This is a genomic window from Polaribacter sp. 2305UL8-11 (assembly GCF_058147165.1).
The window spans coordinates 1-99,373 of the sequence record NZ_JBYVJW010000016.1 but is presented as its reverse complement, the minus strand read 5'-3'; the positions used below and the strand labels follow the sequence as shown (position 1 = coordinate 99,373).

General features: G+C 30.0%; 100 protein-coding genes, 4 tRNA genes and 1 pseudogene. 70 read left to right on the top strand and 35 right to left on the bottom strand.

Annotation, left to right across the window (positions count from 1 at the left end; all coding sequences use genetic code 11):
* Both ACY2RW_RS14330 and ACY2RW_RS14325 read left to right on the top strand, forming a co-directional pair.
* Positions 1-1,010, top strand: a 1,010-nt coding sequence (locus tag ACY2RW_RS14330; protein ID WP_490123421.1) for an RHS repeat-associated core domain-containing protein, incomplete at its 5' end; no start/stop codon positions are given.
* Positions 1,011-1,025: 15 nt separating this feature from the next.
* Positions 1,026-1,424: a contact-dependent growth inhibition system immunity protein gene (locus ACY2RW_RS14325; RefSeq protein WP_490123420.1), complete on the top strand. Its 399-nt coding sequence runs from the start codon at positions 1,026-1,028 to the stop codon at positions 1,422-1,424.
* A 409-nt stretch (positions 1,425-1,833) separates the two neighbouring features.
* Here the strand turns inward: ACY2RW_RS14325 and ACY2RW_RS14320 are convergent, their stop codons facing one another.
* A complete protein-coding gene (locus tag ACY2RW_RS14320) occupies positions 1,834-3,123 on the bottom strand; it encodes a hypothetical protein (protein ID WP_490123419.1) in 1,290 nt (429 codons plus the stop codon).
* A gap of 162 nt (positions 3,124-3,285) precedes the next feature.
* Here ACY2RW_RS14320 and ACY2RW_RS14315 point away from each other — a divergent pair, with 162 nt between their 5' ends.
* Positions 3,286-3,453, top strand: a complete 168-nt coding sequence (locus tag ACY2RW_RS14315) for a hypothetical protein (RefSeq protein WP_490123418.1) — start codon at positions 3,286-3,288, stop codon at positions 3,451-3,453.
* Between the two features lie 21 nt (positions 3,454-3,474).
* On the opposite strand, the gene ACY2RW_RS14310 is transcribed toward ACY2RW_RS14315, so the two are convergent.
* Both ACY2RW_RS14310 and ACY2RW_RS14305 read right to left on the bottom strand, forming a co-directional pair.
* A complete protein-coding gene (locus ACY2RW_RS14310; RefSeq protein ID WP_490123417.1) occupies positions 3,475-4,317 on the bottom strand; it encodes a hypothetical protein in 843 nt (280 codons plus the stop codon).
* A gap of 36 nt (positions 4,318-4,353) precedes the next feature.
* Complete coding sequence (locus ACY2RW_RS14305) at positions 4,354-4,587, bottom strand: helix-turn-helix domain-containing protein (protein ID WP_490123416.1); 234 nt, start codon at positions 4,585-4,587, stop codon at positions 4,354-4,356.
* A gap of 151 nt (positions 4,588-4,738) precedes the next feature.
* Here ACY2RW_RS14305 and ACY2RW_RS14300 point away from each other — a divergent pair, with 151 nt between their 5' ends.
* Together ACY2RW_RS14300 and ACY2RW_RS14295 are read left to right on the top strand one after the other, a co-directional pair.
* The gene (locus tag ACY2RW_RS14300; protein WP_490123415.1) at positions 4,739-5,212 is read left to right on the top strand and encodes a DUF4468 domain-containing protein; all 474 of its coding nucleotides are present in this window, start codon (positions 4,739-4,741) and stop codon (positions 5,210-5,212) included.
* A gap of 28 nt (positions 5,213-5,240) precedes the next feature.
* Positions 5,241-5,564 carry a hypothetical protein gene (locus tag ACY2RW_RS14295; RefSeq protein WP_490123414.1) on the top strand — a complete coding sequence of 108 codons (324 nt, stop codon included), beginning with the start codon at positions 5,241-5,243 and terminating at the stop codon, positions 5,562-5,564.
* Positions 5,565-5,632: 68 nt separating this feature from the next.
* Here ACY2RW_RS14295 and ACY2RW_RS14290 read toward each other — a convergent pair whose 3' ends face one another.
* The 6 genes from ACY2RW_RS14290 to ACY2RW_RS14265 form a co-directional block, all read right to left on the bottom strand.
* Positions 5,633-6,055, bottom strand: a complete 423-nt coding sequence (locus tag ACY2RW_RS14290; RefSeq protein ID WP_490123413.1) for a hypothetical protein — start codon at positions 6,053-6,055, stop codon at positions 5,633-5,635.
* Positions 6,027-6,587, bottom strand: coding sequence for a hypothetical protein (locus tag ACY2RW_RS14285; protein ID WP_490123412.1), 561 nt, complete (start codon positions 6,585-6,587; stop codon positions 6,027-6,029). Before ACY2RW_RS14285 ends, ACY2RW_RS14290 begins: the two co-directional genes overlap by 29 nt.
* 48 nt (positions 6,588-6,635) lie before the next feature.
* The gene (locus ACY2RW_RS14280) at positions 6,636-7,232 is read right to left on the bottom strand and encodes a hypothetical protein (protein WP_490123411.1); all 597 of its coding nucleotides are present in this window, start codon (positions 7,230-7,232) and stop codon (positions 6,636-6,638) included.
* Between the two features lie 25 nt (positions 7,233-7,257).
* Entirely contained in the window at positions 7,258-8,067 is an 810-nt protein-coding gene (locus tag ACY2RW_RS14275; RefSeq protein WP_490123410.1) for a DNA adenine methylase, read from the bottom strand.
* A gap of 24 nt (positions 8,068-8,091) precedes the next feature.
* On the bottom strand, positions 8,092-8,559 hold the full coding sequence (locus ACY2RW_RS14270) for a JAB domain-containing protein (protein ID WP_490123409.1): 468 nt from the start codon (positions 8,557-8,559) through the stop codon (positions 8,092-8,094).
* Positions 8,560-8,680: 121 nt separating this feature from the next.
* Positions 8,681-9,853 carry a type IV secretory system conjugative DNA transfer family protein gene (locus tag ACY2RW_RS14265; RefSeq protein WP_490123408.1) on the bottom strand — a complete coding sequence of 391 codons (1,173 nt, stop codon included), beginning with the start codon at positions 9,851-9,853 and terminating at the stop codon, positions 8,681-8,683.
* 459 nt (positions 9,854-10,312) lie between these two features.
* Here ACY2RW_RS14265 and ACY2RW_RS14260 point away from each other — a divergent pair, with 459 nt between their 5' ends.
* Together ACY2RW_RS14260 and ACY2RW_RS14255 are read left to right on the top strand one after the other, a co-directional pair.
* Positions 10,313-11,221 (top strand): tyrosine-type recombinase/integrase, encoded by a 909-nt coding sequence (locus tag ACY2RW_RS14260; protein ID WP_490123407.1) that lies wholly within the window; start codon positions 10,313-10,315, stop codon positions 11,219-11,221.
* A gap of 515 nt (positions 11,222-11,736) precedes the next feature.
* Positions 11,737-12,252, top strand: coding sequence for a hypothetical protein (locus tag ACY2RW_RS14255; RefSeq protein ID WP_490123406.1), 516 nt, complete (start codon positions 11,737-11,739; stop codon positions 12,250-12,252).
* Positions 12,253-12,308: 56 nt separating this feature from the next.
* Here ACY2RW_RS14255 and ACY2RW_RS14250 read toward each other — a convergent pair whose 3' ends face one another.
* Entirely contained in the window at positions 12,309-15,245 is a 2,937-nt protein-coding gene (locus tag ACY2RW_RS14250) for a tetratricopeptide repeat protein (protein ID WP_490123405.1), read from the bottom strand.
* A gap of 318 nt (positions 15,246-15,563) precedes the next feature.
* On the opposite strand from ACY2RW_RS14250, the gene ACY2RW_RS14245 reads away from it, so the two are divergent.
* From ACY2RW_RS14245 to ACY2RW_RS14185, 13 genes are all read left to right on the top strand, one after another.
* Complete coding sequence (locus ACY2RW_RS14245; RefSeq protein ID WP_490123404.1) at positions 15,564-16,040, top strand: hypothetical protein; 477 nt, start codon at positions 15,564-15,566, stop codon at positions 16,038-16,040.
* 66 nt (positions 16,041-16,106) lie between these two features.
* Positions 16,107-16,244, top strand: a complete 138-nt coding sequence (locus ACY2RW_RS14240; RefSeq protein ID WP_490123403.1) for a hypothetical protein — start codon at positions 16,107-16,109, stop codon at positions 16,242-16,244.
* Entirely contained in the window at positions 16,234-16,860 is a 627-nt protein-coding gene (locus ACY2RW_RS14235) for a hypothetical protein (protein WP_490123402.1), read from the top strand. Before ACY2RW_RS14240 ends, ACY2RW_RS14235 begins: the two co-directional genes overlap by 11 nt.
* 84 nt (positions 16,861-16,944) lie before the next feature.
* Positions 16,945-18,057: a hypothetical protein gene (locus ACY2RW_RS14230; protein WP_490123401.1), complete on the top strand. Its 1,113-nt coding sequence runs from the start codon at positions 16,945-16,947 to the stop codon at positions 18,055-18,057.
* 12 nt (positions 18,058-18,069) lie between these two features.
* Positions 18,070-18,774 carry a hypothetical protein gene (locus tag ACY2RW_RS14225; RefSeq protein ID WP_490123400.1) on the top strand — a complete coding sequence of 235 codons (705 nt, stop codon included), beginning with the start codon at positions 18,070-18,072 and terminating at the stop codon, positions 18,772-18,774.
* A 5-nt stretch (positions 18,775-18,779) separates the two neighbouring features.
* Complete coding sequence (locus ACY2RW_RS14220; protein WP_208076711.1) at positions 18,780-18,929, top strand: hypothetical protein; 150 nt, start codon at positions 18,780-18,782, stop codon at positions 18,927-18,929.
* Positions 18,930-18,990: 61 nt separating this feature from the next.
* Positions 18,991-20,490: a type IV secretory system conjugative DNA transfer family protein gene (locus tag ACY2RW_RS14215; RefSeq protein ID WP_490123399.1), complete on the top strand. Its 1,500-nt coding sequence runs from the start codon at positions 18,991-18,993 to the stop codon at positions 20,488-20,490.
* A 188-nt stretch (positions 20,491-20,678) separates the two neighbouring features.
* Positions 20,679-20,981 carry a hypothetical protein gene (locus tag ACY2RW_RS14210; RefSeq protein ID WP_490123398.1) on the top strand — a complete coding sequence of 101 codons (303 nt, stop codon included), beginning with the start codon at positions 20,679-20,681 and terminating at the stop codon, positions 20,979-20,981.
* 12 nt (positions 20,982-20,993) lie between these two features.
* Positions 20,994-21,359, top strand: coding sequence for a DUF2958 domain-containing protein (locus tag ACY2RW_RS14205; protein ID WP_490123397.1), 366 nt, complete (start codon positions 20,994-20,996; stop codon positions 21,357-21,359).
* A gap of 24 nt (positions 21,360-21,383) precedes the next feature.
* Complete coding sequence (locus ACY2RW_RS14200) at positions 21,384-21,851, top strand: hypothetical protein (RefSeq protein ID WP_490123396.1); 468 nt, start codon at positions 21,384-21,386, stop codon at positions 21,849-21,851.
* An 80-nt stretch (positions 21,852-21,931) separates the two neighbouring features.
* Entirely contained in the window at positions 21,932-22,384 is a 453-nt protein-coding gene (locus ACY2RW_RS14195; protein WP_490123395.1) for a relaxase/mobilization nuclease domain-containing protein, read from the top strand.
* Positions 22,385-22,425: 41 nt separating this feature from the next.
* Entirely contained in the window at positions 22,426-22,722 is a 297-nt protein-coding gene (locus tag ACY2RW_RS14190) for a hypothetical protein (RefSeq protein ID WP_490123394.1), read from the top strand.
* A 196-nt stretch (positions 22,723-22,918) separates the two neighbouring features.
* Positions 22,919-23,044: a hypothetical protein gene (locus ACY2RW_RS14185; protein WP_490123393.1), complete on the top strand. Its 126-nt coding sequence runs from the start codon at positions 22,919-22,921 to the stop codon at positions 23,042-23,044.
* A gap of 15 nt (positions 23,045-23,059) precedes the next feature.
* Here the strand turns inward: ACY2RW_RS14185 and ACY2RW_RS14180 are convergent, their stop codons facing one another.
* Positions 23,060-23,413: a DUF7222 domain-containing protein gene (locus tag ACY2RW_RS14180; protein WP_490123392.1), complete on the bottom strand. Its 354-nt coding sequence runs from the start codon at positions 23,411-23,413 to the stop codon at positions 23,060-23,062.
* A gap of 311 nt (positions 23,414-23,724) precedes the next feature.
* Between ACY2RW_RS14180 and ACY2RW_RS14175 the strand changes: the two genes are divergently transcribed.
* Entirely contained in the window at positions 23,725-24,192 is a 468-nt protein-coding gene (locus ACY2RW_RS14175; protein ID WP_490123391.1) for a hypothetical protein, read from the top strand.
* 1 nt (position 24,193) lies between these two features.
* A complete protein-coding gene (locus ACY2RW_RS14170) occupies positions 24,194-26,140 on the top strand; it encodes an AAA family ATPase (RefSeq protein ID WP_490123390.1) in 1,947 nt (648 codons plus the stop codon).
* Positions 26,141-26,166: 26 nt separating this feature from the next.
* Here the strand turns inward: ACY2RW_RS14170 and ACY2RW_RS14165 are convergent, their stop codons facing one another.
* Positions 26,167-26,556 (bottom strand): helix-turn-helix domain-containing protein, encoded by a 390-nt coding sequence (locus tag ACY2RW_RS14165; RefSeq protein WP_490123389.1) that lies wholly within the window; start codon positions 26,554-26,556, stop codon positions 26,167-26,169.
* A gap of 152 nt (positions 26,557-26,708) precedes the next feature.
* On the opposite strand from ACY2RW_RS14165, the gene ACY2RW_RS14160 reads away from it, so the two are divergent.
* From ACY2RW_RS14160 to ACY2RW_RS14105, 12 genes and pseudogenes are all read left to right on the top strand, one after another.
* Positions 26,709-28,256: a hypothetical protein gene (locus ACY2RW_RS14160; protein ID WP_490123388.1), complete on the top strand. Its 1,548-nt coding sequence runs from the start codon at positions 26,709-26,711 to the stop codon at positions 28,254-28,256.
* A 188-nt stretch (positions 28,257-28,444) separates the two neighbouring features.
* Positions 28,445-29,389 carry a tyrosine-type recombinase/integrase gene (locus ACY2RW_RS14155; RefSeq protein ID WP_490123387.1) on the top strand — a complete coding sequence of 315 codons (945 nt, stop codon included), beginning with the start codon at positions 28,445-28,447 and terminating at the stop codon, positions 29,387-29,389.
* On the top strand, positions 29,379-30,275 hold the full coding sequence (locus ACY2RW_RS14150) for a tyrosine-type recombinase/integrase (RefSeq protein ID WP_490123386.1): 897 nt from the start codon (positions 29,379-29,381) through the stop codon (positions 30,273-30,275). Before ACY2RW_RS14155 ends, ACY2RW_RS14150 begins: the two co-directional genes overlap by 11 nt.
* A 155-nt stretch (positions 30,276-30,430) precedes the next feature.
* The gene (locus ACY2RW_RS14145) at positions 30,431-31,606 is read left to right on the top strand and encodes an LOG family protein (RefSeq protein ID WP_490123385.1); all 1,176 of its coding nucleotides are present in this window, start codon (positions 30,431-30,433) and stop codon (positions 31,604-31,606) included.
* Positions 31,607-31,609: 3 nt separating this feature from the next.
* On the top strand, positions 31,610-32,065 hold the full coding sequence (locus tag ACY2RW_RS14140; RefSeq protein ID WP_490123384.1) for a hypothetical protein: 456 nt from the start codon (positions 31,610-31,612) through the stop codon (positions 32,063-32,065).
* Positions 32,066-32,092: 27 nt separating this feature from the next.
* On the top strand, positions 32,093-32,668 hold the full coding sequence (locus tag ACY2RW_RS14135) for a hypothetical protein (RefSeq protein ID WP_490123383.1): 576 nt from the start codon (positions 32,093-32,095) through the stop codon (positions 32,666-32,668).
* A gap of 312 nt (positions 32,669-32,980) precedes the next feature.
* Positions 32,981-35,599, top strand: a complete 2,619-nt coding sequence (locus ACY2RW_RS14130) for an AAA family ATPase (RefSeq protein WP_490123382.1) — start codon at positions 32,981-32,983, stop codon at positions 35,597-35,599.
* Between the two features lie 21 nt (positions 35,600-35,620).
* The gene (locus ACY2RW_RS14125) at positions 35,621-36,724 is read left to right on the top strand and encodes a restriction endonuclease (protein ID WP_490123381.1); all 1,104 of its coding nucleotides are present in this window, start codon (positions 35,621-35,623) and stop codon (positions 36,722-36,724) included.
* A 96-nt stretch (positions 36,725-36,820) separates the two neighbouring features.
* Entirely contained in the window at positions 36,821-38,161 is a 1,341-nt protein-coding gene (locus ACY2RW_RS14120; RefSeq protein ID WP_490123380.1) for an ATP-binding protein, read from the top strand.
* Between the two features lie 355 nt (positions 38,162-38,516).
* A pseudogene (locus ACY2RW_RS14115) lies at positions 38,517-39,530 on the top strand (RHS repeat-associated core domain-containing protein); the annotation flags it as partial.
* A gap of 5 nt (positions 39,531-39,535) precedes the next feature.
* The gene (locus tag ACY2RW_RS14110) at positions 39,536-40,294 is read left to right on the top strand and encodes a hypothetical protein (protein ID WP_490123379.1); all 759 of its coding nucleotides are present in this window, start codon (positions 39,536-39,538) and stop codon (positions 40,292-40,294) included.
* Between the two features lie 247 nt (positions 40,295-40,541).
* Positions 40,542-41,240, top strand: a complete 699-nt coding sequence (locus ACY2RW_RS14105) for a hypothetical protein (RefSeq protein WP_490123378.1) — start codon at positions 40,542-40,544, stop codon at positions 41,238-41,240.
* Here the strand turns inward: ACY2RW_RS14105 and ACY2RW_RS14100 are convergent.
* A tRNA-Asn gene (locus ACY2RW_RS14100) sits at positions 41,206-41,279 on the bottom strand. The two genes, ACY2RW_RS14105 and ACY2RW_RS14100, sit on opposite strands and share 35 nt — an antisense overlap.
* 186 nt (positions 41,280-41,465) lie before the next feature.
* On the opposite strand from ACY2RW_RS14100, the gene ACY2RW_RS14095 reads away from it, so the two are divergent.
* From ACY2RW_RS14095 to ACY2RW_RS14075, 5 genes are all read left to right on the top strand, one after another.
* The gene (locus tag ACY2RW_RS14095; RefSeq protein WP_490123377.1) at positions 41,466-44,195 is read left to right on the top strand and encodes a 2-oxoglutarate dehydrogenase E1 component; all 2,730 of its coding nucleotides are present in this window, start codon (positions 41,466-41,468) and stop codon (positions 44,193-44,195) included.
* A gap of 42 nt (positions 44,196-44,237) precedes the next feature.
* Positions 44,238-45,173 carry a DUF3887 domain-containing protein gene (locus ACY2RW_RS14090; RefSeq protein WP_490123376.1) on the top strand — a complete coding sequence of 312 codons (936 nt, stop codon included), beginning with the start codon at positions 44,238-44,240 and terminating at the stop codon, positions 45,171-45,173.
* A 229-nt stretch (positions 45,174-45,402) separates the two neighbouring features.
* Positions 45,403-46,629: a 2-oxoglutarate dehydrogenase complex dihydrolipoyllysine-residue succinyltransferase gene (gene odhB / locus ACY2RW_RS14085; RefSeq protein ID WP_490123375.1), complete on the top strand. Its 1,227-nt coding sequence runs from the start codon at positions 45,403-45,405 to the stop codon at positions 46,627-46,629.
* A gap of 208 nt (positions 46,630-46,837) precedes the next feature.
* Positions 46,838-47,548, top strand: coding sequence for a DUF6503 family protein (locus tag ACY2RW_RS14080; RefSeq protein ID WP_490123374.1), 711 nt, complete (start codon positions 46,838-46,840; stop codon positions 47,546-47,548).
* Positions 47,549-47,622: 74 nt separating this feature from the next.
* Complete coding sequence (locus ACY2RW_RS14075; protein ID WP_490123373.1) at positions 47,623-49,404, top strand: chloride channel protein; 1,782 nt, start codon at positions 47,623-47,625, stop codon at positions 49,402-49,404.
* Between the two features lie 73 nt (positions 49,405-49,477).
* Here the strand turns inward: ACY2RW_RS14075 and glpQ are convergent, their stop codons facing one another.
* Complete coding sequence (gene glpQ, locus ACY2RW_RS14070; RefSeq protein ID WP_490123372.1) at positions 49,478-50,461, bottom strand: glycerophosphodiester phosphodiesterase; 984 nt, start codon at positions 50,459-50,461, stop codon at positions 49,478-49,480.
* Between the two features lie 48 nt (positions 50,462-50,509).
* On the opposite strand from glpQ, the gene ACY2RW_RS14065 reads away from it, so the two are divergent.
* Positions 50,510-50,749, top strand: coding sequence for a hypothetical protein (locus tag ACY2RW_RS14065; protein ID WP_490123371.1), 240 nt, complete (start codon positions 50,510-50,512; stop codon positions 50,747-50,749).
* Positions 50,750-50,809: 60 nt separating this feature from the next.
* Here the strand turns inward: ACY2RW_RS14065 and ACY2RW_RS14060 are convergent, their stop codons facing one another.
* Complete coding sequence (locus ACY2RW_RS14060) at positions 50,810-51,781, bottom strand: endonuclease/exonuclease/phosphatase family protein (protein WP_490123370.1); 972 nt, start codon at positions 51,779-51,781, stop codon at positions 50,810-50,812.
* A 217-nt stretch (positions 51,782-51,998) separates the two neighbouring features.
* Between ACY2RW_RS14060 and ACY2RW_RS14055 the strand changes: the two genes are divergently transcribed.
* The 5 genes from ACY2RW_RS14055 to ACY2RW_RS14035 all read left to right on the top strand — a co-directional run bounded on the left by ACY2RW_RS14055 (position 51,999) and on the right by ACY2RW_RS14035 (position 56,337).
* Complete coding sequence (locus tag ACY2RW_RS14055) at positions 51,999-52,688, top strand: DUF2490 domain-containing protein (RefSeq protein ID WP_490123369.1); 690 nt, start codon at positions 51,999-52,001, stop codon at positions 52,686-52,688.
* A 24-nt stretch (positions 52,689-52,712) separates the two neighbouring features.
* The gene (locus ACY2RW_RS14050) at positions 52,713-53,471 is read left to right on the top strand and encodes a carbonic anhydrase family protein (RefSeq protein ID WP_490123368.1); all 759 of its coding nucleotides are present in this window, start codon (positions 52,713-52,715) and stop codon (positions 53,469-53,471) included.
* A 362-nt stretch (positions 53,472-53,833) separates the two neighbouring features.
* Positions 53,834-54,169 carry a hypothetical protein gene (locus tag ACY2RW_RS14045; RefSeq protein ID WP_490123367.1) on the top strand — a complete coding sequence of 112 codons (336 nt, stop codon included), beginning with the start codon at positions 53,834-53,836 and terminating at the stop codon, positions 54,167-54,169.
* Between the two features lie 109 nt (positions 54,170-54,278).
* Positions 54,279-55,487 (top strand): GTPase HflX, encoded by a 1,209-nt coding sequence (gene hflX, locus ACY2RW_RS14040; protein WP_490123366.1) that lies wholly within the window; start codon positions 54,279-54,281, stop codon positions 55,485-55,487.
* The gene (locus ACY2RW_RS14035) at positions 55,468-56,337 is read left to right on the top strand and encodes a hypothetical protein (RefSeq protein ID WP_490123365.1); all 870 of its coding nucleotides are present in this window, start codon (positions 55,468-55,470) and stop codon (positions 56,335-56,337) included. The genes hflX and ACY2RW_RS14035 overlap by 20 nt, the downstream gene beginning before the upstream one ends.
* Positions 56,338-56,341: 4 nt before the next feature.
* Here ACY2RW_RS14035 and ACY2RW_RS14030 read toward each other — a convergent pair whose 3' ends face one another.
* Positions 56,342-57,454 (bottom strand): CNNM domain-containing protein, encoded by a 1,113-nt coding sequence (locus ACY2RW_RS14030; protein WP_490123364.1) that lies wholly within the window; start codon positions 57,452-57,454, stop codon positions 56,342-56,344.
* A 239-nt stretch (positions 57,455-57,693) separates the two neighbouring features.
* Between ACY2RW_RS14030 and ACY2RW_RS14025 the strand changes: the two genes are divergently transcribed.
* The 4 genes from ACY2RW_RS14025 to ACY2RW_RS14010 all read left to right on the top strand — a co-directional run bounded on the left by ACY2RW_RS14025 (position 57,694) and on the right by ACY2RW_RS14010 (position 60,650).
* A tRNA-Gly gene (locus ACY2RW_RS14025) sits at positions 57,694-57,765 on the top strand.
* A 21-nt stretch (positions 57,766-57,786) separates the two neighbouring features.
* Positions 57,787-57,872 (top strand) — tRNA-Leu (locus tag ACY2RW_RS14020).
* Positions 57,873-58,057: 185 nt separating this feature from the next.
* The gene (locus tag ACY2RW_RS14015; protein WP_490123363.1) at positions 58,058-59,449 is read left to right on the top strand and encodes a DUF1800 domain-containing protein; all 1,392 of its coding nucleotides are present in this window, start codon (positions 58,058-58,060) and stop codon (positions 59,447-59,449) included.
* A 10-nt stretch (positions 59,450-59,459) separates the two neighbouring features.
* Positions 59,460-60,650 carry a DUF1501 domain-containing protein gene (locus ACY2RW_RS14010; RefSeq protein ID WP_490123362.1) on the top strand — a complete coding sequence of 397 codons (1,191 nt, stop codon included), beginning with the start codon at positions 59,460-59,462 and terminating at the stop codon, positions 60,648-60,650.
* 228 nt (positions 60,651-60,878) lie between these two features.
* Here the strand turns inward: ACY2RW_RS14010 and ACY2RW_RS14005 are convergent, their stop codons facing one another.
* The 10 genes from ACY2RW_RS14005 to pdxA form a co-directional block, all read right to left on the bottom strand.
* The gene (locus ACY2RW_RS14005) at positions 60,879-61,583 is read right to left on the bottom strand and encodes a LytR/AlgR family response regulator transcription factor (RefSeq protein ID WP_490123361.1); all 705 of its coding nucleotides are present in this window, start codon (positions 61,581-61,583) and stop codon (positions 60,879-60,881) included.
* Between the two features lie 18 nt (positions 61,584-61,601).
* Entirely contained in the window at positions 61,602-61,916 is a 315-nt protein-coding gene (locus tag ACY2RW_RS14000; protein WP_490123360.1) for an Hpt domain-containing protein, read from the bottom strand.
* 29 nt (positions 61,917-61,945) lie between these two features.
* Positions 61,946-62,356, bottom strand: coding sequence for a response regulator (locus ACY2RW_RS13995; protein WP_490123359.1), 411 nt, complete (start codon positions 62,354-62,356; stop codon positions 61,946-61,948).
* A gap of 121 nt (positions 62,357-62,477) precedes the next feature.
* The gene (locus ACY2RW_RS13990; protein WP_490123358.1) at positions 62,478-62,927 is read right to left on the bottom strand and encodes an Lrp/AsnC family transcriptional regulator; all 450 of its coding nucleotides are present in this window, start codon (positions 62,925-62,927) and stop codon (positions 62,478-62,480) included.
* An 88-nt stretch (positions 62,928-63,015) separates the two neighbouring features.
* Entirely contained in the window at positions 63,016-64,356 is a 1,341-nt protein-coding gene (gene accC, locus ACY2RW_RS13985) for an acetyl-CoA carboxylase biotin carboxylase subunit (protein WP_490123357.1), read from the bottom strand.
* Positions 64,357-64,436: 80 nt separating this feature from the next.
* The gene (gene accB / locus ACY2RW_RS13980) at positions 64,437-64,916 is read right to left on the bottom strand and encodes an acetyl-CoA carboxylase biotin carboxyl carrier protein (protein ID WP_490123356.1); all 480 of its coding nucleotides are present in this window, start codon (positions 64,914-64,916) and stop codon (positions 64,437-64,439) included.
* A gap of 26 nt (positions 64,917-64,942) precedes the next feature.
* Positions 64,943-65,938, bottom strand: a complete 996-nt coding sequence (locus tag ACY2RW_RS13975; RefSeq protein WP_490123355.1) for a beta-ketoacyl-ACP synthase III — start codon at positions 65,936-65,938, stop codon at positions 64,943-64,945.
* A gap of 154 nt (positions 65,939-66,092) precedes the next feature.
* Positions 66,093-66,287 (bottom strand): 50S ribosomal protein L32, encoded by a 195-nt coding sequence (gene rpmF, locus ACY2RW_RS13970; RefSeq protein ID WP_490123354.1) that lies wholly within the window; start codon positions 66,285-66,287, stop codon positions 66,093-66,095.
* A gap of 1 nt (position 66,288) precedes the next feature.
* Positions 66,289-66,825 carry a YceD family protein gene (locus ACY2RW_RS13965; protein WP_490123353.1) on the bottom strand — a complete coding sequence of 179 codons (537 nt, stop codon included), beginning with the start codon at positions 66,823-66,825 and terminating at the stop codon, positions 66,289-66,291.
* A 71-nt stretch (positions 66,826-66,896) separates the two neighbouring features.
* Positions 66,897-67,931 (bottom strand): 4-hydroxythreonine-4-phosphate dehydrogenase PdxA, encoded by a 1,035-nt coding sequence (gene pdxA, locus ACY2RW_RS13960; protein ID WP_490123352.1) that lies wholly within the window; start codon positions 67,929-67,931, stop codon positions 66,897-66,899.
* Between the two features lie 59 nt (positions 67,932-67,990).
* On the opposite strand from pdxA, the gene ACY2RW_RS13955 reads away from it, so the two are divergent.
* Positions 67,991-68,575, top strand: a complete 585-nt coding sequence (locus ACY2RW_RS13955; protein WP_490123351.1) for a riboflavin synthase — start codon at positions 67,991-67,993, stop codon at positions 68,573-68,575.
* On the opposite strand, the gene ACY2RW_RS13950 is transcribed toward ACY2RW_RS13955, so the two are convergent.
* The 3 genes from ACY2RW_RS13950 to ACY2RW_RS13940 form a co-directional block, all read right to left on the bottom strand.
* A complete protein-coding gene (locus tag ACY2RW_RS13950) occupies positions 68,565-68,744 on the bottom strand; it encodes a PID-CTERM protein-sorting domain-containing protein (RefSeq protein WP_490123350.1) in 180 nt (59 codons plus the stop codon). The two genes, ACY2RW_RS13955 and ACY2RW_RS13950, sit on opposite strands and share 11 nt — an antisense overlap.
* Before the next feature lie 87 nt (positions 68,745-68,831).
* Positions 68,832-68,905, bottom strand: a tRNA-Ile gene (locus ACY2RW_RS13945).
* A gap of 60 nt (positions 68,906-68,965) precedes the next feature.
* Positions 68,966-69,937 (bottom strand): polyprenyl synthetase family protein, encoded by a 972-nt coding sequence (locus tag ACY2RW_RS13940; protein WP_490123349.1) that lies wholly within the window; start codon positions 69,935-69,937, stop codon positions 68,966-68,968.
* 128 nt (positions 69,938-70,065) lie between these two features.
* Between ACY2RW_RS13940 and ACY2RW_RS13935 the strand changes: the two genes are divergently transcribed.
* The 5 genes from ACY2RW_RS13935 (at position 70,066) to ACY2RW_RS13915 (ending at position 77,352) form a co-directional block, all read left to right on the top strand.
* Positions 70,066-70,662 (top strand): TetR/AcrR family transcriptional regulator, encoded by a 597-nt coding sequence (locus ACY2RW_RS13935; protein ID WP_490123348.1) that lies wholly within the window; start codon positions 70,066-70,068, stop codon positions 70,660-70,662.
* Positions 70,663-70,707: 45 nt separating this feature from the next.
* Positions 70,708-72,069: a TolC family protein gene (locus ACY2RW_RS13930; protein WP_490123347.1), complete on the top strand. Its 1,362-nt coding sequence runs from the start codon at positions 70,708-70,710 to the stop codon at positions 72,067-72,069.
* 10 nt (positions 72,070-72,079) lie between these two features.
* Entirely contained in the window at positions 72,080-73,258 is a 1,179-nt protein-coding gene (locus ACY2RW_RS13925; RefSeq protein ID WP_490123346.1) for an efflux RND transporter periplasmic adaptor subunit, read from the top strand.
* A 1-nt stretch (position 73,259) separates the two neighbouring features.
* Entirely contained in the window at positions 73,260-76,802 is a 3,543-nt protein-coding gene (locus ACY2RW_RS13920) for an efflux RND transporter permease subunit (protein WP_490123345.1), read from the top strand.
* A 70-nt stretch (positions 76,803-76,872) separates the two neighbouring features.
* Complete coding sequence (locus tag ACY2RW_RS13915; RefSeq protein WP_490123344.1) at positions 76,873-77,352, top strand: regulatory protein RecX; 480 nt, start codon at positions 76,873-76,875, stop codon at positions 77,350-77,352.
* A 61-nt stretch (positions 77,353-77,413) separates the two neighbouring features.
* Here the strand turns inward: ACY2RW_RS13915 and ACY2RW_RS13910 are convergent, their stop codons facing one another.
* Together ACY2RW_RS13910 and ACY2RW_RS13905 are read right to left on the bottom strand one after the other, a co-directional pair.
* Positions 77,414-77,929 (bottom strand): nuclear transport factor 2 family protein, encoded by a 516-nt coding sequence (locus tag ACY2RW_RS13910; RefSeq protein WP_490123343.1) that lies wholly within the window; start codon positions 77,927-77,929, stop codon positions 77,414-77,416.
* Complete coding sequence (locus tag ACY2RW_RS13905; protein WP_490123342.1) at positions 77,926-78,585, bottom strand: hypothetical protein; 660 nt, start codon at positions 78,583-78,585, stop codon at positions 77,926-77,928. The genes ACY2RW_RS13910 and ACY2RW_RS13905 overlap by 4 nt, the downstream gene beginning before the upstream one ends.
* A gap of 179 nt (positions 78,586-78,764) precedes the next feature.
* On the opposite strand from ACY2RW_RS13905, the gene ACY2RW_RS13900 reads away from it, so the two are divergent.
* From ACY2RW_RS13900 to ACY2RW_RS13885, 4 genes are all read left to right on the top strand, one after another.
* Positions 78,765-79,730 (top strand): NAD-dependent epimerase/dehydratase family protein, encoded by a 966-nt coding sequence (locus ACY2RW_RS13900; protein WP_490123341.1) that lies wholly within the window; start codon positions 78,765-78,767, stop codon positions 79,728-79,730.
* Positions 79,731-79,791: 61 nt separating this feature from the next.
* Positions 79,792-80,403 (top strand): thioredoxin family protein, encoded by a 612-nt coding sequence (locus ACY2RW_RS13895; RefSeq protein WP_490123340.1) that lies wholly within the window; start codon positions 79,792-79,794, stop codon positions 80,401-80,403.
* 88 nt (positions 80,404-80,491) lie between these two features.
* Positions 80,492-80,974 carry an ABC transporter ATPase gene (locus ACY2RW_RS13890; RefSeq protein WP_490123339.1) on the top strand — a complete coding sequence of 161 codons (483 nt, stop codon included), beginning with the start codon at positions 80,492-80,494 and terminating at the stop codon, positions 80,972-80,974.
* A gap of 8 nt (positions 80,975-80,982) precedes the next feature.
* The gene (locus tag ACY2RW_RS13885; protein ID WP_490123338.1) at positions 80,983-82,662 is read left to right on the top strand and encodes an RluA family pseudouridine synthase; all 1,680 of its coding nucleotides are present in this window, start codon (positions 80,983-80,985) and stop codon (positions 82,660-82,662) included.
* Positions 82,663-82,664: 2 nt separating this feature from the next.
* Here ACY2RW_RS13885 and ACY2RW_RS13880 read toward each other — a convergent pair whose 3' ends face one another.
* From ACY2RW_RS13880 to ACY2RW_RS13870, 3 genes are all read right to left on the bottom strand, one after another.
* Positions 82,665-83,204, bottom strand: a complete 540-nt coding sequence (locus ACY2RW_RS13880) for a hypothetical protein (protein WP_490123337.1) — start codon at positions 83,202-83,204, stop codon at positions 82,665-82,667.
* Positions 83,205-83,331: 127 nt separating this feature from the next.
* Positions 83,332-83,850 (bottom strand): hypothetical protein, encoded by a 519-nt coding sequence (locus tag ACY2RW_RS13875; RefSeq protein ID WP_490123336.1) that lies wholly within the window; start codon positions 83,848-83,850, stop codon positions 83,332-83,334.
* 274 nt (positions 83,851-84,124) lie between these two features.
* Positions 84,125-84,817 (bottom strand): hypothetical protein, encoded by a 693-nt coding sequence (locus ACY2RW_RS13870; RefSeq protein WP_490123335.1) that lies wholly within the window; start codon positions 84,815-84,817, stop codon positions 84,125-84,127.
* 150 nt (positions 84,818-84,967) lie between these two features.
* Between ACY2RW_RS13870 and ACY2RW_RS13865 the strand changes: the two genes are divergently transcribed.
* On the top strand, positions 84,968-85,924 hold the full coding sequence (locus tag ACY2RW_RS13865) for an L-threonylcarbamoyladenylate synthase (protein WP_490123334.1): 957 nt from the start codon (positions 84,968-84,970) through the stop codon (positions 85,922-85,924).
* A 7-nt stretch (positions 85,925-85,931) separates the two neighbouring features.
* Here the strand turns inward: ACY2RW_RS13865 and ACY2RW_RS13860 are convergent, their stop codons facing one another.
* The gene (locus ACY2RW_RS13860) at positions 85,932-88,610 is read right to left on the bottom strand and encodes a DUF5916 domain-containing protein (protein WP_490123333.1); all 2,679 of its coding nucleotides are present in this window, start codon (positions 88,608-88,610) and stop codon (positions 85,932-85,934) included.
* 201 nt (positions 88,611-88,811) lie between these two features.
* Here ACY2RW_RS13860 and rplM point away from each other — a divergent pair, with 201 nt between their 5' ends.
* The 10 genes from rplM to ACY2RW_RS13810 all read left to right on the top strand — a co-directional run bounded on the left by rplM (position 88,812) and on the right by ACY2RW_RS13810 (position 99,302).
* Positions 88,812-89,267 carry a 50S ribosomal protein L13 gene (gene rplM / locus ACY2RW_RS13855; protein ID WP_490123332.1) on the top strand — a complete coding sequence of 152 codons (456 nt, stop codon included), beginning with the start codon at positions 88,812-88,814 and terminating at the stop codon, positions 89,265-89,267.
* Positions 89,267-89,653 carry a 30S ribosomal protein S9 gene (gene rpsI, locus ACY2RW_RS13850; RefSeq protein ID WP_490123331.1) on the top strand — a complete coding sequence of 129 codons (387 nt, stop codon included), beginning with the start codon at positions 89,267-89,269 and terminating at the stop codon, positions 89,651-89,653. Before rplM ends, rpsI begins: the two co-directional genes overlap by 1 nt.
* 160 nt (positions 89,654-89,813) lie before the next feature.
* Complete coding sequence (rpsB, locus tag ACY2RW_RS13845) at positions 89,814-90,608, top strand: 30S ribosomal protein S2 (protein WP_490123330.1); 795 nt, start codon at positions 89,814-89,816, stop codon at positions 90,606-90,608.
* Between the two features lie 25 nt (positions 90,609-90,633).
* A complete protein-coding gene (tsf, locus tag ACY2RW_RS13840; RefSeq protein ID WP_490123329.1) occupies positions 90,634-91,605 on the top strand; it encodes a translation elongation factor Ts in 972 nt (323 codons plus the stop codon).
* Positions 91,606-91,720: 115 nt separating this feature from the next.
* Positions 91,721-92,428 carry a UMP kinase gene (pyrH, locus tag ACY2RW_RS13835; protein ID WP_490123328.1) on the top strand — a complete coding sequence of 236 codons (708 nt, stop codon included), beginning with the start codon at positions 91,721-91,723 and terminating at the stop codon, positions 92,426-92,428.
* Positions 92,429-92,521: 93 nt separating this feature from the next.
* Positions 92,522-93,076 carry a ribosome recycling factor gene (frr, locus tag ACY2RW_RS13830; RefSeq protein ID WP_490123327.1) on the top strand — a complete coding sequence of 185 codons (555 nt, stop codon included), beginning with the start codon at positions 92,522-92,524 and terminating at the stop codon, positions 93,074-93,076.
* Positions 93,077-93,305: 229 nt separating this feature from the next.
* Complete coding sequence (locus ACY2RW_RS13825; RefSeq protein ID WP_490123326.1) at positions 93,306-95,681, top strand: efflux RND transporter permease subunit; 2,376 nt, start codon at positions 93,306-93,308, stop codon at positions 95,679-95,681.
* Between the two features lie 100 nt (positions 95,682-95,781).
* A complete protein-coding gene (gene asnS, locus ACY2RW_RS13820) occupies positions 95,782-97,218 on the top strand; it encodes an asparagine--tRNA ligase (protein WP_490123325.1) in 1,437 nt (478 codons plus the stop codon).
* A 24-nt stretch (positions 97,219-97,242) separates the two neighbouring features.
* Positions 97,243-98,700: an RNA polymerase factor sigma-54 gene (gene rpoN, locus ACY2RW_RS13815; RefSeq protein WP_490123324.1), complete on the top strand. Its 1,458-nt coding sequence runs from the start codon at positions 97,243-97,245 to the stop codon at positions 98,698-98,700.
* A complete protein-coding gene (locus ACY2RW_RS13810; protein ID WP_490123323.1) occupies positions 98,700-99,302 on the top strand; it encodes a hypothetical protein in 603 nt (200 codons plus the stop codon). The genes rpoN and ACY2RW_RS13810 overlap by 1 nt, the downstream gene beginning before the upstream one ends.
* Positions 99,303-99,373: the final 71 nt, after the last annotated feature.

Below are 99,373 nucleotides of genomic sequence, written 5' to 3'. Positions count from 1 at the left end.
ATAAAGATAGTAACCCAAATAACACAAGTAATACTGATTTAGAAATTGTTGAAGAATCTAACTACTATCCTTTTGGACTCAAACATAAAGGGTATAATAACGTAATGAACACAGGTGCTGGAAATCCAACAGCGCAGAAATTTGGGTTTATCGGAAAAGAATTAAATGAAGAATTAGGTTTACAATGGCACGATTTTGGAGCTAGAAATTATGATGCTTCGCTTGGGCGTTGGATGAATATGGATCCTTTAGCAGAACAGTTTTATGATTGGTCTCCTTATAATTATTCATATAATAGCCCATTATTTTTTGTTGACCCAGATGGAAAATCTCCAATTTCAATGATTCTTAAACATGCTGCTAAAGTAGGTTTGAAGAAAGCTATGAAGAGTTATATTAAAAGCTCTATTAAGAAGAGATTAAAAAACTATGGTTCAAAAAAGTGGGGTAAACAGTTATTAAAAGATGCTGGAAGTGCTCTTGATGGATTAGAAAGTGCATGGTGGGAACATGCTATAGAGGTTATACCAGCTGTTGGTGACGCTTATGGTGCTGCATCCCTAACAAAAAAAGGGATTAAGGTTTGGAATAAACTCAAAAAATTTGAAAAATTAGCTGATAATGCTACAACTATAGCTGGTAAAGGGTTAAAAAAGATAAATTTAGATTTTGGTAAACTTTCAGGCAAAGGAGCTGACCTTTTAGAAGGAATTACTAAAAAGGTAAATAATATATCTACTCATTTATCTTCAAGTGATTTAGTTGGGGCTGTAAAAGATATATTTGGACAACCAGTTAAGATAGGAGGAAAAACATTTGACCACCTTGGAGAAGTTAATGATGCCTTGAAAGGTGTTGGAAATCAATTAAAAAAATTAAATAAACTTATTAAGAATGGAGATTTATCGGATGATGTTTTAAAGGCTGCAACAAGTTTAAGAACACAATTACAAGGTCAAAAAGATCAAATCCAAAATATTTTAAATAGAGCTAGAAGGCAAGCACAATAATTATATTTTTACAAAATGAATTTAGATAAAACGATTAATCAATTACTAGATATACCTATACCTAATCCTCCAGAATACGAATCTCATCTGGTTAGAAGATGCTTTGATTTAGCAAATAAAAAACTAAAGTTTTTTTCTCCTGAAGATTTGAGAATTATGATTGGACAGAAAATAGGGTTAAAATACTTATTACCTATCGCAATAAAGATTTTAGAAAAAGAACCTTTTGTTGAAGCTGATTATTATGAAGGAGATTTGTTTCTAAATGTTTTAAAAATTGGCAATGATTATTGGAGTTCTAATAATGAGCAAAAAGAAATTGTACTTAAAATCTTCAAGGATAATCTAGAAACTTTTAAAGAATTAGATGTAGATATTCAAGAAGATTTATATGAAGCTTATGAAAAATTATAAGTTGAAATTATTTTTCTAATTATAAATGCCCATCAAATTGATGGGGTAGTGTCTTAAACTGGTTCTTTTGAAAAAAGATTAAAAACAAATACTGATAATCAGTAAATTACAAATAAATAAGCCTCTTAATTGAGGCTTATTCAGGTTCTTTGAAATATTAAAAATTCGTTAGAGGTTATAAAAACGGGCACTCGCTATTTAAAACTACAACAAAAGGGTTCCAACATTGGAACATTTCAGTAACTATAGGGGTTTAAGAAATAGGTAGTAATTTCTCAATAGATAAATTAGTCATAGTCATAAAAAGGATATTCAGAAATTGGATATCCTTTTTTTATTTTCAAAAATGTACGAAAATTCGTTTTGTTCGTTAAAAAGATTTTAGGATTATGACTATATCACTCTAATTTTAAGAATTACACCCAAGAGTAATTTTACAATCATTAAATTGTTGGTTTATGACTACTCTATCTTTTCTAGCCTCTTGTATTTTCTCTTTAAAGTGATTTTTTTCAGGAATTTTTCCGTTTACGACTTCAAAAGGTGTCAATCCCAATAAATCAGTTGGGTATCTATGATGATTATAATATTCCACAAAACGTTCTAAATCTTTTAAATGTGTTTTTTCGTTGAGAGAATATTTACCATTTAAAAATTCAGTTTTATAAATACTATGCGTACTTTCGGACATAGAATTAGAAAAAGGGAAGTCTTTAGTTTGTGCTGTTATTTTACTAACCACAGGTGGTGCTTTAATATTTTCTATCCAAGATAAAAGTTCTCCTTTATTTTCACTACCACCATCGGATAAAATATTGATTGGTTTTACAGCATTTAGTAAATTATATTTCAAAAAAGTTTCAGTAAATAGGTTTTTAATAAATTCACTTCCAGCTTTTCCGTTTGTAGATGCATAATGTAAAATTCCTTTTGAGAAATTATCTTTTACAAAAGCTACTTTTTGAATTCCATCCTGTATGGTATTCACAATAGTAATATCCACATGTAACCACTCAAAAACTCTTAAGGCTCTCAAACCTTTTTTTATTGGATATCTAAATCGTTTTGGTTTTATATATCCCAAAGCAGAAGCATATTTGTTAAAAGTAGATTTACCACAAAAGAGTAATTTATTTCTCATTGCATGATAATACAAAGTCACTTTTGTTTTACCAAAGTTAATAGGATCTGTTACTAATTTTTCAATTACAGAAATCTCACTCACTGTTAATTGATTCGGATGTTGACGATAACATTTTTGAAAAGGGCTAATTTTACAAACCAACTTTCTTTTCTGATTGTAATACCAATCTTTAGAAATACCATAATATTTACAAGCAGTTTTTATACTCACATTTGCTAAAGATTTCATCTTCTCAATAGAGGAAATAATTTTATTAGCGTGTAATTTCAAGAGCTGTTTGTTATGAGAAAACTCTTGTAACATATACAAATATCCTTTTCTAGTTTCTATTAAGAATCGTAAAGATTTATAGAGAAAAGCAGAAGCAAAAACGTCTTTGATATTATCAAACTGATTGATGTATGAAGAAACCCAGTCTGTCCCATAATAGTTTTCGTGTCTAAACTGATTCCAGTTAAATTTAGTTGTTTTAGGTAATTGAGCAATTTGGTTGGCATCCAACATTCCACTAGCATATAGTAGAATTATCAATGGATGATAATTTCTTTTGTACATTTTCTCATAGCTTTTCAGAAGCTAATTTAGAAAAAACAATAATTAGTTTATAAAAAAATAACCACCTCACATGGAGGTGGAAAAAATTGCTATGAAAAAGAAAGTGCGAGAACGCACTATTTTCAGTTTAAAGATACTAAAAAATCATGTTATATTTAGAATATGTCTGAAGTATATTACAACTATGGTAAAGAAGTTTCTAAAGAAGCATTTCAAAAGGAACGTGATCGTATTATCGCAAAACGAATTAAAGAATCAGAAAATGAGGAAAATCTAATCGATGATGAAGATTTGGAATTTTATTTAGAAGAATTACAAAAAATGGAATAATCTATCGTAGATGGTATATTTTTAATTACTTTTTATCTTAATAAAAGCATCAAATAATGCTGTTTTTACAAGGTCTCTTGGTTCAAACAAATCTCTTTCTTGGTACTTGATAAGTCCAAAGGGTACTAAAAAATGTTCAAAAGCCCTATAGAAATAAGCACCATGTGCATTTCTTATAATACTCTCATCAAAAGGATGTATTTCAAGTAGGGTTGGAAAAGCAGTAAAATATTTTTCTGCATAAAATACATCTTTGCGTTTATGGTCTCCATACTTACTTATTAAATATAAAGAGTACCCAAATCCTAATTGCCCCCATTTTTCTTCACTATATCCGTCAAAATAATCCCAGTTAAATTTGGTACAAAAAGTTTCAAATAACAAAGGAAACAGTTGATGGTTATTATTAATAAGAGAACTTCCTTTTTTAGTAAGACTTAATTTGTTGTTTCTTTTTTTTATAATTCCAGTGAGTTGTAACAAAATATTGGAGAGTTGTACAGAAAAAGAGTCCGATTCTTTACGAAGTTTTGTATATCCTTTTTCAATATAATCTTCTTTGAACCCTCCATTTTCGTAAACATCATATACAATTTTAGTAGGCAAGGCTCCAGTTTTGGTTAGCTTTACTTCTTTTTCTTTACCAATAGCATTCGCTAGGTATTTTACCTGATTTAAAATAGGTATAGCATTATAATGTTTTTTAGAAAGCTTTTGAAATTCTAGAATACTGTGTTCTCCAAAACAATCATATAAAAGAGCTTGCATTTGAGAAGGTGCTAATCCATCAAACTCATCATTAACATGTTCATTATAATCGTTGATGTATGCTTCTACTTGTTTTTTAATTTCATCAGAAATCATAGCTATTGGTTTTTATAACAAAAATACAGATTTTCTTTACATCCCTTTAAAAAACTCTTCCAAAGAAATATCCATTGCTTTTAGAATTTTCACAAGTGAGCTAAAACGAAGGTCACTCCCATTTTCATAACGTCCATATTGAGCTCTTGGAATTCGATGTTCAAAAGCAAATTGTTCGTAATTGGTATAACCTTTTGCTATTCGTAATTCTCGGAATCTTTTTCCGAGTCTTTCCTGTTGTTCTTTGATAAAGTCTTCTTGATTTGCCATATACAAATAAAGAATAGTTACTTTGATTTTGTTACTACTTATAAAATACCATTAATAAGTAGTATTTTTAAAATTGTTTGTCTACTTTAGCTGTGACTCATTAATAATAACTGCCTTTTAAAGAGTCAAAGGCAATTAAAATCAAATCTTTATGAAAAAAACAGTAGTTGTTTTGGCACTTTTTTTAAGTTTTTCGGTGTTGGGACAAAAATTAAGTCAAAACAAAAAAACCAAACGTTGGGAATATGTCCAAGTATTTGACATACCCAATACAAGTCCCAAAGAAATTTACAAACGGATTCTGAATAATTACATTCCTAAGAGTGATGTCATTCAATCAAAGATTGAAAACGAAAAAATAGTAATCCGTTACAATTTTAGAATGGGAACATTCAAATACGGAATTCTAACAGAAACTTTTGACATCAAAGAAAACAAGTTACGTTGGAAGATTCACAACATTGTGTATTTAAAAGCCATTTCTTCTTTATCAAAACAAAAAGAATTGGATGTAACTGGTGATAAGAAAATCATTAAGAAAATGAATAAACTACTTCCAGATGCTATTAAAGGAGTGCAAGATAAGATTGTATCAGCAGGGAATGATAATGACGAGAAATGGTAAAAAATATAAATCATAAAAATTTAAAAAGATGAAAAAAATTATAATAATGCTTATTGCAATAGTAACATTACATGCGTGTTCAAGTAGTGATGAAATAGACAATCCTTTTGATGGAGAATTATTTAATACCATTTGGTTAGGAACAGCAGATGATGAAGGCGAGAGTTATGCTTTTATATCTGATAGTGATTTTAAATATGTTGGAGAGGGAACTATTGAATCAGGTACGTATACCTTCGATGGTACAAATGGTGTATTTGCTTTCTCTTCCTCAGGTAATATTCCATTTAAAATAGAGGGAACAAAAATGACAGTTGAAGATGGTAGTTCAAGTATTTTTATAAAGAATTAATTATTTTTAACTTCTAGTTATAAAAAAAGCACTCAATACATCATTGAGTGCTTTGTTGTATTCAATTGTTATTTCAGCCAAATATCTTCAGCCTTATCAAAACCTACCCATTGGTGATTTTCGTCATATCCACGACAAGCCAATTCATAACGAATGAGTTTTTTTAGTGGAATTTTATACTTTAGGATAAAGCGTAAAATTTCTCCGTCCATCACAGATATCATTCCTTTTATTTCAGCAAAGTGATGCAGTGGGTCAATATCCATTCCAATATTTCGGATATGTTTATAATCCATATCAGCATAATGGTCAGGTAAAGTTTCAAAAGCTTCTCCTATAAACGTAGGATGGTCTGGAGATACAATTATGAAATCTCCCTCCACACTTTGAATGACTCCAAAGCGTTTTCCATCCACTCGATGTTTAAAGTTCAACCATATAGCAAAATCGATGGCTTTTTCTTTATTTGGTTGTCTGAGTAGATTTGTCATCTTTTTTATTAGTTTTAGAGCTATCAGAAGTTTTCTTCTCATCTTCCTTAACAGCAGGTTTTACCTGCCCGTTTAGAGAAATGATGTCTTCACGAGAAGATTTAGGGTCAGTTCCTTTTTTTCGGATTAGCTTCTGCGTATTAAACAGTGTTCTACATTTGATGTTAAAAGCAGAATATTTTAAAGCTTCTTCATTCTTAGGAACACTTTTCACATATCCCTCATACCAAGCATTATTGGTTAACTGGTTGTCTTTGGCTTTGATGATTAAATCAAAGGCAACATTGGCAACAGTATTCACATTTTTTTGAGGCTCGGAAACATCAAATCCCAATTCCTTAATTTTTGCTTGTTGAATCTCATCAGCATATTTTGATAAGACCGATAAGTCTTTATGCTGTTCTTTTAGACGATTCACAATTACTTGCTTTTCGTCCTTTAAGCTGTTCATTTTTGTATCTACTTCTTGAAGTAGATTTTGGTCAGTTTGAATGTTTTCAATTAATACATCCACGATACTTGATTTACTCATAATTATTGAATTTTTGCGCTGTGCATCAGCGCTGATTAGTAATTTTGTTTATTGTATTCTCCAGAGCCAATGAATCACATAATCCATTGGGTCTGTTTGTTGTTGTTTGCAGAAGCTGATAAGCTCTTGTTCTGCTTCGGCTTTGGTGTCAAAAAATAAAGAGGGCGGAGTCGTCACAAGGTGTTTATCTACTTCTTTTATATCTGCGGTAAAAATGGCATAAGCACGACGAATCTTTCCTCGTTTGTGTAATATGCTGTAGTAATTACTGATATCATAATTATCCCATTCTTTGACAGCTTTATGGTTCAGATAATGAGATTCTAATTGTAGTTCTTCAAAATATTGAGCTACTTGTTCCTGCGTAAGTATAGGAACGCTACTCATTTTCTTTTTCCATTGTTCGATGATAAAAGATAAAATGTTTGCATCATCTCCAATTAAGGTTAAGAGTTCAGCATCAGTTTTGTGGATGACATCCGTTTCTTTAAAATTGGTGTACAACCACAGTACGATTTCTACCAATTCTTTCTTAGAAAAGAGACAAGATAGTTTACTACTTATACGATTGTCATCTTGACTTTCAATATTGATTAGAAAGGCTTCTAAAAAATACAGTACTCTTTTTTGTTCTTTAATTGTCATTTTGTATAATTTAAATGGTTTGAATTTATGAGGTAATTTGATTTGAGGAAATCGGATAATTTGCCGTTAAGACTTCTATTTTCCGTCCTCTGGGTTTTCCAGTAACTGCTTTCTGGGCAGAAAGAGGTTTCTCAATTCGTAGCGTATGCCATCCATATTTTTTAGAATAGGCTTCTAAAATTTCAGAGGGGTAAGAGCTGAGTAAAAATTTTCCTTTGAGCTTCGATAATGTTTCTAACAATTGCTTGAAATCATTTTCAGTATATCCACCATAATGCCCCATATCACTATTAAAGTAAGGTGGGTCCACATAATGGAATGCATCTATTGCATCTCGACTTTGAATAACTTTAATCGCATCATTATCTTCTACTTGGCAACTTTCTAAGCGCCTTGGAATTTCTTGGTTGAAGAGCATCTTCTTATTGATAAAAGCTTTGACACGCTTCCCGTATTTGTCATAACCCCAAGAACCAATGGTACAAGAGAAACCCATATTCGTGGCGATATAAAACGCCCAAGCTTGTTGCAACTTGTTAAACAGATGAGGCATTCGATAGATAGCCAATGCAACTGTGTAGCTCGCTCTTGAAAATAAGGTAGCTTCAATTTTTTCTTTTAATGCTTGAAAGTCGCTTCGAGCGACTTCATAGAAATTAACCACCATAGTATTGGTGTCATTAATCACTTCTGTTTCTGATGGCGGTTTTGCAAAGAATATTGCACCACCCCCAAAGAAAGCTTCTGTGTATATTTTATGTTCTGGAATTAAAGGAAGTATGGTTTTTACTAAATTCTGTTTGCCTCCATAATAGGAAATGCAGGTCTTTGGCATATAGGGTAATAAGGTTATCGATAATTAAAGTTCTCCCTCGTTGGTAAAAGACAAATAATCTTCCGAAGTCAGGATCAAATGATCTAACAATTTTACGTCAAACAAGGACAAGCCTTGTTTGAGTTTTTCGGTAATTTTTCTATCATTTTGTGAGGGCTGTAATTTCCCAGAGGGATGGTTGTGCGCCACAATAATTTGTGAGGCATGACTGAGTAAAGTCAGTTCAAATATCTCGCGAATGTTTACATGTACACCATCAATAGTTCCTACTCCTATGGTTGCAATACCTAAAACAGTATTGGCTCTGGAGAGGAAAATAGTAAAAAAGAATTCTTTTACATCCATTAAATTAGGATGGATATAGGCTCGTAACAGGGCATTCACATCTTCAGCAGATGCAATACTTTGCATTGTAGAGAATAAAGGGCGTTTGTAATGGATTTCAATTTCAGCACAGGACAACACCTGTGTTGAGGGCAACTGTTTTTTCATTTCTATTGGTTTTTAGTTGTTCGTTTTTGGTTGATGGTTTTTAGTATTCAGTTGGCAGTATCAGTTTTCAGTTCACCATCTGCATTCTGAGACTGCATACTGCGACTGTATTACTGCCAACTCATAGAATAGTATCTGCACTAAAGGGTACAGAGGGTTTGCCATCAATCATCAATTTTAGATAGATGGAATGATTGGCAAGGGAAGTGAAGTCTGAAGCTTTAAAGATGGGATAGAATTCTTTAGCCATGAGATTGGCATCAGAAATTCCCAAACGAAAGGCAACAATAGTACCTACGTTCCCAAGCACACTATTTCGAACTTCTGAATCGAGCTGATGTAAGAATTGGTTGGCGAGGATAAGCCCAATTTTGAACTTACGCACCTGTGCCAATAATTCTGCAATGAGTTCTGTTCCAGAAATCGTTTGAAACTCGTCTATGTATAAAAAATAAGGGGTTCTGTCTTTTTCTAAAATATCAATTCTTGAAAAAGATGCAGATGCTAAAGAGGTTAGTAAGAGTCCACCTAAAATATTGGCAACATCTGAACCTACTTGTCCTTTTGCTAAATTGAGTACCAAGATGGTGCCGTCATCAATTATCTTTCTAAGAGATAATTGATTTGTATTCTCAATTAAGATTTTATGCACAATAGAATGGCTTAAGAAACCACCTAATTTGTTCATAATGGGCAAAAGGTCATTGGGCTTGTATTTTGGAAATTCAGATTCCCAAAACTGGCGAATCGCCAGAGATGTGATATTGGGTAAACACTCTTGTTGATATGATTTCTCATATAATAGTTTTAGGATGTCCGAAAGCTGTGCTTTGGGCTGGTCCAATAGGGTAAGCAAAATCATTCGTAAGATATGTTCCATTTTCATTCCCCAGGCGGATTTCCAATTCCGTTGGAAAATTTCCAAGATGTTCGAAGCCACTAATGATCTTTTTGAAAAAGATACTTTTCTCAATGGATTGTAACCAATATCCAAATTCGGATTGGTCACATCAAAGTAGATAAACTCACGATTTGTATAGTTGTGTTGTAGTTTTAAAACCATTTCACGAGAGGCATCTCCGTGTACATCTAAAAAGGTAAATCCACGATTGGCTCTAATATCAGTGTCCATCAATTTTTTGAGTAGGGAAGTTTTACCACTTCCACTCTTTCCAAAACAATAGAAATGAAATAGTCGGTCTGACTGTTTGATGCCGAATGTTTGTCCTGCACTTCTAAAATTAGATTTGGCAAAATAACTGATGTCATACAAACGATAGTCTTGCCATTGCATAAAAGGGATTAGGGTGAAGAAGGATAAATATAAAATTGTACAGTCCAGTATTTGGACTTGTGAAAAGAACTTGCTTTATTTTAAATCTGTGGTACTGTTTGAAAATTCTTAATGAGAAACTTTTTTACGTTCTATTTACTACTATTATAGCACAAATGGAACAGGGAAGCATTAAGGTTTTTTTAGTAAAAAAGTAACTGCGTTACCTTGCTAAATTTAAGATTATGAATTATACTTTTAACCGTAAATTAAATATGAAGAAACCCCGTTGGGCGAAAGCCTCGTCTGTTTATTTTTAAACAGATTAAAGGAAACAACGCGCGTTTATTTATCTACCTAAGTGGTCAGAACCACGGTCTTTTTATTAAAGTGTTTTCATTTTAATACTTTGGCTGTCGTCCTACGACCTTGGGTATATAAAAGACCCGCTAGATTTCCTTTTGGCGGGTCTTTTATGACATGAATATTGAAAAAGCTATACAGGTTTATTTAGAATGGAAACAGACACATACCAATTGGGCATACACACGCTATGAAAACAGACTATTACAGTTCAAAGCGTTTATAGCCCCAAAAGATAAATTAGACGAAATTAATGGAGATGATATTGTCGCATTTCACAGAAGTTTGGAAGAAAAATACAGTTTAAACACCATTGCATATTCTGCAAGAGTGTTGAAAAATTTCTTTTGGTTTTGGCATGGTAGAGGAAAAACAGGATTCAATCCTAAAGAAATTATTCCGATTCGTTTTATTAGTGCAGATAAAGATATCGTAACTAAAGATGATTTGGAAGATATGAGCGATTTATTGGAAGTAAATCATTTGCAAGACTTACAAAAGAAATTGATTATTCATTTGCTTTGGGATACAGGAATGCGATTGAGCGAACTGTTAGATATCAAAATTTCTGATATTGGAGAACAGGGAACTGATGGACTAAGAACCGCAAAAGTAAGAACTCGAAAAAGTATGCGCTACAATTTGGTAATTTGGGGAGCAGATACTGACGAACTTATGAATCGATATTTAGGTATGCGTGCTTGTATGGATTGTGAATCGAATTTACTGCTGATTAACCCTAAAACCAAAAACGTCTTCACCCCAAGGAGTGTACAACGATGGATTACTGAACTCTCAGATATGGCAATGCTTGGTAAAAACATTACTCCACATAGTTTTCGACATGGAAAAGCCAATTATATTTTAGATCAAGGAGGAAGTGTTCGTGATGTGAGTGCATTACTCAGACACGTAAAACCAGAATCGAGCTTCCAGTATATGCAACTCTCTAAAAAGCGATATGAAGATGTGGCTCGTAGGTATTTGAATACATTTACAACAAGCAAAGAACTACAATTAGCGTAAACAAATCAAAACAGTCTTTAACGGATTGTTTTTTTATTATAGTTGTGTATAATTACAAGCAGTACTTTCTAACTATGAATATAATGATACCAATACTGTAATACTTTATAAAGTTTATCCTTTATATTTAATTTACACCTTTGTTGTTGTAATCGGTTATAACCAGTTAACTCCACCACGTTAGGGCATAAAGCCCTTTAAAAAATAGAGATTTAACGTCGTAAAATACCCTTTACACGACATCAATTACAGTAAAAATATCCTTGTATTGGGGAAACCCTAAGGTTAGAGTACATAACAATTTAATTTTAGTATGACTAAATTTTATAACGTAGTTACTCGTAAGACGATTGGAAATGGCAATGCCACTGATAAAAAGATTTATCACAAAGTAGGAACTGTAAAAGTCACCGAAAACGGAGGTTGGTTTTTGCAACTATACCATCAACCCAATACGGACTTTATGATTTTCCCAAATCATAATGAATCTTTACCAGTAATCGACTTTGGAACCCATGAGGCTTAACCATACGACGCCTGTTCCCAATGCTTTTTTTGATGCACAGATTGGAGACTTAAGCGGTTCTGCTATCAGAGTCTATTTAAAAATTATCAGAAACCTTTTAGGGTGGCGTGATGAAAATAGAAATGTAAAGCAGAAAGACTGGATATCACATTCTCAGTTTGAAAAGGCAGGACTCTCCAACAGAAGTGTGACCAATGGAATCCAGGAACTGTTAGACAAACAGCTCATCAAAGTAACAGATTATTTAAACAACGATTTAACAGACCCATTTACACGTAAAAAAGCCAAGAGAGTCTACTACTCCCTTGTACTGGATAACTCTGAAAAAACTACGTTTTACAACGAAAAAACAAAAGAAAAACCAACGAATTTTATGCGTTCTACAAAAGAAATTTCTTTACCAAAGTATACCGCAAAAGAAAAAATTCCTGACCATATTAGAATGGAACAAATTAAATACGAACAACAACGCAAACAAATGCAAAGAGATAGCTGGAATATATAGGCTGTCTTTTTGTTTTTGATAGATAAAAGCTGAAGCTTTTAAAATATATTTTATAATTATTTTCTTTTTTTATAAAAATAAATGCTTGTAGAAATAGCCATTATAAATATTAAAGTATAGTACCAATATTGGTAAATTAAATAAGATCTTAATAAATTAATAGAATATCCATAATAAGAGGGATTTAGTGATTTTGCTTTTTTATAATCTAAAGCTGCTTTTTTATAATAACCTAATTTATCCAAACAAATACCTCTAAGGTTGTATGTATAAGCTTTATTATCATTAATCAAAATAGATTTTGAAAAGTTAACTATAGCTTTTTCATATTTTTTTTGTTTTAGATAAACTTGCCCTAGTGTCCCATAGGAACTACTAAAAGATGAATCTTTATTTATGATTTTTAATAATTCATCTTGAGAAGTTTTATATTTTTTCTGAAAAAAATAAACTCGCGCCCTATTAATTTGAGCTGTAATAATAGTTGAATCTAAAGATAAAACTTCATTAAAATATTTTTCTGCTTTATCAAAATTCTTTGATTGTATACTTTGCCTCCCTTTATTTAATAATGAATTAATGTTTTTAGGGAATTTTCTATTTATATTTATTGATTTTAAAATAGAAGTTATTTTTTTTCTAAAAAATAAAGTCGTGTCTAATAGAGTGGCTTTTTCTAAATCTTTTTTCGCTAAATTATAATTTTCACTATTTTTATTATTAGAAATTCTTTGATAAGTTTTAGCTCTTAAGAAATAAGCTGGAATATAATTTGGATTTAATTCTATTACTTTGCATAAATCTTTTTTAGCAAGTTTAAATTTTCCTACTTTATGTTTTTGATAGAATTGAGCCCTAAATAGATAGCCCTCAATATCTTTTGGATTTAGTTCAATTATTTTTGTAAAATCTTTTTCAGCTTCATAAAAGTTTCTCTGTTTAATATAAAAATTAGCTCTATCTAAATATTTTTGATAATTTAATGGTTCTAGTTTTATAGCTTTTGAGTATTCCTTTTCAGCCAAATCATATTTAGATTTTTCATAAAGTCTCGATCTAAATGAATGATTATTTGAGTTTTTTGGATCAAGTTCAATTGCTTTTAAGTTATCTCTTTCTGCTAAAAAATCATTTTTAATTCTGTGATAAAATTTCGCCCTATCTTCATATCTATCTGGATTTAAAGAATCTTTCTCAATTGCCTTTGAATAATCTTTTTCTGCTAAATCATACTTACCAATTCTGTAATAAAATTTTCCCCTATCCTCATACCTATCTGCATTTAACGAGTCTGTATTGATTGCTTTGGAGTAATCTTTTTCCGCTAAGTGATATTTATTGATTCTTCTATAAAATTTTCCCCTATCTTCATATCTATCAGGATTTGAAGGGTCTACTTTGATTGCTTTCGTATAATCTTCTTCTGCGAAATTATTTTTATCAATTCTTCTATAAAATTTTGCTCTCTCTTCATATCTGTTAGGATTTAATGGATCAACTTTTATAGCTTCAGTATAATCTTTTTCCGCTAAAATAAATTTATTTTGACTTAAATAAAGTCTCGCTCTTTTTAATATTACTATTGCATTTTTTGGAGTTAAATTAATAGCACTATCTAAGTCTTCAATTGCTCTTTCTATCAATCCAATATTTTGATATAAATTTGATCGAACGGAATATTCATTTGATATCTCTACTGGTTTCAAATTTTGGTTGATAATGAAAAAGGCAGGTTTTTTCTTTTGAGTTTTTAAAAATATCATATTTGATAACCAGCTTTCAAATACAAAACCATTGATATGTAATTCTGCACCTTTCTCTTGCATTTCGATACTGTCAAATGCTGTGTAATCAATATTTAATTTTTCAGGACTAACAAATTTTCCACCAGCAATATCTATCATATTTTCTGATGGCGAACTCATAAAACAAATTTCTCCAATTCCACAATCTTCTTTGAAATTTGCACTAAACCCCCATATCAAAATATCTGCATTATTTGCTAGTTGTATTTTAGTAGCATCTTCTATTTTTCTTGGAGGTACAATGTCTTCATTATAAACATATTTAATAGGTAGTTTTTTGAAATGAATTAGTTGGTCTATTTTATTACTAATACTAAACCCTACACAATTATTTTCATTAATAGTATCTCTTTTAAATTCTTCAAATCTGGTTATTAAAATATATAATGAATCTTTACTCTTTGATTTAGGAAATATTTGCTTAGAATTACCATATTTTTTAGATAAAGTATTTTTGTTTTTTGATGACACATAGGTGTTTTCATCTTTAATGATTTTTATTGGTTTTAAAGAATATTCTTTAAGTATTAAAAATCCAGTAATACCTATTAAAACTAATACAGTAATATATCTCCAATTACTTAAAACAAAATTTTTAAAATTGATTCTATTGGTTATAAATCTTTCAAAAGTTTTTCCTAAAAAAGAAACTTCTTCCTTGAAGTCTTTTGGTGTGATTTCCGTTTTTGAATATTCATTATCTATTTCTTGAAAATCAAAATTCCATTCCTCATCAATTATAATTTCATATCCATCTCCAAATTTTTCAGGTATTTCTAATTGAGCAAAAAAATCTCTAAATCTTTTAACACTCCCTTGTTCACTATCAATTAAAGTAATTGAATTAAAAAAATCAGAAATAGATTTAGAATTATAATAAATATCGTATTTACTGTCTTTTTCAAAACTGTGAAAAAACAGACATAAAATGCCATGAAAAGCTGATTGAGTTAGCACTTTTGAAGTAACACATTTTCTTACTGTGCTTTCACTATACGGGGCGTCAATTGCAAAAGATTTTTCAGTAATATTACCTTTATTGATAACTCGAGAAGTCATATTCTCCACTGCTTTTTGTGAAGCAATTCCAATTGAAAATTTTTTAATTTTCTTTGGATTTAAGCTTTTATTAAATAATTCCCAATCAGAAATTGAGAATTTTGCGCCAGCAGATTCTTTCTTATCCATGCAATAAAGATAAGGTTTTTCTTCATTCGCTTGAAATCCGTCTTTCCGTTTTCTTTCCTTAACGAATCCGTTTTGAATCCTTAAAATCTTTAGAATCAAGCGTTAAAATTGCAGTATCAAAAGCGAAAAAAGCTCACCTACGCCAATAGGTGAGCCGTAAAATCGCCGAGATATGAACCACATTTCTATCTCAACTTATTCAATTAAAGAATTCAATTTCTAAATTGAATCAACACATATATATCATTTGTGTTAGAATAAGTCAAGTAAATTTTTAGTGGTTCATCAAACAAAGTTTAACCTTTAAATGAACCACGTATGGAAAATTTTAAAACTCCAGAACAAAAAACAAAAAACTACAAAGAGACAGATTTATGTCTCTCAGCCATCGAATTGTTAATCAAATCAACAACCTATAGACATATAGGTTACCAAATGCTGAACGATTTAGATTCAGATGAGTTAGACCCAGACCATAAAGTTACTTACTTATATTTATATGGTAGATACTTTACTTACACCTATAGAATAACAAAAGATGTAGAAAACTTAGAGACCGCTAATGATTTTTATGATGACTTGATGCAGTATGCATTCGATCACGATGTAAAAGTTACAGAGTTTAAAATTTTCTACAGCAGAGCCTACACCAAGTTCCAATTAGCCAAAATCGTATGGGACGAGGAACGCAAGCCTTGGCTTTTAAAGAAAGCAAAATCAATAACAGACAGAGCTTTATCTATAGATAATTCAAATGACAGCTTCTTATGGTTGCAACAGCAGTTGCAGGCATAAATGTAAACAAGCACTTCCCACATTTGGGGAGTGCTTTTCTATTTCCAATTTTAAAACAATACATAAATGAAAACAAACACAAAAATACAAAACCATCATACGATTTCTATGTCAAGACACTTAGAGATGAATTCACTTTTACAGCAATGGTGGATTACAAAACAACAGAATATTAATACTAAACACAAACAAGATGAAAAATAGAATTATGACAAGAACAGAACGACGAGCAAAAAGAAAAATGGAGCAATTTATTGCAGATAATGATGCATTCTTTACACCATTTAAAAAGGAGTATCAGCATACCAACCAAGCAATAACTATAACTTTTGGAAGTACGATTCCAAAATTTAGATTAGCACACTGGGTAGATATACAAGAGGTAAAACTCAAGGAAGAATTAATCACTCTTGGAGGGAGAATGACTGCGATGCGAAAATCATTTCCTGTAAAGTTTATCAACCATCTTTTAAAATTTCTAGAGATGGATATTCCACTTATAAAACTAGCAGAGCATTGTTATTACTTTTTTCAATACCAAGAAATTTTCACCAACGGAAAAGGCAAAGATTTAGCAAAACGATTTGTTACAAACCTTAATAAATGGAAGCAAAATCAATTAGATGCAAATGCAAAAGATACGTTCTTTTCCATCTGTTCAGAACTGCGCCAATCTATGTCTACAAAACATCTGAAATCTTACGGGAAATACCTTTTTGGAGCGAGCTACGATGACATTCAAATCATTATGATGGACTGTTATAGAAATCCAGAAGTATTAGAAGATGGTAATTCAGGGTTCACTTTCAAACTAAAGTAAGTACATCAAACACAAGGAGGTAAAACTCCTTGTGCTTTAAACCAATTAAATAAAGTATTCACATAACAATTAAAAATAAATACAATGAAATTATTAGGTAAAAAACCAGAAAAGAACAATGGAAACAAAACTACAGAAGTCCTGAGTTTTATGTTTCAGAAAGAACAGTTAGAAAAAGAATTACATCAAGAACACGAAGCGATTAAAAATGAGATATCCATCCCCTTAGCAAAAGACTTAGGGGCGATGAACAAACCAGAGCCAGCTTGCGATGTGGATGTGTATACGAAAGTAATTAGAGCGTCATACGCCAAGATGATTGCCAAAGCCAAAAAAGAAATAGGTCCAGAGATAGAATCCTATCATATTGTTTCAGAGCGTGAAATCGCCAAAGAGAAAAAGGAAGCCTTAGATAAGGAATTGGAGAAAAAAGAAAAAGAATTGCGTATCAAAGAACGTCAATTAGAAGAATGTGACAATTCTTTGATTAAAAAAGACAAACGCTATAAACTCATACGAATTTTCTTGCTGTTTATCTGTTTGGTTGATGTTGCTATTTCATCGGTGGCGCTTATGGCGATGGGTTATAACATGCTTACATCATATATAGTCGGCATAGGAATCGGTGGGGCGATATTTTTCGTGAGCGAGCAAATTCAAAATATCACAAGCAAAGGAAAAAATTCATTTCAAAAACGCTTAATTCTAGGCGGTACTTTTTTAGCTGCTTTTCTATTATTCTATGTACTAGGAATGTTTAGAGCGACACAATTCTCTAGTGGAGTACTAAGTAATTCAGAGGGGGTAAAACCAATTTACTTTGCTTGTTTGAACTTATTCTTTTTTGCAGCATCTGTAATTACAGTTTTTCAAAAGAAACTATCTCCTGTAGAACAAAAAATCATAGACAAATGGAAGATTGTAAAAGGGGAAGTGGAGATTCTAACCAGAGCAGTAAATCATTTAAAGCAAGAAAAAGAAACGATTCGTTTGGTTCAATCCCAATCAGAATTGGCACGTCAGAAAATTCAACTATATGCACAAGACCTACAAGAATTAATCCAACGCTTATTTGAAGAGAGCCAACATACTTTTTACAGCACCAATGCCATACACAGAAGTGATGGGAAAACACCTTTGTTTTTTAAAGAACCCATACAGCAATTACCCTCATTCTATAAAGGGTTTAATCTATAAATCACAAACAAGATGAAACTAAATATTTACATACTGGTGTTTGGGCTGATGGTATCAGCCTGCACCACTTCAGAAGACAAAACACGTATTGTTTCGGTATTAGAAGATACTACAGAAATTGATTTTATTGCTAAGCCTGATGCAACTAAAATTCAAAGCTGCTACAATTTTGACACCAACTTATGGCAATCTGCCAATTTTCGCTATGGTAGGATTAATAGCTTGATGCACAATACACGTCAACAAGTAGGTATTCCATCAGAACAAGCATTGTTAGGCAATGAATTGGAACGTCAAGAATTGGTGACTGGGTTTCAAAATGAGATTAAAAACATACTACAAAAATCAAAAGAAACGAAAGGACACAAATATTCTTCTATTTGGTTACCTCTTGTGGAAGAATTACGAGTACTACAAAAAATAACAAACAGTAATACAACTGTTTATCTGTTTTCAGATTTACAAGAAAACAGTCGCTTTTTCTCTGTTTTTAGAGTAGCTGATTTGCAATTATTAGAAGGGGAACAGGAAAAGGTACTTGCACTTTTTTTAGAGAAGTCCAAAGGGATTAAACCAACGAATGCCATTGAAGTTGTTGTGGTTTTTCAGCCAAAAACAATTGAACAAGATGAAGGCTTTCAGAAATTAAAACAACTGTACGCTCAGTTATTTTCAAAATTGGGGATTCGTATCAAGTTTGTTGCCAATTTAAACTAACCGATATGAGTAAAGCAAAAACATTTTTTAGAACCCTACAGCAGATATTCTCTGCTGTATTTAAACTCTTAATGATGGGCGTTTATATGCTCTCAAGAATCACAGAGGGAATCTCAAAAATACTGGCAAAAATCAGTGAAAAGTTTATTGATTAGTCCAGTCCATAATGGACATTAGGTAGAAATACTATTTGATTTATTAAATAAAACAATTCAAATGAAAAAAATTATAGATGCACTATTAGACCCCCTAACAATGCTCTTTGATGGCATTGAAAATCTCTTTGAAAAAGACCATAGTTATAATGGGAGCTTGGGAGATGCAGACAAAGTTTTAAAACGCAAACATTCCAAAGGCAATGGACTTAAAATTGGCAATCGTTTTGTGAGTTTAGCCCAAATGATGAAAGGCGGTATGCTTTTACTTGGTAAAACTGGAGTTGGTAAATCCACAAAAATTTACCTCCAAAACTTACTTTCTCTAAGTGAACTAACTCCAATGTCAATTGTTTGTTTGGACTTGGCAGAAGAATTAAGAAACACTACAGGAGGTTATATAGAACAAGTATTAGATGAACAATCTGTCATTAATTTCTCCAAGGCGGATGCCTCTTCTGTTACCTGGAATCCTTTGGAAGATTTAAAAACAGAAGATGTGCATCGATTTTCGGTTGATTTGGTAGCAAGTCATACCCCAGATGGAGGAAGTAAAGATCCAATTTGGAACAATTTGTCTGCTTCTGTGATTAGTTACTGTATTTTGCTTTTAAAACGTATTGAGTACATCACAGGGTTAAGAGGATATGTAAACTTGTACAATGTCAGATACCTAATCGTTGTGTTACAAGGAGAACCCACAAAACTTAAGGCACTCATTTCTGTATTTGCTGACGATTTATTATACAGCAATTTCAAAGCATTTTTAGCCAATGATGCCAAGTTTTTAAACAGTGTACTGTCTAATGTTTTATCTGTGTTGGTACTTTGGCAAGATGAGGATGTGATACGCACCACTTCCTCTACTTCTCTTGTAATGGAATCTTTTCGGTATGAGAAAAAAATACTCTGGATACAGAGTTCTATTACCGCCCAAAAACGATTAAAAGGGTTGAACTCTTTATTCCTAAAAGCGTGGTTTGATTTCATTATGAAATCAGGTGTACCCACCAAAGAAGAACTTCCCATTGCTTTTTTTGCAGATGAAATGTCAGCAGTATCTACCACTGACAAGGGGTTTATTCCTTTCATTTCCAGTCAAATACGTAAGTTTAAATCGTTTGGAATCTTTGGTTATCAGTCCTACAGCCAATGCATCAATTTATATGGAAAAGAGGGCGCTACGACCTTAAGAACCAATACAGGAACTGTCTTGTATTTAGGAAAACAAGATTTAGATACTGCCACCCATATTAGCAAGTCTCTTGGTAGGTATTCTTACGAAAAAGAGGGTAAAACGCTTACAAGGGAAGTCATGACCCCTGAAGAAGTGATGTATCAGCATACAAAAGAGGGTGGCTTTTTAATCACCAGCGAGGAACGTCCTATTTGCTTGAAACGTATCAAAGCTTTTTATCAAGATCGGTTTTTGAGAAAACGAGCTGAAATTCCTGCACCAGAGATTCAAACCAACAACCCAATGCCAGAACTCCTGCCAATTGATGAATTGATAAAAGATGTGATGAAACTCAATAAAAATGCATCTGATGGAAAAGCTTAAAAGGACGCTTTCTAAAAACAAAAGGTGGATGAAAAACGCAAAGGTGCTGTTGGTCTGTATTGTTTTTGCAAGCCTATTGAAATGCGTAGAACTTCAAAACAGAAACTCCAAGAGAGCTGTTGAAGAACGATTGTATCGCATCGAACAATTGCTCAAAGAAAATCATCAAAAACAAAAAAAGCTGAATAATGAAAACAAAGAAAGTAGCACATTTTGATATAGGTAAAATATTAGCAGTTGCAGAACATGGTTTGTTGCGATTATGGATAGCCTCTGAAAAGAAATTAGAGAGATGGATAGAAAAACCTCAAATCAGAAAAACGAAACCAAAACTAAAACTGTCAAAGAAAAGCAAGCAGAAGTTGGCAGAGGAACGTGAACAAAATCGTGCTGTACAAAGAGCAATTTATCAGAAAAAAGCACAAGAGCGATTTACAGCACTAGAAATACAGCCCTTAGAAACAGAAAACTCCATAGATATAAACTACTAAAAAAAGAAAGATATGAAATTAATAACACCAGAATTATTAGAACGATTTAAAGAAGTTGGAAATCAAGATGAAGTAGAAAATCCAATATTTATTGCAAAATTCTTTAATCCTTGTGGTTCTCAGACTTGGTACGCAAGTGAGTACGACCCAGAGATAAAAATAGCTTATGGCTATGTTACTGGAATGTATGTTGATGAATGGGGAACATTCTCTGTTACAGAGTTAGAGGCTCTAAAACCACCACCTTTTGGACTACCCATAGAAAGGGATATCCATTTTGATGAGATTACTTTTAAAGAGCTGATTAGCAAGCAACGATTTCAAGATTTAAATACTCAAGAAAAAGACAATGCTAGGGACCAAGATATAGAACTCTAAACCATTTCTCCGTAAGAAATTAAAATGAAAACAACAGACTTTCCATACAACAATGTTCAAGCCTATTTAGATGCTATGGGTGTACTTGAATGGGGAACTGCTCAAGACATAGAAAATGCACGAAAAGAATATCGAAAGTTATATTTGCAGCAGTATCAAAAGCATCGCTATCACAGTACTCATACCAATGTTAGTATTTCGTTTTCTAAAAAAGAAAAAGTAGTATTGGAAAAACTGGCACTTGAACATGGAAAAAAATTAGCAGGCTTTTTAAAAGATATTGCACTCTTATATGCAGAAACCAATTCTTTGCATTCAACAAACATCACGGCATCAAAAAAGATAACAGAAATCAAACAATTATTCTCCCTTGGCTTTGATATTGTAGAAGAATTAGCCTTTGAGAATAGTTACCCAGAGTTATCTAATAGTTATCAAGAATTACTCCGGCTTTTCAGACAATTAGAAACCATATTAAATCAAGAATTTTGATCATCAAAAGCATCAGTCATACAGGAAATAAAAAAGCGGCAAGAAAGCTGATTAAATATATCTTTGATGGTCGTAAGTCATTGGAAGACCCAAAGGGTCAACAACTTATTTTCAAACAGCATCTTCGTGGATATGATAAAGACAAATGGGCAAAACAATTTGAGGATTTAGAAGCCAATAGGAAATCACATTATGGCAACAAATCTGTAGTGGCCTATCACGAAGTGGTCTCTTTTTCAGACCTATCAACTAAACACCTCACAAGATCCATTCTTAAAGATTTAGTTGGTAGATATATTAAGATGCGTACCAATGGTCAAATGCTTTGTGCTGGAGCAATGCATTTTGAAAAAAATAAAAATTGGCACGCACACTTAGTTTTTTCAGGAATCCGCACTACTAACTATAAAAGTTCGAGAATTTCTAAAAGTCGTTTGGCTGATATCAAATCACAATTACAAGCCTATCAGATACAAACCTATCCATTTTTAGAAGATAGTATTGTACGCCATGGTTTAAAAAAAAAGAATTGACCAAAGCCTATTCTGAAAAAGAAAGTCAACTTAAAAAAAGGATGGCAATGCCATCTGATAAGGATATACTATTTGAAAAAGTTCAGGATATTTTTCAAAAATCGAATTCAATTCAGCAGTTTGAAAACTTGCTTTTAAAAGCCAATATTCAAACCTACCATCGCAATTCAAAATTAACAGGCGTTTATTTCGGAAAACGAAAATACAGACTAAAACATAGCTTGGGAATTGACCCACAATTACTTTTACTCAGAGACAAAACCCAAGAACGATTTGTATCATTTCAACAAATGAATCAACAGCAAGATTTAGACAAATCCAACGATATAGAATTTTAAAAATAAGATTCTATTTTTCTATTCACACGATGGTAAGAAAGGGAGTTTGAGGGAAATGCTTTTCCCTCAACCAGAGGCAAGTTTTATGGATAACGATAGTTTCAATAAAACTTGCAATCTTGCTTACGATGTCGAAAAAGGAATTACTATGTTATTCTGATTTTCGTCATCGTAACCCTCTGTCTAAAAAGCCCAAATGGTAAGGGCGACTTTAGACAGGCTAAAATTGTCTTTAAATGCTTACATGGTAGAAGTAGATAAAGATAATTTTTGTTCTCAAGGACATAAAAAAATCATCTTTTTAAAAGATGATTTTAAGTGAATTAATAAAAAAAACTTACAATTCAAGTCCTAATTCTTGTGCCATTTTGTATGTAGTTTCTTCAAATCCAAACCAAGCTAATGTGTTTTTTAAATCACCTATGATTTTGATTTTACCACCCATTTCATCTTCAAAGTAAGAACGTAATTCTTCAATTTGAGAATAGTGAGTGTCAAAGAATTTATGCGTGTCTTGATAATAGATTAAAGAACTAATCATTCCAGTAATACAACCGTGATTCATCAAATCTAAAAAAAAATTTTTAATTTCATCATATTCAAGAGCTTCAATTGCTACTTGTTTTTCAATAGAATTTTCTTGTTGTTTTGCAATTGCTTGTAAAGTATTTTTAAGTTCTAAGTTAGTCATAGTATTATATATAGGTTAAGCGAATAATACGTTGACATCAAAAACTCCATTACTCATCTTTTTTGACAAGGAGGAATTCTGAAAGAAGCCAATCCTTGCGAAAAAGTGATGATAGAGTAATGTCGAAGTCCTTATTTGATAGCTCTATGTAAGACAGGGAATAACAACTTAATTCGTATAAGGAATTGTAAAAAAGAACATTCTAAAAAAACAGTAAAATGCTACTTAAAAAGTATCATTTTGATAGTGGATAACTGCTTTGACTGACTCATTTTTTTATTGATAATTTATATAAATCAATATATTTTACAATGGAATTAAATCTTAGAATTCAAAGTATTACGATACAGAAAAAGAACTTCCGTAATTTAAAAGATTTTGAATCCCAATATTTACATAAAGGAGTATCAATATCATATATTCACAATAAAAAAATCAAAATAATTTTTGACAAAGAGGTTACATTCTATCTTGGAAAAATTAAAAGATATTGCTCACAAATAGATGCTTTTGAATTTTATACAGTACAAGAAAGCAAGCTTAAAAACAGTTACTTAAATTTAGATGAATTCATGATAACAAAAGAGAACTCGAATGTATCTTTATCGCTTCTTGAGACCATCTTTATGTTATTAAAGATTCAGGTTGACCTAATAGGTAACCAGGAAAATCTTTTGTTGGTTAATTTAAAAAATTATAGATTTAAGAATACACAACAACAAAGAGGTTTTGAAGATTTATTTGAGAAATCTATCAGAGGAATATACAAGTTATCGTAATATGAAAACGCCTGAATTCAGGCGTTTTTTAGTATCTTTCAAAAAAAATGAAATGAATTATATTAGCTCGATACGATTTTATGGAAAGCATCTTGTTGATGTTTCAGAAAGGAAATTAGATTTTGCGATTCCATCACTTCATCAAAAACAGACCATTTCAATAATTTGTGGTAAAAACAGAACAGGGAAATCGTATTTGTTGAACAGAATAAGTCGTTGTATTGTAAATCACAATAAAAAAATCGATAGAAAAGAGTCTTACACTCAACAAAAAATCACGGAAGATGATGTTGATATGTTCATTACTAATTACAAACAAAGGTTAGAACGTATTCTGTTTATTGATGAGATTTTTAAGTACATACGTTTTGCCAACTCAATTTCTGTAATAAGAGATAGTAATTTTAGGAAGAAAGCCGCCTCTTCAATACGTTCAGATATTAATTTTTTGATTTTAAAAAATGGGTTGAACGATATTGTAAAAGAGACATTGCTTCATATAGATTCTATTTATTTTGACGAAGAGCAATGGCATAATTCTGATGCATATAGAACTAAAACATATACTTTTTTAGATATCAATTCTCTATATAAGATCAGTGGAGATAACAATTTGGTAAAACAGTTCAATCAAATTGTTGAGGGAGAGCTCTATTTGGGAAAGAAAAAAGATAGTAAAGGGCAAGATAATTTTGAATTATATCTGGTATATAATGAGCATACAACATTAGGGTTTTCAAATTGGAGCAATGGACAGAAAGTATTGTTTGTTACGATGTTAATGCTTCATTATAATAAACCAACAATTTTTATTTTCGATGAAATTGAAAATCACTTGCACCCACAGTATATTTCTTTCTTTTTTGACTATGTAAAAAAGTTAGTTCCTCAATCGATTATTTCAACTCATCATCCGCACATTATCTTTTCAAAATATGTAGATCGCGTTTGGTATTTAGAAGCTACCAATACTCCATCAAATATAGAAAATCAAGTTGTGAAAAAGAAAAATCGAAATTCGAATAAACCTCCATTTCGTAAAGCATTCGAATTAAGTAAGAATATCGATAAATTGGCATATACCTATAAATTATTTGATGGATTTGATTCACAATTGCTCAAGTTATCTTCAGCGACACTCAATAATTTAAATACAAAAATTGTAGAGATTTTTAAAAAATTATTTCACTATGATGTTGTCGATAGTAAGCTTACCAAAAAACCAGATATTCAATCCGAAAAAATTTACCAGTATTTGCAAGCTATTCTAACACAACAAAAAACAATCAATGTATTAGAGATTGGAGCTGGAAGTGGACGAATTTTGAAAGAACTGATTAAAATTAATTCTAAAATTGTTTTTGAAAGCGTGAATTGGTTTTTGTTGGACCCTGAAGCAGAAGTATTAAAAAAAGAAATTGAATTATTGGGAATTGAAAATGTTAAAATTATCACTGATATTTTACAAATTGAACAAACGATTGATTTAACCCTTTTTGTGAATGTACTGCATGAAATTCAACCAGAAGAAATAGCAAAATATATGTATCAACTTCAAAATACACTTAGTGTAAAAGGGGATATTTTGGTTGTTGAATTATTTCCTTTACTATTTCCAGAAAAGTTTTCTATTCCCATGAAATCTTCTGAATGGGTTGATTTATTCAGAACATTGGGTATGTCGACACAAGTCAATAGCATTCACATTAAAAATGGTTATATAGAAGCTTTTTGGATTCGTGCTAGATGGCATGAAATAAGTAACAAGAGCTTTAATGAAATTAAAACAATTATTGATGATTTTATTGAGAATACATTACTAATCAATAGATGTGCAGACTATAAAGCAAGATTTGAATTTCAAGATTTAGATGATGAAATGGTAAAAATAATGTGTGAGCTTACCTCTATTGCTTCTATATCTAGCTACTTAAAAAAACAATGGTAATAATACGATACTATAGATGTCAATAATTATTTTCTTCTTACTCTATCTAATTCCGCCAATCTAGATTTCATCTTCACATCCTGCAACTTCTCCACACGATCTTTCTCTATCATAGAATCCAAAAGAATGGTCACTACATTTCTATTGTATTCAGAAAGCTCATTAATCATAGACAATTTTTGAGCCACCGATTTATCTTTAATTTCTGAAGATTGAAATAATTCTATCACTCCAATGCCCAAGGCATCCGCAATCCGAACAATAGAAGCCAAACTTGGATTGCTTCCACCACGCTCCAAACGTGAATAGGTGGGCACCAGCATCCCACAACCCTCAGCAACGTCCTTTTGCGTGAGTCCTTTTTCTTTTCGAATACGTTTAATGTTGGCGAGTAAAAGTGCTTGTGTAGGCTCCATTTTAGGTTTTTTTATCAATTATTTACCGCAAACATAGGTAGAATTGATTATAAAAACAAAAAACACAAGTTTTATTTTTATATATAAACAAATTAGTTTACTTTTGAAATATATTTTTGTGTAATATGATGTTTTTAAAAGTTACCTAACAAATGAATCACTTTGATACCACCAATCCTAACCATTTCAAATATACAACAGAACTATTAGACTTCCATATTCTAGGAGGACTCACAACCTTTGGTTTAGATCGTATGCGTGTCACCTTAAAGGTCAATAGAATTGAGGATGAGTTCCACGCCTACCGAAATAATATCGATTTATATAACGCTAATAGTGTTGAGAAATTTGTGCGTAAACTCGCAGAGTTTTTAGAGGTTGGAACTTCAAAGATTAGAAGAGCCTTACAAGAACTGATTGCTGAATTAGAAAGCTACCGATTAGAACTATTAGACCAAGTCGAAAACGAAGAAGCAGAGGAATATTTATTATCCAAAAAAGAACGTCGTTCAGCATCTGATTTTTTGAAATCTAAAAACCTATTAGAAAAGACGAATAAGTTAATCGGGCAATCTGGAGTGATTGGAGAAGACGGAAACCGTCTGTTGATGTATCTCATCTTTACTAGTAGAAAGATGAACAATCCCTTAAACTGTATTTCTTTTGGAAGTTCAGGCTCTGGTAAAACGCATCTGCAATCCAAAATTGCAGAACTCATACCCGAAGAAGAAAGGCTTAGCCTTACTTCGTTATCTGCCAATTCATTCTATTACTTCAAAAGAACAGAATTAAAACATAAGTTGATATTAATAGAAGATTTAGACGGTGCAGAAGATGTACTCTATCCATTACGAGAATTACAAACTAAAAAACGTATTACCAAGTCTGTAGTACAAAAGGGAATTGGTGGACAGGGAAAAACTAAAAACCTAACAGTTGAGGGTCCTGTATCTGTTGCAGGATGTACTACCCAAGAAAGTATTTATGAAGACAATGCGAATCGTAGTTTTTTAATCCATATTGATGAGAGCGAAGCGCAAGACGAACACATTATGGAATATCAAAGAAAACTTTCAGCAGGGAAGATAGATATTGAAGAAGAATTAAAAGCTGAAGAATTGTTACGCAATGTACAGCGATTACTCAAACCTGTTAAAGTGATAAACCCATATGCCTTATACTTGTCTCTGCCACGGGCAGTATTTAAGCCACGAAGAACCAATGCCCATTATCTGCAATTTATTGAAGTGATTACATTCTATCACCAGTATCAGCGACAGTCGAAGTTCGACCTCCAAACTGGAGAGGAATATATTGAGACCACGTTAGAAGATATCAAATATGCAAATGAAATTCTAAAACCAATCTTGCTTCGTAAATCTGATAATCTAAACGGAGCTACAAGAAATTACTTGGAGAAATTAAAAATGTATTTAGAAAATAAAGGAGACACCTTATTTACCAATAGGGAAATTAGAAAAGAATTTAGAATAGCAGAAAGCACCTTACGAAGATATCAGCTCTTGTTATTACAAGAGGGCTATATCAAAAGAAGAAAGGATATCGACAGCGATTCTTTTACTTATGAAATTATAGATACTAACGAGTTTAAAGAATTGGAGAATAGTATCAATTCTGCGCTTAATTTTTGTATTGAAAAAATGGAGTCGCAGACCTCTTTAAGTAATGAAACAAAGTAAAATACCTTGCCACGCCGAGCTTCGGTGCGCCAGGGTTCGCCACTGGGGAAGTGGCGAGGGTAAAACTCAATAAATCAAACAGTTGTGAGTACTTCGCCACAAAAGCTAAAATACAAGCAAGGTCGAGAGGCTCGACACCCAATAATAGAAAATCAACAAAAAGATACTGAAATAAGTTCAGCATAAAAATGAAGAAACTACTACTAAAAAGCACCTCTTTTATCACGCTTATAGAAAGCTATACCGAATGGTTATCTGTATTGGGTTATGCTTCTTCTACGGTGTATAATCTTCCCAATCATTTAAAAGAGTTTTTCTATTACTTGGAGTGCAAAGGATATTCAAATATTTCATTCATCACTACTCAACTTGTAAAAGACTATTACAACCATTTATCACAAAGAACAAACCAACGACGTGGTGGTGGGATTTCCAAGGCTTTTTTAAACAAACATGAACAAGCATTAAAACTCTTTTTAAAATATCTCAAAGAACACAAATCGAATATCAAATTTGGTGTGCATTTAAAAGGAGAAAAAACCAATTACCAAGAAAACAAAGTTATCCTTACACAAGAAGAAGTCAAAGAACTTTTTGAAGCCTGTAATTTCTCGCACATGGCAGAACATTTTCAACTGCGAGATAAGGCGATATTGGTTTTGTTATATAGTTGCGGATTAAGGCGTAACGAAGCCGTGCATATCAATACCGAAGACATCTTGTTTGAAAAAGGGCGTATTTACGTCAGAAAAGGAAAAAACTATAAAGAGCGGGTAATACCCGTCAATAAGTATAATTTAAATATACTTGAAGAGTATTTGTATGAAGCACGACCAGAGTTTTTAAAAAATTATCAAACAGATGCACTATTACTCTCGAACCAAGGAAAACGAGCAAGTGATTTAACGATTGCCAATCGTTTGAAAGAAATTATCAATGCTACTGAAAATGAAACCATCCAAGAAAAAAACATCACACTTCATACTTTACGCCATAGTATAGCCACACATTTGATGCAAAATAAAGTGCCTATTAAATCAATAAGTACATTTCTTGGTCACGCTTCTTTAGAAAGTACACAGATATATGTTCATCTCACAAAAAGAGAAAATCAATTACAAGATGACTTATAGAGAATATTTAAGGAAACAGGGATATGCAAAAACTACAGTAAATTCATACGATAGAAATGCAAACTTATTTATCAATTGGTGTGAATATAACAATTATGAAACTACAACTATTGATTATAAATCCTGCTTACAATACATCAAAAAGCTTCAAGTAATTAAGAAAGAGAAGCGAGTATCACAATCCACGATTAAACATCAAGTAGGTGCCTTAAAAATCTATTTCAATTATTTAGTAGATTCCGAACAACGATTCGATAACCCAATAGAAAATATCAATATCCGAGGAGCACAAAGAACACTCAACCATAATTTGTTAGAAGCAGAAGAACTCGAGGATTTGTATTACAGCTATCAAACAGAGCGTATTGAATTTCCAAACTCAAAATCGGTAGCCATTCGTAACAAAGTCATTACAGGTTTAATGGTGTATCAAGGCTTAAATGCGACTGCGCTAAAATCACTCAAAGTAGAACATATTCAATTAGAAAAGGGAACTTTGTATATTCCAAGCACACGCAAAACAAACAGCCGAACGTTAGAGCTAAAATCAGCGCAAATCCTGCCTTTTGTGCTATTTTTAGAAAAACATAGAGAAATCCTCCAAGAAGAACTTGAAAACTACACAGAAAGCCTGTTTCCGCTGAATTCTGAGCGATTTGACATCATTACTTCGCACTTGTTTAAAAGACTCAAACGCATTAATCATAAGGTATCGAATGTGAAGCAAATAAGAGCTTCAGTAATTACCAATTGGCTCAAGACGTATAATATCCGAGAAGTACAGTATATGGCTGGACATCGTTATATTTCTTCCACGGAACGATATCAGCAGGATGATCTTGAAAATCTACACGAATTGATTGAGAATTTGCATCCGATTTCTTAATAACAGGAAAACACTATTAAAAAACAGGGGAAAATACCTACTTGTAGTCAATACTTTTATTGTATTTTTAAATATATTTATCTAACTAAATTTTATAACCTGTAATGAATATATAAAGTAATTTCAAAATATAAACATATTAAAATTAAAGAAGAATGATAGAAATAGATAAAATAAACCATTTTGAAAACTGGATAAAATCTGGAAATTTAAATCCATCTGCTATTCAGGGGTTAAATTTAAAATCTTATGATTCTGAAATTAATAAACTAGATTTTTCAGATAGTATATTTTTAGGCTGTGAAATAAGTAATGAAAGTTCTGGACATATTGTAAAGACAGGAGGTTTGGTAATACCAAATATGGATAATGTTCCTTTTAAACTTCATAAATCTAAATTATATTCTGTTGAAGAACTGTTTAAGGGTTTTGATATAAATAATGATAAAGGATATAAATTAACTTACGATTATAAGATTTATGAAGATTATGTCAAAAATGGATTAGAAAACCCAACTTCAATTTTAATTAGTCTTACCAGAAGACTTCATGATCATAGTATCACAGATGCTCTATATGAGGTGATTAAAGGCAGAAAAGTAGTTGCTATTATGGGCGGACATGCTATGGAAAGACAAGACGAATATTATTTAAAAGTTGCAAAAATTTCAAGAACATTAACTCAAAAGGGGTTCCTTATGATTAGTGGTGGTGGACCTGGAGCAATGGAGGCTACACATTTAGGAGCATATTTTGCTTGTAGAACAGAAAAAGAATTAATACAAGCTGTAAATCAGATAAAAATTCGTCCCGTGGATGCACCTCCCAAAAAAGAGTATGAAGATAAAGATTGGTTACATAGAGCATGGAGAATACTTGAAAAATATCCAATTCCTTCAGGGAAAGAGAAAGAATCTATGAGTGTGGGGATTCCGACTTGGTTATATGGACATGAACCTCCAGCGCCTTTCGCTACACATATAGCAAAATATTTTGCAAATAGTGTTAGAGAAGACGGTCTATTAGCAATAGCAAAGCATGGAGTTATATTTGCTCCAGGTAGTGCAGGAACTACACAAGAAATTTTTCAAGATGCTGCTCAAAACCACTATGCCCCTTACAATAAACAAAAATTTAAGAAGTATGTTTCTCCAATGATACTCTTTGGTATTGAAAGATGGACAGTTGAGAGGCCTCTTTGGAATTTCATAAAAAAAGTTTCTACAGGAAGACCATATGGGGAACTATTACATTTAACAGAAAATGAAAATGAAATAATTGATATGATTATCAAATATAACCCAAAAGACTATTCTTATCCTCAAAAATAAATTATGAAATATCTTATTTTTGGAGGTGCAAGGAATACTGGAAAGTCTAAATCAATATATAAAATTGCAGATTTTTTAATCAATGTTAAAGGCTATAAAGTTATAGATGGTTCATTTCAAATTAATAATTATGAATTTTGGTGCATTATTGCTAAAGATGAAAAAGTAATTTTAATTCAATCCTATACAGATACTGTTAGATCTATAAAGCAGTTGGAGAAAAGAAAATCTACAAATGAAAACATCTCTTATATTATAACTTCAATTAGAAATAAAGGGGATATTATGAGAGGTAAATTCAAGCAAATCCTTGATGTAACAGATGCAGATTATATTTTTGAAATTCCACTTGGAAAAGTGATTTCAGGTAAAACAAGAACTATTAATATAAACTGGTATTTGGACAGAATTTTAAAAATTTCGAAAGAAATTACAAAATATTCACCTTTCAATTTTTGATAAATATTTTTTCAAATAATAAATAATATGAATTATATAGCAAACGCTTTCGTAAGTTGTAGTCTACGAAAAGAAGATAGTAAATTCGTGAATTTCGTAGCGAATATTCTGCATCATTTTCAGATTAAACCTTTTGGAACAGTAGGTTTATTTGATGCTACAACAGAGAACCCTGTTCAATTAATGAAAACAAACATTGAGAAATCAGACTTTGTTGTAATCGTTGCTACAAAACGATATTTAACGAGAGATAGTATTAATGGTCGTTCTTCCAATATGTTATCAGAAATGATACATACAGAAGCTGGAATGGCATTTGCTAATTCAAAACCAGTAGTAGTATTTGTTCAAGAGGGAACAAACGTTGGAAGCTTTCTTCCATCAATAACTCAATATATTACTTTGGATGGAACACAAAAGAATTTAGATAGTCAAAAAAATTTAATAATGTACTTGTTGAATAGTGCTTATCAAAAATCAGAGGAAATTAAAAGACAAAAATCATGGCAAGGATTAGGACGGTTATTAGTTGGTGGACTTGCAATTTTTGGTGGACTGAAGTTGTTAGATGATGGTTCAGACAATCAAGAAGAATTTGATTAACTATTATTCATTTTGAATCAAGAAAACTACTATGTGTCTGTTTTTTATTTACTTAAAGTAAAGATTAAATTCTAATAGCCTAAAGTTATTAACAAGCTCTAATCTATTGATTTTATTGAAGATTTAAAGTAATTGAAACATGAACCAAAAACACCCAAATGTTAATAACTGAAATTCTTTAAATCAAAAGGATAAAGTATCTTTGATTTGATACTCAATAAGATAAATTCATGTCATTACGTTAAACCGTATTTTTAAAATATGATTTTTATTTAAATTGATTTCCTTATCAAATTAAAATACTATGAAAATATGCCTATACTACAAGACATCATCCAATGGATAGAAGACAAGCCTAAATTTTGGCAAGAAGCAATTAATCGAATCATCAGAAATAAAAACTTAACGGAAGATGATATCATTGATTTGGTTAATATCTGTAAATCTGAACAAGGAATTTTAGATTTCGAGATTGAAGACGTTGATATTGAAGAATTAAAGGAATTAGTTGCCAGTTCTGATATAGAGGAGAGTATTACCTTATCTAAAATCTGTAATTCTGAAAACATCAATGCATTAAAAGATAATGAAGAATTGGAGTTTGCTACCAATGGTTTAACCATAGTTTATGGTGATAATGGAGCAGGTAAATCTAGTTATGTAAGTGTGCTAAAACATATCTGTAATACAAGAGGTATTAGGCCAGTAATAAATCCAAATTTATTTATTGAAGGAAGTAATACTAAAAGTCAAACAGCAGAAATTGAATACGCTACAGAAAGTGGAGGTTCGGGTTCAGTAGTTTGGAAAGATGGAGTATTAAATAATCATACTTTACAGGCGGTTGATGTTTTTGATACTTATAGCGCAAATCATTATATCGAAGAGGAAGATGAAATAGCTTTCATCCCTTCAGGATTAGCCGTACTTGAAAAATTAGCTCATTGTTGTAAGCAAGTAGAGAATAAAATTAATGAAGAAAAAGCAACTCTAATATCCAATACTTTTGACTACAGTTTTCTTATAGATGAATATGAAACTGAAGTAGCAAAGTTTCTTTCAGGATTAGATAAAAGTACAAAGATTGAAGACCTGAAAAAGCATACCAATCATACCGAAGAATCAGAAAAAAGAATACTGAAGCTTGACGAAAAAATTATAAAATTAAAAGCTACTGATCCTCAAAAGGGAATAAAAGAAAACACCAATAAAATTAAACGTATCAATGTTTTTAAAGGAAAAATTTCTGATTTTGAAACTAATTTTTCTAAAGAGGCACTCATTCAAACAAAAATAATTATTAATGATTTTGTTAGTTCATCTGAAGCTTCAAAAGTGGCATCCGAAAAAGCATTTTCAAATTTACCCTTTGAGGACGTTGGGAATGAGCATTGGAAGACTTTATGGGAAAGTGCAAGAAAGTTTTATGACTATTCTTTTGGTAATGGTACTTTTCCAAGTGTGAGTGAAGGAGATAACTGTCCATTATGTCTTCAAGATTTGGATGAGAATGCAAGAGAGCGATTTACAAATTTTGAAACTTTTGTAAAAGCAGATTTACAGCAAAAATTAGATTTGGCTACTGCAAAATTTAATGATAAAAAAGATTTTTTTAATGACTTAAATTTTGATTTAGAAGAGTATGTAAATACCATAGAAGAGTTTGAAGAAACGAATGAAGGACTGACTGAAAAACTGGATAGTTTTATTAGAGCATTAAAAATAGAACAAACAAAAATTGTAAAGCTATTCGAAAACCCAAAAACAATAGAAGATATCAATGTTATTAAGTTCGAAGAGAATCCAATCACTATTATTGATGAGATTCGAGAAACACTAACTAATGAGAATGACAAATTAAGTAAGGTCACTATCAAAGATGAATTGAAACCTTTAGAACAAGAACATCGAAATTTAGTATCTGTTAAAAATTTACAGAAGTATGAACAAAAACTTATTGATGAGATTGAAAGAAAGAAAAAGATTGGTTTGATTATTAAATGTATTGGAGCTTGCGGAACGAGAAGCATTACGCTTTGTAGTAATGGTATTAGTCAAACTTATGTTACTAATAATCTAAAAGATAACTTCAAAAAAGAGCTAAAAAAACTTGGCTTTAAAAATATTAGTGTAGTTGCTGGAACTAAAGGTGTTAGAGGTAAACAATATCATTATTTAGAATTGGATACTTCTTATGGCGTAAATGTAAGATTAAAAGAAATTTTAAGTGAAGGAGAGCATAGATGCATTTCTCTTGCTACGTTCTTTTCGGAATTATCTATTTCAGAACATAAGTCTGCAATAATTTTTGATGACCCAGTATCTTCACTTGACCATAAGTGGAGAGGTAAAATATCAAATCGTATTATTCAAGAATCAAAAGAGCGACAAGTAATAGTATTTACTCACGACATTACTTTTTTAATGATGCTTCAGGAAGTTGCCAATAAAGAGAATTGCAATGTTGAAATAAAAAGTTTAACAAGAAAGAAAACAGAAACTGGTATACTTGCAAAGAATCCACCTTGGGATGCACTTACCGTTAAAAAACGAATTGGAATTCTTAATGCAGAATTTCAAGTTTTAGAAAAAATTGAAAAAATAGAAACAGATGAAGTTTATCGTGAAAGAGTTAAACCTTTTTATGGAAAGTTAAGAGAAACTTGGGAGCGTTCTATAGAAGAGATTGTTTTAAATGGAACTGTCCAACGCTTTGGTAGAGAAATACAAACGAGAAGGTTAAAAAAAGTCGTTGATTTTAGAGATGATGATTATCAAATCATTGAAGATAATATGTCTAAATGTTCAACAATGTTTTTGGGACACGATAGTGCTGGAGAATTGATAGAAAGTGTTCCTGATGCAGAAGAAGTGAAAGCAGATTTAAAAATCTTAACTGACTACATCACTCAATTTCGACCAAGAAGATAAAAATTTAAAAAGCAGTTTTTAATGAAAAAACAGTTACCAAAACCAGAGAATTGGCAAGATTTTGAATCTTTATGTAAAAAACTATGGGGAGTTGTATGGGAAGTTCCTAATAAAATAAAGAAAAACGGAAGGTCTGGTCAAATTCAACATGGAGTAGATATTTATGCTATTCCCAAGAATGAAAAAAAATATTGGGGAATTCAATGTAAAGGAAAAGACGAATACACCAAATCAAAACTTACAAAGAAAGAAATAGATTTAGAATTAGAGAAAGCTGAAAATTTTACACCAAAACTTGAGGTATTCATTTTTGCTACTACATCTAACAAGAATAGTGATATCGAAGAATACATTAGAATAAAAGATGTTGAAAATAAAGAAAAAAATAGTTTTGAAATTTTACTTTTTTGTTGGGAAGATATTGTCGATTTGATAGAAGAAAATAGAGATGTATATAATTTTTATATGCATTCTAATAAATATAAATCAGATTATGATTTTGAAGTCTTTGTTTCTGAATTAGAAAATAAACAGATTCTATTAGAACCAGAATTTTATAAAACAACTATTAAATATAAAATAAAGAGACATTCTTATAACCCACGTACAGAAAGAACTTCTTTTGGTGCATTAGACTTAATGGGGAGCTTCGGTAATTATAATAAGAAAGAGGTGAGCTTATCTTACTGTAAATTAAGACTCTTAATGTCTAATACAGGTAACATGGCAATTGATAACTGGAAGGTAAACTTTAAACTTGAAGGTGAGTGTGAATTTTTAGGGAATTATAACAAAGGAAACAAAACAAATGATTTTGGGATTGGTGAAATTGCTAATCCTGGTGCAAAAAAAAGATACGCCAATAAGTCTTTTCTAAAGACATCTATCATTCCATTAATTCAGAAAGATACGATAGATTTTGATTTATGGATTTTACCATTGCCAAAAGATTATAATGTCGTTTTAAACTGGGAGATTTTAGCAAGAGATTTTAATAAAAAGGGGATTATAAATATTAAAATTGAACCAAGAATAGAAAAACGAACTTTAGATTCAGAAGTTGATTACCATCACGAAATTAAAGAAAGTAAAACTAAAATTGAAGAAAAAGTAGTGTTTAAATAATTATACTTATCAAGGTATTTTGTTTAAGACTTAATCATCTCTTTTTCAAAATTATTATACCTTTGAATTTATCACGTATGATATTAGAATAAAGGTATGCCTGAACAACAAAACATAGAATGGAAACAGTCTTGGAGAGATGAATACTTACAATGGATCTCTGGGTTTTCTAATGCCAATGGAGGTATCTTGTATATTGGAAAAGATGATAATGGGAATGTAGTTGGTGTAGATAAGTATAAAAAATTGATGGATGAACTTCCAAATAAAATCAAAGATACTACTGGTATTATTTGTAATGTAAACTTACAGGAAGAAAATGATAAGCATTTCATTGAGATAATTGTAGAGCCATTTTCATCTCCTGTATCTTATAAAGGGAAGTTTTATATGCGTAGTGGTAGTACTAATCAATTGCTAACAGGAACAGCATTGAATAACTTTTTAATTAAAACAGAAGGTAAGGATTGGGATGAAGTTGCTCTTCCAAACATTACTATGGAAGATTTTGATTTAGATACAATAGAATCATTTAAAAAGAATGCTGTAAAATCAGGTCGTCTTCCTTATATAGGTGATTCTACTCCAGAAGAAGTATTAAAGAATTTAAATTTAATAGATAAAGAAAGTAACTACAAAAGAGCAAGTATTCTATTATTTGGTAAAAATACACAAGAATACATTCGAAGTGCTTATGTAAAAGTGGGAAGATTTGGAGAGTCAAGTTCAGACCTTCAATCTCAAGAAGTAGTGGAAGGAAATGCTTTTGAAATTGCAGACAAAGTTATAAGAATATTAGATGACAAGTATGTTATTCGTAATATCAGTTATGAAGGTATGCATAGAGTTGAAACACCAGAATATCCATTTAAAGCAATTCGAGAAGCACTACTTAATGCGATTATTCATAGGGAATATGAAAAAACACCTATATTTTTAAGTCTTTTTGATGATAGAATGACCTTGATGAATCAAGGAGAACTCACTGATAAACTTAAAATTGAAGATTTAAAAGTAAAGCATTTATCATATCCACGAAATGAATTAGTAGCGAGTGTTTTTTATAAAGCAGGTTTTATTGAGACTTGGGGTCGTGGAACTATAACAATTATAGAGGAGTGTGAAAAATATGGATTGCCAGAGCCAAAAATAGAGGTTTACGGAGGTGCATTTTCTATTACTATTTTCAGAGACATTTATAGTGACAAATATCTTTCTGAATTGGAAATCAATGAAAGACAAAAAAAAGTAATTCAGTATATAAAAGAAAACAAAGAAATAACAAGTGGTGAGTATCAAAAGGAGTATGATGTTTCCAAAGCTACAGCTCGAAGAGACATTGAGGAATTATTGGAGCTTTCTATAATAAAACCAGAAGGTACAGGTAGAGCAACTAAATATGTGATTGATGTTGAAGGCTATAATACGAAACAATAAAATGAACCGAAAGATGAACCGCAAAAACCATTGTTTTTAGCGGTTTTCTTTAAAAATGAACCGAAAGATGAACCGTAAAAAGAATATGAATTATTGTAGGTTTTGGTTGATGTAAATGATAAAAGGGAAAAAGAACATACCAACCGTCTTCCTAAATTTGCAACTAGTGTTGCAAATTTAGGAAGACGGTTGGTAGTAAGCAATTTTTTTAGTAAAAATATTAGGTAAATAAAACACAAAGAATTATTTTAGTATTGTAATAGAAGTTCATTGAAATAGCCTTGGCAGAAAATGTGAGGAACTGGTAGAAAAAGTGTAAAAGCCCTCAAAAAAGACGGTACACTATTATCCCTTTGGACTCAAACATAAAGGGTATAATAACGTAATGAATACAGGTGCTGGTAATCCACTAGCACAAAATTGGAAATACAATGGCAAAGAACTTGAAGAAAGTTTAGGACTAAATTTATATGAGATGGACTTAAGGCATTATGATCCAGCAATTGCAAGGTGGAATCGAATAGATCCAGTAACTCACCACTCAATGTCTCCTTATGTTGCATTTGATAATAATCCAATTTTTTGGGCTGATCCAAGTGGAGCTGATTCTACTCAAGATTTAATTAATAAATTATGGGATGAAACACCCGATGATGGAATGATACATCATTATGATGGAGATGGTAATAAAACGGGAACTACTGATCCACGGAAAGTATTAAAAAAATCTGTTGAAGGTTTTAAAACAGCAAGAAAACTTGGTAAGAAATTTAAGAAAGCCTATAGTGCACTTAATGGTTTTTATTCATTAGGAAATGGTGCTAGTAAAGATGACCAATTAAATGCTTTAAAAGATGTCTATAATTCTTTGGGAGGATTACTGAAAGGAAATCCTTCATTTAAGGTATTTGCTATGTATTACGATACATATTTGGCTATGGTAAATTATCAATTAGGAATAATTGTTGAGGGGCTAAAGGCAAAAAGTAAACTCTATTCAAAAATTTCTTCTCAAAGTCCAGTTATGTCAGATTTACCAATTGCATATCCTGGTGCTTTTCCTGGAGGTCTTCATGTATATAAGTATATGCAGCAAATTAAGGCCGCTCGAGATGGTGGAAAACATAATACTTTAGTTAATGTTGACAGTAAAGTTATAAATTTTCTATATTCATATCAAAGTATTATTCAATTTGCAACAGGTCAAACCGTACCTTCTTTGTATCGAATGGGTAAAACTAACTTCAAGGTACAAGTTTTACTCAGTTCAGAGGGTTCAGATTTGGATTATCAAACTGCAGAATATTTTATGTCAAACTTTAAGGCTATTGAAAAAGTTTTATACGGAGGTTTAAAAGTTCAAAACTAATATTTATGAATAGAAAAAAACTAATATTTCTTATAACGTTAGGGTTAATATTTATTTTTGGAGCATATATAATATCAAAATATGTTTATTTCAAAGTTCAAGAGGATGCTTACTATTCTACAAATGCAACAAGTTATGAGAGTGTCTTTGATTATATTAAAGCAGTTCCGAAAAAAAAAACACTAAAGAATAAACATATATTTAATTCTATAGATACAATCTTTTTAGACCTTAAAATTAAATTACCTTTTGATATTTTAAAAGATAGTATTTCTTTGAAGTTTATAGATAATAAGTCTTTAGTTGGAGGAATAGTTTCCAAAGATGACAAAAATAATAAAGGAGTTTTATTTACAATTAATAAAGACAGTATAGTAAGAGATATAAAAAACGATCTAAAAGTATTTGAAAAACATAGAATTGATAGTTTAAATGCATTTGATGTTTATGATTATGTTTATTCGTATTATCCAAATATTAATATTTTCACTGATAGTTACAACGAAATTTCAAAAGGTTTAAAATTAGCTTATTTTAAGTCTATTATATTACCAAATGGCGGAGAAGAAAACATTTATAAATACAGTAATAAAAATTATAAATGGTTTCAATTTTGTTCTCCAAATAATTGTAAATCTGTTATTGTGCAATTCTTTGATCAAAAAAACGAATATACTTTTGTTTTCAAAAATTTCTCTCAAGAAGAAATAGATTTCGTACTTAATTCAATTGATAGTATTTATAATAATAAACTAAAATTATAAAACAGTTAAGTAGAAAAGTAATTTGTTTACAAGAAATAAATAATATTTAGAAGCTAATTTGAAAATATACTGGGCACTCGCTACTTTAAACCGCGACAAAAAGGTTCCAACATTGGAACATTTCAGTAATGATAAGGATTTAAGAAATAGACATTAAATTTCTACTGATAAATTAATTATAGTCATAGCAAGGATATTCATAAACGGATATCCTTTTTTTATTTTCAAAAATGTACGAAAATTCTTTTTGTTCGGGGCACACACTACTAGAGCATTAACAGGAAGCGCATCAAAAGGAAGAAACGGAGTACGTCACTTTTACTATCACTGCCAACCCAAATGCAAAGAAAGATACAAAGCCCACGAGGTGAATGAACTGTTTGAAGAATTACTTAAAGAATTTCATATCAAAGAAGATGTTAAAACGCTCTACAAAGAAATTTTAAACAATACATTTAAAGGAGACAAAAACAATAGGGAAGTAAGAATCAAGAAAATCAAAAGAGAAATAAACACATTATCTGTAAGAAAAGAATCCATAGAAGAAAAGTTTTTTGATAATATCATTGATTTATCTACTTACAAATCGATGAAGAGTAAAACACAAGAAAAACTAAATGACTTAAATGAAGAGTTAACAAACTTAAAAACTTTAGAAAAGGACATCGATAAGTACTTAAAACAAGGGATTTCATTTCTCCACGGAATAGACAAATTATACAAATCATCCCCAGCAAATATTAAAAAGAAAATTGTCGGTTCGATATTTCCTGAAAAACTGGTTTTTTTGAAAAATAAGTATCGAACCGCTTCAATGAATGAACTCATTGCGATTATCCTTAGTAAACATAAGGGTTTCAGAAGATTGGAAATAAAAAATCCTCGCCAAAATGGCGAGGAGTCAAAGAAAGCTCCCCCTCTTGGGCTCGAACCAAGGACCCTCTGATTAACAGTCAGATGCTCTAACCAACTGAGCTAAGGAGGAGTTTGCTTCACAAGCATTTGTGATTAGCGAGTGCAAATATATATCTTTTTAGAATATCGCCAAATACTTTTTGAAAAAAAATTAAAAAAATATTAACTTTTTTATTCGATAAAAAAATTATCCTTTTTAGCAAATATTGTATTTTTGTTAATTCCGATAGCTTATTAAAAAAGCAGAAACTATAATATGGATAAATTTTCGTTTTTAAACGCAGCACATACTGGCTTTATTGCTGATTTGTATGATAAATATTTAGCAAACCCAGATACAGTAGAACCTAGTTGGAGAAGTTTTTTTCAAGGGTATGATTTAGCAAATGAAAACTATTCTTTAAAAGATGAAGATACTTCTGTAGAAATACCTCAAGAAGTTCGAAAAGAATTTTTAGTTGTAGATTTAATAAACGGCTACAGAACACGTGGTCATTTATTCACAAAAACAAATCCTGTAAGAGAAAGAAGGCAATACAAGCCAAGTTTAGATATCGAAAATTTTGGATTATCTCAAGAGGATTTAAATCAAGAATTTTCTGCAGGTGATGTTTTAGGAATTGGTAGAGTAAAGTTGTCTAAAATTATTCAGCATTTGCAAAGTATTTATTGTGATTCTATTGGTGTAGAATACACATACATGCGAAATCCAGAAAAGTTAAAATGGTGGCAAAATCGTTTAAACCAAAATGACAACCACCCTAATTATGATGTAGAAGCAAAAAAATATATTTTAGGAAAACTAAACCAAGCTGTTACTTTCGAAAGTTTTTTACAAACAAAATACGTTGGTCAAAAACGATTTTCTTTAGAAGGAGGAGAAACATTAATTCCAGGTATTTCTGTAATGCTTAGAGATGCAGCAGAAAAATATGGTGTTAAAGAATGTGTTTTAGGAATGGCACACAGAGGTCGTTTAAATACTTTGGTTAACATTTTTAAGAAACCAGTTAGAGAACTTTTTAGTGAGTTTGAAGGCAAAGATTTTGAAGATGAAGATATAGATGGTGATGTTAAATATCATTTAGGGTTAACATTGAGTAAAACCTACAGAAATGGGAACGAAATTAAAATGAACTTAGTTCCAAACCCATCTCACTTAGAAACTGTTGCTGCTGTTGCAGAAGGAATTACTAGAGCAAAAATTGATAGAAAATATGCTGGAGATTCTAGTAAAATTTTACCAATAATTATTCATGGAGATGCAGCTATTGCTGGTCAAGGAATTGCTTACGAAGTAGTCCAAATGGCAAAATTAAATGGCTACAAAACTGGAGGAACTATTCACATAGTAGTAAATAATCAAATTGGTTTTACCACAAATTACTTAGATGCACGTTCAAGCACCTATTGTACAGACGTTGCAAAAGTAACTTTATCACCTGTTTTACACGTAAATGCAGACGATACAGAAGCAGTTTGTCATGCAATGGAAATGGCGTTAGAATTTAGGATGAAATTTAAAACCGATATTTTTATAGACTTATTGGGGTATAGAAAATACGGTCATAATGAAGGTGATGAGCCTCGTTTTACACAGCCAAAATTATACAAAGCCATTTCTAAACATAAAAACCCTAAAGATATTTACGCCTCTCAACTAATTGCAGAAGGCAGCATAGATAAACAATACTTAAATTCAATCACTACTGAGTTTAAAAATATGTTGAATACTGAATTCGACAATTCTAAAGAAGATAAAACTTCTAAAGTAAAAGAGTTTATGAAATCTACTTGGGAAGGCTTTGAGCGCGAAGATGTAGATGCAATGCTAGAATCTTTAGACACAACCTACCCAGAAGAAAATTTAATAAATATTGCTAAAGTAGTCTCTACAGTACCAGAAGGTGCAAATTTTGTAAGAAAAGCAGAACGTATTTTACAAGGTAGAGCCAAAATGGTATTTGAAACCAACGAATTAGATTGGGGAATGGCAGAGAATTTAGCTTATGGTTCTTTGATGGAAGAAGGTTTTAATGTACGTATTTCTGGGCAAGATGTAGAAAGAGGTACTTTTTCTCATAGACATGCTATTTTAAGAGATGAAGTTACAGAAGAAAGAATCAACTTATTAAATACAAACCCCAATAATAAAGGACAAATGACGATTTACAACTCGCTTTTGTCTGAATATGGTGTTTTAGGTTTTGATTATGGTTATGCAATGGGTAACCCAAATACTTTAACAATTTGGGAAGCACAATTTGGAGATTTTTCTAACGGAGCACAAATAATGTTTGACCAATATATTTCTGCTGCAGAAGACAAATGGAAAGCTCAAAATGGAATTGTAGTTCTATTACCACATGGATATGAAGGACAAGGTTCTGAACATTCATCTGCAAGAATAGAACGTTATTTACAATTATGTGCAGAAGATAATATGACAGTTGCCAACTGTACAACACCAGCAAACTTCTATCATTTGTTACGTCGTCAAATGAAACGTGATTACAGAAAACCTCTAATTGTATTTACACCTAAAAGTTTATTACGTCATCCAAAAGCGGTTAATACTATTCAAGATTTAGCAAATGGTGAGTTCCAAGAAGTAATTGATGATGTTTTAAATCCAGATGGAGTTAAAAAACTCGTTTTTTGTATGGGTAAATTTTATTATGATTTATTAGCGGAAAGAGAAGAATTAAAAAGAGAAGATATTGCTTTGGTTAGAATAGAACAATTATTTCCGCTTCATAAAGAAAAAATTCAAAAAATTATAGATAGATATCCAAATATCGAAGAGTATATTTGGGCACAAGAAGAACCAAGGAATATGGGAGCTTGGAGTTATATGCTGCAACGTTTTGAGTTAAAAAACTTAAATGTGCGTTCTCGTAAGTATTATGCAGTTCCTGCAGCTGGTTCTAGCACAAGATTTAAAAAGCGTCATAGAGCTGTTATTGATAGTGTTTTTAACGATTAAAAATAAGGTATATTGAAAAGAAGTATTTTTTTCTTACTTATAATGGTTTCATTTTTTAGTTTTTCTCAAACTGAAAAAGATAATTTTAAAAAAGTTTCAAAAGAATTTTTAAAAAATTATAATGAAGAAAATTTTGAAGCTATTTTTAATATGTTTGATTCAAATATGAAAAATGCTTTACCTTTAGAAAAAACATTGTCATTTTTTAAAATGAATGTTGCTCCAGCTGGTAAAATTAAAAAAATGGAGTTTTACGATACAAAGCAAAAAGCCAGTATCTATAAAACTACTTTTAATAATGCTGTTTTAGATGTTATAATTTCTTTAAATAAAGAAAATAGAATTAATGGTTTTTATATAAAACCTCATATTCCCAAAGGTTTACCTGTTGTAGAAAGAAATATAACAAAAATGAAACTACCATTTAATGAGGAATGGACAGTTTTTTGGGGTGGTATTAATGTAGAAGATAATTATCACGTGGCATACAATAATCAAAAATATGCATACGATTTAGTGATTACAAAAGATGGAAAATCCTATAAAAAGGATAGAACTAAGAATGAAAATTTTTATGCATTTGGTAAAGAGATAATTGCACCTTGTAAAGCAACAGTTGCTCACGTTTTTAGAGGTGTAAAAGACAATATTCCTGGACAAATGAATAAAAAAATTCCCCATGGAAATACAATAGTTTTAAAAACAGATAATAATGAATTTATTGTTTTTTCTCATTTTAAAGAAAATTCAATTAAAGTAAAAAGAAATCAAAAAATAAATCTAGGAGATGTTTTGGGTTTGTGTGGGAATTCAGGAAATTCTTCTGAACCGCATTTACATTTAAGTCTTCAAAACGTTGCAGATAGAAATATAGCAACTGGCGGAAAATTGTTTTTTGATAAAATAAAAGTAAACGGAAAATTAAAAGAAGATTATATTCCCGTAAAAAATGATAAAATTCAAAATATTAAAAAATAGTTTGAATTTAAAGTATGAGAAGCGCGTTAAGGATTGAAACGACATCCTTTTTATGCTAAACTAGATTCAGTATCTGTTATAATAAATGAAATTAGTTTCAAATAAAAACAGATGCTAAAATGAATTCAGCATAAAAAGATATAGTGGAAAGCCTGTTAAAACGCCCAAAAAATAAAAGATAAAATAATTAAGTGCTGAAATAATTTCGGCTCAAGTAAAACAAGAAACCATGAGTGTTTTAGAAATGAAAGTTCCTTCTCCAGGAGAATCGATTACAGAAGTAGAAATTGCAACTTGGTTAGTTGAGGATGGAGATTATGTAGAAAAAGATCAACCCATTGCAGAAGTAGATTCTGACAAAGCAACTTTAGAATTGCCAGCCGAAGAAAGTGGAATTATTACTTTAAAAGCGGAAGAAGGAGATGCTGTAGCTGTAGGTGCAGTTGTGTGCTTAATAGATACTAGTGCTGCAAAACCTGATGGAGATGATTCTGTTGGAAGTGGGCAGCCACAGTCATCAGAAAAATCTGAAGAGAAGAAAGAAGAGGTTAAAGAAACTCCTAAAGCAGAAACGTATGCAACAGGAACTGCTTCTCCTGCCGCTAAAAAAGTGTTAGCTGAAAAAGGTATAGATGCAAAATCTGTAAAAGGAACAGGAAAAGATGGCAGAATTACCAAAGACGATGCTGTAAAAGCAGTACCTTCTATGGGAACGCAACCCGCAAACGGATCTCGTGGAACAGAGCGTAAGAAAATGTCTATGTTGCGTAGAAAAGTTGCAGAACGTTTAGTAGCTGTAAAAAGCGAAACTGCCATGTTAACTACGTTTAATGAAGTAAACATGCAACCAATTTTCGATTTACGTAAAGAATACAAAGAAGATTTTAAAGCGAAACATGGAGTTGGGTTAGGATTTATGTCTTTCTTTACTTTAGCAGTTGTTAGAGCGTTAAAAATGTATCCTGATGTAAATTCGATGATTGATGGAGATTACCAAATAAAACACGATTTCCAAGATATTTCTATTGCAGTTTCTGGCCCAAAAGGTTTAATGGTTCCTGTAATTAGAAACGCAGAAAACTTATCTTTTAGAGGTGTAGAATCTGAAGTAAAAAGATTAGCACTAAGAGCAAGAGATGGGCAAATTACTATTGATGAAATGACTGGTGGAACGTTTACTATTACCAATGGTGGTGTATTTGGTTCTATGTTGTCTACGCCAATAATCAACCCTCCACAAAGTGGAATTTTAGGTATGCATAATATTGTAAACAGACCTATTGCTATTGATGGAGCAGTTACTATTGCACCAATTATGTATGTTGCTTTGTCTTACGATCATAGAATTATTGATGGTAGAGAATCTGTAGGCTTTTTAGTGGCTGTTAAAGAAGCGTTAGAAAATCCTGTGGAATTATTAATGGATAACAATCCTACAAAAGCACTAGAAATGTAAACCGAAGGTTTAACCTGAGCTTGACGAAGGTTTAGGTTAACCTAGTTGAAGTTTCTCATAAAGTATTAAAATCCTAAGCTTATGTTTAGGATTTTTTTTGTAAAAAAGATACTTTTTATTTGAAAAATAATGAAAATAAAAATTTATAATCTAAATTAAATTAAAATTTGTAAGTTCTTTTTTGGCTAGATTTTACTACATTTAACCTATGAAAAAACTAACCTTACTTTTATTCTTTTTTATCTCGATAGTTTCGTTTGGCCAAGAAATTTCTGGTGATGAATTGCTAGAAAGAGCTATTAAATTTCATGATCCAAATAACAATTGGAAAACTTTTAAAGGAGAATTATATATAACAATGAAAACTCCTAAAAATACCGATAGAAAAAGTAACATTAAAATAGACTTACCAGAACAATACTTTTTTGTAAAAGCAAAAAAAGATACAATTACTAAAGAATACAGTATACATAAAGAAGAGTGTCGTTTAGCAATTAACGGAAATAAAAATCCTTCTGAAGAACTCAAAAAAAAGTATGCTTTAAATTGTAAGCGAGCTAATTTATACAAAAATTACTACACCTATCTATATGGTTTGCCAATGAAATTAAAAGACAGTGGAACTATCATTCATCAAAAAGTAGAAAAAAAGAAGTTTAAAGGAAAAGAATATTTAGTTTTAAAAGCCACTTACAAAAAAGACGTTGGAAAAGATACTTGGTATTTTTATTTCAATCCAAAAACTTATGCAATGGAAGTATATCAGTTTTTTAAAGATACTAAAAATAGTGGAGAGTATATTTTATTATCTGGTTTAGAAACAATTAATAGCATAAAAATGCCAAAAATTAGAGCTTGGTATTATAATAAAGATAATAAATATTTAGGAACCGATATTTTATCAAAAGAAAATAATTAAAAAAATCTAACTACACCAAAATTAGATTTCTACATAAAAAACTGATATGTTGTACTATTATATAGGAATTAAAAATGCCATCAACTAAAAAAATATTTAAAAGAATTCTTATTTGGAGATACAAACATATTTCTGAAAGACAATTTTTATATATTTTAAGTATTTTGGTAGGTTTTTTAGCAGGTTTAGGTACTGTTTTGCTAAAAAACTTTACACATTATATACAGCTTCTTTTATCTGTAGATTTTTTAAAAAACTCTAAAAACTCTTTATATTTTTTATTTCCAATTATTGGGTTGCTCATAGTAGCCATTATTAAAAAAGTGTGGTTAAAAAAACATATTGGTCATGGAATTTCAACCACATTATATGCTATATCTAAAAGAAAAGGAATCATACCCAAATATAATATTTTTGCATCTTTAATTACGGCACCAATTACAGTTGGTTTTGGTGGATCTGTAGGTTTGCAGGGACCAGCAGTAAGTGCTGGTACAGCATTGGCATCTTACACCTCTCAGTTGTTTCACATGAATACCAAAACAAGAATGTTGTTAATTGGTTGTGCAACTGCTGGTGCAATGTCTTCTATGTTTAAAGCACCTATTGCTGGTATTGTTTTTGCCTTAGAAGTTTTTAGTTTAGACATTGCTTTTGTTTCTTTAGTACCTCTTTTATTGGCATCTGTTTCTGCAATTGTTACATCGTATCTTTTTTTAGGCTCAGATGTGTTATTAGGCTTTGAGTTAAATGACAAATTTAAAATTGGAGAAATAGGTTTTTACGCAATTTTCGGCATTTTTACAGGAATTATTTCTGTATATTTTTCTGTAGTGTATTTTGCCATTAGAAAGTTTTTTTATCAATTTGATAAACGATTTACAAGACTCATTATTGGTAGTGTTATTATTGGACTTATACTATATTTAATGCCCTCTTTATATGGTGAGGGATATGGTTTAATTAACAATTTATTAAAAGGAAACCATATTGCAGCCATAGGTAATACTCCTTTTTCTTTTGACCATAATAATATTTGGATTGCAATTGTACTCCTATTATTAATCACTTTTTTTAAAGCAATAGCAATGAGTACCACTTTTGCAGCTGGTGGAGTTGGTGGTATTTTTATACCTACTTTAGTTATGGGAAGTGCCATTGGAAACGCATTTGCAAAAATTATTAATAACATAGGTTTAGGATTTGATGTTTCTGAAGCTAATTTTACATTAATTGGCATGACTGGTTTAATGGCAGGTGTATTGCATGCACCATTAACAGCTATTTTTTTAATTGCAGAAATTACTGGGGGTTACGATTTATTTGTACCCTTAATGTTGGTTGCTGCCATTTCTTTTTCATTTACTAAATACTTTGTATCTAACTCTATTTACACTTATAAATTAGCACAAAGAGGAGAACTTATAACACATAATAAAGATAAAAATGTAATGATGATGATGCAGATTGATGGCCTTATAGAAACTAATTTTAAATCTGTACACCCAGAAATGTTATTAGGAGATATGTTAAAAAAAGCAGTAGCTACCTCTGCAAGAAACATTTTTCCTGTAGTAAATAAAGAAAATGAATTTTTAGGTATTGTTTTGTTAGATGATATTCGTCCAGTAATGTTTGATACAGAAATGTATAGAAGTACCACTATAGAAACTTTTATGAAAGCTGCTCCAGAAACAATTTTAGAAACAGATACTGTAGAAAAAGTAATGGATAAATTCAAAATAAGTGGCGCTTGGAATTTACCTGTAATTAAAAACGGAAAATATGTTGGTTTTATCTCTAAATCTAAATTACTAACAGCTTATAGAAATAAGTTAGTAGAAGTTACAAGTTAATTTTTTGAAACTGTTTTCTGCTTTTTGAAAGCAACTTTTTTAGGCTATTTTTGATAAGATTTTATGCATTAGGTTATAAACTATTGTTAAGTAAGAATGACAATGTTTTATCAGGAAAATCTGTAAAAGCGCCATCAACATTTGCATCAATTAAAAGAGTTTGCATCATTGCAGAGAAAGAAGAAAATTCGTCTAAAGCATCTGCTCTAAAAGTATAAGCGTGCACTTTTAAACCTAGTTTATGGGCATCAGAAACTAACGAAGTAAATTTCCATTCACCATCAACTTTTTTATCTAAAATTTGTTTGTACCAAGGGCCTACTCCATCTGCATAACTGGCAAAATGTTTAAGTTGTTTTGTTTCTTTTGGGTATTCAATTAACTGGACTAAAAATAATTCAGATTTTAATTCTTTACGAATTCGCTCTAATTCTTTGGCATCAAAACATTGTAAAATGCAATTATCTTTTTTGGTTTTATAACCATAATCAGCAAGAATTTTTAAAACAATTTCTGTTAAGTTTTTACCTTCTTTTTTATGAAATTCAGGCGCTTTAATTTCTGGATAAATCCCAATATTTTTTCCAGTAGATTTATTTAAACCTTGTATCATTTTTATTTCTTCTTGCAAAGAATGGAGTTTAAAACTACCTTCTCCTTTAGGAAATCGGTTTTTATAAAATTGTTTGCCAGTTTTAGGGTTAAAACGTTCAGAAACTGCTAAAGTTTTTAGTTCTTCTAAGGTAAAATCAATTACATAGTAACGATTGTCTTGTCTTTTTCTATCAGGAAACTTTGTAGCAACATCTGTAACATCATCCAAATAAATATCATGAATTACAATTGGCACATCATCTTTACTCAACACCAAATCTTGTTCTATAAAATCTGGATTCATTCCAAAAGCTAATGCTTTAGACTCCATAGTATGTTCTGGCAAATACCCTGAAGCACCTCTGTGAGCAATTACAATTTTTTTATTCATATTATGGTTTTTTTGAGGTGAGTTGCATGAAAACAGTAGCAATCCAATCAAAAATACTGAAATTGATTTCATTTTGATAAAATTTAGTTTTTAAAGATATAACTTTTGTAATTTTGCAGTATGAAGTTAGTGTTAAAAATATTGTTTGTTATCTTTTTAATTTGGATGACAATTGGAATTTACCTTGTAAATACAGAACACGAAAAGGCAAAAATTGTAATGGGTTTGGGTGTCTTTTTCTTTTCTTTTCTGTTTATGCCATTATTTATTTATTACAGATATAAAGATGGGAAATATAAAAAGTATATTATTAATGATGAAAAGTTAAAAAATGCTTTTAAAAATATTGGAAAGGACTAGTTTTGTTATTCTTAAGTTGTTTTAGAATTTTATGTTAATAGTAGCGTAAAAAACTTAATATTAATCTTCTTCTTTTAAAAAAGCGTACACAGGAAAATGATCTGAAAAACCACCTTTATACCAAGGTCCAATATAAGTTCTAAAAGGGCTGTCTTTTAATTTACCTTTAAATACCTTCATCCATTTTTTATTAAAAACCTCTGCATATTCAAATTGCAAAGAATTTTCTTTAGTAGCTAAAAAATTGTTGCTAAAAATAATTTGATCAAATAGGTTCCACTTTCCATTATAAGTTAAAGTTCCTTGTCCTTTGGCCAACAACCTTTCCATAGGGTTGTAAAAATCTTCTAAAACTAAGTGCTCTTTAATACTTTTGCTAGTTGGATCGTCGTTAAAATCGCCCATAATAATAATTTTCGGGTCAATTTCTTTATCACGAATTACATTAATTATACTTCTACAAGTTTCGGCTGCTGTAATTCTTTTATGTTCAGTTTCGGCTGCTCCTTCTCTTCTAGATGACCAATGATTTACCAAAACATGAACCAAATTACCATTTAAATTTCCGCTAACCTTTAAAATATCTCTAGTATAATCTCTATTGCCCTCTTCATTTTCTAAAAAAACAGGAAATGTTTCTGAATGAAGCAACTCAAAAACTTGTTTATTATATAAAAAAGCAACATCAATACCACGTTCATCAGGTGAATCATAATGTACAAAACCATAATGATGTTTTCTTAAATTTGATGAGTTTACCAAGTCTGAAACCACCTTTGCATTTTCTACTTCTACCAAACCTACAATTGCAGGAGGTATTACAGAACGATGATTACCAAGCTGAGAGATTACAGAACCTAGTTTTTTAATCTTTAGTTTGTAACGTTTATAATTCCATCCTCTTTTTCCTTCTTCTACATAATCATCATCAAGAGTTTGTGGATTATCTTCTGTGTCAAATAAATTTTCAACATTGTAAAACCCAATAGTATGTATTTTATCATTTCTCTTTTTAAACGAATTGGTAAACATAATGTATGTGTAATGTAGATATTTATAAAAGTAACAAAGAATCCTTTAAAAGTTAGTATTAAAATCATAAAATAATTTTATTTAATCTAAGCTAGTGTTAGCTATTGCATCAATAATGTTTAATAAAATTACAATTTAGTTAAACAAATGTTAAATAAAAGCATTGCTTTTTGTTGTTAATAGTAATACTTTTATATTTGCTTAAAATATGTTAATTATGAGAAACTATTATTTTAGTATTATTGCTTTATTACTTGGTTTAAACACTTATTCTCAAGTAGATGAAAACCAAACTGGAGCTTGGTATATGTATTTCTACAATCATCAATTTAAAAATTCTAATTGGGGAATTCAAGGAGATTTTCAATATAGAGATTGGCAATTTTTAGGAGATAAAGAACAACTATTATTACGTTCTGGTCTTACTTATAAACCAGAAAACGCTGGAGTGATGTTAACCTTAGGATTTGCAAATATTACTAGTGGGCAGTTTGGCGATTCTGATGCAACTTCTAACGAGAATAGAATTTATCAAGAAACTTTAATGCCACATAAAATTGGAGGTCGTTTTTTACTAACACATCGTTTTAGATATGAACAAAGATTTGTAGAAAACCAAGACTTTAGAACTAGGTATAGATATAATTTATTTATAAACGTTCCTTTTAATAGTAAAGATTTAAGTCCAAAAACTATTTATGGCGCATTTTATAATGAGCTTTTTATAAATGGAGAAAGAAATATTGGCAATAATAATTCTGTAGAATTATTTGATAGAAACAGAACATATTTAGGTTTGGGTTATGTACTAAACTCAAAAATTAGATTTCAAATGGGTTGGATGAAACAAACCACAAATAATTGGAGTAAAGGGCAGTTGCAGTTTAGTATGCATCACAATTTTTAATAATAAACATTAAATCAATAAACAATGAGAAATTTATGTAAGTATTTTGGAATTTTAATAGTATCACTATCTATTTTATCTTGTAATACAGATAAAAAATCTACCACAAAAAATAAAGAAACAGAAGAAGTAGCAAAGCAAATGCCAGTTAAAAGTATTTTAACAGCAGAAGAGCAAGCAAATATGAGTCCTGATGAAATTATAGGAAGACTAAAAAAAGGGAATGAAAACTTTGTTGCCAATAATCTTACAAGAAGAGATCATTCTTCTCAAAGAAGAGAAGCTATGATTGGGCAATATCCAAAGGCCATTGTACTTTCTTGTGTAGACAGTAGAGTACCTGTAGAAGATGTTTTTGATTTAGGTATTGGAGATATTTTTGTAGCCAGAGTTGCTGGTAATATAGAGAACGCAGACATTGTTGGCTCTATGGAGTTTGCTACAGCAGTTGCTGGTTCTAAGTTAGTAATTGTAATGGGGCATACAGCTTGTGGTGCAGTAAAACACGCTGTAGATAATACAGATGCAGCTTCTATGGAAATGAATTCACTTCAAAATTTATTGAATGAAATCCAACCTTCTGTAAAAGCAACACCAGTTTCTGGAGAAGTATCTTCTAAAAACACAGCGTTTTTAACAAATGTAATACATAAAAACGCTACAATTACTGTAGAAGATATTAGACAAAGATCTCCTAAAATGGCAGCATTAGAAAAAGAAGGCAAAATTAAAATTGTTGCTGCAGTTTATAATATGGAAACTGGTAAGGTAGAATTTATATAAAAATAAATAAGTTAATTTTGGTTGATTAACGAGTTGGCATCAAAAAAAAGTTTTGGTGCCAACTTTTTTTTAACCTTATATTTTTACAAAATTTTATAAAATGAAATATTTTACAGCATTCATTGCTAATTCTTATTATAAGGTTTAAAAATATTTCCAAATCATTTAGTTTTTAATAAATGTATTTTAAAATTATTAATGTTTCCAAAGTGTTATTAAGTTATCTTTTTACCAAATTCTAACAGTTTAAATGCTTTTTAATAACATAGATTAATAGCTAAAATTTGTTGCATAGCATTAATTTTACAGTGCTAGCAAACAATAAAAATTAATCTTAAAAAATATTTAAAAATCAAAAAAAAATGAAAAAACTAACATTAACATGTCTATTATTTACGTTAATCAGTATTTCTGCATTTTCTAATACAGAAAACCCTATTAAAAAAGAAAAGGAAAATTTAAGAAAAACAATTGTAACACTTTTAGGAAATTACTCTTCTAATTTAAAAAGTAATGAAGAAGTAGTTGTTAATTTTTTAATTAACAAAAACAACGAGATTGTAGTTTTATCTGTTGACTCTAAAAAAAATTCGCATAGAGACTATGTAAGAAGAAAATTAAATTATAAAAAAGCTACCCTAAAAAACATAAAGCAAATGAAAATTTATGTGTTGCCTATAAAATTTGTTGCAAAATAATTATTTAATCTCCTATTCTATTTATTTTTTTGAATTGGTTTACAGAGCTTCAACTTAGTTGGAGCTTTTTTTTGCTACCACTCATTTAATCTTTGTATTTTTGTGTCCTATGATAGATCAAAAAGAAGCCGTTTCTGAAAAAGCCGTTTTAATAGGTATTATTACACAACAACAAGACGAAGAAAAATCTGAAGAATATTTAGATGAATTAGAATTTTTAACAGCTACAGCTGGTGGAATTACTGTAAAACGTTTTGTTCAAAAAATGGAAAGGCCCAACCCTAAAACATTTTTAGGAACAGGTAAATTAGACGAAGTAAAGAGTTTTATAGAATCTCACAATATAGGTACTGCCATTTTTGATGATGAACTCTCTCCTGCTCAACTTAGAAATATAGAAAAAATCTTAGACTGTAAAATCTTAGATAGAACCAATTTAATCTTAGATATTTTTGCACAAAGAGCACAAACAAGCTCTGCAAAAACACAAGTAGAATTAGCACAAAGCGAATATTTGTTACCACGCTTAACCAGACTTTGGACACACCTTGACAAACAAAAAGGTGGTATTGGAATGCGTGGACCTGGAGAAACAGAAATAGAAACAGACAGACGTATTATTCGTGATAAAATTGCAGTTTTAAAAAAGAGATTAAAAACTATTGATAAGCAAATGGCTGTTCAGCGAAAAAATCGTGGTAAAATGGTACGTGTTGCTTTGGTTGGTTATACCAATGTTGGGAAATCTACGTTGATGAATGTAATTAGTAAAAGTGATGTGTTTGCAGAAAACAAACTCTTTGCAACTTTAGACACAACTGTACGTAAAGTAGTCATTAAGAACATTCCTTTTTTAATGACAGATACAGTAGGATTTATTAGAAAATTACCCACACAATTGGTAGAGTCTTTTAAATCTACGTTAGATGAAGTTCGTGAGGCAGATTTGTTGTTACATGTGGTAGATATTTCTCACCCAAATTTCGAAGATCATATAGCCTCTGTAAATACCATTTTAACTGACATTAAATGTGATGACAAACCCACGTTAATGGTCTTTAATAAAATTGATGCTTATGAATATGAAACGATTGATGAAGATGATTTAATTACCGAAAAAACAAAAGAACATTACACTTTACAAGACTGGAAAAAAACTTGGATGAATGATAAAGAAGTAGAATCTATTTTTATTTCTGCTTTAAACAAAGAAAATTTAGAAGATTTCAAAGAAAAAACGTATGAAGAAGTAAAGAAAATTCACATTCAACGTTTTCCTTATAATGACTTTTTGTATTATGAGTATAAGGAGGATTAAATTAGATATTAATTTCAAAAAACTACCATTAATTATAGTACTATTGTTTTCTTTTTGTAAAAGCAAAAATTCTTTTATTGTTGATTATATAGAAAACATAAAAACAAAAAATCTTTTAGAAAAGAACCCATTACTAATAATTGATGGATATATCGTTAATTATGATTCTATCGATAAAGGTTGGTTAAAATTAAGAGAAGAGAATATTAAAAAGAAAGAATATTTAGGGAAAAATAAAAGTACACCAATTTATGGTTTAAGTGGGAAAAATGGTGTTATAATAATTTCAACATCTAACTTTAAATTTAAAAGTGAAAAAGTTGAATATTTAAAATCAAAAAAAATAATTGAAAGAGATATTATTTTAAATGATAAAATACAAAAATCACAGATTAAAAGTATTCATCTTTCTGATTTAGAATCTTCTAAAAGTATGTTAGTTAGTACAATAATACAGAATAAATATAGAGGCGTTTTTGTAAATATAATAAATGAGTTAAAAGAAAAATATCCAAATCAAAAAATTTTATTATCTGAATCTTATTCATTTATCTGTAGTAATTGCCCTTCAGAATATATAAAAATTTTTAATGGTAATGTTATTTATAGCTATAGTCTAGAAATTGTCAATAATGAAATTAAATATAAAATCTTAAAAAGAAAGAGTGATAAAACTAATGATAAAGAAATATTGTTTTTATATAACCTTTCTATGTCAAATGATAATTGGAATATAAGTTCTAAAAAGTATAGTACAGATGAATGCTATGATGGAAGTCAAACTTTATACAGTTTAATTGATAAAAATGACTCAATAAAAAGTTTATATACAAGGTGTTGGAAAAAGTAAGTTTTCACTCTTTCCCATCCTCAATAATCCCCATTCTTTTAGCACGATTTTCCCAAGATTTTCTGGCATACAGTTGTAAATCTGCAATATTATCAGATTCGTCCATAATTTCTAAACCTAACAAAGTTTCAATAACATCTTCTTGAGAAACGAGTCCGCTTACAGAGCCATATTCATCAACAACTAATGCAATATGTTCTCTTTCTTTTATTAACTTATCAAACAAATCTGGTATAGATAAATCTCTATTTGCAACAATAATTTCTCTTTTTATAGAAGCTAAAGTTTCTTTCCCTTTTCCATCTATAATCGCCTTGTATAAATCATCTTTCAAAAAATAACCAGTAATTTCATCCGGATTTTGTGCAAAAACAGGAATTCTAGAAAAACGTAACATTTTATGATTATCATAAAAAGATTGGATGACTTCATTTTCGTCAGATAGTTTCAATACCGTTCTTGGAGTCATTATATCGTTTACTTTTATCTCTTTAAAACCCAATAAATTACGTATCACCTTACTTTCATTTTCTTTAAAAACTCCTTCTTTTTCAGCCATATCTGCCATCACTAAAAAACTCTCTCTACTTAACACGCTTCCATGTCCTTTACCTCCAATTAACTTTGTAGTTAATTGTAAAAGCCATAAAATACCTGTAAATTTTAATGGAAAAATCATCACTTTTAAAGCTTTAGAAGTAAAATTTGCCAATTGTTTCCAATAAGTAGCGCCAATAGTTTTAGGTATAATTTCTGAAGCAACAAGAATTAAGATTGTCATAATAGTAGAAACAATACCTACCATAACATCTTCTGTAATTTTAACTCCTAAAATACTTCTTACAGAAGTTCCATACATTTCTGCATAAGCTACTTTTGCTTGTACACCAACCAAAATTGCACCAACTGTATGTGCAATTGTATTAATGGTTAAAATAGCTATAAGAGGTTTGTCTACATCTTTTTTAAGAGTTTCTAATTGAATTGCATAATCTGCTCCTTCACTCTTTTTTAAGTTGATAAATGTTGGAGTAATACTTAATAAAACAGCTTCTAAAATGGAACATAAAAAAGAAAAGAAAATAGAAATAGTTGCGTAAATTATTAGTAATGTCATTAATATAGATTTTTAACAAAAATACGCAAAATAATACGTTGTCAATACTTCCAAATATGATTAAAAAACAATATCTATTTGTAAATAGATAAAGGAATTTTACCTTGCATCAAGTTTTTATCAATTTTTCATTAAAAAAGTTTAAAACTATTTGTTGGATAAACAAAACTTGTTATATTTGCACCGCTCTAATAATTAGATAGTATTTATAAGAGTAAAGTTCATAAAAAATAATGACTGCGAAAGTAGCTCAGGGGTAGAGCATCACCTTGCCAAGGTGAGGGTCGCGGGTTCAAATCCCGTCTTTCGCTCTATTTAAAATAAATACCAATGCTGAAGTGGTGGAATTGGTAGACACGCTGGACTTAAAATCCAGTGAGCAGTAATGCTCGTATGGGTTCAAGTCCCATCTTCAGTACAAAAACCGTAACATTTAGTTGTTACGGTTTTTTTGTATAACATACTTATCACTTTCATTTCTTCTATTTAATAAATCACTTCACTTTTTTAGGTTATTTAAACATTGATAATATTTAAATAATTTAACTACTTTTTAAACCATCATACAAAAAAATTGTCTAAAAAGTATATTCTCTATAACTTATGAAGCAAAGACACATACAACATCTATATTGGAGAACAGGTTTTGGCATTAATTTTTTAGATCTTTCTAAATTAAAATCTAAATCTAAAACAGACATAATCAATGAGCTTTTTGATAAATATTCGAACTTTGAAAAATTAGAATTAAACCTGTCTGAATTTCGAGATTTTAATGTTAAATCTGCCAAAACATTAAGGCAGGAATTAGGCGAAAAAAAATACAGAGAATTAAAACAAAAAAGTCAACAAAAAGTTAAAGATTTAAATGCTGCTTGGGTTGATAGATTATCTGATAAAACGCCCAATTTTAGAGAAAAAATGACACTTTTCTGGGCAAATGTTTTTGTTTGTAGAGATAACAATATTTTTCATATTCAACAATACAATAATGTTTTAAGAAAACATTCTTTAGGAAATTTTAGAGACTTTGTAAAAGCAATTGCTAAAGAACCTTCTATGAGTAAGTATCTTAACAACAAGCAAAATATTAAAAAGAGTCCAAATGAAAATTTTGCGAGAGAATTAATGGAACTCTTTACTTTAGGTGTTGGCAATTATTCAGAAAATGACATTAAAGAAGCTGCAAGGTCTTTTACTGGTTGGAATTTTGATAGAAATGGAGCTTTTAAGTTAAGAAAAAAACATCATGATTTTGGAGAAAAAAAATTCTTTAACAAACAAGGTAATTTTGATGGTAATGATATTATAGATATCATCTTAGAACAAAAACAATGTGCAAGATATATTTGTGAGAAAATTTATGTTTACTTCGTAAACCCAAATATAAATGAGAAAAGATTAGAAGAAATAACAACATTTTTTTACAAAGATTATGATATTAAAAATTTAATGAAATACATTTTCTCATCTCAATGGTTTTATGAAGAAAAAAATATTGGTGTAAAAATTAAATCACCTATAGAAATGCTGGTAGGTATAAAAAAAACAGTACCATTTTCTTTTTTAAAGAAAAAGCAGTTGTATTATATCCAAAAAATGATGGGGCAAATATTACTATACCCTAATAATGTTGCTGGTTGGAAAGGTGGCAGGAATTGGATAGATTCTAACACATTAATGTTTAGAATGAAGTTGCCCTCTTTATTATTAAGTAATGCCATTATTAACTTAGAACAAAAAGGAGAGTTTGAAGACAGTTTTAATGAGTATTATTCTAAAATGAGAAAAAAGAATAAGTTTATAAAAACAGATAAAAAATGGAATACTTTTTTAAATGAATATGGAAAATTAACTCCAGAAGAAATAAAAAACCTATTAATTTTATCTCAGTTAGATATTGATACAAAAAAATTTTTAGAAAAATTAGAAATAAATTCTAATAAAGATTTCTGTGTACAATTAATGTCAATTCCAGAATATCAACTTTGTTAATTTATAAAATATGAAAAGAAGAGATTTTTTAAGACAAAGTACATTAGCAAGTAGCCTTTTTTTTGTTCCTAATTTTGTAAAAGCATTCGAGAATGTTGCAAAAAGTACTTTAGGATACAAAAAATTAGTCATTATCCAATTATCTGGTGGTAATGATGGTTTAAACACAATTATACCTTACACAAATGATATTTATTACAGAAGTAGACCAGAGCTTTCTATTCAAAAAAATAATTTAATTAGGGCTACAGATGCTTTAGGATTTCATAAAAATTTAGCTCCTTTAAAAAATTTATACGATCAAGGTTATTTATCTATTATTAACAATGTAGGATATCCAAACCCAAATAGATCTCATTTTAGATCTACAGATATTTGGCAAACTGCAAGTGATTCTAATCAATACTTAAATACAGGTTGGTTAGGTAGATATATTGATAAGTATGGGAAAAACCCATACTCAGGTATAGAAATAGACGATAGTTTATCATTAATTATGAAAGGCAAAAATATAAACGGGATTGCTACTAAAAATCCTAGAATATTATTTGCAAATACACAAACACCTTATTTTAAAAAAGTTTTAAAACACCAAAGTGATGCGCATTTGAGTGAGCACAATTTAGGATACTTATACAAAACTATGATAGAAGCAAACTCATCTGCTAAATATATTTATGAGACTTCTAAAACTTATAAAAGCCAGTTAAATTACCCTAACAATCCTTTTGCTAAACAGTTAAAAACTACTGCAGAATTTATAAACTCTAATTTAGAAAGCAAGGTGTATTATGTTTCTATGGGAGGTTTTGATACGCATGCTTATCAAGAAAATAGACAAAATAAATTATTAAAAACTTACGCAGAATCTGTAGCCGTTTTTGTAAAAGATTTACAAAAAAACAATACTTTTAAAGATACTTTAATTCTAACTTTTTCTGAATTTGGTAGAAGAGTTGAACAAAATGCTGCTGAAGGAACAGATCATGGTGCTGCAAACAATGTTTTTCTAATTGGGAATAATTTAAAGAAAAAAGGATTTTATAATGAAGCTCCAAATTTATCTAAGCTAGATAAAAATGGAGATCTAATTCATTCTATAGATTTCAGATCTATTTATGCAACAATATTAGACAATTGGCTTCAGGTAAATGATGCTACTATTTTAAACAAATCTTTTAATAAGTTAAGTTTTATTTAACTCTAAAATCATAAAAAAAGAGTCGATATTTTAAAATATCGACTCTTTTGTTTCAATCTATAAATCCCCCAACTTATGATTGTTTCCTTAATTAACCCAACCTAATAATTAAATATTATCATTAATTACACTTCAAATATAGCCCATATAAAAGAAGTAAATTATTACATTTCGATAAATTGAGATTTACAATCGGTAAGTTGCTTGTTATATTAGACGAAAGACTTTTTAAAGTAAGTTTAGTCTTTGCATTAATTCACTTTTATTAGATCTACTAATGGGTATTACACTTTTTCTAATAAGCACACTATTGTCTTCTATATCTATAATTTCTGAAATATTAATTATAAAAGAACGATGAATTCTTAAAAATAAAGAAGATGGTAATTTGTCTTCAATCTTTTTTAAAGTAGAGTGTACAATGTAATTTTTTTCTTCTGTTTTTATACTAATATAATCTCCCTTAGCTTCTACAAAGTGAATGTCTTTAATGTTTATTTTTACCAATCTTCGTTCTACACTTACGTAAATAAAATCGGCATCCTCTTTAACAGTATTATCTAAACTATCTTTTTTAACGTTTTTTAAATGAGACAATTTTTGTAAAGATTTTTGAAACCTTTCTAAGGTAATTGGTTTTACTAAATAATCTACCACACATTCATACTCAAAAGCTTCTAAAGCAAAGTTTTTATCTGATGTTGTTAAAATAACTTTTGGAGGAGATTTTAAGGTTTTTATAAAATCAAAACCAGAAAATGTTGGCATGTGAATATCTAAAAATATTAAATCGATTTCATTTCCATTTAAATATTTTATTGCTTCTATTGCAGAACTAAACTCCTCTTTAACAGAAACTTGATCTGAGTTAGAACATAACTGCTTAATAATTAACCTAGCAGTTGCATCATCATCTATAATTATACAATTCATAGTAATTTAGAGGCATTATTAACACCCTAAATATACATGAATTTTATTTAAGACATTTATAAAATCTTTATGCAGTTCTAAATTTCCTTTTTTTAACTCTTTTTCAAATGTAGATGCTAACTCTAATCCGTCTTTTAAACCTAAAATACTTATTTTATGCTTAATTTTATGAACGTTATTAGCAGCTTCATTGTAGTTTTTTTTATTAAAATTTGTGTTAAACAACTTATATTCTTCTGGAAATTCTTTTTTAAGTACCGCTAAAATACTTTCTTGAAAAGCAATATCTCCTCCAGAAAGTTCTTTAATATAATTTAAGTTTGGTGTTTCCATACAATATAAAACGTTTTAAACTGACTTACCTATTTCTGAACAAGTTCGTTTTCTTTCCAGTATTTTAATAATGATTTTACTTTTTTTGAGTACTTAGTATATAAATCTGGTTTTGTAAAATATCCTGCAATTCCTAAATCGTAACACTTTTCTAGCTCTTTATTATCTTCAGAATTAGACATAATTACAATAGGTATGTTTTTAAACTTAATGTTTGCCTTTAAGTTTGCTAAGAGTTCTAGACCATTCATTTCTGGCATGTGTAAATCTAAAATAATTATATCTACCGTTTTTTTAGTTTCATTCAAAAACTCTAAAGCTTGCTTACCATTTATTGCTTCTGTAATAGAACAAGAAAAACTAAAGTCTTTGCAAACTTTTTTAAACTTCATCCTTTGAATTTGATCATCATCAATAAGTAATATAGAGAGGGATTTCATCTATCTTAATTTAATTTAAGCACATTACAAAGATGATTTATAAAGTGTAAAAAAAAATATTTGTTAGTTTATTTGTAATATAAACTCGTTAAAAAGCAAGGTTACTATGTTTAACTTTAATCTAAATATGTATTTGCCTATCAATATTTTGGCTTAAAGACATAAAAGTTTCTATATGAGAAATGCCATGGATTTTTAGGATTTTATTCTCTAAAACATGCATAAAGTCTTTGTTGTTTTTACTAACTACTTTTATAAAAATAGAAAATTTACCAGTTGTATAGTGGCATTCTACAATCTCTGTAATCTCTTCCATTCTTTTAATTATTGATGATAATACTGCTTTTGGTTCTAGATGAACCCCAATAAAAGAAGTTGTTGTATAGCCAATTGAAGCATTATTAATTTTTAAATGATATCCATCTATCAACTTAGATTTTTCTAACTTTCTTAACCTTTGGTGTATTGCTGCTCCAGAAATACCAACTTCTCTAGCAATACTTAAGATTGGAGTTCTTGCATCTTTTACTAAGTTTCTAATTATCTTTTTATCAATTCCGTCTATTTTCATTCTTTAATCTTTAACCTTAAAGATAAAAAAAATAGAGAACACTTAATGTATTCTCTATTTTTATATCAATTTAAAACTAAAATTTAATTTAAGCTTTCATTTCGAAATCTTCCATAAACTTAGTTGTATAATTTCCTGCAACATAATCTGGATGATCCATTAATTGTCTATGAAAAGGAATTGTAGTTTTAATACCTTCAATTACAAATTCATCTAAAGCACGTTTCATTTTATTAATTGCCTCTTCTCTAGTTTGCGCTGTTGTAATTAACTTTGCAATCATAGAATCGTAATTTGGAGGAATCATGTAACCTGCATAAACGTGGGTATCTATTCTTACACCATGACCACCTGGAGAATGAAAAGTTGTTATTTTTCCAGGAGCTGGTCTAAAATTGTTATTTGGGTCTTCTGCATTAATTCTACACTCTATAGAATGCATTTGCGGATAGTAATTTTTACCAGAAATAGGTACACCAGCAGCCACAAGAATTTGCTCTCTAATTAAATCGTAATTTACAACTTCTTCTGTAATTGGGTGCTCTACTTGAATACGAGTATTCATTTCCATAAAGTAGAAGTTTCTGTGTTTATCTACTAGAAACTCTACAGTTCCTGCTCCTTCATATTTTATAAATTCTGCAGCTTTTACAGCAGCTTTACCCATTCTTTCTCTTAAATCATCTGTCATAAAAGGAGAAGGAGTTTCTTCTGTTAATTTTTGATGACGTCTTTGAACAGAACAATCTCTTTCTGATAAATGGCAGGCTTTCCCAAAAGAATCTCCAACAATTTGAATTTCTATATGTCTTGGCTCTTCAATAAGTTTTTCCATATACATATCATCATTTCCAAAAGCTGCTTTACTTTCTTGTCTTGCAGATTCCCAAGCGTCTTTTAAATCTTCTTCTTTCCAAACTGCACGCATTCCTTTACCTCCACCACCTGCAGAAGCTTTTAACATTACTGGGTAACCTGTTTCTATTGCTAATTTTTTGCATTCTTCAAAGTCTGCAATTACACCTTCACTACCAGGAACACATGGTACACCAGCTGCTATCATTGTAGATTTTGCATTTGCTTTATCTCCCATTTGGTCAATCATCCTACCAGATGCACCAATAAACTTAATATTATGCTCTTCACATAAATTAGAAAATTTTGCGTTTTCTGATAAAAAACCATATCCAGGATGTATTGCATCTGCATTTGTAATTTCTGCAGCAGCTATAATATTAGGCATTTTTAAATAGGATTCAGAACTTGGTGCAGGTCCTATACAAACAGCTTCATCTGCAAATCTTACATGTAGACTTTCTGCATCTGCTGTAGAGTATACAGCAACAGTTTTAATGCCCATTTCTCTACAAGTTCTAATAACACGAAGTGCTATTTCTCCTCTATTGGCAATTAATATTTTTTTAAACATAATATAAGAGTTTTTAAGTATGAGTTTTTAGTTATGAGTTAGAAAAAAAATCTAATCTCTAAAAATCTAAACTCTATCTATTAAGAAGGGTCTACTAAAAATAATGGTTGATCAAATTCTACTGGAGAAGAATCATCTACTAAGATTTTAACGATTTTACCAGAAACTTCAGATTCTATTTCGTTAAATAACTTCATTGCTTCAATTACACAAACAGTGTCTCCAACACTAACATCTGTACCAACATCTACAAAATTTGGTTTGTCTGGAGATGGCTTTCTATAAAACGTACCAATAATTGGAGATTTTACTGTGATGTATTTAGCTTCATCATTCTCTACTTTTTCTGCTGCTTCTGCTGGAGCTGCAGCAGGTGTTGCTGCTACTGGCGCTGTTGGTTGTGGCATACTAGCCATAGGAGCTGCTTGAACAATTGTTGTTTCTGTTTTACCAGCACCTGTTCTAATTGTAATTTTTACATCTTCCATTTCTAACTTTACCTCGCTTGCACCAGATTTAGCTACAAATTTTATAAGATTTTGAATTTCTTTAATATCCATACTCATAATTGTTTAGTTGTTGTATTTTATGAATTATAAGCCCATTTTACAAAGGCAGCTCCCCAAGTGAAACCACCGCCAAATGCGGCAAAAATTAAATTATCTCCTTTTTTTAATTGATTCTCATAATCTGCTAGCAATAATGGCAAAGTAGCAGAGGTTGTATTTCCATATTTATGGATATTCATCATGACTTTTTCTGATGAAACTCCTACTCTATTTGCTGTTGCTTCTATGATTCTTTTATTTGCTTGATGTGCAACCAACCATTGAATATCGTTTTCTGTAAGGTTGTTTCTTGTTAGCATTTTTTCTGCAACATCTGCCATGTTAGAAACTGCGTATTTAAATACAGTTCTTCCTTCTTGATATACAAAATGCTTTTTTTGTGCTACAGTTTCTTCAGTTGGTGGCATTATAGATCCTCCTGCTTCTATTCTTAAAAAGTCTCTTCCTATTCCATCACTTCTTAAAAATTCATCCTGTAACCCTAAACCTTCTGTATTTGGTTCAAATAAAACAGCTCCAGCACCATCACCAAAAATAATACAGGTAGCTCTGTCTTTATAATCTATAATAGAAGACATTTTATCTGCACCTATTAATAGTACTTTTTTATATCTACCAGATTCTATATAACTTGCTGCTGTAGACATACCGTATAAAAAACTAGAACATGCTGCTTGTAAGTCGTATCCAAAAGCATTTACTGCCCCAATTTTTGAAGCAACATAAGCTGCTGTAGCTGCTACAGGTAAATCTGGAGTTGCAGTTGCAACAATTACCAAGTCAATTTCTGATGCTGTAATCGATGATTTTTCTAACAATTCTTCTGCGGCTTTAATTGCCATATAAGAGGTTCCTAAACCTTCTCCTTTAAGAATTCTTCTTTCTTTTATCCCTGTTCTACTTGTAATCCACTCATCATTAGTATCTACAAAAGTTTCTAGTTCTTTATTTGTTAATACATACTCAGGAACGTATTTCCCAACTGCTGTAATTGCTGCAGTGATTTTAGTCATAATTTTGATTTAATTTCAAAAACTTACAATAGTCAAAAGTAGTGAAAATTATTTCACTTTTTAAGGCAAATTTTACCAAAAAAGACAAAAATTACTTTAAAAAAGCAAAAAAACCCTCAACAATGAGGGTTTTTATGGAACTTTTTATAAAGTTCTATGCTTCAGCTGATGCAGATTCTAATACTACTTGACCTCTGTAGTATAATTTACCTTCGTGCCAATGAGCTCTGTGATATAAATGTGCTTCTCCTGTTGTAGGATCTGTTGCAATTTGTTGATCTGCTGCTTTGTAATGTGTTCTCCTTTTATCTCTTCTTGTTTTAGATATTTTTCTTTTAGGATGTGCCATTTTATGTCTTTTTTTCTGTTATTAAATTCTTTAATTTATCCCATCTTGGGTCAGTTTCTTCAACTGTTTTTTCTTCTTTTATTTCTAATTCTTTTAATTTATTTAATGCTTCAGATTCCATTGTGCCATCTAAAACTTTAGGATGAACTCTTTTGTTTGGAATAGATAATACAATCATTTCATAAATAAACTGAGCTACATTAAATTCGTAAGCTTCATGAGGTAAAATTAAAATTTCCTCATTATCATCATTAAATTCTGGACCAAACTTTACAACTAATGGTAAAACTGAATCTACTTCTTGGTTGTATAATTCATTGGAAACATCACAAGGAACTTCTACATAGCCATTGGCTGAAAAAGTTAATTCAAATAATGTACTTTTTTTTATAAAATTTAATGCTATTTTTATTGATGAACTTGTAAATTCATCATAATTAAAAGCTTCAAAGAACGTATTATCAATTTCGTATTCAAATAAATGGTTTCCTTCTTTTAATCCTACAAACTGTATGTTGAATTTCTTTAAGTCTTTCATTACCAAACATCAATTGAGCGTGCAAAGATATAAAAAATTATTATTTTACAATCTTTTCTATTAAAAGATTTTTACTTAATTAAAAGCGGATTTTTGGAGAGTTCTTTATATTCATTTCGGGTTTTAAAAATCTGAATAGCTGTAAATAATGCTTCTTTAAAAGAAGATGGATTTGCTTTATTTTTACCTGCAATATCAAAACCCGTTCCATGGTCTGGAGAGGTTCTTACCTGGCTTAAACCTGCTGTATAGTTAACCCCATTACCAAAAGACAAAGCTTTAAATGGTGCCAAACCTTGGTCATGATAGGTTGCTAAAACTCCATCAAATTGCTTATATGTTTCAGAACCAAAAAAGCCATCTGCTGCATAAGGTCCAAAAACCAATTTACCAGAATTTTTAATTTTATCTATTGCTGGTCTAATTAACTCATCATCTTCTTTACCAATAACTCCTTTGTCACCACAATGTGGATTAAGAGCTAAAACTGCAATTTTTGGTTTATTAATTCCAAAATCCTTAATTAAAGATGCATGCATTGTTGTAACCTTCTCATTAATTAACTCTGGTGTAATTGTTTCTGCCACCTTAGAAATTGGTATATGGCCAGTAATTAAACCTATTCTTAGCTCATCTGTCATTAAAATCATTAAACTTTTACCCTCTAATTTGGCTTCTAGATACTCTGTGTGTCCAGGAAAATTAAAATCTTCAGACTGTATTGTTTCTTTATTAATTGGTGCAGTTAATAAAACATCTATTTTATTTTCTTTTAAACTTTTTACAGCGAATTCTAATGATTTAGCTGCATAAAGTCCAGACTCTTTAGTAGCTGTTCCTAACTCTATAGCTACGTCTTCTTTCCAAATATTTAAAATATTTATTTTATTATGATTAATTTGGTTTATAGAAGTTATACCATGAACTGGAGTTTCTAATTGTAATGCTTTTTTATGATAAGAAATCACCTTTGTACTCCCAAAAATTACGGGAGTACAAAAATCTAACATTCTTTTATCTTGAAAGGTTTTTAGAATTACCTCAACACCTATTCCATTTAAATCTCCGATTGAAATACCAACTATAATTTTCTCTGTTTTATCCATAGTAACTCTTGTATTATTCCTATTTTTGAATATCACAAAAGTAATTAAATTTTACAGATATGTTTACCGGAATTATAGAAACACTTGGCACAATTACAAACTTAGTTAAAGAAAAAGAAAACATTCATTTAACCATAAAAAGCAACTTTACTAACGAATTAAAAATAGATCAAAGTGTTGCTCATAATGGGGTTTGTTTAACTGTTGTAAATATTATTAACGACGAATATACTGTTACAGCAATAAAAGAAACTTTAAATAAAACTACAATTGGCAGTTTGTCTATATATGATATTGTTAATTTAGAAAGAGGAATGAAATTAGGAGATAGGTTAGATGGCCATATTGTACAAGGACATGTAGATCAAATAGGTGTTTGCAAAAAAATTAAATCAGAAAACGGAAGCACTATTTTTACTTTTAATTATGATGCATCAACAAATAATATTACAATAGAAAAAGGATCTATAACTGTAAATGGAGTGAGTTTAACAGTTGTAAACTCTAAGAAGAATGAATTTAGTGTAGCTATTATACCCTATACAATAGAAAACACTACGTTTAAACACATTAAATTGGGAGACTCTGTTAATTTAGAATTTGATGTGATTGGAAAATATGTAAGTAGATTAGCTAATTTTTAGTTTTATTTATCCCATAAATTACAGCAGTAACTATTAAAAATATTACTCCTCCATCTATTGATAAACCAGGTGGTGGTGGTGGTGGCATTGGTGGTGGAACCACCTGACCATTAGTTGCGTATGCAAAAATAAGCATTAATAAAAATGCTGTAAACTTAATTTTCTTCATTTTATATCCCCCCAGATTTAAAAACTTGAAATATTTATTACTGCAAATATACCAATATATTTTTGATACAACAACAATAAAATAAAGTGGTCCCACTTGGGCTCGAACCAAGGACCACCTGATTATGAGTCAGGTGCTCTAACCAACTGAGCTATGGGACCAAATTTATTGGGTGCAAATGTACTATTTATTTTAAAATGATACAATAAAAAATAAAAATCTTAAACAGATCTATTCATAAGCCATAAACCAAAGTTTTTTAAATTGGTTTTTCCATCCTCAGAAATTTCCATTTTAGATAAAGTGTCAAAAGCTTTTTGTGTATATTTTTCTATTTCCTCTTTTATTAAATTAGGTATATCATTTAAAAGAAAAATTCTTTTTACATCTGCAATTTTTACTGTATTTTCTTTTCTTTTCTTTCTGTATAAATATTTTAATTTTCCAACTTCATGCTCATTTGCAACCTCTAATGCTTTTAAATACAGAAACGTTTTCTTATTTTCTATAATATCTCCTCCAACCTGTTTCCCAAAAGTTTCAGGATCACCAAATGTATCCAAGTAATCATCTTGTAATTGAAAAGCTAACCCTAAATTTAATCCAAAATCATATATTAAGTCTGCATTTTCATTTGAAGTTTCTGCAACTATAGCTCCCATTTTTAGTGCTGCAGCAACCAAAACAGATGTTTTTAAACAAATCATATTAATGTATTCATTAATAGTAACATCGTTTCTAGTTTCAAAATCTACATCCAATTGTTGCCCATCACAAACTTCTAAAGCAGTTTTACTAAATAATTGTGCTAATTTTTGAAAAACTTTTGGTTCGTAATTTTCAAAATATTGATACGCTAAAATTAGCATTGCATCTCCAGAAAGGATTCCTGTATTTAAATCCCATTTTTCATGCACAGTTTCTTTACCTCTTCTTAAAGGAGCATCATCCATAATGTCATCATGAATTAATGTAAAATTATGAAAAACCTCAACAGCTAAAGCAGCTGGCATTGCTTTTTGATACTCTTTTGAAAAAATATCTGCAGCCATTAAAGTTAAAATTGGGCGCATTCTTTTACCTCCTAATTTAATTATATAATCTATAGGCTCATATAAATTTTTAGGCTCTTTAACCCACTTTTTAGACTCTAAATAGTCTATAAAATCTTTTTGATAATGTAAAATATCCAAAACTGTAATTTTTTGTAAAAATAGGGTAAACAATTTTTTATTTTCTATTCAAATGTTAAAAATTAACTAAAACTTTGGAAACTTTTTTTGTTTCTAAAGTTTCCATTCGTACATTTGCATCCGAATTTATGAGAGAAAAAATAATAGAAAAAGCTGGAGAGTTATTCTTAAAATTGGGTTTTAAGAGTGTAACTATGGATGAAATTGCCAATGAACTTGGTATTTCTAAAAAAACATTATATAAATATTTTAACAATAAACACACTTTAGTAGAACAAACAACAACTACGCTCCATAATTCTTGTTTAATTGCTATAGAAATGATTAGCAATCAAGGATTTAATGCCATAAAAGAGAATTTTGAAATAAAAAAAATGTTCAAAGAAATGTTTCAAAATGCATCTTCTTCACCAATCTATCAATTAAAAAAATACTATCCAAAAATTCATGAAAAAACAATGCAAAAAGAAATGGTTCTCTTCTCTGAATGCTTGCAGAAAAACATGCAAAAGGGAATTGCAGAAGGCTTTTACAGAAGCAATATTAATATAGAACTTGCAACACGTTTTTATTTTTCTTTAGTTTTTAGTATTCATGAAAACACCATAGAAAATCATAAAATACCAAAACTAGAGCAAGAAGTTTTAGTGTATCATACAAGAGCAATTGCTACTAAAAAAGGACTAGAAGAACTAGAAAATCAATTAAAAAACAACCAATTATAAATGAATAAATATATATACTTTTTGTGTTTACTTGTTTTTACAAGCATGTTAAACGCACAAGAAAAGACAATAAAACTGTCTTTAGATGAAGCTATAAATTTTGCTTTAGAAAACAGTTACAACACAAGAGCTGCAAAAAATGATATTAATTCTGCCAAAGAAAAGGTTTGGGAAACAACAACTATTGGTTTGCCACAAATTAATGCAAAAGTAGATTATCAAAACTTTTTAAAACAACCTGTTTCATTACTACCTGCAGCAGCTTTTGACAATACGTCTTCTACTGTTAAAACTGTTGAAGATTACTTTAACCTTCAAGCAAACAGACAACCAACTGCACCAGAAGGTTTTATTCCTGTAGTTTTTGGTACAAAACAAAATGTAAACGCTTCTATAACTTTAACACAATTATTATTTGATGGATCTTATCTAGTTGGTTTACAAGCTTCTAAAACCTTTTTAAAAATCTCCAAACAAGCAGAAGAAAAAACTGAAATGCTAACTAGAGAAGCTGTAATAAACGCTTATGGAAACGTTTTGGTTACAGAAAAGAGTATTGCAATTGTAAAAAGTAATATTAAAATTTTAGAAAAAAATTATAATGACGCTAAAAAAATATATGAAAACGGATTGAATGAAGAGGAAGATGTAGAGCAATTAGAAATCACATTAGGTAACCTTAAAAATCAGTTAAATAGCGTTATTAGAATGAAAGCTATTGCTTATCAAATGTTAAACCTATCTATAGGAAATCCTATAAATACAAATCTTATTCTAACAGATACTTTAGATGGTTTAGCAGAAAAAAACATAAGCTTAGCTTTGTTAACAGAAAACTTTAACATTAATAATCATATCGATTTTAAAATTTCTGAAAACGACAGAGAAACCAAACGTTTAATGATGAAATTAGAGCAAAGCAAAGCCCTACCAAGTTTATCTGCTTTCGTAAATTATGGTACTCAAGCTTTCTCAGATTCTTTTACATTTTTTAATAGCAACCAGCAATGGTTTCAACAATCTTTATTAGGCGTAAGCTTAAACGTGCCTATCTTTAGTAGTTTTGGTAGAAAATCTAAAACTGCACAAGCAAAAATAGCTTTAGAAACTGCAGATTTACGATTAGAAGAAACAAAACAAAAACTTTATCTACAGGCAGAAAACGCTAAAAACGAATATCAATCAAGTATTGAAAATTATCAAATTAATAAAAAAAATGTTGGTTTGGCAGAACGCATAGAAAAGAAGCAAAGAATTAAATTTTTTGAAGGGATTTCTTCTAGTTTCGATTTACTTCAAGCACAAAACCAATTATACGCACAGCAGCAAAATTACATACAATCTATGTTAAATGTCATTGCAAAAAAAGCTGCCTTAGAAAACGCACTAAACTTACCTATTAAATAACCAAACGATTATGAAAAAAATATATGTATTCCTTATTTCTGCTCTTATTTTATCCGCTTGCGGAAATAAAAAACAAGTTTCTACTGATGATGTTTTAGCCACAAATGATGTTGCTCAAATAAAATCAAAAAAAGCAGAATTAGATGCCAAACAGCAAGAAATAGCTTCAGAGCTAAAAAAAATAAACGATAAGTTAGATGATTTAAATGAAGATAAAAACATTCCTTTAATTACTACTTACAAAGTAAAAGAAGAAGTTTTTACACACTTTATTGAATTGCAAGGAAGTGTTCAAACCAAACAAAACGTTTTGGTATATCCAGAAATGCCAGGTATTTTAAAAGCTGTTTATGTAAAAGAAGGGCAAAGAGTTTCTAAGGGACAAGTTTTAGCAAAAATAGATGATGGTGGTATGTCTTCTCAACTAGCACAATTAGAAGGAAATGCACAATTAGCAAAAACTACTTATGAGCGTCAAAAAAGATTATGGGATCAAAAAATTGGGTCAGAAATTCAGTTTTTACAAGCAAAAACAAATTATGAAGCACAAGCAAATGCTGTAAAACAATTAAAAAGTCAGTTAGGAAAATCTACTATAAGAGCGCCTTTTTCTGGAATTATAGATGATGCTTTTAAAGAAAGAGGAACTGTAGTAGCTCCTGGGCAAGGTTCAGAAATATTTAGAATTGTAAATCTTTCTAACATGTACATAGAAACAGAAGTGCCTGAAAACTATATTGGTAGTATTACAAAAAATAAAGAGGTAGAGGTAAATTTCCCGGTTTTAGGAGAAACAGTAAACTCTAAAGTAAGACAAGTTGGTAATTTTATCAACCCAAATAACAGGTCTTTTAAGGTAGAAATTGGTGTTCCTAATTTAAAAGGAAAAATAAAACCAAACTTAACTGCAAGATTAAAATTGAATGATTACACAAATCCAAATGCCATTTTAATTCCACAATCTATTATTTCTGAAAATGCGAATGGAGAACAATTTATCTATATCATAAAAGATAAAAATAAAAATAACGAAGCAGTTGCAGAAAGATTAATTATTGAAACTGGAAAAACTCAAGGAAATATGATTGAGGTTACCAAAAATCTTGCTGCAGATGCAGAAATTATTATGGAAGGTGCAAGAAGTGTAAATAATGGTCAGGCTGTAAAAGTGATTAATAAAAAGCAATAAAATGGCGAAGAAAAACAAACAAGTAGATAAAGAATTTAAACTTTCTTCTTGGGCAATAAATAATAAAACCACTATTTATGTCTTAATGTTTTTATTTCTTTATTTAGGAATTTCGGCATACTTTTCTATGCCAAGAGAAAATTTTCCTGAGATTAATGAAACAAAAATTTACATTAGTTCTGTTTACCCAGGTAATACAGCAGAAGACATAGAAAAACTTATTACAAACCCTTTAGAAGACAAACTAAAATCGGTTAGTAATGTAGTAGAAATCACCTCTACATCTCAAGAAGATTATTCTATTATTACAGTAGAATTTGATGAAAAAATTGATGTAGACAAAGCAAAACAAAAGGTAAAAGATGAAATAGACCAAGAAACAGCAGGTGAAGATTGGCCAACATTTAATGGTGCCAAAGTAACCCCAAATGTTTTTGAGCTAAGTATGTCTGAAGAAATCCCTATTCTAAACATAAATATTTCAGGTAATTACCCAGTTTCTAAGTTAAAAGAATATGGAGAATATTTACAAGATGAAATCGAAGATTTAACCGAAATTAAAAAGGTAGATATTCGTGGAGCGCAAGAAAAAGAAGTAGAAGTTGCTGTAGACATTTACAAAATGATGGCTGCAAAAGTTAGTTTTGATGATATTTCTAACGCCATAAATCGTGGAAATGTAACCATGTCTGCTGGTAATTTTATAACAAGTCAGCAAAGAAGAACTATAAGAATTATTGGTGAAATAGATAAACCATCAGACCTTGGAAACTTTGTAGTTAAATCTGAAAACGGAAATCCTATCTATTTAAAAGATGTAGCAGAAATCAATTTTAAAGATAAAGACAAAACAACGTATGCAAGAGAAAATGGAGAGCCTGTTGTAATGTTAGATGTTAAAAAAAGATCTGGAGAAAACATGGTTGCTGCTGCAGATAAAATTGGTAAAATTGTAGAAGAAGCAAAACAGAATTATTTTCCACAAGATTTAAAAGTAACCATTACAAACGATCAATCTCCAAAAACTATTGGTCAAGTAGACGATTTGGTAAACAATATCATCTTTGGAGTTATTTTAGTAGTAATTGTTTTAATGTTTTTCTTAGGTTTTAAAAACGCCATTTTTGTTGGTTTTGCAATACCTATGTCTATGTTTATGTCTTTAATGATATTAAGTTTATTTGGACAAACTTTAAACACAATGGTACTTTTCGGCTTAATTATGGGGCTTGGAATGTTGGTAGATAATGGAATTGTGGTAGTTGAAAACGTCTATCGTTTAATGGATGAAGAAGGCATGAGCAGAGTTGAAGCCGCCAAAAAAGGAATTGGAGAAATTGCATTTCCAATTATCATTTCTACCTTAACAACTGTTGCAGCATTTGTTCCTTTAGGTCTTTGGCCAGGAATTATGGGTCAATTTATGATGATATTACCAATTACACTATCTATTGTATTAGGTTCATCATTATTTGTGGCAATATTTTTTAACTCGGTGTTGGTTTCTCAATTTATGAGTACAGAAGATAAAGACATGCCATTAAAAAGTATTATAAGACTAACCAGTATTATGGCTGTTTTTGGGTTGTTAATTTTCTTTTTTGGAGGAGAATATAACGCTTTAGGAACTTTAATGATTTTTACAGCAATAATGTTATGGGTGTATAGATTATTCTTAAGAAAAGCTGCTAACTATTTTCAGAAAAACACCTTGGTTTCATTAGAAAATTGGTATGGAAAACAATTAAAAAAAGCTTTATCTGGCTGGACACCTTATGTATTAATTGTTGGTACTTTTGTTTTATTATTTATTGCTTTTGCAGGTTTTGGTTGGTCTGTAGGAGAACAAAGAACAAAAATTGAGTTTTTTCCAGATAACAAACCCAACCAAATTATTGTTTATATAGAATATCCTGAAGGAACAGATATTGAGAAAACAAACCAAATTACCAAAGAAATTGAACAAAAAGTGTATGGTGTTTTAAACCAAGACACTTACACAGATGGAGATTATAATTTTTTAGTAGAAAGTACAGTTTCTCAAGTAGGTGAAGGTGCAGGAAACCCACAAACAGATGGAGGCTCTTCTGCAGAAATGCCTCATAAAGGAAAAATTACAGCTTCTATGCGTGAGTATAAGTATAGACGTGGAAAAGACAGTGAAATTCTTCGCCAAAAAGTACAAGAAGCTTTGGTTGGCATTTATCCTGGAGTTTTAATTTCTGTTGAAAAAGATGCGAACGGACCACCTGCAGGTGCTCCAATAAATATTGAATTGAATGGTGAAGATTACGAAGAATTAATTTTTACAGCAGAAAGAATGCGAGATTATTTAAACACGCAAAGTATTTCTGGAGTAGATGAATTAAAAATAGATGTAAACAAATCAAAACCAGGGATGCAAGTTTTAGTTGATCGTAAAAAAGCAGGAGAATTAGGCGTTTCTACTGGGCAAGTTGGACAACAATTAAGGGCATCTATCTTTGGAAACAAAGCAGGTATTTATAAAGAAAATGGCGAAGATTACGATATTTATGTACGTTTTAATAAAAACGATAGATATGATAAAAGTGCGGTTTTTAATCAAAAAATAATCTTTAAAGATCAAGCTTCTGGAAAAACTAAAGAAATTCCTGTTTCTGCAGTAGCTTCACAAACCAACAGTTCTGGTTTTAGTGCCATAAAACACAAAGACGTTAAACGTGTTGTAACTGTATACTCTGCATTATCTCCTGGAGAAACAGATGCAGGAGCAGTAGTTGCAAGGATTCAAAATGCAATGAAAAGTTTTAAAAACTTACCTAAAGGGATTAAAATAGACTATACAGGTCAAATTGAAGAACAAAACAAACAAATGACATTCTTAATGGGTGCATTTTTTACAGGGTTAATGTTGATTTTCTTTATTTTAATTTTCCAATTTAACTCGGTTTCTAAGCCAGGTATTATCATGTTAGCCATCTTTTTAAGTTTTATTGGAGTTTTTGGAGGTTTGGTTATTTCTGGAGCGCCTTTTGTTATTATGATGACTATGGTTGGTATTATTGCTCTTGCAGGAATTGTTGTTAATAATGGAGTAGTACTGTTAGATTATGCACAATTATTAATTGATAGAAGAAAAATACAAGATGGAGTTGCGCATGAAGATTATTTACCCTTAAATAGTTTATTTGAGTCTGTTGTAAAAGCAGGTAAAGCACGTTTAAGACCAGTTTTATTAACAGCAATTACTACTATTTTAGGATTAATTCCGTTAGCAATTGGTTTAAATATCAATTTCTTTACACTATTTAGTGAGTTTGATGCTAACATTTATATGGGTGGAGATAACGTTATTTTCTGGGGACCTTTAGCAAAAACAGTTATTTATGGTTTGTTAATTGCAACTTTCTTAACATTAATTGTAGTGCCTGTTTTATTCTTTTTAATTACAAAGTTTAAAATGAGAATTAAGGGACAGTTACCTCATCAACTAGAAAAAATTGAAAATACAGAATTGGTATTTAATATGGATAAAAGGTTGGATGAAAAAAATCAAATCTAATTTTTAATTGATAGCGAATAAAAAGGGTTGAAATAAAAATAATTTCAACCCTTTTTGTATGTTTGGAACTATGTTCGATAAAAAGAAAAAATCTTTTACGGTTGATGAAATTAAACGTAAGTTAGAAAACTATTGCGTTTATCAAGATAGATGTCATAAAGACGTAGAACAAAAAATGCGAGAATTTGATTTAATACCAGAAGCAAGAGAAATAATTCTTTTAAGTTTGATAAAAGACAAGTTTTTAAATGAAGAACGATTTTCTAAAAGTTTTGCGCGTGGAAAATTCCGAATTAAAAATTGGGGAAAACAACGAATTGTTAAAGAACTTAAATTTAGAGATATTTCTGCTTATAACATAAAAACTGCTTTAAAAGAAATAGACGAAACTGAATATATTAAAACCATTTACACAATTACAGAAAACAGAAATGAAGTAATTTCTGAACCTAATATTTACAAAAGAAAGAAAAAATTAATTGACTTTTTAATGCGAAAAGGTTTCGAAAATGAATTGATTTACAAAGTGGTAAATGAAGTTGTCTCTTAATTTTTAAACCAATAAAGTTAGAACTCTTATTAGATTTTAGAGCAAAGAAAAAATTTCAAAATTATTCTTGATATTTCCTTAAAAATAATGAGTCGTTCTTTTGCTTAGCATTTATTACAGCTTTAATATCATCATTGGGTATTGCAACAGACAATACATACTGTTTTATTTGCCAAGCATTGTTCTTTTTCTCTAAAACACCAGAACCTCTACAGGTTCCCATCCAAGTATTTAAAAGTTCATCAAACCAAACAAAATCTCCAGTTTCATTAACATATATATTTCGTTCTAAAGTTTTAAAATCCCAAGCTTTTCCTCTGTCAAAATAAGGTTTGCTAAATGCAGAAAATTGTTTTTTTGTCCAAATCTCTTCAGCAGCTGTACCAATATAAACAGAATTACTGTCTAATTTTGTAAAATAATCATTGTAATTTGCATCTGTAGCTGCTTTGTGCCAATTTGTAATAAAAGTATCTATTTTATTCTTAATCAATTCTTTATCAACTTCTTTCTTTTTTGAAATTACACAGCTGTAAAAAAATAAAATTCCTAAAATTAAAAGTAAAATTTTTCTCATTGGTCTGGTCTTTGATTTTTTAAAGTAGGTTTGCTTTTTATTCTTTTTAACTGCTCTTGTTTTTTTAATTTATCTGCTTTTAACTTATTAACTATGGCAGACCTAGTTAAGGTGTCTATTTTTGTAGAATCTAAACCTATAAAGTTAAAATCAAAATCTACTTCATCTTCAAATCTTTTTTTAGACAAAATGGTATTAATTTTAGAGTTTATACTAGAAAAAGTGTGTAAGGTTTTATCTACTTGTAAATTAATATCATTTGCAGTTGCTGCAGGTATAAATGTTAGATCTGCAAGCCTTAATGTTTCATTATAAAAAACATTAATTCTAGCATTTAAAGAGGGCATTTCAAAAACCTTTGGCTTTACACTGTCTTTTAAAACTTTTGTCAAATCTCTTAATTGCAAAGCATTTACAAGTGCCTCCTTAGGAGAAATTTTTTCAAATTTTTTTAAAAAAGATTTTACAGTTTCTAAAGTTTCCCAATTTTCTATATCCTTTTTAAAAATAGATGAGACTGGTATTATTTTTTGATGCTGCTTCTCAATACTTAGTGTTGGTTTTTCAATAGAATTGTTTGCGAAAGCATCTTGTTTATTTTCTTTACAAGAAAATAAACAAACCAAAATTAACAATACATAAATGCTGTTTTTCACGATACAGAAATAAAAAGTAAAAATACATATTTTAAAAAGATATTTGTAAATTTTAATAAAACACTAACAAATAGGGTATTTAAAAGCTATTTTTTAATAAATATTTATTTAAAAGATTGTTTTTTACGAATACCAAAAATAAGTACCTTTGTTTTTGATAATAATCCATTTTTATTAAAATGATGCCAAAGTTATTGATTTTAGGTGCAAGTGGACAAATTGGGACAGAGCTTACCCAGAAACTTCGCAAAATATATGGTTCTGAAAACGTAATTGCTTCTGATATTAGAGAAGGAAACTCAGAAATGACAAAGTCTGGACCTTTTGAAATAATAGATGCTACAGATAAAGAAACAATTTTAAAAGTAATTAAAAAGTACGATATAACTCAAGTTTATTTATTAGCAGCAATGCTATCTGCAACTGCAGAAAAATTTCCTCAAAAAGCATGGGATTTAAATATGAGCTCTTTGTTGGCAGTTTTAGATTTAGCAAAAGAAAAACATATAAAACAAGTTTACTGGCCAAGTTCTATAGCCGTTTTTGGCCCAACAACTCCAAAAGAAAATACACCACAAAAAACCATTATGGAACCCTCTACAGTTTACGGAATTAGCAAACTTTCTGGCGAGTTTTGGTGTAATTATTATCATGAAAAATTTGGTGTAGATGTAAGAAGTTTGCGTTATCCTGGCATTATTTCTTGGAAAACAAAACCTGGAGGAGGCACCACAGATTATGCTGTAGACATTTATTTTAAAGCAATTGAAACTGGTAAGTATGAATGTTTTTTATCTAAAAACACAAGACTACCTATGATGTATATGAAAGATGCTGTAGATGCAACCATACAATTAATGCAAGCTCCAACAAATACCATAAAAATAAGAACAAGCTACAACTTAGCTGCAATAAGTTTTACTCCAGAAGAAATTGCTTCAGAAATAAAAAAACACATTCCAAATTTAAAAGTTATTTACAAACCAGATTTTAGGCAACAAATTGCAGATAGTTGGCCACAATCTATAGACGATTCTAGTGCAAAAAATGATTGGAAATGGCAACATCAATATAACTTATCTTCTATGACACAAGATATTATTACCAACTTAAAAAAAGAACTCTCCAAAACAAATTCTCTGTAAGTTATTAAAAAATTTTCGTCTATTTATAAGTTAATAAGAAAACCCTAACAAGACACCAAAGATGAAAGAAATTATTGAAAAAAGTTTAAAAAACACATATACCTACCAAGAATATAGAACGTTAGTAAGCAATTTATTAGCAGAAAATAAATCTACAGGACATGAACAATCTGATGCGTTAACAAATTACAGCCTTTTAAACGATAGAAGAATGAAACGTTTAGATAAGACTATAAAAATTAGCGATGAAACTGTTTCTGAAATTCAGAAAATTAAAGATAACCAAACTTGGTTAGTTCTTACAGAAGGTTGGTGTGGAGATGCTGCTCAAAATTTGCCAGTAATTAGTAAAATTGCTGATGCAAATGATAAGATTGATTTAAAATTGGTTTTAAGAGATGACAATGAGGCTTTAATGAATCTTTTTTTAACAAACGGAGGTAAATCTATACCTAAATTAATTGCCCTAGATAAAGACAACAATGTAATAGATACTTGGGGACCAAGACCTACAACAGCCACAAAAATGGTAGCAGATTACAAAGCAAAAAACGGGAGTTTAGATGCCCAATTTAAACAAGATTTACAGGTTTGGTACAACAAAGATAAAGGGGAAGATGTACAAAAAGATTTTGTCCAAATCTCCAAACTTGCAAATGCCAAACAAGTATAAATTTATAAATTTTACCATTATAAAACCGCAAACAATTTTAAGTTTGCGGTTTTTCTTTTCTGTATCTTTGCCAAGAAATTTACTCTAAATGTTAACAGAATATTCTTTAATTCCTGATGATGCTAAGGTTTGGATTTATCCTTCTAGCAGAAAATTTTATGCCAATGAAATTGAAGTTTTAGAAAACAAAATAAAAGATTTTGTCTCTAACTGGAAAAAAGATGATGAAAATTTTAAAGCTTCATACCAATTTTTATACAACCGATTTATAATTATTTTTGCAGATGATGAAAAATCGCCTTTAACAAATGCAGATATAGACACCTCAGTTTCTTTTATTTTACAACTACAGCAAGAATATGAAGTTGAATTACTTGATAAAATGAACGTTTGTTTTAAACAAGGTGAATTTGTACAGTATAAACAACTTAAAGATTTTAAAAAATTATTAAAAAACAAAGCAGTTACTGCTAAAACCATCATTTTTGATAATTTAATTACTACCAAACAAGATTTTGATAACTTTTGGGAAGTTGCTATAGAAGATAGTTGGTATAGTCGTTTTTTATAATTCTAGTTTTGAAAAATCCAATACATTTTCATTATTTTAAAACGGATATTTCCAAAGAAATAATTCCTAAAAAATTTACATTTCCTTTTTATTATCAACCCCATTCTTTAGCAAAAATTGCAGCCAAAGAATTGCAAGATTATTTAGAAACACAAACAGACTTTAAACACAATTTTGGTTTTAACACACAAAACTTAGAGACTCCTATTGGTAAAATGTTTGGAGTTTTAGTAGTTAAAAACAAACAAGATGAAATAGGTTATTTGGCTGCTTTTTCTGGAAAATTAGCAGATAACAGTTTACCCAAAAAGTTTGTACCTTCTGTATTTAATATGCGAATTGAAGGCAGCTTCTATGTAAAAGGTGAAGCAGAGATAGACGCAATTAATAATCAATTATCTATTTTAAAAAAAGATAAAAATTATATTGCTTTAAAAAAAATAAAGCAAAAATTAGATGCAGAAATTTTTGCGGATTTAGAGATTCAGAAAAAAAAATTAAAAATTGCTAAAATTGATAGGAAAAAACAAAAAAAAGAGGCTATAGCAACTTTAAATGAAAGAGCATTAAAAGAAAAAATAGAAAAATTAAAGCAAGAAAGTTATAATGACCAATTTTTCTTTAAAGAATTACAGGAATACTATCAGCAAAAAACAGCAAAAATAAATTCTAAAATTTCTGTTTTCGAAAATAAAATTACATCGTTAAAAAAAGAGAGAAAACTAAAATCTAATTTTTTGCAAGAGGAATTGTTTAGAAATTATGCTTTTCTAAATCAACAAAAAGAATTCAAAAACTTGCTGGATATTTTTAATAATCCAAAAATAAAACCTCCTGCAGGTTCTGGAGAATGTGCTGCTCCTAAATTATTAAACTATGCTTTTGCTAACGATTTAAAACCAATAACAATGGCAGAATTTTGGTGGGGAATTTCTCCAAACTCAGCCATTAGAAAACATAAAAACTATTATCCTGCTTGCCAAAGTAGATGCAAACCTATTTTAGCACACATGCTAAAAGGTATAAAAATGGATAAAAATGTATTGATTCAAAATTTATCTAAAGAAAAAAAAATAAAGATTATTTATGAAGATGATGTTTTAATTGTGGTTCATAAACCAACTGAATTTTTATCTGTTCCTGGAATAGAAATTAAAGACTCTGTGTACACAAGAATTAAAGAAAAATACCCAACTGCAACTGGCCCATTAATTGTACATAGATTAGATATGTCTACCTCTGGTATTTTAGTATTGACAAAAACAAAAGAAAGTCATCAATTTTTACAAAGTCAGTTTATAAACAGAACCGTAAAAAAAAGATATGTAGCTTTATTAGATGGAGTTTTAACCAATAAAAAAGGAAGTATTTCTTTACCCTTAAGAGTAGATTTAGAAGATAGACCCAAACAATTGGTTGATTTTAAATATGGAAAAACAGCAAAAACAAATTGGGAGGTTATTAAAATAGAAAATAATAAAACAAAAGTATATTTTTACCCAATTACTGGTAGAACACATCAACTAAGAGTACATGCTGCACATAAAAATGGCTTAAACACCCCTATTTTTGGTGATGATTTGTATGGCAAAAAAGAAAACAGATTGCATTTGCATGCAGAATTTATTGAGTTTTTGCATCCTAAAACAAAAGAAAAAATAAATTTTACTATTGATGCTTCTTTTTAATTTTAAAAAAAAGAAAAACCAAAACCGAAAGAAAAACTATCTAATCTGTTATTTTTAAAACCCACTATTCCTTTCCTGTGAAAATCGATTCTAAAAATAGTATTCCATCTTTTTTCTCCAGCAACTTGAATACCTAAACCAATTCCATAATAATTACCATCTGGATATTTAGAAGATGGTGTCCACATTCTACCATATCTAAACTCTACAAAGTGATTGCTGTCATCTTTTTCTGTAATATTGTATCTTAAACCTCCATAAATAGGAAAAGCATCTACAGCATAATTCCAATGAAAATCATACCCAGAATTAAAAGAAATGGCAACTCTTTTTTTAAATTCATATCCAAAACCAATCCTAAAAAACAATGCAGCTGGCACAATTAATGAGCCATTATCGTCATCATTTCCAATTTGATAATTTTCATTAATACCTAGTGTAAAATTTACATCTCCTGTAAAAAATGGTCTTCCAAATTTTTCTTGAGAAATAGATGTTTGAACAGTGCTGAAAAAGATAATTATAAGTAGTAGTTTTTTCATTATGTAACTTTTGAGTTGTTACTTTTCGAATCAAAAACTATTCCTTTTTAAATTGTTTCTTAACTATTTTAAAAACAAAAAAGGATAGATTTAAAATCTATCCTTTTTTTATGATTTCTTTTAAATACTATGATTTGTATTTATCTATTGTTTCTTGTAACTCTTCACGTAAATCATCAAATTTTTCTATTAATTCTTCTAAATTTTGTTTTACGTTTTTAGCTGGTTCGTTTTTTTCTGCTAATAATTTCTTGTAATCTTTTTCTACATCATCTATATCTTCCATCACCTCTTCATTTTTTAACCAAGCAGGAATTGTGTTTCTTAAACTAGCAATAGTTCCGCTTAAATTCTCTATACGTTCTGTAGAGGTTTCAAATTTTAAATCTTCTATATCTTTTAATTCTTTATTTGCAATGTTAAAACCATCCCAATCATCAAAAGATAAAAAACCATCATCACTCATATTATAATTAACATAAGTACCGTTTTCTAATTTAATTTGCATTTTTTTTGCTTCGCTCTTAATTTCAGTTTTAACTTCTTCTAATTTTTCTTCTGCTTTTTCTTTCTTTGTTTTGTCACAAGAAACAAATAGTAAACTTGTAATTGCTAAAACTGCTGTCATTTTTTTTATCACTTTCATAATATAGTTTTTTAGTTCGATACAAAATTAAATGAATAAGAAAATTCTGTTTAACGCAAATGCATCTATTCTTAACTCTTTAAATTAAAAAAAGCAAAAACTTTAATCCACAAAAAAAGAGGCTGTCTGAAAAGTATTAAAATTTGTCATTTCGACTGTAATGGAGAAATCTTATTTACTCAAAATCAATTACATAGATTTTTCGACTTCGCTCAAAATGACAGATAAATTAACTTTTCAGACAGCCTCTTGCTTCTTTTTCAATAAAAAAATATTATTTCTTCTCAACAATTTTATCTAATTTTTTTATTTCTTCATTGTACTCTTCTATAGCAGCATTTATTTTTCCTTTAGAATATTCTTCCATAAATTCTTCTATAGCTTCGTTATGAATTTTTACATATTTATTTACAGTTTCATCTAACTCTTCTCTTAAATCGTCAAATTTTTCTGTAACTTCTTCTAAGTTTTCTTTCATCTCTTTTTCAGATGCATCTCCATCTTCTATCAATTCTTTATATTCTTTCTGGATATCTGCAACATCTTCCATTACTTCTTCGGTTTTTAACCAAGCTGGTATTGTATTTCCTAAATTTGCGATTCTGTAATTTAAATTTTTAATTCGTTGAGCTGTGGTAATGTAATTTGATTTTCTCATCTCTTCTAATTCTGCATTTACAACTGTATAATCTGCCCAATCATCAAAACCAGCAATACCTTTGGCATCTAAATTATACACTAATGCAGTACCATCTTTCATTTTATATGTACGTGTTTTTACTTTGTTCTCTTCTTCTGAATTTTCTAATACTTTATTAGTATCTGTATTAGAATTATTACTAACAACCTCTACAACCTCTTCTTTATTTTCTGTAGTTTTCTTTTTTGCATTATCACAAGAAACTAATGTAAAACTAGATATGGTTAATGCAGTTGCAAATAATTTAATTGATTTTATAGTTTTCATAAATAGGTATTTTATTGTTTTATGCAAAATTATATGAACAAGAAAGTATTTTTTAGCGCAAACAAAATTTGTTTTAACTCTAATAAGTTTTAAAATTTATTTTGTTTTTTACATAATATCATATTTATACGTAGTTTTGCAAACTAATTTATGAGCATCATTTCTAAAGACATACAAAAAGCAGTTCAACTTTTAACTAATGAAGATTTAGTTGCTATACCTACAGAAACTGTTTACGGATTAGCAGGAAATATCTTTAGCGAAAAAGCTATAAAAAATATTTTTTCTACAAAGAAACGCCCTTTTTTTAATCCGTTAATTGTTCATATTCCCTCAGTTGATTCTTTAAATGATATTGTAACCTATATACCTGAAAAAGCAAAATTATTAGCAAATGCTTTTTGGCCAGGTTCTATGACATTGGTTTTAAAGAAGAATGTAAAAATACCTGATTTAATAACTGCAGGAAAAGATACTGTTGCTGTTCGAGTTCCAAATCATCCTGAAACTTTAGCATTGTTAAAGCAAATTCCTTTTCCTTTAGCAGCACCAAGTGCAAACCCTTTTGGGAGTATTAGCCCTACAAAGCCAGCACATGTAGAACGTTATTTTAAAAATGATATAAAAATGGTTTTAGATGGTGGGTCTTGCAAAAACGGAATTGAATCTACAATTATTGGTTTTGAAAATGAGCAACCAATTATTTATAGGTTAGGTGCTTTGTCTTTAGAAGATATAGAAGCTGTTGTTGGTAAAATTTCTATTAAAAACAAAAAAGAAGATAAACCAGATGCTCCAGGAATGTTAGCAAGACATTATGCTCCTAAAACTAGAACTTTTTTGGTTGATGATGTTTTAGCTGAAATTAAAAATCATCCTAATAAAAAAATTGGTGTACTTGTTTTTCATCAATCTTTAAAAAACACTTCTTTGGCTGAAATTGTTTTATCTAAAAGTAAATCATTGCAAGAAGCTGCTTCTAATTTATATAGTTCTTTACACGAATTAGATCATCAAAATTTAGATGTTATTATTGCAGAACGTTTTCCTGAAAATGGCTTAGGAAAATCGATTAATGATCGTTTACAACGTGCTACGTTTAAATAATAAAATATTACCTCACAAATCTATAAGTAGCTTTTATTAAAAAGGTGTCTTGAGCTGGTGTATTAAAAACTTGTGTTCTTACACTTTGCGTAAGAGATTCAGTAAAATCTTGTGAGCCAGATGAGCCTCTAGCCCAAACAAAAAAGAGTTCTGATCCTGGTATGTACTCCCATCTTACAACTAAATTTGTTTGTAATTGTACGAAAGAAAAATCGGGTCTTGCAAATGCATAATCTGGATTTCCGCTGGCATTTTCATCAACTAAATATCCTCCATTTGGATAGTCATATTCTAATTTACCATCATTATTTTTATCTATTGCAATTGGTTGGTTTGTGTAAGAAATTTGATTTTGATTGTAAAAATTAACTCTATCATTAATAGAGTTTGCCACAGAATTATTTACAAAATTAAATGCGGAATAACGTCCTCTAGATATAAATGGTTGCCCATAAAACTGTATAGAAAAATTGGGGTTTATACTATAATTTAATCGTAATGTGGTTGTCCAACTATCGTTTTCTATATTTCCTAAAATGTATCTTTTTAAACTACCAAAGTCTGTGGTTGTAACATATTGTGTTCTGTCTGAAGTTTTTTCTAACTCATTGCTTAAAGACAAACTAAAAGAATCGAAAGGTTGGTAGTTCATTCTAAAAACATATCTATTTCTATCAAAAACATCTTCATCGCTTCTTACTAAAACATAACCTAAAGTAAAACTAAATTTTTTACTTCTATCAGAACCAAAAAATGAAAATAAAAATTTATCATCTGCTGCTCGCCAACGAGGGCCACCTCTTAAAAATGAATTTCTGTGAATTTGGTTACTTGCACCCATTCCTACTTCTGTAAACCAGTTATTTTTCCAATTCACATTTCCTTGTAACTCATAACGAAATCTGTTTAAGTTTCCTCCAAAATCATAGTTAGAAGATTGCTCTAAACTTACTCTTATGTCTCTATAAATACCTTTTGGTACTTGCCACAAATATCTTGCTGCTGCAAACTGAATCATTTGATCTGTGCTTCTTAAAAAACCAACATCATTTAATTCTAGCTCTGGTGATCGCCAGATAAAACCTCCATTATATCTCCAATTTCCTCCACCTTGTTTACCAAGTTCTACTCTACCTCCTGTTCCTGTTAAAGAAGTTCTTGTTGGGTCTAACTTTATATAATCTGCATCTGGTCTTTGAAATAACCTAGCAATTGAAGTCTGTGTATTTAGAATGGCTTGTTCACTTCCTGTAACATGACTCATAATTGTATTTCCTTCTACATAAAAATCTCTTTTTCGCCAAGTATGTCTAAAGTCGATACCTCCTGTGTACGCTGCTTTGTGTAATTCAGAAAAATTACCATTTAAATTTCTATTTGTTGCCGTAAAAATTCCACCCAAATAAGAATTTCTTTCATTAAAATCTTTTTGAGCTCGTGTTACAAAATAGTTGGTTAATGGCTCTACAATTTCCTCTCTTGTAGTACCATCTGTTTGTCTTATTTCTGCAAATTCATTTGCTGTAACACTTTCTAAAACACCAATAGACCAGCCGTTTTTAGTCTTTCCAGAAAATTTTGCAGCACCTAAAATTGTTGAATTTTGTGGTACGTTTGCAAATTCTCCATTAGTTAAATTTGCATTTCTATGCGGATTTCTACCAATTCTTCTACTGTAAAAAAGGTTGTCTCTCCCATTTGCAAATTCAAAATCGAAAATATTTTTATTTTCTACAAAAAAAGGTCTTTGTTCTCTAAAAAAAATCTGAAAACCATCCAAAGCAATGGCTCCAGGATCTGCTTCTACTTGCCCAAAGTCAGGATTTATTGTAAGATCTAAGGTTAAATCGTTGGTAATTCCAATTTTCGCATCTAAACCCCCATTAATTTTAAAATCGTTACCATCTCTAAATGGATTATTTCCTTCTTTTTGATAGGTATCATATTGTAAAACTATAAATGGTTGGATTTCTAATTGTTTTTGAGATTTTAAATTTTTTAACCCATGTAACTCTCCTGCTTCGCTAATAAAACCTGCTTGTTCATTGGGTATTCTTTGCCAAAGAGATCGTTCTTGCAATCTAAAAATAGTTCTATTTACATTAAATCCCCAAACTTGTTCTTTAGCTTTTCCAAAACGTAATTGACTAAAAGGAATTTTCATTTCAACAGTATATCCTTTGTCATCTACTTTTGCGTTTGTATACCAAATAGGGTTCCAACTATCATCCCAATTATTACCATTTTGAGTGGCTATTTCTTCACCTTTTACACCTGCTGCAGTTGTTGTAAAAACAAAAGCAGTTCTTTTATCATGATAACTATCTATAATTACGTTTACTCTATCTCCAGCAAAACCATCTCTTCTGGTTAATCTTTGTTCAATCAACTCTGGGTTATCATCTAGTGCTCTAATCGCAACGTATAAATACTTATCATCATACATCACTTTAAATTTTGTTTGATGTGTTGGTGGTGTTCCTTCATCAGGATTTTTCTCAGTAAAATCTGAAGACCATTCTACCACGTCCCAAGCATCTTCAGAAATAACCCCATCTATAATTGGAACTTTTTTGAGTTTTTTTGTAGTATAAATTCTTTTAGGGACAACTTCTGTTGATTCTTGTGCGTAATTACTAATCGAAATAGAAAAACACACCAATAAAATTGGCAAACTAAGCTTCATAAATTTAGTTGATTTATCAACACAAAAGTACTTTTCTATTTTCTTAAGGATATGTTAATAATGAGAATCATGTTTTAACATTTACAAAAAGTAAGAAAATAACTAAAACACTATTTGTCAATCAAATAAATCTCCTTACATTTGCACTCCTTTTTTAAGGAAAAAATAAATTATTCATAAACAAAAACTAATAGTGTAATTATGAACACATTAAGTTACAAAACAGTATCAGCAAACGCAGCTACCGTAAACAAGGAGTGGGTTTTAGTTGATGCGGACGGGCAAACGTTGGGTCGTCTAGCTTCTAAAGTAGCAAAGCTAATTAGAGGTAAATACAAACCAAATTATACTCCTCACGTAGATTGTGGAGATAACGTGGTTATTATCAACGCAGAAAAAATTAACCTTACAGGAAACAAGTGGAAAGACAAATCTTACATTCGTCACACAGGTTACCCAGGAGGACAAAGATCGCTAACTGCTACAGAAATGTTTGAGAAAGATCCTACAAGATTAATCGAAAAAGCAGTAAAAGGTATGTTACCAAAAAATATTTTAGGTAGCGCTTTATACAGAAACTTGTATGTATATGCAGGTTCAGAGCACAAACACGCAGGTCAAGAACCTAAAACTATTAACATTAACGATCTTAAATAATGGATACAGTTCACAAAATAGGTAGAAGAAAAACTGCTGTTGCACGTATTTATCTTACTGAAGGTAAAGGTAACATTACAGTTAACAGAAAAGATTATAAAAGTTACTTTACAACAGGAACTTTACAATATAAGGTACAACAACCATTAATGCTAACAGAAAACTTAACTTCTTACGATATTAAAGTAAATGTTTATGGTGGTGGTGTAACAGGACAAGCAGAAGCTATTCGTTTAGCAATTACAAGAGCTTTAGTTTCAATTAACGAAGATCATAGAGCAATCTTAAAACCAGAAGGATTACTAACAAGAGATCCAAGAATGGTTGAGCGTAAGAAATTCGGTCAGAAAAAAGCACGTAAGAAATTCCAATTCTCTAAGAGATAACATATGTATTGTCACCTTGAGCGCAGTCGAAAGGTCTCAATATTTTGTCAGAGAACTGTTATATAAATTTAATATTAAACAGTTTAGTATCTAAATGATTAAGACTCGAAAGACTACTTAATCATTGATTTCAAAAACAGAAAGTAAACACATTTTAAAAATGGCAAACGTAAACATTCAAGAATTATTAGATAGTGGTGTACACTTTGGACACTTAACTAGAAAGTGGAATCCAAATATGGCTCCATATATTTATACAGAAAGAAATGGTGTACACATCATAGATTTGTATAAAACAGCAGCAAAAATAGAAGAAACTTCAGAAGCTTTAAAAAAAATAGCAAACTCTGGACGTAAAATTTTATTTGTTGCAACAAAAAAGCAAGCAAAAGATATTGTTGCAGATAAAGCAAAAGCAGTAAATATGCCATACATCACAGAAAGATGGCCTGGAGGTATGTTAACAAACTTTGTTACTATTAGAAAAGCTGTTAAAAAAATGGCTCAGATTGATAGAATGAAAACTGATGGATCTTTTGATGCACTATCTAAAAGAGAAAAATTACAAATTAACCGTCAAAGAGAAAAATTAGAAAAGAATTTAGGTTCTATTTCTGATATGACTCGTTTACCAGGTGCGTTATTTGTAATCGACATCAAAAAAGAACACATTGCTGTTGCAGAAGCTCAAAAATTAAATATTCCAATTTTTGCAATGGTAGATACAAATTCAGACCCAAGACAGGTAGATTTTGTAATCCCAGCAAATGATGACGCTTCTAAATCTATAGATAAAGTACTATCTTTTGTAACAGATGCTGTTGCAGAAGGTTTATCAGATAGAAAAGCAGACAAAGAAAAAGTAAAAGAAACTAAAGAAGCTACTGCTCCAAAAGCAGAAAAAAAAGCAACTAAAGTTGAAGTTACAGAAACTCCTGCTGAAGAAACAAAATAATTATAATCGTTAAAAAATAGATAACATGGAAACAGTAAAAATAAGTGCTGCTGATGTTAAGAAATTAAGAGAAGCTACTGGAGCAGGAATGATGGACTGTAAAAAGGCATTAGTAGAAGCTGCTGGAGACTTTGATAAAGCAATTGATATTTTACGTAAAAAAGGTCAGAAAATTGCTGCAAAAAGAGCTGATAGAGAATCTACAGAAGGTGTTGCAGTAACAAGAATTAACGATGCAAAAACAGAAGGTGTTGCTATTGTTTTAGCTTGTGAAACTGACTTTGTTGGAAAAAACGAATCTTTTGTTGCTTTAGGTGGTCAATTTGCAGACATCGCTTTAAATTACGACAGTAAAGAAGCTTTTTTAGCTGCTGATTTTGATGGAATGAGTGTTGCTGATAAATTAGTTGAACAAACTGGTGTTATTGGTGAAAAATTAGAAATTACTGCTTTTGAAAAAGTAGAAGCTGCTTATGTAGGTGCATATACTCACATTGGTAAAATTGCTGCTTTAGTAGGTTTATCTGCTGTTGTAGATAATGCTGAAACTTTAGCAAAAGATGTTGCAATGCAAGTTGCATCTATGGGAGCTACAACTTTATCTTACAAAGATTTTGATCCTGCTTATGTTGCTGCAGAAACTGAAGCAAGAATTGCTGTGATTGAAAAAGATAATATCGAGTTAGGTAGATTAGGTAAAACATTAAAAAATGTTCCTCAATTTATTTCTAGATCTCAATTATCTGATGATGTTTTAGCAAAAGCTGAAGAAGCTGCAAAAGCTGAATTAGCTGCAGAAGGAAAACCAGAAAAAATCTGGGATAGAATTTTACCAGGAAAAATGGAAAGATTCATTTCTGACAACACCACTTTAGATATGGAACAATGTCTTTTAGATCAGGCTTTTATTAAAGATGAAAAGAAAAATGTTGCTGAGTATGTAAAGACTTATGGAGACGTAGAAGTATCTACTTTTAAAAGAGTTACTTTAGGATAAATTTTCCTTTAAAATTATATTTTTAAAACCTCGCAAATTGCGAGGTTTTTTTGTTTTCCAAAAAAAAGCAAAATCAAAAAAAAAACGTAATTTTGCACAACTTTCAAAACATACTATGCAATACAAAAGAGTTCTTTTAAAATTAAGTGGAGAAGCATTAATGGGCGATAGACAATATGGTATAGACCCAAAACGTTTAGCTGAATACGCAAAAGAAATTAAACAAGTTGTAGCTAAAGGCATAGAGGTTGCCATAGTTATTGGTGGTGGAAATATTTTTAGAGGAGTTGCTGGTGCAGCAAATGGTATGGATCGTGTACAAGGAGATCACATGGGTATGTTAGCCACTTGTATAAATGGTTTAGCTTTACAAAGTGCATTAGAAGATGAAAACGTGCATACCAGATTACAAACAGCTTTAGAAATTAAAGAAGTAGCAGAACCTTATATAAAAAGAAAAGCAAATAGACATTTAGAAAAAGGTAGAGTTGTTATTTTTGGAGCAGGAACAGGAAACCCCTATTTTACCACAGATACAGCAGCAGTTTTAAGAGCTATTGAAGTAAACGCAGATGCTATTTTAAAAGGAACAAGAGTAGATGGTATTTACTCTTCTGACCCTGAAAAAAATAAAGACGCTGTAAAATTTGAAAAAATTACCTTTAAACAAGTTATTGAAAAAGGCTTAAAAGTAATGGATATGACAGCATTTACATTAAGCGAAGAAAATAATTTACCAATTATTGTATTTGATATGAATACACAAGGAAATTTACTAAAACTACTTTCTGGTGAAAAAATTGGTACTGTTGTTGATGTTTAATTAAAAAATGCTATTCAAGATTATTTCTTGAAAGAATATATAAAATGTCATTCTCGGAAAACGAGAATCTAAATCTTTTAAAATTTACTAAAGATGAACGAAGAAATTGAATTTATTTTAGATACTGCAAAAGAAGCAATGAATAATGCCATAGAGCATTTAGTAAAAGAATTACGCTCTATTAGAGCAGGGAAAGCAACACCATCTATGCTATCAAATGTAATGGTAGATTACTATGGATCACAAACCCCATTAAGCCAAGTAGCAAACATAAACACTCCAGATGCAAGAACTTTAAGCATACAACCTTGGGAAAAAAACATGTTGCAAGAAATTGAAAAAGCAATTCAAATTGCAAACTTAGGTTTAAACCCAATGAATAATGGTGATTTAATTATGATTAATGTACCACCCTTAACAGAAGAAAGAAGAAAAGGTTTATCAAAACAGGCAAAAGCAGAAGCAGAACATGCAAAAGTAGGTATTAGAAATGCTCGTAAAGATGCAAATAACGATATTAAAAAAACGGATGTTTCTGATGATATGAAAAAAATCGCAGAAGAAAATGTACAAACTCTTACAGATACTTTTGTAAAAGAAGTAGACGAGAAGTACGCTGTAAAAGAAAAAGAAATAATGACGGTTTAAAACAACCAACATAACAAAAATAGGCTGTCTGAAAAGTTAATTTATCTGTCATTTTGAGCCTTTCGTCTTCGCTCAAGACAGGCTTTGTCGAAAAATCTATTTAATTGATTTTAAGTAAATAAGATTTCTCCATTACAGTCGAAATGACAAATTTTAATACTTTTCAGACAGCCTCTTTTTGTTTAAAAACACTTCTACAAAATAACTACCTTTGCATAAATTTTTTTAAATGAATTTCTGGACAAAAGCTGCTGGCATTATCTTAAGAAACCGTTATTTGGTTTTATTAGGAATCGCAATAATTACTGGCTTATTAGCTTCACAAATAAAATATATGAAGTTTTCATATACAGAAGCCAACCTACTACCAGAAGATCATGAAGCAAATTTACAATACAATCAATTTTTAAAAATTTTTGGAGAAGAAGGTAACTTAGTTATTCTTGGTATAAAAGACAGCACTGTTTTTACGCCTAAAAAGTTTAATGCTTGGAACAATCTAGTAAAAAAATTTGACGATTTAAAGGAGATTGATTTTACAGTATCTATTGCAGATGTTCAAAAATTAAAAGTTGATAGAAAAAAAAGGAAATTTGTTTTAGAACCTCTGTATGAAGAAAACCCTAAAACTTCAAAAGAAGTTAATGCCATAAAAAAACAACTTTTCGAAAAATTACCTTTTTACGATAATTTACTGTATAACAAAGAAACAGGAACTTTACAAACTGCTATTTACATAAAAAAAGAAATTATAAATACCCCTGTAAGGAGAGATTTTATTTTTAATACTTTAATTCCGATAGTAGAAAACTTCGAAAAGGAAAATAATTTAGATGTTCGAGTTTCTGGAATGCCATACATTAGAACATTAAATGCACAAAATATACAAGATGAAATTGGCATATTTGTAGCAGGTGCATTGGTGATAACCGCATTAATTTTCTTCTTCTTCTTTCGTTCTTACAGAGCCACATTTATAACTTTATTAGTAGTTATGATAGGTGTTATATGGGCCTTTGGTTTTATAGGATTATTTAGATATGAGATTACAGTTTTATCAGCCTTAATTCCACCATTAATAATTGTAATTGGTGTACCAAATGCTGTTTTTCTAATTAATAAATATCAACAAGAAATTAAAAAGCATGGTAACCAAGCAAAATCTTTACAACGTGTAATTGCCAAAATTGGGAACGCCACTTTAATGACCAATATTACAACTGCATCTGGTTTTGCAACCTTTGTTTTTGTAAAAAGTAATTTGTTAAGAGAATTCGGAATTTTAGCCTCAGTTAACATTATTAGTATTTTTATTCTGGCACTTTTAATTATTCCTATTATTTACAGTTTTATGCCATTACCCAAGAAAAAACATTTAAATCATCTTGAAAAAAGATGGATTGAAAATGTAGTAGACTGGATGGAAAGAATGGTTAAAAACCACAGAATTACTATTTATTTTGCAACTGTAATTGTAATTATTGCAGGTATTATAGGTGTTTATCAAATTAAAGTTTCTGGTAGTTTGATAGAAGACATGCCTAAGAGCGAAAGTTTTTATCAAGATATTAAGTTTTTCGAAAGTGAATTTGGTGGTATTATGCCATTAGAAATTTTAATAGATACTAAAAAAGAAAAAGGTGTCATGAAACTCTCTACCTTAAAAAAGATGGAAGAGTTGAATGAGGCTATTGAGTCTTTTCCTGAGCTTTCTAAACCAATTTCTGTCACAAATTTAGTAAAATACTCTAAGCAAGCTTATTACAAAGGAAATCCAAAATACTATCAATTACCAACTGGTCAAGAACAAAGTTACATTTTTGCATACACCAAAAATTCTAATAGTGATGCTGGCATGCTAAAGAATTTTGTAGACTCTACAGGACGTTATGCAAGAATAACTACGTTTATGAAAGATATTGGTACCGATAAAATGGACATCATTCAAGAACGATTAAAAACTGTCATTGCCAAAGAATTTCCATCAGATAAATATGAAGTTTCACTTACAGGAAAAGCACTTGTTTTTATAAAAGGGACCAATTATTTAATTAACAATTTAGTAATTTCTCTATCCTTAGCAATTTTATTAATTGCCATTTTTATGGCTTGGATGTTTAGATCACCTCAAATGATTTTTATATCATTAATACCTAATATGCTTCCATTATTAATAACTGCTGGCTTAATGGGATTTTTTGGAATTCCAATAAAACCATCTACAATTTTGGTATTTAGTATCGCATTTGGTATTTCTGTAGATGACACTATTCACTTTTTAGCAAAATACAGACAAGAATTAATTGCTAATAAATGGCGTATAAAACCCTCTGTTTATGCAGCTTTAAGAGAAACTGGTGTTAGTATGTTTTATACTTCTATTGTATTGTTTTTTGGTTTTTTAACCTTTACACTTTCTAGTTTTGGAGGTACTATAGCCTTAGGTGGCTTGGTTTCTATAACACTACTTTTAGCAATGGTTTCTAACTTATTATTGTTACCTTCTTTACTATTAACTTTCGAGAAGAAAATTGCCAATAAAAAAGTATTTAAAGAGCCTGCAATGAAAATTTTTCCTCCAAAAGAGGATAAAAAAGAACTATAAATTTTATCTTTTTATTGACGTTTCTTTCATTGCTAATCTTACAGCAAAAAAGTATCTTTACCTTTTTATTTTATTATTTATTTTAATACTATTTATAAAGATGATGAAGACAAGTGTTGCAGAAATTTTAAAAAATGATGCATTATTATTACAAGAAATACAATTAAAAGGATGGGTTAGAACTTTTAGAAGCAATCGTTTTATTGCTTTAAATGATGGTTCTACCATAAACAATATACAATGTGTTATCGATTTTGAAAACACACCAGAAACAATTTTAAAAAGAATAAATACAGGAGCTGCTCTTGCTGTAAAAGGTACTTTAGCAGAAAGTCAAGGTAAAGGACAATCTGTAGAAATTCAAGTGTCTGAAATAGAAATTTTAGGCGATTCAAATCCAGATGAATATCCAATTCAGCCTAAAAAACATAGTTTTGAGTTCTTACGTGAAAATGCACATTTAAGAATGAGAACAAATACTTTTAGTGCAGTAATGCGTGTGCGCTCTAAGCTATCTTTTGCTGTACATAAATACTTTCAAGAACGCGATTTTAATTACGTAAATACACCAATAATTACTGGCTCTGATGCAGAAGGTGCAGGAGAAATGTTTAGAGTTACTACTTTTAAAGACAATGAAGCTCCACTTACAGAAGATGGTAAAATAGATTACACAAAAGATTTTTTTGGTAAAGAAACCAACTTAACAGTATCTGGTCAGTTAGAAGCTGAGGCTTATGCAATGTCTTTAGGAAAAGCCTACACTTTTGGACCAACTTTTAGGGCAGAGAATTCAAATACTACTCGTCATTTAGCAGAATTTTGGATGATAGAACCCGAAGTTGCTTTTATGGATTTAGATGGTAATATGGATTTAGCAGAAGATTTTATTAAATATGTAATTAACTACGTTTTAGAAAATTGCATGGATGATTTAGCCTTTTTAGACCAACGTTTAACACAAGAAGAAAAAAGCAAACCACAAGCACAAAGAAGTGAAATGAGTTTGCTAGAAAAATTAAAATTTGTTGTAGATAATAATTTTAAAAGAGTTACTTACACAGAAGCCATAGATATTCTAAGAAATTCTAAGCCAAATAAAAAGAAAAAATTCCAGTTTCCAATAAACGATTGGGGCGCAGATTTACAATCTGAACACGAACGTTTTTTAGTAGAAAAGCACTTTAAATGTCCAGTTATTTTGTTTGATTACCCAGCAAATATAAAAGCATTTTATATGCGTTTAAATGACGATGGAAAAACGGTAAGAGCTATGGATGTACTTTTTCCAGGTATTGGAGAAATTGTGGGAGGATCTCAAAGAGAAGAACGTTATGATGTTTTAGTAGAAAAAATGAAAGCTTTAGACATTCCTGAAGAAGAGTTATGGTGGTATCTAGATTTGCGTAAATTTGGTACTGCAGTGCATTCTGGTTTCGGATTAGGCTTTGAACGTTTAGTGCAATTTACTACAGGAATGGGTAATATTAGAGATGTTATTCCTTTTCCAAGAACACCACAAAATGCCGAATTTTAAAACAAAATTTGTATCTTTAAATCTATGCTAAAACAAAGTTTACAATATAAACTCTTACAAAAATTATCTCCACAACAAATTCAGTTGATGAAGTTAATTCAATTGCCTACACAAGCTTTTGAAGAAAGATTAAAACAAGAAATTGAAGAAAATCCTGCTTTAGATACTGGTAAAGATGAATCTGATTCTTATGATGAAGATCTATCTAATGAATTTGATGACACAGGAACCGAAAAAATTGAAGCAGAAGACATTAATATTGATGAATATTTGAGTGATGATGAAATACCCAATTACAAAACTCAAGCTAACAATTATTCCTCTGATGATGAAGAAAAAAACGTGCCTTATGCAGCAGGAACAAGTTTTCATCAGTCTTTAAAAAACCAGTTAAATACCTATAATTTTGATGATGATGAAAAAGCCATTGCAGAGTTTTTGGTAGGTAGTATAGATGATAGTGGGTATATAAGAAGAGATATTTTAGATTTAGTAGATGACTTGGCATTTACAGCAAACGTATTTACAACAGAAGAAAAAGTAATAGCCATCTTAAAAAATGTTATACATATTTTAGATCCTATAGGAGTTGGAGCAAGAGACTTAAAAGAGTGCTTAATTATTCAATTAAAAAGAAAAGATAAAACAAAAATTAGGAGTTTAGCTATCGAAATTCTTGAGAATGCTTTTGATCATTTTGTGAAAAAACATTACAAAAAATTACAAGAAAAATTTAATATTTCAGAAGCAGAATTAAAGGAAGTAAATACAGAAATTTCTAAATTAAATCCTAAACCTGGTAGTTCTTATGCTGGTAATAATAAAATTGCAGAGCAAATTGTGCCAGATTTTTCTATCAAATTAATTGATGGGAAATTAGATTTAACGTTAAATTCTAGAAATGCTCCAGAATTGCATATTTCTAGAGAGTATAACAATATGCTTAAGGGTTATCAAGAATCTAAAATAAAAAATAAATCTCAAAAAGATGCTGTCTTTTTTATCAAACAAAAATTAGATGCTGCAAAATGGTTTATAGACGCAATTAAACAACGTCAGCAGACACTTTTAATTACTATGAATACGATTATGCATTATCAGTATGATTATTTTTTAACGGGTGATGAACGTAAGTTAAAACCAATGATTTTAAAAGATATTGCAGATAAGATTAATATGGATGTTTCTACAGTTTCTAGAGTTGCAAATAGCAAATATGTATCTACACCTTATGGCACAAAATTAATTAAAGAATTCTTTTCAGAATCTATGAAAAATGATCAAGGAGAAGATGTATCTACTAAAGAAATTAAGAAAATTTTAGAGACCGTAATTACAGAAGAAGACAAAAAGAAGCCTTTAACTGACGAAAAATTGGCTAAAATTTTAAAAGAAAAAGGATACCCAATTGCCAGAAGAACTGTGGCTAAATATAGAGAACAATTAGATTTACCTGTTGCACGTTTACGTAAAGAAATTTAGTGAAGTTTCATAAAATAATATCTACAATTCTACATCCTATAGTTATACCCACTATTGGAGTGTTGCTATATTTTATTTTTATACAAACTAATTTTAATAGTAATCAAAGACTTGCTGTACTGGGTCTAATATTTGTAACCACATATTTAATTCCCTTATTTATTTTAATTCTTTTTAAAAAAATTAAAATAATAAAATCCTTTCAAGTAGAAAGTATAAAAGAAAGAAAGGTGCCTGTTGCAGTTATGATAGTGCTTTTCTATTTATTAGGAAACACATTAAGTTCTATTTCTAATTTATCAGATTTAGGACTACTATTTTATGCAACATCTTTGGGTTTAGTTCTAATTTATATATCGTTTTTTTTTAAGCTTAAAGCAAGTTTACACTTATTATCTTTAGGTATTTCTACGAGTTTTTTTATTGTTTTAGGACTGATTTACTCAAGTTCTTTTGTTCCTATAATTGTAATTGCAATTTTATTATCTGGCTTATTAGGCAGTTCTAGACTATATTTAAAAGCACATACAGTAAAAGAAGTTTACGTTGGTTTTTTTTATGGATTTATAGCTCCATTTATAATCTATTATGTTTTATGGTAATGTGGTAAAAAATGGTTGGTAATTTTTACATCAAGATTTGTTATATTCCCAAAGTTAATTTGAACAGGACA

Coding starts and splice junctions, on each gene's coding strand:
- ACY2RW_RS14325 (WP_490123420.1), top strand. CDS start 1,026: ATGAATTTAGATAAAACGATTAATCAATTACTAGATATACCTATACCT.
- ACY2RW_RS14320 (WP_490123419.1), bottom strand. CDS start 3,123: ATGTACAAAAGAAATTATCATCCATTGATAATTCTACTATATGCTAGT.
- ACY2RW_RS14315 (WP_490123418.1), top strand. CDS start 3,286: ATGTCTGAAGTATATTACAACTATGGTAAAGAAGTTTCTAAAGAAGCA.
- ACY2RW_RS14310 (WP_490123417.1), bottom strand. CDS start 4,317: ATGATTTCTGATGAAATTAAAAAACAAGTAGAAGCATACATCAACGAT.
- ACY2RW_RS14305 (WP_490123416.1), bottom strand. CDS start 4,587: ATGGCAAATCAAGAAGACTTTATCAAAGAACAACAGGAAAGACTCGGA.
- ACY2RW_RS14300 (WP_490123415.1), top strand. CDS start 4,739: ATGAAAAAAACAGTAGTTGTTTTGGCACTTTTTTTAAGTTTTTCGGTG.
- ACY2RW_RS14295 (WP_490123414.1), top strand. CDS start 5,241: ATGAAAAAAATTATAATAATGCTTATTGCAATAGTAACATTACATGCG.
- ACY2RW_RS14290 (WP_490123413.1), bottom strand. CDS start 6,055: ATGACAAATCTACTCAGACAACCAAATAAAGAAAAAGCCATCGATTTT.
- ACY2RW_RS14285 (WP_490123412.1), bottom strand. CDS start 6,587: ATGAGTAAATCAAGTATCGTGGATGTATTAATTGAAAACATTCAAACT.
- ACY2RW_RS14280 (WP_490123411.1), bottom strand. CDS start 7,232: ATGACAATTAAAGAACAAAAAAGAGTACTGTATTTTTTAGAAGCCTTT.
- ACY2RW_RS14275 (WP_490123410.1), bottom strand. CDS start 8,067: ATGCCAAAGACCTGCATTTCCTATTATGGAGGCAAACAGAATTTAGTA.
- ACY2RW_RS14270 (WP_490123409.1), bottom strand. CDS start 8,559: ATGAAAAAACAGTTGCCCTCAACACAGGTGTTGTCCTGTGCTGAAATT.
- ACY2RW_RS14265 (WP_490123408.1), bottom strand. CDS start 9,853: ATGCAATGGCAAGACTATCGTTTGTATGACATCAGTTATTTTGCCAAA.
- ACY2RW_RS14260 (WP_490123407.1), top strand. CDS start 10,313: ATGAATATTGAAAAAGCTATACAGGTTTATTTAGAATGGAAACAGACA.
- ACY2RW_RS14255 (WP_490123406.1), top strand. CDS start 11,737: ATGAGGCTTAACCATACGACGCCTGTTCCCAATGCTTTTTTTGATGCA.
- ACY2RW_RS14250 (WP_490123405.1), bottom strand. CDS start 15,245: ATGGATAAGAAAGAATCTGCTGGCGCAAAATTCTCAATTTCTGATTGG.
- ACY2RW_RS14245 (WP_490123404.1), top strand. CDS start 15,564: ATGGAAAATTTTAAAACTCCAGAACAAAAAACAAAAAACTACAAAGAG.
- ACY2RW_RS14240 (WP_490123403.1), top strand. CDS start 16,107: ATGAAAACAAACACAAAAATACAAAACCATCATACGATTTCTATGTCA.
- ACY2RW_RS14235 (WP_490123402.1), top strand. CDS start 16,234: ATGAAAAATAGAATTATGACAAGAACAGAACGACGAGCAAAAAGAAAA.
- ACY2RW_RS14230 (WP_490123401.1), top strand. CDS start 16,945: ATGAAATTATTAGGTAAAAAACCAGAAAAGAACAATGGAAACAAAACT.
- ACY2RW_RS14225 (WP_490123400.1), top strand. CDS start 18,070: ATGAAACTAAATATTTACATACTGGTGTTTGGGCTGATGGTATCAGCC.
- ACY2RW_RS14220 (WP_208076711.1), top strand. CDS start 18,780: ATGAGTAAAGCAAAAACATTTTTTAGAACCCTACAGCAGATATTCTCT.
- ACY2RW_RS14215 (WP_490123399.1), top strand. CDS start 18,991: ATGAAAAAAATTATAGATGCACTATTAGACCCCCTAACAATGCTCTTT.
- ACY2RW_RS14210 (WP_490123398.1), top strand. CDS start 20,679: ATGAAAACAAAGAAAGTAGCACATTTTGATATAGGTAAAATATTAGCA.
- ACY2RW_RS14205 (WP_490123397.1), top strand. CDS start 20,994: ATGAAATTAATAACACCAGAATTATTAGAACGATTTAAAGAAGTTGGA.
- ACY2RW_RS14200 (WP_490123396.1), top strand. CDS start 21,384: ATGAAAACAACAGACTTTCCATACAACAATGTTCAAGCCTATTTAGAT.
- ACY2RW_RS14190 (WP_490123394.1), top strand. CDS start 22,426: ATGGCAATGCCATCTGATAAGGATATACTATTTGAAAAAGTTCAGGAT.
- ACY2RW_RS14185 (WP_490123393.1), top strand. CDS start 22,919: ATGGTAAGGGCGACTTTAGACAGGCTAAAATTGTCTTTAAATGCTTAC.
- ACY2RW_RS14180 (WP_490123392.1), bottom strand. CDS start 23,413: ATGACTAACTTAGAACTTAAAAATACTTTACAAGCAATTGCAAAACAA.
- ACY2RW_RS14175 (WP_490123391.1), top strand. CDS start 23,725: ATGGAATTAAATCTTAGAATTCAAAGTATTACGATACAGAAAAAGAAC.
- ACY2RW_RS14170 (WP_490123390.1), top strand. CDS start 24,194: ATGAAAACGCCTGAATTCAGGCGTTTTTTAGTATCTTTCAAAAAAAAT.
- ACY2RW_RS14165 (WP_490123389.1), bottom strand. CDS start 26,556: ATGGAGCCTACACAAGCACTTTTACTCGCCAACATTAAACGTATTCGA.
- ACY2RW_RS14160 (WP_490123388.1), top strand. CDS start 26,709: ATGAATCACTTTGATACCACCAATCCTAACCATTTCAAATATACAACA.
- ACY2RW_RS14155 (WP_490123387.1), top strand. CDS start 28,445: ATGAAGAAACTACTACTAAAAAGCACCTCTTTTATCACGCTTATAGAA.
- ACY2RW_RS14150 (WP_490123386.1), top strand. CDS start 29,379: ATGACTTATAGAGAATATTTAAGGAAACAGGGATATGCAAAAACTACA.
- ACY2RW_RS14145 (WP_490123385.1), top strand. CDS start 30,431: ATGATAGAAATAGATAAAATAAACCATTTTGAAAACTGGATAAAATCT.
- ACY2RW_RS14140 (WP_490123384.1), top strand. CDS start 31,610: ATGAAATATCTTATTTTTGGAGGTGCAAGGAATACTGGAAAGTCTAAA.
- ACY2RW_RS14135 (WP_490123383.1), top strand. CDS start 32,093: ATGAATTATATAGCAAACGCTTTCGTAAGTTGTAGTCTACGAAAAGAA.
- ACY2RW_RS14130 (WP_490123382.1), top strand. CDS start 32,981: ATGCCTATACTACAAGACATCATCCAATGGATAGAAGACAAGCCTAAA.
- ACY2RW_RS14125 (WP_490123381.1), top strand. CDS start 35,621: ATGAAAAAACAGTTACCAAAACCAGAGAATTGGCAAGATTTTGAATCT.
- ACY2RW_RS14120 (WP_490123380.1), top strand. CDS start 36,821: ATGCCTGAACAACAAAACATAGAATGGAAACAGTCTTGGAGAGATGAA.
- ACY2RW_RS14110 (WP_490123379.1), top strand. CDS start 39,536: ATGAATAGAAAAAAACTAATATTTCTTATAACGTTAGGGTTAATATTT.
- ACY2RW_RS14095 (WP_490123377.1), top strand. CDS start 41,466: ATGGATAAATTTTCGTTTTTAAACGCAGCACATACTGGCTTTATTGCT.
- ACY2RW_RS14090 (WP_490123376.1), top strand. CDS start 44,238: ATGGTTTCATTTTTTAGTTTTTCTCAAACTGAAAAAGATAATTTTAAA.
- odhB (WP_490123375.1), top strand. CDS start 45,403: ATGAGTGTTTTAGAAATGAAAGTTCCTTCTCCAGGAGAATCGATTACA.
- ACY2RW_RS14080 (WP_490123374.1), top strand. CDS start 46,838: ATGAAAAAACTAACCTTACTTTTATTCTTTTTTATCTCGATAGTTTCG.
- ACY2RW_RS14075 (WP_490123373.1), top strand. CDS start 47,623: ATGCCATCAACTAAAAAAATATTTAAAAGAATTCTTATTTGGAGATAC.
- glpQ (WP_490123372.1), bottom strand. CDS start 50,461: ATGAAATCAATTTCAGTATTTTTGATTGGATTGCTACTGTTTTCATGC.
- ACY2RW_RS14065 (WP_490123371.1), top strand. CDS start 50,510: ATGAAGTTAGTGTTAAAAATATTGTTTGTTATCTTTTTAATTTGGATG.
- ACY2RW_RS14060 (WP_490123370.1), bottom strand. CDS start 51,781: ATGTTTACCAATTCGTTTAAAAAGAGAAATGATAAAATACATACTATT.
- ACY2RW_RS14055 (WP_490123369.1), top strand. CDS start 51,999: ATGAGAAACTATTATTTTAGTATTATTGCTTTATTACTTGGTTTAAAC.
- ACY2RW_RS14050 (WP_490123368.1), top strand. CDS start 52,713: ATGAGAAATTTATGTAAGTATTTTGGAATTTTAATAGTATCACTATCT.
- ACY2RW_RS14045 (WP_490123367.1), top strand. CDS start 53,834: ATGAAAAAACTAACATTAACATGTCTATTATTTACGTTAATCAGTATT.
- hflX (WP_490123366.1), top strand. CDS start 54,279: ATGATAGATCAAAAAGAAGCCGTTTCTGAAAAAGCCGTTTTAATAGGT.
- ACY2RW_RS14035 (WP_490123365.1), top strand. CDS start 55,468: ATGAGTATAAGGAGGATTAAATTAGATATTAATTTCAAAAAACTACCA.
- ACY2RW_RS14030 (WP_490123364.1), bottom strand. CDS start 57,454: ATGACATTACTAATAATTTACGCAACTATTTCTATTTTCTTTTCTTTT.
- ACY2RW_RS14015 (WP_490123363.1), top strand. CDS start 58,058: ATGAAGCAAAGACACATACAACATCTATATTGGAGAACAGGTTTTGGC.
- ACY2RW_RS14010 (WP_490123362.1), top strand. CDS start 59,460: ATGAAAAGAAGAGATTTTTTAAGACAAAGTACATTAGCAAGTAGCCTT.
- ACY2RW_RS14005 (WP_490123361.1), bottom strand. CDS start 61,583: ATGAATTGTATAATTATAGATGATGATGCAACTGCTAGGTTAATTATT.
- ACY2RW_RS14000 (WP_490123360.1), bottom strand. CDS start 61,916: ATGGAAACACCAAACTTAAATTATATTAAAGAACTTTCTGGAGGAGAT.
- ACY2RW_RS13995 (WP_490123359.1), bottom strand. CDS start 62,356: ATGAAATCCCTCTCTATATTACTTATTGATGATGATCAAATTCAAAGG.
- ACY2RW_RS13990 (WP_490123358.1), bottom strand. CDS start 62,927: ATGAAAATAGACGGAATTGATAAAAAGATAATTAGAAACTTAGTAAAA.
- accC (WP_490123357.1), bottom strand. CDS start 64,356: ATGTTTAAAAAAATATTAATTGCCAATAGAGGAGAAATAGCACTTCGT.
- accB (WP_490123356.1), bottom strand. CDS start 64,916: ATGGATATTAAAGAAATTCAAAATCTTATAAAATTTGTAGCTAAATCT.
- ACY2RW_RS13975 (WP_490123355.1), bottom strand. CDS start 65,938: ATGACTAAAATCACTGCAGCAATTACAGCAGTTGGGAAATACGTTCCT.
- rpmF (WP_490123354.1), bottom strand. CDS start 66,287: ATGGCACATCCTAAAAGAAAAATATCTAAAACAAGAAGAGATAAAAGG.
- ACY2RW_RS13965 (WP_490123353.1), bottom strand. CDS start 66,825: ATGAAAGACTTAAAGAAATTCAACATACAGTTTGTAGGATTAAAAGAA.
- pdxA (WP_490123352.1), bottom strand. CDS start 67,931: ATGGATAAAACAGAGAAAATTATAGTTGGTATTTCAATCGGAGATTTA.
- ACY2RW_RS13955 (WP_490123351.1), top strand. CDS start 67,991: ATGTTTACCGGAATTATAGAAACACTTGGCACAATTACAAACTTAGTT.
- ACY2RW_RS13950 (WP_490123350.1), bottom strand. CDS start 68,744: ATGAAGAAAATTAAGTTTACAGCATTTTTATTAATGCTTATTTTTGCA.
- ACY2RW_RS13935 (WP_490123348.1), top strand. CDS start 70,066: ATGAGAGAAAAAATAATAGAAAAAGCTGGAGAGTTATTCTTAAAATTG.
- ACY2RW_RS13930 (WP_490123347.1), top strand. CDS start 70,708: ATGTTAAACGCACAAGAAAAGACAATAAAACTGTCTTTAGATGAAGCT.
- ACY2RW_RS13925 (WP_490123346.1), top strand. CDS start 72,080: ATGAAAAAAATATATGTATTCCTTATTTCTGCTCTTATTTTATCCGCT.
- ACY2RW_RS13920 (WP_490123345.1), top strand. CDS start 73,260: ATGGCGAAGAAAAACAAACAAGTAGATAAAGAATTTAAACTTTCTTCT.
- ACY2RW_RS13915 (WP_490123344.1), top strand. CDS start 76,873: ATGTTCGATAAAAAGAAAAAATCTTTTACGGTTGATGAAATTAAACGT.
- ACY2RW_RS13910 (WP_490123343.1), bottom strand. CDS start 77,929: ATGAGAAAAATTTTACTTTTAATTTTAGGAATTTTATTTTTTTACAGC.
- ACY2RW_RS13900 (WP_490123341.1), top strand. CDS start 78,765: ATGATGCCAAAGTTATTGATTTTAGGTGCAAGTGGACAAATTGGGACA.
- ACY2RW_RS13895 (WP_490123340.1), top strand. CDS start 79,792: ATGAAAGAAATTATTGAAAAAAGTTTAAAAAACACATATACCTACCAA.
- ACY2RW_RS13890 (WP_490123339.1), top strand. CDS start 80,492: ATGTTAACAGAATATTCTTTAATTCCTGATGATGCTAAGGTTTGGATT.
- ACY2RW_RS13880 (WP_490123337.1), bottom strand. CDS start 83,204: ATGAAAAAACTACTACTTATAATTATCTTTTTCAGCACTGTTCAAACA.
- ACY2RW_RS13875 (WP_490123336.1), bottom strand. CDS start 83,850: ATGAAAGTGATAAAAAAAATGACAGCAGTTTTAGCAATTACAAGTTTA.
- ACY2RW_RS13870 (WP_490123335.1), bottom strand. CDS start 84,817: ATGAAAACTATAAAATCAATTAAATTATTTGCAACTGCATTAACCATA.
- ACY2RW_RS13865 (WP_490123334.1), top strand. CDS start 84,968: ATGAGCATCATTTCTAAAGACATACAAAAAGCAGTTCAACTTTTAACT.
- ACY2RW_RS13860 (WP_490123333.1), bottom strand. CDS start 88,610: ATGAAGCTTAGTTTGCCAATTTTATTGGTGTGTTTTTCTATTTCGATT.
- rplM (WP_490123332.1), top strand. CDS start 88,812: ATGAACACATTAAGTTACAAAACAGTATCAGCAAACGCAGCTACCGTA.
- rpsI (WP_490123331.1), top strand. CDS start 89,267: ATGGATACAGTTCACAAAATAGGTAGAAGAAAAACTGCTGTTGCACGT.
- rpsB (WP_490123330.1), top strand. CDS start 89,814: ATGGCAAACGTAAACATTCAAGAATTATTAGATAGTGGTGTACACTTT.
- tsf (WP_490123329.1), top strand. CDS start 90,634: ATGGAAACAGTAAAAATAAGTGCTGCTGATGTTAAGAAATTAAGAGAA.
- pyrH (WP_490123328.1), top strand. CDS start 91,721: ATGCAATACAAAAGAGTTCTTTTAAAATTAAGTGGAGAAGCATTAATG.
- frr (WP_490123327.1), top strand. CDS start 92,522: ATGAACGAAGAAATTGAATTTATTTTAGATACTGCAAAAGAAGCAATG.
- ACY2RW_RS13825 (WP_490123326.1), top strand. CDS start 93,306: ATGAATTTCTGGACAAAAGCTGCTGGCATTATCTTAAGAAACCGTTAT.
- asnS (WP_490123325.1), top strand. CDS start 95,782: ATGATGAAGACAAGTGTTGCAGAAATTTTAAAAAATGATGCATTATTA.
- rpoN (WP_490123324.1), top strand. CDS start 97,243: ATGCTAAAACAAAGTTTACAATATAAACTCTTACAAAAATTATCTCCA.